The sequence below is a fragment of the Aeromonas ichthyocola genome, from assembly GCF_046087985.1.
In the GTDB taxonomy this organism is placed as follows: domain Bacteria; phylum Pseudomonadota; class Gammaproteobacteria; order Enterobacterales; family Aeromonadaceae; genus Aeromonas; species Aeromonas rivipollensis.
The window spans coordinates 173,015-288,357 of record NZ_JBJSWH010000002.1 but is presented as its reverse complement, the minus strand read 5'-3'; the positions used below and the strand labels follow the sequence as shown (position 1 = coordinate 288,357).

The following is a 115,343-nucleotide window of genomic DNA, read 5'->3' as shown; positions in this document are numbered from 1 at the left end:
CATGGGGAGCGCCATTGCGGCTGGTCTGCAAACACAATATGTCGCCACGGCCTATCTCACCGATGGCACCTCGTTCGATGTCACCGACAACGCCCTTATTCAGTGGCAAAGCAATCAACCCGGGATAGCGAGCGTCAGCAACCAGGCGGGCAGCAAGGGGCTGGTGACGGGCCAGACGGTGGGAACTGCCACCATAATGGCGAGCGGCACCCTCGACGGCACCGCCTTCACCGCCTCGGCCCCGGTGACCGTCTCATCCGCCGTGGTGACCAACCTGGAGGTAACGCCGGCGGCTGCCTCTGTCATGGTGGGAGACAAGGTGCAATATCAGGCCATGGCCAGCCTCTCCGATGGCAGCAACCAGGAGGTGACGGACGACGACGCCATCCTCTGGTCCTCCGATGCGCCCGCCATCGCGCTCATCAGCAATGCCTCTGGCAGCCGGGGGGAGGCGAGCGGCCTGAGCGAGGGGGTGGCACTCATCAGCGCCAGCCTGGGGGGCGTCACCAGCACGGCGGCCCGGCTGAGCGTGATGCCGACGGCCCCCGAGGCCCCCATCATCATCGAGCCACGGCAAAACCAGTTGGCCTCGTTGCAACTGAGCCCGGAAGCCTTTGCATTCTGGAATACGACCTCCATCAACTCCCTCGAGGGGCAGAGTGCCCTGAAGGATCTGACCGGACAGGTCTACAACCAGTTCAGCGATGCCTTCGACTTCATCACTGTGGTGATGAACAACGACGATGTCCCCGCGGACATGCCCACAGGTGAATATGCCCACGTCAGAAACGATGTGGCGGGCATAGGCCTGGGTATGTTTGATGAGACGGCGGCGTTTCACTCGGATGGCAAGCTGCAGGGGGTTTTCTTCCTCTACAAGAAGAAGTACCTGTCGACCTCGACCTATGGCCCCATACTGCACGAGATGGCCCATCGCTGGGCGAACTGGGTGGTGCCACCCGTTACCGGGCACTGGGCTCCCTGGCTCGGTATCGTCGGCCAGCTGAACAACGTGAGTGCCAACTACGCCGACATCGAGCTCTACCTGATGGGATTGATGGACGCCTCCGAGATGACGGATCCCGCCAGCCTCGACGCCTATGCCCTGATCCCGGCCGACCAGAAGCCCAGGGTGCCGAGCGCGGCCACCTCGCAGAGGGCGTTTCGTACTCTGCTGCTGATCCTGTCTGATCGGCCGCTCACCGCCACCGAGATCCAGAACTACAACAACGGGGCCACCCTGCTGACCCGGACAGACAACCCCTCCCAGCAAGGCACCAACTTCCACAAGATGACCCGAGGCAGAGGCACCCTGACGGTGAACGGGCTGGATACCCTGGTCAAGCCGACCCCTTAATCCGGCGGTGCACCAGGCGCGAGCGTCCGATCGCGCCGCGAACGGACGGGTGACACGGCCGATGCCGCCCGCCCGTGAGGGACAATCATCCGGAGCCAGTCACTGGCGCCGGATTTTTGATGGGGTTGGCAAGGGGGTTGGGTCAAGGGTGTACGGGCGCTTCAGGTGCCTTGGCTTCGTCCGTAAGGGGAGGTTCAGGCCGGTAGCGGGTCTGCTCAATCTGATCGTGTCGCAGCAGCAGGGTATCCCCCTCCTTGAGGCGATAGGCGCAGTAGGTGCCGTTGCAGGCGATGCGGATATGGGGTTCATTCCCCAGAAGGGGCGACTGGCTATGGGCCTCGGTCACTGGCCAGGTGCCTTGCTCAAGGCTGGAAATCTGGCTGCGGGCCAGCTTCTCCCCCATCGAGTTGATGTGTTCGGCAGCCATGATGACCAGCAAGGGGGGAAGGATGAAAATGGCGAATTTCAAGTAGGCACTTTTTAGCCAAATCAAGCAGTTGAAGGTAAATGGGGCGGGATACCGATGGGCAATTTTTACCCCTTTCAGTACGACGGGAAGCAGTACGAAGAAGCGGAACAGCCACCAGGAAAGCGTCAGTCGCCACCTCGCCTTGAAAAACAGAATGCTCAGCATGATAAGCAATCCCCCTACGGTCAAAACAAGGGGGAGCACGTACGGCAGACATAGCTTGATCAGTAGATAAAACCCGAGATGAAGCGTGGTGTCAGCGGGCAGCGAGAACTCGGTGCTACCGAGCCCAAATTGGCCGACATAACCGTGGTAGTAGCGCATTCCCACGAAATACACGGCGGCAGTCAGAAGCGGGATTGCCGCGCAAAGAATGCCGACAAACCCCAGAATCCCCCCTTTCGCTTCCTCTTCGTTATTTGCGGCTCGTAGCTCTTGCAGATGTTTCTTAAGCCATTTCCGCTTCAAGGCGGTTAAATCTATCTCCATGTGACGACTCTCTGTCTCAAGTGAGTTGGGTTGTGTTCATTTCTTCATGAGTTCCAGTTCGTGCCATATCAATGAAGAAAGAACGAGGGGTTGGGGCTATTCAACGAGGCTTTTCGGTACGATACAGCGCTTTGCCGCAGGCCAGGCAGGTATGGCGAAAGCGGTTGTCGAACCAGCCGCTCTGGGGGTGGCCCGCCCAGTACCTTGTCTGAGCCGCAGGCACAGCAGCGGGCTCCCAGTTCATCGTCGGTGGCGCTCTCAGGGTGGGTGCTCAAATACTCGACGCGGGTAGGCAACCGTTGCCAGTCGGGATGGCCATGCCGCCTGTCCCAGAAACGCACGGCATAAAGCGTTGCCCCCATGGCGAGCAGGCCAAACAGTAAGAACAGGTCCATGCAGGGGCTCCGAATGGGGGAAGGACGGCGTCAGTATGTTAGCGACCCGGCAAGGGATACTGCCATCCCCACCTGGGGCGATCGCAGGCAGCCAGGCTGCCGACCAGACGCCGATATGACAGCCTCAGGTGATGCTCTGCGGCTGCCCGGCCATATTGGCGGTACTTTAAGAGAGCCAGTTTCGCCTCGCTAGAGGGGGGGAATGCTGACATGCAAAAAGGGGCCTGGCGGCCCCTTATGTTCAGCACGGCAAACCCGGCGTCGTCAGGCGACCTTGCTGCTGCCAGCCAGGGTGCGGGCCAATAATCCATCTGGATTGTGGATAGCTTCCTTCGTTTTGACATCGATTATTTCGATATTTGCGAAGCGCTCCCTGTGCTTGATGGCCACGTCATGGGCCAGGATGACGCAGCGGGCGTTGGCCACGTCTTTGGGGGTGATGCGGTTGATGATGCCGTTGGCGCCTTGTGTCTCCACTTTGAGCTTGATGCCTGCCTTGGCGGCCGCTTTTTGCAGGCTCTTGGCGGCGAGGAAGGTGTGGGCCACCCCTGAGGGGCAGGCGGTGATGGCGAGCACTTCTGCCTCACCTTCCGCTTCGATGACGTCATAACCGCCATCCGGGGTGGTGACCTCTTCCTCGTCGGTCACCGGCTTTTTCAGCAGGTTGACGATAAGGGCCGTGGTCAGGGCGCCGAGCACTGTGCCCAGGATGTAGCCCATCTTGCCTTCCACCACCGGCAGCACTATCCAGCCGCCCCAGGGGGCGTGGTTGATGCTGTGCATCATGAAGCCTGTGATGTTGCCGACGATGCCGCCCGCGACTATGGCCGGGATGACGCGCACCGGGTCGGCGGCGGCGAAGGGAATGGCCCCCTCGCTGATGCCTATCATGCCCATGATGGCGGCGGCTTTACCCGCTTCACGCTCCTCCTTCTTGTAGCGACGGGGGGAGAGCAGGGTCGCCAGTGCCATGCCAAGGGGCGGCACGCAGATGGCGATGCCGACACCCCCCATCAGCCAGGGCTGGGTGTTGACCTGGGTCTGGGCAAACAGGGTAGCCACCTTGTTGACTGGGCCGCCCATGTCAAAGGCGGTCATGCCGCCGAGGATGGCCCCCAGCATCACCTTGCCGGAGCCTGCCATGCTGGAGAGCCAGTGGTTCATCCCCTCCATCATGGCGGCGATGGGCGCACCTATGACCCACATGACGATGCCGCACACCAGGAAGGTGCCGATGAGGGGATAGATGAAGATGGAGCCGAGCGAACTCATGGAGTCCGGTAGTTTTATGCGTTTGAGCTGATTGACGATGAGGCCGGCGATAAAGCCCACCAGAATGGCGCCGAGAAAACCTGTGTGGTACTGCTGCACCGCTATCCAGGAGCCGATCATGCCGGGGGCCAGGCCTGGCTTGTCCGCCATTGAGTAGGCGATGTAGCCACCGAGCACGGCGGTAAACAGAGTCAGACCGGCGATACCCATGGTCGGCCATGTCTTTGAGGAAGCCCGCTTCCGGCACGGCGCCCTTGCCGCTCATCATCACCGACAGGACAGCAGCACACCGCCCGCCACGATGAAGGGGATCATGTGGGAGGTACCAAACAGCAGGTGCTGCTTCATGGTATTGAGGCGATCCTTGAAGGTGCGATCTTCGGGGGCAACGCGGGTTGCAGTGGCAGCCGGTTTGGCGGCTTGCGCCGGTTTTTCCGCTTTCGGGCCTTGCTTGAGCAGGGTCAGGGCTTGCTCGACGGTAGTGGCCGCCTTCATCTGCTCGATAAAACCGGGTTCCAGCAGACGGGTAGAGAGCTCGGCCAGCACTTCGATATGGTGGTTGGCGCCGCCATCCGGGGAGGCGATCATGAAGATCAGCTGGGTCGGCTTGCCATCTTCGGCGCCGTACTCGATACCTTGGCGGCTGACACCGATGGCAATGGCCGGACGGCTGACCGCCTTGCTCTTGGCGTGGGGCAGGGCGACACCCTGCTCGAAGCCGGTGCAGTCCAGCTGTTCGCGGGCCCAGATATCCTTGACGAATTGCTGTTGATCAGACACGGCGCCATCGCGCGCCAGCATCTGTGCCATCTCGTCGAATAGCGCCTCCTTGCTGGTGGCCTTCAACTCCAGGCAGATGAGTCTGCCGTTGGTCATGGTGGGTAACATATTCTCTCCTGGCTCCGTTGCCGAGCCGCATGATGGGGGGAACAATTGACCTGGATATTGTTCTCCCGTTGGCGCGGTGCCGAAATCGGACAAATGTGCCGTTTACTGGATTTTTGTGCTGACAAGAATGAGCTGTGACCGCCATCTCGTTTTAGTACATCTATTCAACGTGATGTGAAATTCAGTTTATTGCTTTAATATCAAATAATTGTGTCTATGCCTTTCGTGCCGAATCTTATTTGAGTGTCCAGGTCGATGATGAATTTGCCGTGATGGAATGGATATTTGTGTGATTTGTTATGGCTCAATAGTGTGAGCTGGTTGGCAAATAGCAGGCGCCTTAAGTGATTTTATTGTCATTAATTGGGAGGGAGATAACTCTGTGAGTATGGTCAACAGTGCCGTCAGCCAGTGTGTAACCCGAGATGTAAGGAGACATCCTGATGGAAAAACTTGACCAAGAAATCGACACCATGCGCCAGGAATTTGAGTCACAGGGGCAAAAACAGGCCCATGACAAATGGCAAGCCAGGGTCGATGAACTGCAGCGGGAACGCTCGGAAGTTCCCCAGCCGGAAGCGGCAGAACACTAGCCCCCGACGGCCATGATGGCCATCGGTTGAGCAGATAATGAAATACCACCGCCCTGACTCAGGGCGGTGGTTTTGGGCTATGTCGAAGTGCGCCGCACTCTCCCCCGTGCCGCCGTTGAGCACTGTGTGGAAGAAGGCCGCCACCTTCTTGTTGGTGATGGCGTCCCCCTCGAAGTAGGCGTGGGAGTCCCCCACCTGGGGCTGATCGGTGAAGTCGACGTAGGTGGCCGTCTTGGAGTCCAGTTGCTTGGTGTAGTGACCGAGCCGCGCCTTCTGCTGCTCCCCCATCTTCATCCGTGACGCCAGGAGGGCGCTGTCTCTCTCATTGATGGTGATGTAGAGGCGGTTGCGACACTGGATCCGGTCGACCCACTCGGCGTGGTGTTCGTTGTTGGTGTCCGCGGCCACCATGACGACGTTGTCGAACAGCAGGTGATTGGCGTTGTAGGTGCTGCTGCCGAGCAGGTGCTTGAACAGGTAGTTGCCCATGCTGTGGAGCATCAGGTTGATGGTGAAGGGGCAGCGCTTGTTCACCTCCTTCGAGAAGTAGCGATCCCAAGCCTCGCCGTTGCCGGCAAACTTCTTCTGCGCCTTGCCCTCCAGCTCGGTCACATACTGGGCATTGAACTCCTCGAGCAGCAACCTCATCTTCTCCAGCACCCGATCCAGAGCCCCGGCAGAGGCCAGGGCATCGCGCTTGTCACTCTTGTAGCTCAATACCCCCTGGGCGCCTCCGCCATTGGCGGGCCAGCTGAAGCAGAGCACCTCGACCCCATACTGGGCTTCGAGGCCGGCCGCCCGCTCCAGCACATCCTTCAGATCGTTGTTGAAGCCATGGACGAACAGCAGCAGGTGCTTGCCGGTCTTGAGCTTCTGTTTGCCCGTCCCTGTGCCGGCACAGCGCTCCAGCAGCTTGCGGGCCACATAGGCGCTGGCCGGGTAGCTGGCGGCGGGATCCAGCCCCACGCTCTCGGCCATCTCGGGGGTGATCTGGTCGGGCAGCAAGTCCAGCTGCCATTTGTCTCCCTGGCGGCTGGCCTCCGCCAGTCGCAACTCATTCGGGCCTGCCTCCGGCCTGTCGCCGAAGACGCCAAGGGGGCTCTTGCTCCCCTCGTTCACCACACGGTTGTTGGTCACTATAAACACTCTGCTCTCCTTCTCTCGTGCCCTCGTCAAGTAGTCAGTGACTCGTTTGAAGTCCTGACCGATGGAGAAGAGCCTAGTCGGGATCCGGCCACTCTTCCTTGGGGCAGAAACGACAAGGGCCATCCGAAGATGGCCCTTGTGGATTCAGGGGGTCATGGAACCCCTTAGCAGCGGTTGCCGGCGCGGGCGACCCGCCCCTCGGCCAGCAGCCGGTAGCTGCCGGTGGCGGCGGGGACGAAGGCGGATTGCCCCTTCTCCAGGCGCAGTGACTGCTCACCTTGCTGGAGGGTCACTGTGCCATCTATGGCAAATAGTATCTCGGCGCTGGCGGTGGTGAGTGCATGCTCACCGGCCGGGTAGACGCTGAAGGTGAAGTCAGGTACCGGCACCTCGAAGTGCTGCACAGCCCCTTCAAGGTGGGGGGCCAGCAGGATTTGATCGTCCGGCTTGGGCAGGCAGCGGGTGCAATCCAGCAGTTCTGCCACGTCTATGTATTTGGGGGTGAGCCCGGCGCGCAGCACGTTGTCGGAGTTCGCCATGATCTCAAGGCCGGTGCCGCGCACATAGGCGTGGGGGGTGCAGGCGTCCAGATACATGGCCTGACCCGGCTTGAGAGTCACCACGTTCAGCAAGAGCGGCGAGAAGAGACCGACATCGCCCGGGTACTGGGCGGCCAGGCTGGTGATCAGCGCAAAGGTCTCGTCATCCTGACGGGCGGCGGCATAGGCCAGCAGACCAGTCAGGGCCTCTTCCTTGCGCGCGCCGTCCAGGATCAGCATCTGGTGGAAGAAGTGCTGCAAGCCAGCCTCATCCTGTGACTGGCGCAGCGCCGCGGTCAGCTCGGAAAGCGCCGGCAGCGCCATGGCATCGAACAGCGCCAGTATGGCCGGAATGGCGCGAAAGCCGTTCATCGCCTGATAGGGGGTGAGGGCAAACACCAGCTCCGGCTTGTGGTTCGGATCCTTGTAGTTGCGATTGGCTGCCTTGGGCGAGATGCCGGCGGCCTCTTCTTTGGCAAAGCCGGCTTCGGCCTGGGCCTTGCTCGGGTGCACCTGGATGGAGAGGGCCTTCTCGGCGCACAGCACCTTGAACAGGAAGGGCAGGCTGCCGAAGCGGGCGACGGTGGCGTCCCCCCAGCACGGCGGCGGGGGCGCTCTCTATCAGGGTCGAGAGTTTCTGCACACCTCCCGCCAGGGTCACCTCGGAGCAGCCGTTGGGGTGGGCCCCCATCCAGAGTTCCGCCTGGGGTTTGCCAGCCGGATTGGGGATGCCAAACAGGGTGGTGAGGGCGTCATGGCTGCCCCAGTCATAACCTTGAATCGGATTTTGCATCAACAGAAAGGAGGGCAGATCTCGACTGCTCATAAGGGACGCCTCATTTGTCGTGAAGAAAGTGGTTTGAAGAAAAGGGTGGAATTGACGGTCCGGCCCGGACTATAACATGGGCGGCCTTTGCCGCCGCAATCGCTTGCCTCTCTCTTGATCGGGATCATCATGTCACTCATCTTCAGCCAGCTGCTCGACGGCGCCCTCCACGACCAGGTTCCCTTCGAACAGATCTGGTTTGCCCAGGATCAGGGGGTGCCGCCCGGCTTCAGCTACCAGGTCAACTTTCCCCGCCTCGAGCTGGTATTCAGCGGCGAATACCTCAACCAGATCTGGGACAGGGAGTCGGGTTGCCAGGAGGTCAGCGTGCTGCCGGGGCAGGCGCTCTACATACCCCCCAACGGCTGGAACAAGCCGCTCTGGACCACGGACTGCTCTGTGCTGAGCCTGCTGTTTGGCAAGCGCCAGCTCGGTTTCAGCCTGGTGAGCAAGCGCCGGGAAGACCCGGATTTCTTCGATGTGCAAAAGCACAGCATCATGGCCCGGGCCGGCCATGTGAATGAACACATACTGGCGGCCCTCAACGTGTTGGTGGAAGATCCAGGCCGCTCCCCCACCGACAACCACCTGTTGCAGGCGCTGCTCACCAGTGCCCGTCAATTGCTGGCGGAGTCCACCTTCGAGCGGCCGAGAGGGGCTGACCTGTTTCACGGCATCTGCATCTATATCCAGGAGAACTTTCACCGCCCCATCACCCGTGACTCCATCGCCCACCGCTTCAACGTCTCGGCCAGCCATCTCTCCCACCTGTTTCGCGAGCAGGGACACATGCGCCTGGCGGACTACATCAGCTGGGTTCGCATCGATCGGGCCAAGTTCATGCTGAAAAAATACCGCTTCCGGCTGGAAGAGGTGGCCAGCCGCTGTGGTTACAGCGATGTGAACTATTTCTGCCGGGTGTTCAAGCAAAAGACAGGGCTGACCCCCTCCCAGTACCGCGCCCTGAGCCAGCCCCAGGGGCAGAGCGAGAGCCTGACGCCATGACGGCGGCGCTCGCCATGGCGGAACTGCACGGGCTTGAGCCTCATGGGGCGCGGACAGAAGTGGCGCATTGTGATCCAGTCCCCGACTATGGTCGGACATGCACGCCCGCCATTTGATTATGCAAATGGATGGGCTAAGATGGCCGCGCGCAACGATCAGATTGATAACAAACGGAAGTTAGGAGATGCCGATGGAAAGCAAAGTAGTTATCCCGACCCAGGGTCAAAAAATCACAGTCGATGCCAGCGGCAAGCTGCACGTTCCCCACAACCCCATCATTCCGTTTATCGAAGGGGATGGCATAGGTGTGGACGTGACCCCGGCCATGCTGAACGTGGTGAACGCTGCGGTCGAGAAAGCCTACAAGGGCGAGCGCAAAATCGCCTGGATGGAGATTTATACCGGCGAGAAATCGACTCATGTCTATGGCGAAGGTGCCTGGCTGCCGGCCGAAACCCTGGATTTCATTCGTGAATACTGCGTGGCCATCAAGGGCCCGCTGACCACCCCGGTCGGTGGCGGTATTCGCTCCCTCAACGTGGCCCTGCGCCAGGAGCTGGACCTCTATGTCTGCCTGCGCCCGGTCCGTTACTACGAAGGGACCCCGAGCCCGGTCAAGCACCCCGAGCTGACCGACATGGTGATCTTCCGCGAGAACGCCGAAGACATCTACGCCGGCATCGAGTGGAAGGCGGACAGTGATGAAGCCAAGAAGGTCATCGCTTTCCTGCAAAACGAGATGGGCGTGAAGAAGATCCGCTTCCCCGAGTCCTGCGGCATCGGCATCAAGCCCATGTCCAAGGCCGGTACCGAGCGTCTGGTCCGTGCCGCCATCGAGTACGCCATCGACAACGATCGCGACTCCGTGACCCTGGTGCACAAGGGCAACATCATGAAGTTCACCGAAGGTGCCTTCAAGGATTGGGGCTATGCCCTGGCCCAGAAAGAGTACGATGCCCAGCTGATTGACGGCGGCCCCTGGTGTTCCTTCAAGAACCCGAAGACCGGCAAGACCATCATCGTCAAGGACGTCATCGCCGATGCCTTCCTGCAACAGATACTGCTGCGTCCGGCCGAGTATGACGTCATCGCCTGTATGAACTTGAATGGTGACTACATCTCCGACGCCCTGGCCGCTCAGGTCGGTGGTATCGGCATAGCCCCGGGCGCCAACATCGGCGACGGCGTGGCTCTGTTCGAGGCGACTCACGGCACTGCGCCCAAGTACGCAGGTCAGGACAAGGTGAACCCGGGTTCCCTCATCCTCTCCGCCGAGATGATGCTGCGCCACCTGGGCTGGACCGAAGCGGCCGACCTCATCGTCAAGGGCATGGAAGCTGCCATCGCCAACAAGACAGTCACCTATGACTTCGAGCGATTGATGGAAGGCGCCACCCTGCGCTCCTGCTCCCAGTTCGCCCAGGACATGGTCGACCAGATGTGATCGGAAATCCGAAAAAGCAAAACCGGCGCCATGAGCGCCGGTTTTTTTATGGGTGACAGGCCAGAAAGCCTGAAGATGCCGCCCTCAGGTGGTCTTTTCCACGTGCTGCTGGTAGAGCTGCTGCCATTTGCTGCTTTCGGCCTCATCCCCCTGCGCCTGCCAGAACTCGCAGATGGAGTTGGCGAGTTCGGAAGCCATGGCGTGATCGCCATCGCGACGGCTCATCAGATATTGTCCAAGCCAGCTTTGATACTGTTTCATAGCCCGATCTCCTTATCTAAGGTGCCCCTGGTGTCGTTCGCCGGCACAGGCCGCCAGCATTGACTCAACCGGGTCACTTGTGGTGCTGCGCCCAAGCTCGTTGTGCCCACCGGACTGGGTGGTGATCTTGCAGGATCAAGGCGACAACGGGGCGCAGATGTCAAAAAACGGCCTCTATCGTATCACAAAATAACCAACTTGGGGGGATTGACGGCAAGGGGAGGGGCACGGGGGGTAGCCAAGCTTGGGCAAAGAGCATGCCATCTTGCTGATCCCAGAAGAGAAAAACCCGCCGGGGTGGCGGGTTTTTCGGTTGAAAAAAAGATCAGAGGTGGGCGGTGGCGAGGTATTTTGCCATCTCCTCGGCGGGTACCATGCCGCCGCCGGTAGCCCACACCAGGTGGGTGGCCTGCGCCATGCGCCCGGCATCCAGAGCGTGCGATGCCTGCCAGTCGCCATCGGCGCTGACCCGCCAGGGGCCCGGCATGCCGGCCAGGGCGGAGGGCTCGAGGCGGATCTGCTCGTCCCGGGCCAGCAGCCCCAGCAGGTCATACATCTCCTGATCGCTCAAGGTGTAGAAGCCATCGAGCAGCCGCTCCATGGCGCGGCCGACGAAGCCGGAGGCGCGTCCCACCGCCAGGCCATCGGCGGCGGTGAGGTTGTCTATGCCCAGATCCTGCACCGCAATAGCGTCGTGCAATCCGGTGTGGACCCCGAGCAACATGCAGGGAGAGTGGGTGGGTTCTGCGAAGAAGCAGTGGACGTTGTCCCCGAACGCGAGCTTGAGGCCAAAGGCCACGCCCCCCGGGCCACCGCCGACGCCGCAGGGCAGGTAGACAAACAGCGGGTGCTCGGCATCCACCACTATGCCCATCTCATCGAACTGCTTTTTCACCCGCTCGCCGGCCACCGAGTAGCCGAGGAAGAGGGTGCGGGAGTTCTCGTCGTCGATGAAGAAGCAGTTGGGATCGCGCTCGGCCTCCTTGCGCCCCTGCTCCACAGCTACCCCGTAATCTTCGGCATATTCGACCACGATCACCCCGTGTTCGCGCAACTTGCGCTTCTTCCACTCCCGCGCATCGGCGGACATGTGGACTGTGACGCTGAAGCCGAGCTTGGCACTCATGATGCCGATGGACATGCCGAGGTTGCCGGTGGAGCCCACGGCAATGCTGTACTGGCCGAAGAAGTGGCGGAACTCGTCCGTGAACAACTTGCGATAGTCGTCCTCTTCACAGAGCAATCCGGCCTTGATGGCCAGCCGCTCGGCGTGGGTCAGCACCTCGTAGATACCGCCACGGGCCTTGATGGAGCCGGAGATGGGCAGGTGGCTGTCTTTTTTGAGCAACAACTTGCCGGTCAGCTCGACCCCATAACGCGCATTGAGCGTTGCCTGCATCGCCGGAATGGCCGCTATCTCGGACTCCAGAATGCCCTTGCTGGCACGGGTCTCGGGGAAGGCGTCGCACATGTAGGGGGCGAAGCGGGCGAGCCGGGCGGAGGCATCCGCCACATCGTTGCTATCGAGCCCCACATAGGGCAGACCGACCGCCAGCGTAGTGGCATTGGGGTTGAACCAGGTGACAGGCTCGAGTGCTATCAGGGATTGCACCAGCGGGAATTGGGTAATGAGCTGTTGGACGTCGATGTTTTTCATGGGATGTCTCTGTCTTTTACACGATATAGGAGAGCAGGAAGGTACCGGCCAACGCCATCAGGGAGGCGACAAAGGTGGCACTGGTGTAGTACTTGAGCGTTTCATTCAGGGTGGCACCGCAATACTGTTTGACCAGCCAGAACAGGGAGTCGGTCACCATGGTGCAGCCGATGGCGCCTGAGCCGATGGCCAGGGTCATGATCTCGGGGCTGATGTTCGGGTAGTGCACCATGATGGGGGAGACGATGGCGGTGGCCCCCATCATGGCGACGGTGGCGGAGCCCACGGCGGCGTGCAGCACTATGGCCACCAGCCAGGCGAGCAGTATGGGGTGCATGTCCAGCTGGGAGAGTATGGTCGCCAGGCTGTCCCCCAGGCCGCTGGCCTTGAGCACGCCGTTGAAGGCGCCGCCCGCCCCTATGATGAGCAAGATGTTGGCGATGGAGGAGAAGCACTCTTCGGTCTTGTCCAGCAGCCCTTCCATCTTCATGCTCTGGCGGATCCCCAGCACGTAGTAGGCGGTGAAGGCGGCGATGAACATGGCGGTGATGGGGTTGCCGATAAACTCCAGCACTGTGTAGAGGTGGCTTGCGTGATCCATGTTGAGCTCGGCCACCGTCTTGGCCAGCATCAACAGTATGGGCAGCAGCACGGTGAAGAGGGAGGCGCTCAAGGTTGGTAGGCTTGCCTCATCCCGGGCCTTGATGTCGGCAAAGGCGGCGGGCACCTCCTTGAACGGCACCCGTTTGCCCAGCAGTTTCAGGAACAGGGGGCCGCCCACCAGGGAGGCAAAGAGCCCGACCGCGAGGCCATAGACGATGACGGAGCCGATGTCGGCACCCAGCTGATTGGTGACATAGAGCGCAGCGGGGTGGGGCGGCACTATGCAGTGCACGGCCATCAGTGCGGTGCAGAGCGGAATGGCCAGGGTCAGCAGCGAGGTCTTGGTCTTGCGGGCGATGGAGAAGGCCAGTGGAATGAGCAGCACCACACCGACTTCGACAAACAGCGTGATGCCGCACACCAGACCGACCAGCACCATGATGACCTGGGGCGAGAGCCAGCGGCACTTTTGCAGGGCGAGACCTATGCGCTCCGCCGCCCCCGACACCTCCATCATCTTGCCGAGTATGGTGCCAAGACCGATGACGGCGGCGAGAAAGCCCAGGGTGCCGCCTATGCCCTCTTCCATGGCATTGACCATCTTGACCGGGTTCATCCCCATCATGGTGCCGACATAGAAGCTCGCCAGCAGCAGGGCGAGGAAAGGATGCACCTTGCCCTTCACTATGGTGAAGACAATCAGAATGATGCTAGTCAGCAAGGTACCGACGACCCACACTTCAGAATTCATACTGCGCCTCGACAAGGATGGTAAGAGATGAATGATGGGCCTATTGAACGGCAAGGGCGCCGGGCTGACAAATGATGAAAATGGCCTCTTGGGTGAGCTGAATTGATGCAAAGGTGCCACATTCATCACATTTAGCGGTATTTATGTGACTTGGGTTCGGTTACATCATCCTAAATAGGGTCGTCCGGGATATCATGACAGGCGATGTTGAGCCTGTGAGGGGGAAGGCGGATGTATACCGAAGACAACTACGTATCGAGAAACAAGCTGCTGAGCGGCTATCAGCTCTCCAAGCTGCACACCTTCGAGGCGGCGGCCCGCCACAGCTCCTTCGCCCTGGCGGCGGATGAGCTGGCGCTCAGTCCGAGCGCGGTGAGCCACCGGATAGGTGCGCTGGAAGAGGAGCTCGGCTTCAAGCTGTTCCAGCGCTTTCACCGCAAGGTGATGCTGACGACTGAGGGGCAAAGGGTCTTCTGGGCACTCAAGTCGTCGCTCGAGTTCATCAATCAGGAGATCCTGGAGATCAAGAATCAGGAGCTCTCCGGTTCCCTGACCGTCTATTCCCGCCCCTCCATCGCCCAGTGCTGGCTGGTGCCGCGGCTCGCGGATTTTTCCCGCCTGCACCCCCAGATCGACCTCAACATCATGACCGGCAACGAGAACGTCAACCTGCACGGCTATGGCATAGACCTGACGATCTATTTCGACGACAAGGTGCCGGAGCGGCTCGCCATCCACCCGCTGATGGATGAATACATGGTGCCGGTGTGCAGCCCCGAATATGCCGAGCGGCACCAGTTGCTCGATAACCCGGATAACTTGAACCACTGCCGCCTGCTGCACGACAGGCAGGCCTGGGGATATGACTCCGACACCGATGAGTGGTGCAGCTGGGCTCGCCAGGCCGGGATCTCCCTAGAAGCCTGTCAGTCGAGCATGGGCTTCGATCGCTCCGACTTGGCCATCATAGCTGCCATCAATCATGCCGGCGTGGCCATGGGCCGCAAGAACCTGGTGCGCCAGCGGCTGGAGCGAAACGAGCTGGTGGAGCCCTTCCCTGGCAAGGCGGTCCGCTGCAATCAACGCTACTACATGGCCACGCTCCCCCATCGCCAGTGCCCCAAGATCCAGGCATTCATCGAATGGATAAGCGCCCAGGCAAAGGAAATTGATTGAATCAGGGAGAGGGATACAGAGTGCTGCCCGGTCTCGCTCTCATTTCATTCGACCTTAGAATGAGGCGGCCAATATTTGTACATTCTGTGCTGGCGGCTGTGGGCTGCGCTATGGCTTGTTATATATGAATGCAGGTGCTTGGATGACACCCCTTTTATCTCTGTAACAAATACCTGGGAAAGTGGGGCCGATTAACCCATGTTGAAGAAATAATGTCAGTTGAGCGGTGATCCGATAAGATCCCTGATGTGAATTAACCACAGTGAATAATGACCATGGGATTGTCAGCTATAAAATCATTATGTTGTTATCGAGTGGACATGCTATTCTCAAAATGAGTTATCCCTGTGACATACAAAAATAATTCTGTGAGGAAGTAATGAACGAGTTTCTGAAGGTTCTGCTGAACATTCGCAGCTTGCGCGCTGCCATTCGTGAACTGCCGTTTGAGCAACTGCAAGAAGCGAAAGAAAAGTTTGATCTGGTATATAACGAGCGTGCCGAGTCCGTAGAGCAAGAGCGGGCCGAGCAGGAAGAGCGTCAGCGCAAGCTGAGCGAGTTTACCGAGATGCTGCAACAGGCTGGCATAGATCCGCGCGAGCTGATCGGCAGCGTGGCCACTCCGGCCGCTGCTGGCGCGACCAAGAGCAAGCGTGCTCCGCGTCCTGCCAAATACAAGTATCAGGAAGATGGCCAGGAGAAGACCTGGACCGGCCAGGGCCGCATGCCCAAAGCCATTGCCGAGCAAGTTGCGCTGGGCAAGGATCTGAACGACTTCCTGATCTGATTGCCAGGATAGCGTCGTCAATAATGCCGCCCAAGGGGCGGCATTATTATTTTCAGGATCCTGTCTATCTATTGCCCATCCAGGAAGCCACCTAATTTGGGTCGCCCGTCCACAATAGCCATGACCATCATGGGCCAATAAAAACTATCCATTGGCGGTAAGCCAATCGCTGTCGCACCTCCCCTGTGACACAATGAGGACTCATACAGCCCATTTGTTATCTCTGATGACACAAGATGACAAATAATGGCCCGTCGCTGTGGGATGAAATAGATAGATTTGCGGGCATGCTTCCCGCTTTGCCTGGTCGCCCATTTTTCTATCAATGGGGAAATGCTTGTCCCGCTCGCACTATTTTTCTTTCCCCATGACTGCCCTATTTGACACCCCTGTTCAGACAATATGTGAATGTCATTTCTCGGGTTGGAGATTGAATAGGGGCCTGGCGACCCCGCTGTGAATAAATAGGAAATAGGTCAGCTGACCGGCTGGCCGAGATCATTGCGAAGGGAAATGGGGCGACTGTGTGCAAATTGACGGCGCGCCATGACCCCATCGGCCAGCATGGCCAGCAGGCTCTCACTCTCTTCCCAGCCGAGGCAGGCATCGGTGACCGACAAGCCATATTGCAGCTCGCTCAGTGGCGCCGGTTTCTGGCTGCCCCCTTGCAGAAAGCTCTCGACCATGACGGCGGCAACGGCAGTGCTCCCGCCTCGCAACTGGCGGCAGAGCTCCCCGGCGATCAGGAGCTGGTTCTGGTGCAGCTTCTGGCTGTTGCCGTGGCTGCAATCCACCATCAGCCGAGGGTTGAGCCCCTGGCGCGCCAGGCGTTCGGCCGCGTCCATCACGTCGCTCTGGTGATAGTTCGGCAGGGTGCCGCCGCGCAAGATGATGTGGCCGCCCGGATTGCCTTCGCTCTTGATCACCACCATGCCCCCCTGGCTGCCAGGCGCGGTGAACAGATGGGAGGCCTCGCTGGCCAAAATGGCATCGATGGCCACCCGGATGTTGCCGTCTGTGCCGTTCTTGAAGCCGACCGGGCAGGGCAGGGCCGAGGCCAGCTGCCTGTGTACCTGGGATTCGGTGGTGCGGGCACCGATCGCCCCCCAGCTGATGAGATCCGCCAGATAGAGGAAGCTGGTGGTATCGAGGAACTCGGTGGCGGTGGCCAGCCCCAGCCGGTTGATGTCGAGCAGCAGCTGACGGGCCAGGTGGAGCCCGTGACCGATGTCGTTGCTGCCATCGAGATGAGGGTCGAATACCAGCCCCTTCCAGCCGACAGTGGTGCGCGGTTTCTCGAAATAGGTGCGCATCACTATCTGCAGGCTCTCCTGATACTCGGTGGCGAGCCGTGCCAGCCTTTTCGCATAGTCGAGGGCGGCGACGGGATCATGGATGGAGCAGGGGCCTATCACCACCAGCAGGCGATCGTCTGCCCCACTCAGGATCTGGCGCACCTGGTGGCGGTGCTGGTCAATGTGCTGCGCCATATCGGCCGAGCAGGGATGCTGTGCCAACAGGTCGGCAGGGGTGGGGAGCGCCTCCACCGCGAAGGCGCGCATTACCGAATTCAAAACAGCCATCTGGGATTACCTTGCTGTGCAAATGGGGTCGACGATGGGCCCGTAACGCTCGGGTGTCTGGAGCAGGGGATCTGCGCCCAGGACACATCATCCTTTTTGAGAGTGATTATCATTATCTTGCTGCCAGTCTCAATTGCAAGCACTACCTAGAGGATCACCAGAGATGGGGGGGCGGGCAGGCGGGGGCAGAGGACCAATGGCAACAAGCCCATGGGTGGTAGAATGAGCTTGATATTTCAGGAAAAAATCAGCTGATTCAGCTGTCCATCACGTCATGACGCGCGTGGTGATAGGCCTTCATCCTTGCCGTGGCGCCAGTAGGGCACGGCGTAGACCCGGGTGCGATCCACCTCGAGCGTGCGCCGAACGTGGCGGCGCAGGGGCACCACCAGACCCTCTTCCCCGCCCGAACCAGAAATAACTTTCCTCAGGCAGCCATAGGCTGGGCAGTAAAGTACTCCACCAGCGGGCCGGTCTGGTCCGGCGTGCCGACAAACCAGCGTAGGCTGACCCCTTCGGGCAGCGGCAGATCCTGCACATCTTGCTGATGGGGCACCAGCAGGGCGATATGGCCCCGGGCCTCTGCCGGCATCACCTCGGCCATGGCGCTGATGGCGGGCAGGGAGGTGAGATCGCCGGCCATGTAGTAGTGATCGGCCAGCTGCAGCATGGGGTCCGGGCCGCCCGGACCCGAGATGGCGAGCCTGTCCCCCGCCTTGGCGTGGAGGGCGAAGCGGCTGGCGGGGCCGACATCACCGTGCAGGGCGAAGTCGATGTCGATCTCCAGGGCCTCGCGGCGGAAGGCGCGGATGGTGAAGGTGCGGATGATGGGCTTCTGGCTCGGATCCTCCCAACGGGGACCCTTGGGGGTCGGGGTTGGCAATACGGCATGGGCCTGGCCCGGCTGGGGCAGCATGATCTTGATATGGGCGCCGCCACAGGTGAAGGGGTAGTCAGCGAGTCCGGGCTGGTCAGGCAGATCCGGCGCAGGTGCGGGCTCACATCCTGAATGTGCTTGACCGCGAGCAGACGGGGACGATTGACCGGGGCGGACTGGGACATGGGCATACTCCTGACTGATGGTGCCCATTTTTCATTAAATGAAAATTATTATCAATTGCTTTGTGTGCCAGCAGTCAGACCCTGGCCGAGGGGAAAAGGCACATAACGGGAGAAATAAGGAGACGGCTGACGGCTCCGCATGGTGCGAGGGCATCAGGCAAGGCCGGTCAGCTGCGATCGCTGCCACCCAGGGCGCGATAGATTTTGGCGGTGGTGGTGAGCTGCTCTTTTTGCTGAGCCAGCAGGCTCTGCTGGGCATCCCACAGTCGGTTTTGCTCATCGAGCCAGGCCTGCACGCCGGTCGCTCCCTGCCTGGAAGCGAGCCTTGGCCAGCCGCTCGGCCTCCTGGCATAGTCCAGCTGCTCTTTGGTAGCTGAGTCGCTGCTGGCCATAGTGGCGGGCGGTCAGATTGTCCTTCCACTTCCACCAGCGCGGTGTAGAGCTGCTTGCGAAACTCGGTTTCGGCAATCTGGTAATCCAGCTCGGAGCTTTCGATGGCGAGCTGGGTGTGGTTGTATTCAAGGAAGGGGAGGGCAAGGCTGGCCCCCAGCGTGCCGACCGGATTTTGCAGCACCTGCGCCAGTCTGTCCGATGCTGTGCTGGCGCTGCCGGTCAGGGTCAGGCTGGGGTAGAAGCTGGTGCGGATCTCGTCCCCTTTTGCCAGGGTCCTGCGCAGCCGCAGCTCGGCCGCCTTGACATCGGGGCGGCGGCCAGCACATCGGCCGGAATGCCGACCGCGAGTTCAGGAATGGTCTGCTTTGCAAGGGAAGCGGGTGCATACTCCAGCGGCCCGCTGGCTGCGGCCGAGCAGCAGACCGCAGGGCATTGCGGGCCTGCTCCTGCTGCGCCTTGAGGGAGGCCAGCTCAGCCTGTTTGCCTGCTTGTAGCTGGCGTGCCTGCGCCAGATCGAGCCGGGTGATGGCGCCAGCCTGGTATTTGGTCTGGGTCAGCTGCTCGGTGCGCCAGGTTGGCCAGCTGTTGCTCGCCGAGGTAATGGCGGAGCCGAGATAGCCGAGCTGCCAATACTGCTCCAGGCTATTGCCGATCAGCATCAGGCGGGTGCTGGCGAGATCCTGCTCGCTGGCCGCTGCCTCCCAGCTTGCCTGATCCCGCACCGAGGCGAGCTTGCCCCACAAATCCACTTCGTAACTGAGGTTCAGCGAGGGACCCATACTGCTGGCGATTTACCGCTCTTCAGATCCTTGTTGCCACTGGCGCCGATAGAGCCATTGACCGAAGGGGTAAGGTTGGTATCGGCCTGCTCGGCGCCGAGCAGGGCGCTTTTGAGGCGCAGGGCGGCTACCTGCATGTCCGGGTTGGCGGCCAGCACCGCCTCGACCAGCTGTGTCGAGCTGGGGTCGTGGAAGCCTTGCCACCAGGGGCCAGCCTGCTGCAGCCAGTCGGGCGCCGTCTGCTGTTGCCAGTGGGGCCAGCGCCAGCTCGGGCCGCTGATAGGTGCTCTGCTGGCTGCAGCCGCTGAGGGCCATGCGCCAGGGTGAGGCAGAGCCAGCCAGGATAAGTTTGTGCATCATCATTCCCTCGCCAGTGCCTCGACCGGATCGAGCCGGGCCGCATTGCGGGCGGGCAGGTAACCAAACAGGATCCCGATGAGCGAGGAGCAACCGAAGGCCATCAGGATGGAGAAGAGCGAGAAACGCATCTGGAAGCTCTCCACGAGCAGGGAGAAGATCAGCGCCGATGCCTAGGGAGAGGCCGATGCCGAGCAGGCCCCCCAGCAGGCTGACCATCACAGCCTCGATCAGAAACTGTTGCAGGATGTCCGACTGACGGGCGCCGACCGCGATGCGGATCCCTATTTCGCGGGTGCGCTCCACCACGGACACCAGCATGATGTTCATCACCCCGACCCCGCCGACGATGAGGGAGATCACCGCGATGGCGGAGACCAGCAGTGTCAGGGTGGCTGTGGTCTTCTCCACCGACTTGACGATGCTGTCGCTGCTGAAGGTGAAGAAATCCTTCACCCCGTGGCGCTGGGTCAGCAGCGCCACGGCGGCCTGCTCGGCCAGCGCGGGCTGGACCCCGTCCTTGACCCTTATGGTGATCTGGCTGAAGTGATTCTGGGAGATGAGGCGGCTCATCACGGCGCTGTAAGGCAGCCAGACATTGACCGACTGGCTGCTGGGGCCAAAGCCGGTCTCCTGGGCCACCACCCCGACGATGCGCACCGGCAGGGTGCCGACCAGCACCACCTGGCCGACGGGATCCGTCTTGCCGAGCAGGCTGGCTATGGTCTTGCCATCCACCACGGCTACCGCCGTCCGGCTGCGGATGTCCCGCTCATCGAGCAGGCGGCCCTGGGTGAGGGTCATCCCCTTGACCCGGAAAAAGTCGCTGCCGACCCCCACCACGCTGCCGCTGCTGGTCTTGTTGCGATAGCGCAGCTGGCCCGAGGTGGCGATCTGGGGGCTGGCCCCCTCCAGATAGGGCTGGCCGAGCAGGGCGTCGAGATCCCGCTCGTTCAGGGTCTGGATGCTGGCGGCCTTCTCGTCGCCCCAATCCTTGCCGGGGAAGATGTCGATGGTATTGGTGCCCATGGCGTTGATGTCGTCGATCACCTTGGCGCGGGCCCCCTGGCCCAGCGCCACCACGCTGACCACGGCGGCGATGCCGATGATGATGCCGAGCATGGTGAGGAAGGTGCGCATGCGATGGGCCAACATGGCGTGCAGGGCCATGCGACCCGCCTCCCGGTAGCGATCCCAGCCCTGGCTGCCCCGCCTTGCGACGGAGGCTGTGGCGATCCGGTCCGGCGCCGGCTCGCGCACTTCCTGCTTCGCTGCTTGCCCGGGGAGGCCGGAAGATACCTGATCGACAGCGGCCTGCGGGATCTGCTGGCTCTCTTCCTCCCCGTGGGCCTGGCTCGCAGAGATGACGGGGCTGGCAGCCGGTTGGCCGCTGTCTTCCACCACGCGTCCGTCCCGCAGGGTGATGATGCGATTGGCGTGGTTGGCCACCGCCATGTCGTGGGTCACCAGAATGATGGTATGACCCTGCTCGTGCAGCTCCTTCAGGATGGCCATCACCTCCTTGCCGCTGTGGCTGTCTAGGGCGCCGGTGGGCTCGTCGGCCAGGATCACTTCGCCGCCATTGGCCAGCGCCCGGGCTATGCTGACCCGCTGCTGCTGGCCGCCGGAGAGCTGGCCCGGCCTGTGGTGGCTGCGATCGCTCAAGCCCAGGCGGGTCAGCAGGGTGCGGGCACGTATCTGGCGCTCGGGGCGGGATGTGCCGGCATAGATGGCGGGGATCTCCACGTTGGCGGCCGCATCCAGATGGGGCAGCAGATGGTAGCGCTGGAAGATGAAACCGAAGTGGTGGCAGCGCAGCCGCGCCAGGGCCAGGGCATCCAGGCCGGCGGTGTCCTGACCGCGAAACAGATACTGGCCGCCGCTCGGGCGATCGAGGCAGCCCAGCAGGTTCATCAGGGTGGACTTACCGGAGCCGGAGGCACCGACTATGGCCACCATCTCCCCCGCCGCTATGGTCAGATCCAGCGGGTGCAGCACAGTCACCTCGTGCTCCCCGCTCTGGTAGCGGCGCTCTATGCCCTTGAGCTGGATCAGGGGCTCGCTCACGGAACCATCTCCATCTCGTCGTTCTGGACGGGCTTGCCCTGCTCCAGAGTCACCTTGTCCTGCTCGTCGAGGCCGCTCACCACCTCTATCTTGATGTCATCCTTCATGCCGGTCTTGATGCGGCGAGTCTCTTTCTGCCCGCCCTCCTTGAGCAGGGTGACCTCATATTCGTTCTCCCCCAGCTTCTTGCCGAGGGCGGTCTGGGGGATGGCCAATACCTGTTTGCGTTCACCCAGCACTATGGTGACCTGGGTCGTCATGGCGACCCTCAGCTGATGGTCGGGGTTGGGCACATCGAACAGGGCGTAGTAGTAGATGGCCGCATTGCTGGTGGTCGTGGTGTTGGCGCTCTGCTCGTTGATGTTGGTGGGGGCCAGCTCGACAGTGCGCAAGGTGCCGTGATAGCGGCGGTCCGGGTCTCCGATCAGGGTGAAGTAGACCGGCATGCCGGCCCTGACCTTGGTGACGTCCGCCTCCGAGATCTGCGCCTTGACCGTCATTGTGTCCAGGTTGGCGAGCTTGAGCAGGGTCGGGACCGTCTGGCTGGCGGCCAGGGTCTGCCCCTGGCGGGTCACTATGCTGACGACTGTGCCATCCATGGGGGCCTGAATGCGGTTATAGCCGAGCTCCGTCTTGGTGCGCTCCACCTTGATCAGGGCGTTGTCGATGTCCGCCTGGGCGCTCTGCAACTCGGCCCGGGTGACGGCCAGCTGCGCCTCTGCACTCTCGAGATCGGCCCGGGAGCTCGCCTCCTGCCTGAACATCTGCTGCTGGCGGCGCCAGGCCAGCTCGTTCTGCTTGAGCTGCGCCTGCTTGATCTTGAGCTGGGCACGGCGGCTGGCCAGCTCGGCCTCGGCGGTCTTGAGGTTGTTCTGGGCTATCAGGGGATCTATCTCTGCCAGCAGATCCCCCTGCTTGACTTGTTGCCCGGCCTCTACCGCCAGATAGGTGACCTGACCCGAGACCTGGGCCCCCACATCCACCTGCTCTATGGCCTGCAGGGCGCCGCTGGCCAGCACCGTCTGCTCCACGTCCTGACGGGTCACGGTCGCAGTCAGTACGGGGTCCGGGGTCTTGCCGGGCCAGGCCAGCCAGACCACTAGGGCCAGCAGTGCCAGGGCAAGCAGGGCATATTTGCCTGGTTTTGGAAGAGTCTTCATTTATCACCTGAACGAAACGAGTGAAGGCGTGCAAGGGCGATATCCTGCAGCAAATGGCACTTAAAAAGAAGCGAGCAATGTGTAAGAAATCATGTAGATGAAGTTGTCAATTAGGAGGTGCTGAATGTCAGCAGGGGGAGGGAAGGCCAGACCTGCATGATACCCGCTGGGCGGAGCAAGGGGCTTGGGAGGTCTACGAGGGGATAAATGCAGGGAGCCCGCTCGTTGAGCGGGCTCCCGGGTACTCAGCTGACGGCCTTGAGCTGCTCGGCATAGGGCTCGTGGCAGATCTGGATATCGACGGGCAGCTTGTAGATGAGCAGGCGGGCCAGCGATCCCTCCATCCAGTGGTGGCGGCTGCCGACCAGCAGGAGCGAGGTCGAGTGGGCGTTCAGCCACTGGCCCAGATCCCTGACCACGTCATCGACCACCAGGCAGTGGTAATCCACCGGATGAGGCAGCAGGGTGATGAGTTCGCTGATGATGGCCTTGGCATCCAGCGTGCCCTGGGCACTGCGCTCCTCCTCGGACAGTGACAGGCTCTTGCGGCGCACCTTGCTGCTGTGCGTCAGGTGCAGCAGGGTCAAGTCGCCGCCCAGCCCTTGTGCCAGGCGGCTCGCCTTGGCCAGCGTCTCCTGCTCGTAATCCTTGCCTTCCAGCAACAGCACTATGTTGGTGTGGGTCATAAGCAGTTCTCCTTGGCATGGCGCGGGTCACCGGGGACAAAGGAGCTGTCCCCTACCACAGTGATCCCGCTCTGTATTGCATGGTACTCACTTGTCTGTCTGTGAGCGCCAGACGTCATCCTTTGTCGGTGAGGGCGCGCAAGATCATCTTCGTTTACATCAGCATAACAGACGCAGTTGAACGGAGAATGAAGACATGCCGCCCATGGCTCCCTTGATGGAGGAATGAGATGGGAAAATGGTCTATGGGCAGCACAGCAGTGGGGTTTATCTTGGATGTGCCTGGTGATCATGCTGCTCGCCGGCTTCAAGCCAAGGTGCCGGGATCTGGTGTCTAAGGGCGGGCAATCACAGTGGCGGTCGGCGGGCCGCCACTGTGACAGGGCTTAGCGGGGTACTTTTGACAGCTGCTGGGTCAACCAGGGAAGCCCCTCTTTCTTGCGGCTGAGGGCCCCCGCCAGCTGGACCGGCTCGGCGGGCAGTATGCCCCTGCTGGCAAAGTGGAGCTCACTGCTCCCCTTGGCCAGATCGGTCAGCATCAAGACATAGCCATCCAGCGAGTCCAGGGTCAGCCTCTGCGCCATGGCCTGATGCAGCTCCTCCATCCGGCTGTGGATCTGGCTCGGGTCCATCACGCAGATCTGGCTGACCATGAGTGAATGACCCGCTATCTGGTAAGCCTTCTCGTCGGCAACGAGCAGCTCGCACAGGGGGGTATCGCCCAACTGGGTGCGCCGCTCCAGCAAGGTCTGGGCAAAGGGGGCCAGGGCCAGATCGGCGATGGGCAGCAGCCGGTCGACCGCTAGCCTGTCCTCTGCCGTGGTGGTGGGGGAGGTGAAGTTGAAGGTGTCGCTGATGATGGCCCCCAGCAACAACCTGGCCTGGGCGCGGGACAGATTGTCATGGCCCATCAGCTCCAGCAGTACGGTGGCACTGCACCCGACCGCCCTCACCCAGGCATCGAGGGGGCCACAGGTGATGAGGGTGCCGATGCGGTGGTGATCGATGAGGCCTTGCACATCGGCCTCGGCCAACCCCTCAGGTCCCTGCTCCAGTTCGCTGAAATCCACCAGAAAGACCGGCTTGTTGGCGACGCTGCCCGTCAGAACCGGGGGGGCCTCCACGCCCGCCGTCTCCAGGATGAAGCGGGTCTCGGCAATGGGGTCACCCAATGCATAGGCCTGGGCGGTGCGACCCTGACGGTTGAGCCAGTCGGCGGTGACCAGCGCGGTGCAGATGCTGTCGCTGTCGGGATTCTTGTGGCCAAAGACATGAAGCATGAGGCGGTTCCTGATGTGGGGTGATGGGCTCGGCCGCATGTCGCGGCGCCGGGCCAGAGAGGGCCATGGGGCCCGAGTCGGTTCCACTCTACTGTCTGGCGGTGATGGGGGCAAATCCGGCCAGGCTCTGGCCTCTGGCCTGGGGCACCGAGAGTCGGAGAAGGAGAGGGTGCACCGCCGTCATTGATCAGGGCCGCTGGCGGCGGGTCCGGGGCATGGGGTGACGGAGTGGGAGTGTTTGGGTTCGTGATTTCGGGCAGATCACCGAAGGAATTGAAGACCCGCCACTTTGGGCATGCGGCCAAAGGGGATGGTCCGCCTTTCCGGGCAGGTTAATTGAGAGGTTTGCCACTCGTCTTCCCGGTCAGGTCACCGAAAGGATTGAAGGCTCGCCTCTACGGGCATGCCGCCAAAGGGGATGGTTCGCCTTTCCGGGCAGGTTGCCGGAGAGGTTTGCTACTCGCTTATCCAGTCAGGTGGCCGAAGGCTGATGGCTCGCCGCCTCAGGGGCTGCGAGCGGCCTTGATGTCTTGCGGTGCCATTCTCAGGAGGCAAGCAGCTCGCGGGCGTTGGCCAGGGTGTTGTCGGTGATCTGATCCCCGCCCAGCAGACGGGCCAGCTCGTTGAGGCGGGCACCCTGGTTGAGCGCCTGCATCTGGGTCTCCGTGGTCTTGCCGTCCGTGTGCTTGCTGACCACCATGTGCTGGTGGCCCTTGCCGGCCACCTGGGGCAGGTGGGTGACCACCATCACCTGGGTGGATTCGCCGAGCTGGCGAAGCAGGCGGCCCACCACTGCCGCCGTCGGGCCGCTGATCCCCACATCCACCTCGTCGAAAATCAGGGTGGGGGTAGAGATCTTGCGGGCACTGATCACCACTATGGCGAGGCTGATGCGCGACAGCTCGCCGCCGGAGGCCACCTTGCCCAGCGGCTGTATGGGCTGCCCAGGGTTGGTGGTGACCATGAATTCCACTCGATCGATACCGAGTGGCGACAGGCTGCTCTGGGCGTCGGGGCGCACCTCGATGGCGAAGCGGCCATCGGGCATCGCCAGCTCGTGCATGCTGGCGGTCACCTGGGTGGCCAGCTCCTGGGCGTAGCGCTGACGGCTCTGGCTGAGCACCTCTGCCGCCTGGACAAAGGCCTGACGGGCCTCGGCCAGTTCATCCTCCATCCCTTCTAACCGCTCCTCATCGGAGTGGAGGCGGGCGAGATCATTGGCCAGCTCCTGATGGTGCGACGGGAGATCCGCCGGCTTGACGTGGTGCTTGCGGGCCAGATTGATCGCCTTGGAGAGGCGGGCCTCCAGCTCGTTGAAACGCTCGGGATCCAGCTCCAGCAGATCCAGATAGCTGCGCAGCTCGCTGTGGCTCTCCTGCACCCCTATCAGGGCTTCGTTCAGCATGCCGAGCACGTTGCCAAGGCGGCTATCCATGCCGGCCAGGGTTTCGGCCCTGTCCACCGCCACCTGCAGCAGGCCGGCTATGGTGGTCTCCTCGTTGTCATAGAGCAGGTCGAGGCAATAGCCGCACTCCTGCATCAGCTCGGTGCCGTTGGCGAGGCGCTGGTGCTCCTCTTCGATGGCCTCAAACTCCCCGGGTTGCAGGGCGAACTCATCCAGCTCCTGCACCTGATATTCGATGAGTTGACGACGGGCTTCCCGCTGCTGCTGTTCGGCCTTGAGGCGGTTGAGCTCGTTTTGCAGCTGGCGCCACAGCTGATAGTGCTGGCGCACCTCATCGAGCAGCAGGTGGTGACCGGCATAGCCATCCAGCAGGGCGAGCTGATAGTCGGGTTTGAGCAGCAGCTGATGCGCGTGCTGGCCGTGAACGTTGACCAGCAACTGACCCAGGCTCTTGAGCTGCACCAGGGGGACGGGGACGCCGTTGATGTAGCTGCGCGAGCGCCCCTCGGCGGAGAGTACCCGCCGCACTATGCACTCACCATCGTTCTCCAGCTCGTTGGTGGCGAGCCAGGCGCGGGCGGCAGGGTTGCCGTCCAGCAGGAAACGGGCACTGACTTCCGTCTTGTCGCTGCCCGGCCGCACCATGCTGGCTTCGGCCCGCTCGCCGAGGCAGAGGCCGAGGGCGTCGATGGCAATGGATTTGCCTGCCCCCGTCTCCCCTGTGATGCAGGTCATGCCGGATTGCAGATCGAGTTCGAGAAACTTGACGATGGCGAAGTTGTTGACGGTCAGCTGGGTCAGCATGGTCTCATCCTGTATGGGTCAACATTACTGTGTATGCATCCAGTATATACTGGTCTTATATACAGTAAAGTGTGCGGGGCGGGATTTTTTGCCGGGCAAGGGGATGAGGGGCTGTGCGAGGGGGTCGCACAGGGAGAGGCACAGAGCCGTCATGGCATCCCATGGGTGATTTTATCCTGGAGGGCTGGCGCGCGATCAGCCTGTATTCGTTCACCTTTTTGGGGTCTTGTCGAGGCAGTGAACTTGTGGAGTCGGGGTGGCTGAGACACACTCGAGACAGGCTAGGCTCAGGTTCAACGGGCAGGCCACCATGCTCTTCACCAAGGATGCGTCTAGATGATCCACACCCCGACCCTGTTGTTGATCTCCCTGGCAATCAATCTGATGTCGGCACTGCTCATGTTGTTCATCCACTTCTTGAAGCCTGGTCGGCGCAACTTCCTGTTCTGGTCCCTGTCTGCCTTCCTCTTCTCCCTCTCCATCTTGCTGCTCAGTCTGGGGATAGGGAGTGGCCATCCGGCCCTGGGGATCAGGGTCGGTGGCCTGGTCTCCCTCATGAGCATATTGCTGTTGCTGGCCGGCTTTTATGCCCTCTACGGCCTGTCCTGGCGCCCCCGCCCCCTGTGGGCAGGGGTTGCCCTGTTGCTGCTTGCCTATCTGGGGTTGTCGAGCCATTTCGAGGTGCGCATGGTGCTGGCCCTGATGGAGTCTGTGGTCTACCTCTGGTGTGCTTGTCTCATCGTCTCCCTCAGCCGCCACCAGAAGCGGGTACTTCATGCCGTCGCCGTCATCTACCTGCTGCATTTCACCATATTGCTGAGCCAGGGGTTGCTGCTCTTGCTGGGGCCTGATAGTCCCATGGGTAACGGAGACTGGCTGCTCGATGGCATCTTCTTCATGCACATGGTGCTGACCATAGGCTCGGTATTGCTGCTGCCCCTGGTGGCCTACGTGGAGGCGGAGCAGGCGCTGCTGGCCCTCTCGGAGCGGGATCCCCTCACCGGGGTGCTCAACCGGCGGGGCCTGTTCAGACAGGGGGAGCGGGCACTGCCGGGGCAGGTGCGCTGCGTGGTGGTGCTCGACATCGATCACTTCAAGAGCGTCAATGACAGATTTGGTCACGGCTGTGGTGATGAGGTGATCCGGTTCGTGGCCAGGGTGCTGGTGGCCGAGGCGCGCAAGGATGATCTGGTGGGACGCATAGGTGGCGAGGAGTTCGCCATCATCATGGGAGGGGTGAACGGCCAGATGGCCCATGACATCTGCGACCGGATCCGCCGCCAGATAGAGACGGGCTCCCGTCAGGGGGCCTGCCCGCCGTGCGAGGGGGTGACTGTCAGTGTGGGTGGCGTCTGCGCGGGCGCTGAGTCAGGGTTGGCGCACTTGCTGACGAAGGCCGACGAGGCCATGTACAGGGTCAAGGCGGCGGGGCGAAATGGCGTGCTTCTGCAGCTCGAACCCGGACCGCTTCGGCTGGTTGAGGGCGGCGAGGGCTAGCCCCTCGCCTTCAGCCTTGCTGCGGCCCGGGCCCGCTGGCTAGAACAGCTTGCTGCCCCAGCCGAGCTTGTTGCGCAGCACGTGGAAGTAGCTGTAATCCAGCGGATGGACCAGATGCAGCTTGTGCTGGCTTTTCTTGATGAGGATCTCGTCCCCCGGGTGAACCGCCAGGGTCACCTGGCCGTCGCAGCTCACCTGCATGGCGTCATCCTGATTGTCGGGGGAGACCAGCAGCCGCACCTCGCTGTCCGCGTCCAGCACTATGGGGCGGCTGCTCAGGGTATGCGGGAACATGGGCACCAGCGTGATGGCGTTGAGCTTGGGGGTGAGGATGGCGCCCCCCGCCGACAATGAGTAGGCGGTGGAGCCGGTGGGGGTGGCGACTATGATGCCGTCCGAGCGCTGGCTGTACATGAAGCTGCCGTCGATGTAGACCTCGAACTCTATCATGTGGGCTATCTTGCCCGGGTGCAGCACCGCCTCGTTGACCGCCAGGTTGCTCGACTTGCGCTCGCCGTGGCGATAGACGGCGGCCTCCAGCAGGAAGCGGTGCTCGCTCTTGAAGTGGCCGGAGAGCACCTGCTCCAGGGGCAGCAGGTAATCCTGGGGGGAGAGATCGGTCAGGAAGCCGAGGTTGCCCCGGTTCACCCCTATCACAGCCACATCGAACCGGGACAGCACCCGGGCCGCCCCCAGCATGTTGCCGTCACCGCCGACCACTATGGCCAGATCCGCCTGCTCACCGAGCTGCACCAGATCCATCACGTTGTCACCCAAGAGCCCTAAGGTCTGGGCGACCCGGCTCTCCAGCAGCACCCGAAAACCGCGGGTACTCAGGTATTGATGCAGGCCGCTGAGGGTCTGGTTGGCCCCTTCATGATGGGGCTTGCCGATGAGGGCAACGGTTTTGAACGGAGAATCCATAGGTTATCGGGTCTGGGGAAGTCTTGCGGGGAGTATACCGCGCTTTGCCGGGGATTTGTCTGTCTCCATGGCCCTTGGCGCAATCGGCCCCGAAAAGCGGCAACCTGGCCGGCTGGCGAGAGGCATTGCGCCTGATATGCCCTTTTCCCCTTGAAAGACGGGGCTGCGTCCCCATAATAGCGCCAACACAGGGTCCGTTGACGCGTGTCGCTTACCTGAACGTCAGCAACCCCTCGTAAGTAACCCCTGAATATTGGAGATGTCATGAGCCACGAAGAACAAAAGGTTGAAGCGATGGAGCAAGTGGAAGCCCAGCCAGTCGAGCCGACCGATGTAGACAGTGAAGTGACAGCCGAGCAGGCCCGCATTGCCGAGCTGGAGGCCCAGTTGGAGGCAGCCCAGCAGGCCTCCCTGGAAGAGCGTGAGCGCGCCGTGCGTGCCGTCGCCGAGATGGAAAACCTGCGTCGCCGCGCCGCTCAGGACGTGGAGAAGGCCCACAAGTTCGCGCTGGAGAAGTTCGCCGGCGAGCTGCTGCCGGTGCTGGACAACCTGGAGCGTGCCATCGAGCTGGCCGACAAGGAAAATGAGGCGCTCAAGCCGATGATCGAAGGGGTCGAGCTGACCCTGAAATCCATGCAGAGCTCGGTGGCCAAGTTTGGCCTGCTCCCGCTGGATCCGCTGAACCAGCCGTTCGATCCCAACGCCCATCAGGCGATCAGCATGATCGACAATGCCGAAGTGGCGGCGAACACCGTCATCGCCGTGATGCAGAAGGGCTATGAACTCAACGGTCGGGTGATCCGTCCGGCCATGGTGATGGTCTCCAAGGCCCCGGCCTGAGTCCCGTCGCTGTGCTGAGCCCGCCGCTCGGCGGGCTTTTTATTGGTAGCGGCGCCATCAGCGTATTTTCTGGCGCCATTTGGCAAGCACTCTTGCGCCCAAGGGGCAAGAATGCGCGGTTTTTTAAGGTCAGGGCTTGAAGCGTCGGCTCGAGACCCCATATAGGTGGCAAGGCCACGGCGGCATCTGATTTCAGTGGCATGGAAACTTAGGTGACACGGAAAGAATTTGATGTCGGGTGCTTGAAAGCCACAGTGGCAGGCCCCACCTAGCCGTTAACGTATTTAAGGCGAGCCCCTCGCCAGTTTATTCAAAGTATTTGGAGATTCGTCAAATGGGTAAAATCATCGGTATTGACCTGGGTACTACCAACTCCTGCGTTGCTATTCTGGATGGCGACCATGCTCGCGTGATCGAGAACGCGGAAGGCGACCGTACTACTCCGTCCATCATTGCCTATGCCGATGACGGCGAAATCCTGGTTGGTCAGCCGGCCAAGCGCCAAGCCATCACCAACCCGAAGAACACGCTGTTCGCTATCAAGCGTCTGATTGGCCGTCGTTTCGAAGATGAAGAAGTACAGCGCGATCTGAAGATCATGCCGTACGCCATCGCCAAGGCTGACAACGGTGACGCCTGGGTAGAAGTCAAAGGCAAGAAAATGGCACCGCCGCAGATCTCTGCCGAAGTGCTGAAGAAGATGAAGAAGACCGCCGAGGATTACCTGGGCGAGCCGGTGACCGAAGCGGTCATCACAGTACCGGCCTACTTCAACGACGCCCAGCGTCAGGCCACCAAGGATGCCGGTCGCATCGCCGGTCTGGATGTAAAACGCATCATCAACGAACCGACAGCTGCGGCCTTCGCCTATGGCGTGAACAAGGTCAAGGGCGAGCGCAAGGTTGCCGTCTATGACCTGGGTGGCGGTACCTTCGACATCTCCATCATCGAGATCGACGAAGTGGAAGGTGAAACCACCTTCGAAGTACTGGCGACCAACGGTAACACCCACCTGGGTGGTGAAGACTTCGACAACCGCGTCATCAACTACCTGGTAGACGAGTTCAAGCGTGAGCAGGGCATCGATCTTCGCAACGACCAGCTGGCTCTGCAGCGTCTGAAAGATGCCGCCGAGAAAGCCAAGATCGAGCTCTCTTCCGCCCAGCAGACCGACGTCAACCTGCCGTACATCACTGCAGATGCCACAGGTCCGAAGCACATGAACATCAAGGTGACCCGCGCCAAGCTGGAATCCCTGGTGGAAGACATGGTGAAAGACTCCCTGGAGCCGGTCCGTGTCGCCCTGAAAGACTCCGGTCTGGCGGTTGGCGAGATCGACGACGTCATCCTGGTGGGTGGTCAGACCCGTATGCCGCTGGTTCAGAAGACCGTTGCCGACTTCTTTGGCAAAGAGCCGCGTAAAGACGTCAACCCGGACGAAGCCGTGGCCATGGGTGCTGCCATCCAGGGTGCCGTACTGTCCGGTGACAAGACAGACGTACTGCTGCTGGACGTGACCCCGCTCTCTCTGGGTATCGAAACCATGGGCAGCGTGATGACTGCGCTGATCGAGAAGAACACCACCATCCCGACCAAGAAGTCCCAGGTGTTCTCCACTGCCGAAGACAACCAGTCTGCCGTGACCATTCACGTGCTGCAGGGTGAGCGCAAGCGCGCAAGCGACAACAAGTCCCTGGGCCAGTTCAACCTGGAAGGCATCCGTCCGGCACCGCGCGGTCTGCCGCAGATCGAAGTGACCTTCGACATCGACGCCAACGGCATCCTGCACGTCTCCGCGAAAGACAAGGAGACCAACAAGGAGCAGAAGATCACCATCCAGGCCTCCTCTGGTCTGTCTGATGACGAGATCGAGCGCATGGTACGCGAAGCCGAAGCCAACGCGGCGGAAGACAAGAAGTTCGAAGAGCTGGTGCAGACCCGCAACCAGGCTGACGGTCTGGTCCACTCGGTCCGCAAGCAGGTCACCGAAGCCGGTGACGCCCTGCCTGCCGACGACAAGACCAAGATCGAAACCGCACTGTCCGAGCTGGAAGCCGTCATCAAGGGTGACGACAAGGCTGCCATCGAAGCCAAGCAACAGGCCCTGATGGAAGCGTCCCAGAAGCTGATGGAGATTGCCCAGCAGCAGGCTCAGGCGCAAGGCGCCGGTGCCGAGGCCGGTCACTCCTCTTCTTCCGCCAAGGCTGACGACGACGTGGTCGACGCCGAGTTCGAAGAAGTGAAAGACGACAAGAAATAAGCCCAACCCAGATGGGCAGAGCAGACTCTGCCCATCGGCTCAGTCAATGATTTCACGGGCGTTGGGTAACCAACGCCCGTCTGCATAACGGCTCAAGTAGAACAGGATGAGTATGTCGAAGCGCGATTTCTACGAAGTGCTCGGGGTATCGAAAGGTGCCGACGAGCGCGAGATCAAGAAGGCGTACAAGCGTCTGGCGATGAAGTATCACCCGGATCGCAATCAGGGTGATGCCGCATCGGAAGAGAAGTTCAAAGAGGTCAAGGAAGCCTACGAGGTCCTGACCGACGAGAACCTGCGTGCCCGCTATGACCAGTATGGTCATGCCGGCGTGGATCAGAGCCAGGGCGGCGGCCACGGCGGTGGTGCCGATTTCGGTGACATCTTCGGCGATGTGTTTGGTGACATCTTCGGCGGTCGTGGGGGTGGTCGTCGCGGCCCGGCCCGTGGCTCCGACCTGCGCTACAACATGGAGCTGACCCTGGAAGAGGCGGTGCGCGGGGTCTCCAAGGAGATCAAGATCCCGACCCAGGTCCATTGCGAGGTCTGCAACGGATCCGGTGCCCACACCGGCAGCCAGGCCCATACCTGCCCGACCTGCCACGGCTCCGGTCAGGTGCAGATGCGCCAGGGCTTCTTCGCGGTGCAGCAGGCCTGCCCCCACTGTCACGGTCGCGGCAAGATCATCAAGGATCCGTGCCGCAAGTGCCATGGGGAAGGGCGCTACCAGAAGACCAAGACCCTGTCGGTGAAGATCCCGGCGGGCGTCGATACCGGCGATCGCATCCGTCTCTCCGGCGAAGGGGAAGCGGGGGAGGCCGGTGCACCGGCCGGGGATCTCTACGTACAGGTCCACGTCAAGGAGCACGAGATCTTCGTCCGTGACGGCAACGATCTCTACTGCGAGGTGCCCATCAGCTTCACCACGGCGGCGCTGGGCGGCGAGATCGAAGTGCCGACCCTGGATGGCCGGGTCAAGCTCAAGGTCACGGCGGAAACCCAGACCGGCAAGCTGTTCCGCCTGCGGGGCAAGGGCGTCAAGTCCGTGCGCTCCGGCCAGGTGGGGGATCTGATGTGCAAGGTGGTGATCGAGACCCCGGTCAAGCTGACCGAGACCCAGAAAGATCTGCTGCGCCAGCTGGACGAGTCCTTCAGCGGTGCCGCCGCCAAGACCCACAAGCCGAAATCCGAAGGCTTCTTCGAAGGGGTGAAACGCTTCTTCGACGATCTGACCAAGTAATCACCGCAAGCGTGATGCAAGCCGGCCTTCAGTGCCGGCTTTCTTTTTGCCTGCCATTTGCCCCGGATCCGCCCTATTGAGTGGATCCCGATGAGGGATCCTCCTCACAACTCCCGGCGGTTTTTCCTGTGCAAACGTTACTCTGATCACAAGTGGCTGAAACGGTTTAGCTGGCATATTGAGTTAGCTAAAGCGGTTTAGCTATTCTCTGCTCGTCCATAACAACAGCGCCCGGACGGGCGGCAGATGACAGGTGAGGAAGATGACGATGTTCAAGAGCAAGTTGGCGCTGGCGGTAGCGCTGGGATTGGGAATGAGCAGCCCGCTGTGGGCGGCACAGGGCGGTATAGAGGCACGTCTGGCGGCGCTGGAGGCACGGGTGCAGGCGGCAGAGTCCCGCGCCGCCGCCGCCGAAGCGCGGGCCGACGAGGCCCAGAGCAAGGCGAGCGAAGCCCGGGAGACAGCCGTGGTGGCCAAGGCCCAGAGCGAGAAGGTGGACAAGCAGACCGCCGGTGCCCAGGGCTTCGAGTTTCACGGCTATGCCCGCTCGGGCCTCCTGGTCAACAGCAACGGCAACGGCGGGCGCGGCGGCCCTTACGTGACGCCGGCCGGCTCTGTGGGCGGGGCCGTGGGTCGCCTTGGCAACGAAGACGACACCTACATGGAAGCGAATCTGCTGAAGACCCAGACCTTCGATGACGGCAGCTGGGCCCGCTACAAGCTGATGCTGGCGGACGGAGTGGAGACCAGCAACGACTGGACCGCCAGCGATTCCAGCCTCAACACCCGTCAGGTGTTTGCCGAAATCGGCGACCTGGCGAGCTTCAGCGGCCCCTTCCAGCACTCTGTGCTCTGGGCGGGCAAGCGCTTCGATCGGGACAACTTCGACATCCACTGGCTCGACTCGGACATGGTCTTCCTGGCCGGGACAGGTGGCGGCGTCTACGACGTGCAGCTGGCCGACAGCTGGAAGGCGAACTTCTCCCTCTACGGTCGTGACTACGGCGACATCAGCGCCAGCGGTCTCTCGGACATAGAGAGTTACATCCTCACCATGAACAACAGGTTCGGCAACTGGCAGTGGATGCTCAGCGGCCTCTCCGCCAAGGACAACGAGGCGCGCATCAACGACGGCGGCGTTGGCAGCGAGGCGGCGAACAAGGGGGCGCACACCCTGCTGGCCTACCACGGCGAGAGCTTCTTCGGCATCAATCCCGGCTTCTCCAAGGCCGCCGTGCTCTACGGCCATGGCCTGGGGGCCGAGCTCAAGGGGTTGGGCTCCGACAGCGAGCTGCTGCCGGATGCCGACGCGGTGCGGGTCGCCGTGTTTGGTGCCACCGATCTCAACCCGCGCTGGCGTTTTGCTCCGGCCCTGCTGGCGGAGCAGAGCCAGGATCGCTACGTGAAGGGGGACGAGTATCAGTGGCTGACCCTCAACACCCGGGTTGCCCAGGTGCTGAGCCAGAACGTCGAGCTGGTCTACGAGGCCGCCTGGCAGTACATGGACTTGGATCCCAAGGGCTACAAGGGGCGTCAGGCGGTGAGCGGCAACTTCACCAAGCTCACCTTCGCCCCCACCTTCAAGGCGCAGACCGCCGGCTTCTTCGAGCGGCCCGAGCTGCGGGTATTCGCCACCTGGATGGACTGGTCCTCCGAGCTCGACAACTACGCCAGCACAGATGCCATGGGCCAGAGCGATTTCACCGCCGGTGGCGAGTGGAACTTTGGCGTGCAGATGGAAACCTGGTTCTAGTTCGTTATCCCGATCACAAAAATGGCAGACGGCGCCGGGATCTGTTGGTTAGCTAAAACGGTTTAGCTGATAATGCCGACCAAGAGAACAGAGCCCGGCTCTGGCAGTGGATCCGATGCAGCAGTGGAGTAGCAAGGTGGGGAATCGTGTGTGGGTAATGGGGGATGCGGTGGTGGATCTTATCCCGGAAGGGGAGCTGCACTACCTCAAGTGTCCGGGTGGCGCACCCGCCAACGTGGCGGTGGGGGTGGCACGGCTCGGCGGTGAATCGGCCTTTATCGGTCGGGTCGGCGCCGATCCCTTCGGCCGCTTTATGGCCGATACCCTGGTGGCAGAGGGCGTCGATATCCGTCATCTGACTCAGGATCCGGCCCACCGAACCTCCACTGTGCTGGTGGAGCTCGATGAAGAAGGGGAGCGCAGCTTCACCTTCATGGTGCGCCCCAGTGCCGACCAGTTCCTCGAACCGGCTGACTTGCCCCGCTTCGAGGCCGGTCAGTGGTTGCTCAGCTGCTCCATCGCGCTCGCCAACGAACCTGTGCGCAACAGTTGCCTGCAGGCCATGGCCGCCATCAAGGCGGTCGGAGGACGGGTCTGCTTCGACCCCAACCTGCGCCCCGAGGTGTGGGGCAACCCCGCCGAGATGCTGCCGCAGGTTAGCGCGGCCATGGCCCTGGCGGACGTGGTCAAGCTCTCGGTGGAGGAGCTGCAACTGCTGAGTGGCGAGGATGATCTGCTCACGGGGCTCGCCACCCTCTCGGGCCCGGCCCTGGTGCTGGTGACCCGGGGGGCGGCCGGTGTGGTGGCCCGTCTGGGTGGCGATCTGCTGGAGTGGGTGGGGCAGAAAGTGACCCCGCTCGACACCACGGGGGCGGGAGATGCCTTCGTTGCTGGACTGTTGGCCGCGCTGGCCGGGCGTTCGTCACTGCCGACGCTGGCCGAGCTGCCCGCCATCCTGGCTCAGGCTCACGGCTGCGGGGCGCTCGCCACCACCGCCAAGGGGGCCATGACGGCGCTACCCACCCGCACCCAGCTAGATGAATTTTTGCGATCGAGCGCAAGCGGCCGTTGATCTGCGGCTAGAAGCCCGGCTCAACAGCCCCTACTCTCATGTGACAAGGGCCCGCCAGACGGCGGGTCATAAGAGGAAGATTATGAATATCAGTGCAATAGCCAAGGATCTGGTGCCCCTGCTCGGGGGCAAGGAGAACATCGTCAGCGCCGCTCACTGCGCCACCCGGCTGCGGCTGGTGCTGGCGGACGACAGCAAGGTCAACAAGGCCGCCATCGACAAGCTGGAGGGGGTCAAGGGGTGCTTCAGCAACGCCGGTCAGATCCAGGTGATCTTCGGCACCGGTCTGGTCAACAAGGTCTATGCCGAGTTCGTGGCGCTGACCGGCACCGGCACCGCCAGCAAGGCGGAGCTGACCGACCTGGCGACGGCCAAGCTCAATGTGGCCCAGCGCCTGGCGCGGACCCTCTCCAACATCTTCGTGCCCATCATTCCGGCCATCGTCGCCTCCGGCCTGCTGATGGGGCTGCTCGGCATGGTGCGCACCTACGGCTGGGTCAACGCCGACAGCGCCCTCTTCGTCATGCTCGACATGTTCAGCTCGGCGGCCTTCATCATTTTACCGATCCTGATCGGCTTTACCGCGGCGCGGGAGTTTGGCGGCAACCCCTATCTGGGGGCGACCCTTGGCGGCATTCTTACCCACCCGGCCCTGACCAACGCCTGGGGCGTGGCGGGGGGGTTCAAGACCATGGACTTCTTCGGGTTGGATGTGGCGATGATCGGCTACCAGGGCACCGTCTTCCCAGTGCTGCTGGCGGTCTGGTTCATGTCGCACCTGGAGAAGCAGCTGCGCAAGCGCATCCCGGACGCCCTGGATCTGATCCTCACCCCCTTCTTGACCGTCATCATTACCGGCTTCGTGGCGCTGCTCTTTATCGGCCCGGCGGGTCGGGTACTGGGGGATGGCATCTCCTTTGGTCTGAGCGCCCTCTATGAGCAGGCGGGCTGGCTGGCGGGGCTGGTGTTTGGCGGCACCTATTCGCTTATCGTCATCACCGGCATCCATCACAGCTTCCACGCCATAGAGGCTGGGCTGCTCACCAACCCGGCCATAGGCGTCAATTTCCTGCTGCCCATCTGGGCCATGGCCAACGTGGCCCAGGGCGGGGCTTGCCTGGCGGTCTACTTCAAGACCCGGGATGTGAAGATCAAGGCGATTACCGTGCCGGCAGCCATGTCCTGCCTGCTCGGCATCACGGAAGCCGCCATCTTCGGCGTCAACCTGCGCTACATCAAACCCTTCCTGGCCGGTCTGTTCGGCGGTGCCTGCGGCGGCGCCTACGTGGTGGCGGCCAAGGTGGGGATGACGGCGGTGGGGCTGACCGGCATTCCGGGCATGGCAATAGTCCAGCCCATGAGCCTCATCCACTACGTCATCGGGCTGGTTATCGCCTTTGGTGCCGCCTTCGTCGCCTCCTACCTGCTCAAGTACAAGGTGGAGTGATGAAGGACGCTTATCTCCTCAACCAGATTGTCCGGTCCCTGCTGGCCGGACAGCTCAAGGCGGCGGCCGATCCCCATAGGCCCCGCTGGCATCTGGCAGCCCCTGTGGGGCTGCTCAACGACCCCAACGGTTTTATCGAGCACGACGGGCGCTACCACCTCTTCTACCAGTGGAATCCGCTGGGCTGCGAGCACCGCAACAAGGGCTGGGGTCACGTCACCTCGACCGATCTGCTGCACTGGCAGCACGAGCCGGTGGCGCTCTTGCCCACCGAGGACTATGAGAGCCACGGCTGCTATTCCGGCTCGGCGGTGAGCGACGAGCAGGGGCGCCTGACCCTCGTCTACACAGGCAACGTCAAATACCCGGATGGCAGCCGCACCGCCTTCCAGTGTCTGGCCCGCGACGATGGACGGGGTGGTTTCGACAAGCTGGGCCCCGTGCTGGATCTGCCCCAAGGCTACAGCGGCCATGTGCGCGACCCCAAGGTGTGGCACGACGGCCAGCAGTGGCTCATGGTGCTGGGGGCCCGCACCCTGGACGATCGGGGGGAGGTGCTGCTCTATCGCGGCGACAGGCTGGATGCCTGGACGCTGGTGGGCCCCATCGCCGGCAGCGGGCGCGGCGGTCTCGGGGACTTTGGCTATATGTGGGAGTGCCCGGATCTCTTCCCCCTAGGGGATCGCCATCTGCTGATCTGCTGCCCCCAGGGGATTGCCCCGCAAGGGGAGTATTATCGCAACCTCTATCAGTGCGGCTGGCTGGCGGGCGATTTCGACGGCGAGCAGTTCGAGCACGGGGCTTTCCACGAGCTGGACAGGGGCTTCGAGTTCTATGCGCCGCAAACCACCCAAGACAGCCAGGGGCGGCGCCTGCTGTTCGGCTGGCTGGGGCTGCCGGAGGAGAACGAGATGAGCCAGCCCACTATCGCTCACGGCTGGATCCATCAGATGAGCTGCCCGCGAGAGCTGTTCTGGCAGGACGACTGGCTCTGCCAGCGGCCAGTGGCGGAGCTCGCGGCATTGAAGGGGGAGCAGACCCGCTTCGAGGGGACGCTCGGTGAATTTCCGGGGCTGGCCATCGACTCGGCCTGGCTCGATCTGGCGCTTGGCGGTGAGGGCAGCCTCTGGTTTGGCGCCGTGGCCGAGCTGGTGTGGCAGCCGGGGCGCATCATCCTGCGGCGCCAGAACTGGCAGAGCGGGGCCTGGGAGGAGAGAGCCGCCCCTTGGCTCGGAGGCAAGATCACCGTCCTTTGCGACAGCTCCAGCCTGGAGTGTTTCGTGGATCAGGGTCGCCAGAGCCTGTCGGCGCGCTACTTCCCCGGGGAAAAGCCGCAACTTTCATCGGGTAACGGCGATGATGGCTGCAAAATTTGCCTTGATCACTGGCCGCTGGCGGCTTGCCTAGTACAATAGCCCGGTGCTAGTCAGCCGGGAGGCCAGGTGGAGAAGAAGAAACGGATCACGATTGCCCAGATAGCCGAACTGGCGGGGGTCTCCAAGGCGACCGCCAGTCTGGTGCTCAACGGCAAGAGTGCGGAGTACAGGATTGCCGACGATACCCGCAAGCGGATCCAGGCGGTGGCGGATGAGTGCCACTACCAGCCGAGCTTTCATGCCCGCTCCCTGCGCGAGACCCGCAGCTACACCTGGGGGCTGGTGATCCCCGATCTCACCAACTTCGGGTTCGCCAGCATAGCGCGCGCCCTCGAGGCCCACTGCCGGGAGGCGGGCATCCAGCTGCTCATCGCCTGCTCCGAAGATGATCCTACCCTGGAGCAGCGGGTGGTGGACAATCTCATCAGCCGTCAGGTGGATGGCCTCATCGTTGCCTCCAGCGGTCACAGCGACGACATCTATGCCCGCATTCACGACCGCCTGCCGGTGGTGCAGCTCGACCGCCACATCGGCGAGTCGCGCCTGCCCATGGTCATTTCGGACGCCTGCAAGGCGACCGCCGAGCTGGTGCAGGACATGGCGATCGATTGCGACGAGGAGATCTACTACTTCGGCGGCCTGCTGGATCTCTCCCCCAGTCGCCACCGGCTGGCTGGCTATGAGCTGGGGCTCCATCGCGCCGGTTTTGAGGCGGATGCCGCCCGGGTGCGGCATCGCGACTATCAGCCGCGCTCGGGTTATCAGCTGATGGCCGAGCTGGTGGAGGAGCTGGGAGCGCCCCCCCGCGGGCTATTCACCGCCTCTTTTACTCTGCTGGAAGGGGTGCTGCGCTACCTCAACGAGGCGGGCCTGATGGAGACGGGGATGCGGCTCTGTACCTTCGACGATCACGATCTGCTCGACTGCATTCCCATGCGCATCGACTCCGTGGCCCAGGATTGTCCGGCCCTGGCCCGGGCCGCCTTCGAGCTGATGCAGCAACTGATCGCGGGCAATCCCCCCGCACAGACCGCCCAGGTGATCCTCCCCAGGGTGCGCTGGCGCAGCCGCCGCTAGTCATCCATCACGTCTCATATGAAAAAGCCCCGCCAATACTGGCGGGGCTTTTTGCTGCTGGCGGCGGGCTCAATCCGTGGTGCTGGCACGCCAGAAGATCTGCTTGATGCGGGGATGCTCCCCCAGCGTCTTCATCAGGGCGTCCAGCTCGTCGCCGTCGATGGAGGTGGCGAGCAGCACAGCCGAGATCTCGATGTCCTGCTCCCCGAAGGGCTCTATATCCAGCTCGCTCAGGGGGTAGTTGGCCTGCTCCAGCTTCTGCTCCAGCCAGGGGAGCACCTCTTTCTGGTGAGTCCGGCGGATGAGCGCCGTGACGCGGTAGGTCACCTCGGTGTCGGTGTTGTCCACCGGATGACGGTTGATCTGATTGACCAGGGGGCGCAGCAGGGTGTTGGCCGCCAGCACAAAGAGCGCGCCGAGCACCGCCTCCATGGCGAAGCCGGCGCCGCTGGCCGCCCCCACAGCCGCCACGCCCCAGAGGGTGGCGGCTGTGTTGATGCCGCGGATGTTGCCGGACTCGCGCATGATGACACCGGCGCCAAGAAAGCCGATGCCGGAGACGATATAGGCCACCACGTGCACCACCCCATAGCTGCCGCCGTGCAGGTCATAGATGCGCTGGGCCAGGTTGACGAAGAGGGCCGCCCCCACGGCGACCAGCACGTTGGTGCGAAGGCCGGCGGTGCGCTGGCGATACTGGCGCTCGAGGCCGACCAGGCTGCCGAGCACGAAGGCGAGCAGCAGGCTGGCCAGGGTGTCGAGCAGGGCAAGCAGATCAAATTGTTGCCACATTCTCATGGGGTACTCCTTCTGATGAGTGATGGCTGCGCGCAATCCATGATGAAACGCCGCACAAGAGGGCTGAAAAACCCGGCGATGATTGCGCTGCTGGCCAACAAAAAATGAAACAAGGCGTGCGGGCATCCCCTGCGCATGCCCCATAGGGCGCCGCTGACAGTTCAGGGGGCCAGCATGGCCGGCCCCCTGAACGCTGGTTGACAGAGTATGGTGCTGTCAGGTGCGCTCGGGATCATCACCGCGAGGGCGCAGTTCCCAGCGAACCGGGTGAGCTGCCCCGACCTGATGGACAAACTGCACCAGATAGCGGCGCTGGGGCGGGGTGCACCGCAGGTTGAGCACCAGCTCACGCCCGCCGCTGCGACCCGGTGTCATGGACTGCACCGGGTGCAGCACGGCCGGTTGCAGGGTGTGGCTCACCATCTCCAGCACCTGCTCCAGATCGGCGCGATCCTCGCAGCGGATCTGCAGCCGGTAGTGGTGCTGGCGCCGTTTGCCCCGCAGCCAGCGCGGCAGCATGCCAAGGCCCAGCTTGTTCAGCAGGGGGTGAGTCGATACAGACTGGGTTGATATCAAACGCATAGCAGCCTCCTTGTGGGAAGCAGAAACTATGCAGGCAAGGCGCTCATGGCAGTTGACCAGGAGTCACCCGACGTCAAGTGTAAAAAGAGAAGAGGGGAGTGGATTTCCGCTTCTCGCAGGGCTGCGAGTTGCGGCAGAGGGACTCTGCGGCTAGCTCGCGACCTGGGTGCCGACGACAGGAGTCGGCGTGGATCTGTCACTTGATGAGTTGCCCACCGACGGTCTCCGCTATTGATTAGAGGCGACATGGTAGCCGATACGGCCGCCGGGGTAAACCCTGGGTCCCCGGCAGCAACATATTGAAACAAAATGAGGTTTTAGCAAAAGGGAGCCCGAGCTCCCTCGTTATTATCGTCCGCTCGGTGCTATTTCATGCCCAGGCGCCTCAGGATCATGGCGGCGGGGCAGAAGCCGGTGAAGGCGCTCTGGATCAGGTTGGCCCCGACAAAGACGCTCAGCCAGACGAAGCCCGGGTGGACCCAGGCGGTGAGCAGCAGCGAGAGCAGCAAGATGCTGCCCGCGACCACTCTGACTCCGTTATCAACTGTCATGTCTCTCTCCCTTTTCTCTATTATTTAGTAGTTGCTAATTTAGTGTTGATTTATACAATAGACTAAATATCAGCAATTGCTAATTTATGCTTATGAGCCCATTCGACGAGATGAACGGACACGCGACGGCCGCCGCCTCCCTGCTCAAGGCGTTGGCTCATCCCGAACGCCTGATGGTGCTCTGCCAGTTGGTGGAAGGGGAGAAGGGGGTCGGAGAGCTGCTTGCCCACAGCCAGCTGGGGCAGTCGGCCTTCTCCCAGCAGTTGTCGGTGCTAAAGCGCCGTGGCCTTATCCGTTCGCGCAAGGTCTCCCAGCAGATCTACTACTCCCTGGTGAGCGAGGCGGCCGCCGATGTGCTGGGGGCGCTGCAAACCCATTTTTGTCACGCAGATGAGGAAATTCGATGATTGAAAGCCAATGGCTGCTCTCTTTGGGCGGCGGCATGCTGGCGGGGCTGTCGGCCCTGATCCTGATGTTGTTCAACGGCCGGGTAGCCGGGATCAGCGGCATTCTGGCCGGTGCCCTGCAACACCGCGCGCCCTGGCGGGTGCTGTTTCTGCTGGGGCTGGGGGCCGGCGCCTGGTTGGCGCTGACCCTGGGTTGGGCCAGCATGCCTGCATTCACCAGCCTGCCCGTTTGGCCGGTGGTGTTGCTGGCCGGTCTGCTGGTCGGAGTCGGTACCCGTCTTGGCAATGGCTGCACCAGCGGCCACGGCATCTGCGGCATGGGGCGGCTCTCCCTGCGTTCCATAGTCGCGACCCTGACCTTTATGGCGGCGGGCTTTATCACCGTCTTTTTCACCCACCACATTTTCTGACAGGTTGATTGCCATGAGATTGCTGACAAGTTTGCTTGCGGGCCTGCTGTTCGGGCTGGGGATGGCCATCTCCGGCATGGTGGATCCCGCCCGGGTCACCGGTTTTCTCGATCTGGCGGGGGTCTGGGATCCCAGCCTCGCCTTCGTGATGGGGGGCGCCCTGCTGGTCTTTATGCCGGGTTATTTTCTGCTGGTGAAACCCCGTCGCCGGAGTCTGTTGGGGGAGCCCATAGTCGCCGTACCGGCCCCCAGGCTGGATCGCCGTCTGATCGGTGGGGCCGCGCTGTTTGGCATAGGCTGGGGGTTGGTGGGCATCTGTCCCGGGCCGGCTTTGAGCCTCATTTCCAGCGGTCAGCCCATGATACTGTTGTTTATAGCGGCCATGGTGGCCGGGATCCTGCTGGTCGACCGGGGGCTGGTGCGCGCACGGAACAAGGCTCGCCAGTCCCATACCGCCTGAGCCGGTGAAGTGACTGATTACGCCAGGGAAGGAGAGTGATGATGGAAAAGATCCGGTTGCTGGGGATCACCATGTTGGTGATGACATCGCAGGCCATGACATCCGCCCTGGCTGCAGAAGGGGAGAGTCAGGCCCCGTTGACAGTAGCGCCACAGCCGGTGACCGACTGGCTGACGCTGGATGGCACCGTCAGTGCCATCAATCAGGGGACGGTGGCGGCCCAGACCAGCGGCCGGGTCTCCCGCATGCTGGTGGATGTGAACGACGAGGTGCAGGCGGGGCAACCGCTGCTCGAGATCAGCGGCAAAGAGCAGTTTGCCGCCGTCACAGGGGCCGAGGCGCGGCTGGCCAGGGCGCAGGCCCAGCAGGTGGAGGCCGAGCGCCAGCTCGCCCGTTTTCAGGCGCTGATCGCCAAGGGGGTGATCACCCGCGCCCAGCTCGACAACGCCCAGGCGACGGATCGCGCCGCCCGCGCCGAGGTGAATGCGGCCGAGGCGGCCCTCACCCAGGCCCGCGAGACCTACGGTTATACCCGTATTCTGGCCCCCTACGCCGGAGTGGTGACCAAACGGCTGGTGGAGCTGGGGGAGACGGTGGCCCCCGGTACCCCGCTGCTGTCGGGTTTCTCTCTCGACACCTTGCGGGTGGAGGTGGAGTTGCCCCAATCCGCCCTGACACTTGCTCGTGAGCCTGCGGATGTGCAGGTGCTGCTGCCCGATGGCAAGAGGGTTATCCCGGTCAAATTGACCCGCTTCAACTATGCCGACAGCCAGAGCCACGCCTTCAGGCTGCGCCTCGACTTGCCGCCGCAAACCGCCGGGGTATTGCCCGGCATGTGGCTCAAGGTGCAGCTCAAACAGGGTGAGCGTCAGGTGTTGCAAGTGCCGGATCGCGCCCTGCTGCGGCAAGGGGAGTTCAACGGCGTCTATCTGCAGCAGCCCGCTGGCTGGGCCCTGACGCCGGTGCGGGTCGGCCACTGTATCGCGGGGCAGTGCGAGATCCTGGCCGGGCTGCAAGCTGGTGACAAGCTGGCCCCCGATGCCTGGGCGCAGCAGCAGGAGCTGGCCCATGAGTAGCGAGCTGAACGGCAACAAGGAGAGGCTGGGGCCCGCGGGTCGGCTGGCGGCGCTGTTTCAGGGCTCGGCCATCACCCCGCTGCTGGCGCTGGTGGGGCTCTTGCTCGGCCTGTTTGCGGTGCTGGTGACCCCCAAGGAGGAGGAGCCGCAGATCGATGTCACCTTCGCCGATGTCTATATCCCCTTCCCGGGGGCCACTCCGGCAGAGGTGGAGTCCCTCGTCACCACCCCTGCCGAGCAGGTGGTCTCCCAGATAAAGGGAATTGATACCCTCTACTCTTTTTCCCAACCCGATGGCGCCCTGCTGGTGGTGGTGTTCAAGGTGGGGGTAAGCCGCGAGCAGGCCATCGTCGAGCTCAACAACCAGCTCGACTCCCACCGGGACTGGCTGCCACAGGGGATTGGGGTCGGCCAGCCACTGGTGAAACCCCGGGGGATCGATGATGTCCCCATCGTCAGTTTGACCTTATGGAGCAAAGAGGGGAGCAAGCAACTGGGTGCCCCCGAGCTGACCCGGGTCGCCCATGAGCTGGAGACCGAACTCAAGCGCATTCCCGGTACTCGCGATATTTACACGCTCGGCAGCCAGAGCGCCGTGTTGCGGGTGATGCCGGATCCGGCGGCCCTGAGCGCCCACGGCATCAGCTGGGGCGAGCTGAGTCAGCGACTGGCGGCCGCCAATCAGGTGGGCCCGACACAGGCTATCGAGCAAGACAACAGCGAGATCAAGGTACAGGTGGGGCAGTTCCTGCAAAGCGAGCAGCAGGCCCGAGAACTGGTGGTGGGGCTGCACGACGGCAAGCCTGTCTATCTCGGCGATGTGGCAAAGGTTTCTCTGGGTCAGGAGACCCCGACCAGGCGTAGCTGGATGGGGCAGGGGCAAGCCAGTTATCCGGCGGTGACCCTGGCCATCGGCAAGCAGCCGGGCCAGAACGCGGTCGATGTGGCCAGGCGGGTGGAGGCGCGGGTCGAGAGTTTGCAAAACCGGCTGATCCCTGCTGGGGTCGAGGTGACGGTGACCCGTGACTACGGCGTCACCGCCGAGACCAAATCCAACACCCTGATCGGCAAGCTGATTTTTGCCACCACGGCAGTGGTGTTGCTGGTGCTGGTGAGCATGGGCTGGCGCGAGGCACTGGTGGTGGGCGTTGCCATCGTCATCACCCTGGCACTGACTCTCTTTGCCAGCTGGGCCTGGGGCTTTACCCTCAACCGGGTGTCGCTGTTTGCGCTGATCTTCTCCATCGGCATTCTGGTGGATGACGCCATAGTGGTGGTGGAGAACATCCACCGCCATCGCGGTTTGGGCAAGGGGTCACTCAAGGATCTTATTCCGGGGGCGGTGGACGAGGTGGGTGGGCCGACCATACTGGCGACCCTGACCGTGATTGCGGCCCTGCTGCCGATGGCCTTTGTCAGCGGCCTGATGGGCCCCTACATGAGCCCCATCCCCATCAATGCCAGCATGGGGATGCTTATCTCCCTGCTGGTGGCCTTTATCTTCTCCCCCTGGCTGGCGAGCCATTTGCTCAAGGGGGAGGTGCATGCTGCCCACGGTGAGGCCAAGGCAGGCCTCTTTCACCGGCTGATGACCCCTTTCCTGATCGGTGACGGCGCCAAGCGTGCCAGACGCAAACTCTGGCTGGGGGTGTTGCTGCTGGTCGGGGCGGCTACCGCCATGCCGGTGGTGCAGTGGGTGGTGCTCAAGATGCTCCCCTTTGACAACAAGTCGGAATTCCAGCTGGTGCTCGATATGCCGGAGGGGGCGACGCTGGAGCATACCGAGCGTACCCTGCTGGCGGTCGGGCGAGAGCTTGCCAAGGTACCGGAGGTGAAGGATTACCAGATCTACGCCGGCACCGCCGCCCCCATCAACTTCAACGGCCTGGTGCGCCACTACTTTATCCGCAGCGGCGCCAACGTGGGGGATATTCAGGTCAATCTGGTGGACAAGCATGAGCGCCATCACAGCAGTCACCAGATCGCCCAGTCGGTCCGGGCGCCGCTGCAGGCTATCGCCAGTGCGGCAGGGGGCAACCTCAAGGTGGTGGAGGTGCCCCCCGGTCCGCCGGTCTGGTCCCCCATAGTTGCAGAAGTGTATGGCCCGACGCCGGCCGCCCGTGAGGCGGCGGCCCGCGCCGTACAAGCCCGCTTCGTGGCCACCGCGGATCTGGTGGATGTGGATATATATCTGACCGACCCCCAGCCCCAGTGGCGGCTGGTGGTGGATCGCAGCAAGGCGGCCCTGCTCGGGGTCGAGCTCGGGGATCTGGTGAACACCCTCAATGGCGGGGTGGGTTATCAGGATGCCAGCTGGCTGCAGGGGCAAGGCGCCAAGTATCCGGTGCCGATCCGCATAGAACTGGCTCCCGGTGACAAACGGGATCTGGCGGGCGTACTGGCCCTCAAGGTGCGCAGCCAGAGCGGCCAGCTGGTGCGGGTCTCCGAGCTGGTGAGTCGCCGTGATGAGGTGGTCCTCAGCTATATCATGCACAAGAACATGCAGCCCATGGTGATGGTGGTGGCCGACATGGGCGGCCATACCGACAGCCCGCTCTACGGCATGTTTGCCGCCGGTGCCGACATCTCGCTGCCCCAGTATTACGTGCGGCAGCCCGATAAATTGGGTGAAGTGGCGCTCTTGTGGGACGGGGAGTGGAAGGTAACCTACGAGACTTTCCGCGACATGGGGCTGGCCTACGGGGTGGGGATGATCCTCATCTACCTGCTGGTGGTGGCCCAGTTCCGCTCCTATCTGGTGCCGCTCATCATAATGGCGCCCATCCCGCTCACCCTGATCGGGGTGATGCCGGGCCACGCCCTGCTGGGGGCCCAGTTTACCGCCACATCTATGATAGGGATGATAGCGCTCGCCGGGATCATAGTGCGCAACAGCATACTGCTGGTGGACTTTATCGAGCAGCAGCGAAGAGCCGGGATGGCGTTCGAGCAGGCGGTGATCGAGGCGGCGCAGGTGCGGGCCAAACCCATCATGCTGACGGCGCTGGCGGCCATGATAGGTGCCCTGTTCATCCTCGATGATCCCATCTTCAACGGACTGGCCATCAGCCTGATTTTCGGGATCCTGGTCTCCACCCTGCTCACCCTGGTGGTGATACCCTTGCTCTATTACGCCCTGCTCTCCCGACGCTGATGACGGGAGTCACTAGCTAAGGCGAAATGATGCCCTGCTCTCCCGTCAGCCGTGACGGGGGTCGATAGCGAAAGGATGCGTGATGAAGAGAGGCTGGCTGTGGTGGACGGCGGGCGCCGGGGTGGCGCTAGCGGCCCTGGCATTGTGGTGGTGGCCGCAGGCGACGCCGGTCAAGCTGGTGGCGGTCGGGCGGGGGGATGTGCTGGTCACCCTGGTCAACACCCGGGCCGGCACCATCAAGTCGTGCCAGCGGGCCGGGCTCAGTCTGCCCGGCGGCGGTGTGGTGGAGCAGATCGCCGTCAAGGCCGGGGACAGGGTGGCCCGGGGTGATCTGCTGCTGACCCTCTGGAGCGAGGACATTCGCGCCGATCTCAGCCGCGCCCGCGCCCAGCAGGCCCTCGGCAAGACCCAGCGCGAGGAGCGCTGCAGCGAGGCCACCTACTACGAGCGGGAGGCCCAGCGGCTGGCCACCCTGCTCGCCAAGAACCTCACCTCCCGCACCCTGGCCGAACAGGCCCAGAACCTGGCCCATACCCGCCGCTATATCTGCCGCGCCTCCCGCCAGCAGGAGCGGGTCGACGAGGCGCTGGTCGCCCAGGTGGAGGCCCGCCTGGCCGAGCGCCGCCTGCAGGCCCCCTTTGCCGGCGTGGTGGCCGAGGTCAACAGCAAGCTGGGTGAATACATGACCCCCTCACCCCCAGGGGTGGCCATGCCCCCCGTCATCGATCTCATCGACGATAACTGCCTCTATGTCTCAGCTCCCATAGATGAAGTGGATGCCGCCCGCCTCAAGGTGGGCCAGCGCGCCCGGGTACTGCTCGACGCCATGCCCGGGCGCGACTTTGCCGCCACCGTCACCCGCATCGCCCCCTATGTGAAGGAGCTGGAGAAACAGGCCCGCACCGTGGAGGTGGAGGCGGTACTCACAGCCCCGCCCGGCGACGTGCCCCTGCTTATCGGCTACAGCGCCGATCTCGAGGTCGAGGTGACCCGCGCCACCGATGTGCTGCGGGTGGCGGCCAGCAGCCGGGCCGACGATGGCAGCGTGCTGCGGCTGGAAGGAGATAAGCTGGTGCGGGTCCTGCCCCGCTGGGGCGTGGAGAACTGGAACTGGATTGAGGTGGCAGAGGGGCTCGCCGCCGGTGACCAGCTGGCGGCCCAGCCCGGCCAGATAGTCGGGGAGGGGCCCTTCAGTGCCGCCACGGAGCAGATGGATGAGTGATCTCATTCGCCTGGATGCCGTCAGCCGTCGATTCACTCTGGGGGGCACTGAGGTGGCGGCCCTCGATCGCGTTTCTCTTCGGGTCGCCGAGGGGGAGTATCTGGCGGTGATGGGCCCCTCGGGCTCCGGAAAGTCGACCCTGCTCAACGTGCTGGGGCTGCTGGACAGGCCAGACGAGGGGCAATACTGGCTGGGAGGGGAGGACATTGCCACCCTGTCAGAACCGGCGCTGGCCCAGCTGCGCGGCCATCGCATCGGCTTCGTGTTCCAGTCGTTTCATCTCATCCCCCGCCTCACCGCCCGGGAAAACGTCGAGCTGCCGCTGATGCTGTGCGGCGTCCTCCCCGCCGAGCGCCATCGCCGCAGCCAGCGCCTGCTGGAGGATCTGGGGCTGGACAACCGGGCCGACCACAGGCCCGCCGAGCTCTCCGGCGGTCAGCGCCAGCGGGTGGCCATAGCCCGGGCCATGGCCATGGCGCCGCGCCTCATCCTGGCGGACGAGCCCACCGGCAATCTCGACTCCCGCTCCGGGGAGGAGGTGATCACCCTGCTCGAGGGGCTCAACCGGGAGCAGGGGATCACCCTGATGGTGGTGACCCACGATCCCCGCCTCGGCGAGCGGGCGGGCAGGCGGATCTCGATGGATGACGGCCGCATCAGCAGCGACAGCGGCGGGGGCTGAATGCGGCGCCCCGATGCCCTCCGCTTCGCCGCCGTGGCCCTGCTGCGCCAGCGCACGCGAGCGCTGGTGCTGATCCTGGCGGTGAGTCTGAGCGTCACCTCGGTGCTGCTGCTCACCGCGCTGGGGGAGGGGGCGAGGCGCTATGTGGCCGAGCAGTTCAGCTCCCTTGGCAAGGATCTGCTGGTGATGTTTCCGGGTCGCAAGGAGACCACGGGCGGGCTGCCGCCGGTCACCGGTAACAGCCTGAGGGAGATCACCCTGGATGACATGCACTACCTGGGCCAGCATCAACCCCAGCTCAGGCTGGTGCCGCTGGTGATGGGCTTTGCCGAGGCCAAGCAGGGGGCCCGGGTGCGCCAGACCATGCTGCTTGGCAGCAGCAACGGGTTGCGGCATACCCACGGACTTGAGCTGCTCTCCGGCCGCTGGTTGCCGGGGGACGCCGGGGAGGACAGGCCGGTGGCCCTGCTCGGGGAAGTGGCGGCTCGGGAGCTGTTCGGTCAGGCCGATCCCCTCGGCCAGTGGCTGCGCTTTGACAATCGCCGCTTTCGGGTGGTGGGGGTCTTCACCAGCCAGAGCAGCAATCTGGGGATGGACATGGCCGAGGCGGCGCTGATCCCGGTGGGCAGCGCCATGGGGCTGTTCAATACCGAGGGGCTGTTTCGGTTGCTGATCCAGCTGCTGGGAGGGCAGGCTGTGCCCCCGCTGGTGCAGCGGCTGGAGCAGCTGATGCAGGCGCGTCACGGGGTGCTCGATGTGACTCTGGTAAGGCGCGATGCCATGCTGGCCACCTTCTCCACCATTCTGGCCACCCTCACCCTGGCGGTCGCCGGCATTGGTGCCATCAGCCTGCTGGTCTCCGGCATCATGATGATGAATCTGGCGCTCATCAGCACCCGCCAGCGCACCGGAGAGATCGGCCTGCTCAAGGCGCTGGGGGCCGACAGCCTTCAGATCCGCCAGCTGTTTTTGTGGGAGGCGCTGCTGCTGAGCGGCGGTGGCGCCTTCATCGGCACCCTGCTGGGCTATGCCCTGGTGGCCCTCGCCGGGCTGATCTGGCCCGGCTTCCCGGCGGCCGTGCCCTGGCTCGCGACCCTCTGCACCATACCGGCGGCCCTGCTGACCGGGCTTTTCTTCAGCTGGCTGCCCGCCTCCAGGGCGGCCAGGCAGGATCCGGTCACCAGTCTGCGCAGCGGGCAATGGAGTTGAGGCTGATGAATCTGATGGGGCGCGAACCAGTGACCAACGTAGCGGACAATGGCGTGGTGGCCGATGCGCCTCGCTGATCTGCTGTTCTGGCTCTGGCGCGCCTTGCTGGCAGGGCGCAGTCGCAGCCTGCTGTCGGCGCTCGGCATCGCCATCGGGATCGCCTCTGTGACCCTGCTCACCGGCATAGGCGAGGGGCTCAGGCTCTATCTGCTCGACAGCTTCTCCCAGTTCGGTACCCGCCTGATCGCCGTGACCCCGGGCAAGACCGAAACCGCCGGCGGCCCGCCCGGCATCCTCTCCAGCAGCCGTCCCCTGCTGCTGGAGGATGCCGATGCCCTCGCCAGATTGCAGGGCGTCGAAGCGGCGCTCCCTGTGGTGCAGGGGCAGGGGGAGGTGCGCAGCCGCGGGCTGACCCGCAGCACCGCCATCCTGGGCACAGGCTCGGCGGCGCTCTCTGGCTGGCGGCTCACCCTGGTGCAGGGGCGTTTTCTGCCCGCAGATGACAGTGCCATGCCCCGCGCCTATGCGGTGCTGGGCGCCAAGGTGGCGGCTGAGCTGTTTCCCGGCGGCGATGCGCCGGGAAGCTTGCTGCGGGCCGGGGATCGCCGCTTTCGGGTGGCCGGGGTGCTGGCTCCCAAGGGGCAATTTCTCGGCTTCGATCTGGACGACATGATCTATCTGCCCGCCGCCCATGCCCAGGCGCTGTTCAACAAGGAGGGGCTGCAGGAGATAGACGTCATCTATGGCGCCGGGCGGGCGGAGGCCGAGATCACCGCCCAGATCCGGCGGGTGCTGATCGCTCGCCACGGCGCCGAGGATTTTACCCTCACCTCCCAGCAGGACATGCTGACCAGCCTCGACAAGATCCTCTCCATCATCAAGCTGGCGGTCGGTGGGCTGGGGATCATCTCGCTGCTGATCGGGGCGGTCGGCATCTTCAGCATCATGAGCATCGCCCAGCAGGAGCGGATCCCCGAGGTGGGGCTGCTGATGGCGCTGGGCTGCCCACGGCGCCGCATTCTATTGCTGTTCCTGCTGGAGGCCGTGGTGCTGGCACTGCTGGGGGGAGCCATGGGGCTGGCCCTGCTCGGCGGGCTCAAGCTGTTGTTCGCGCTGCTGGCGGCTGGTTTGCCGCTCAGCCTGCATCCCCTCTATCTGCTGCTGGCCCTGGGGTGCAGCGCCCTGGTCGGTTTGCTGGCCGGGGTCGCTCCCGCCTTGCGGGCGGTGCGCCTGGACCCCGTGGTCGCCCTGCGGGGTGACTAGGCGAGCGCCGTGCGCCGCGAACAGCACGAAGTAGTGGCTGCCCGCCGGAGCGTCTCTTTGCGCCGCCGCTGCGGCAGGCGGTCAGGGGCCAGATGTCAGGGGACGACGCCCCGGGAGCAGGGTGATATGGTAGTCTCCCCCTTTTCCAACGAGGTCCTCCTATGTCTCCTCCCATGTCTCCGTTACGCCTGCTCGTCTCCGATTCTCACGACCCCCTGTTCAACCTGGCGGTGGAGGAGTGCATCTTCCGCCAGATGGATCCCGCCCAGCGGGTGCTCTTCCTGTGGCGCAACGCCAATACGGTGGTGATAGGCCGGGCGCAGAATCCGTGGAAGGAGTGCAACACCCGCCGCATGGAAGAGGACGGCGTGACCCTGGCGCGGCGCAGCAGCGGGGGCGGTGCCGTGTTTCACGATCTCGGCAACAGCTGCTTCACCTTCATGGCGGGCAAGCCCGGTTATGACAAGAGCGTCTCTACCGCCATAGTGCTAGATGCTCTCAGTCGGCTGGGGATAGCGGCCTTTGCCTCCGGGCGCAACGATCTGCTGGTGGCCACGGCGGACGGTGATCGCAAGGTGTCGGGCTCGGCCTACCGGGAGACCCAGGATCGCGGCTTTCACCACGGCACCCTGCTGCTGGATGCGGACCTCGGCCGACTCGCGAACTACCTCAATCCCGACCCCAAGAAGCTGGCGGCCAAGGGCATCACCTCGGTGCGCAGCCGGGTCGCCAATCTTTGCGAGCTGCTGCCGGGGATAGATCACCAGCAGCTGAATGACGCCCTCATCGAGGCCTTCTTCCACTACTACGGTGAGCGGGTAGCGCCCGAGCATATCTCCCCCGAACAGATGCCGGACCTGCCCGGCTTCGCCGACACCTTCGCCCGCCAGCGCAGCTGGGAGTGGAACTTCGGCCATGCCCCGGCGTTCAGCCATCAGCTGGACGAGCGTTTCGGCTGGGGCGGGGTGGAGCTCCACTTCGACGTGGAGAAGGGGGTGATAGGGCGGGCGCAGATCTTCAGCGACAGCCTGGATCCGGCGCCCCTGGATGCCCTGGCCGAGCGCCTGGTGGGGACACCCTACCGGCCAGAGGCGATGGCGGCGCTGCTGCGCTCGCTGATGGGTGATTTCCCGGCCAGGACCCATGAGCTGGCGGAGCTGGAGGCCTGGCTGGTGGCGGCCCTGCGCTGAGAGTCATGACCGGGATCACGAAACGGAGCACGGGATCCGGCGCCAGGGTGCCGCCAGCCCCCGACTGCCGTGGCCATGATAAAAAGTAGGGCAGGCCATTAGTTATTGTCGCTGTCTCAAGTGCCGCCCTGGGGGTATAACCGGGGCACATTTGCAGTACCAATGGTCTTATCATGAGCGATCTTGTCTATCTGAAAGATGACGGCGTCAACGCCGTCCACCCCGAGTTCTCCGCCCGTTTCGCCACCGTCAAAGCCAACTTCTTCTCCCGCAATCCCGATCTCTGGCCGGTGTTTCGCGAGCCCGGTTTTGCCACCCTCAACGAGTTTCGCGCCCGTGGCCTGGCGCCGGATGCCCGGCTGAACGCCTGGCCAGATGGCCGCGCCCGTCTCGCCGATCTCTGCGAGACCATGCCGGTGCCCGCACAGATGCGCACCCCGGGCGAGCCCATGACGGAGCTGCTGTTCGCCGGTGCCCTGTCGAAGGATTGGGAGAACCCCTCCAGCGTCGAGAACGTCATTACAATGTCGGCGGATCCCGCCATCTACGGCGCCCAGATGGGCATCTTGGCCAACCCCAATCTGGTCTACTCCGAATACGCCGGGGTGGCAGAGGAGCTGGAGAAGAAGGTGGTGCGCCAGATAGCTCTGCTGGCGGGCTACGATCCCGCCCGCGCCACCGGCATCTTCACCCAGGGGGGGACCTTCTGTAACCTCTACGGCTACCTGCTCGGCATTCGCAAGAGTCTGCCCGAGGCCAAGCACAAGGGGCTCGGCCACTATCAGGACTACCGCATCATCAACTCCCAGGGCGGTCATTACTCCAACATCACCAACCTCTCCCTGCTCGGGGTGGACATAGAGCACAAGACCATCCGCATCCAGGTGGGGGAGAACAACGACATCGATCTGGCGGATCTCGAGCGCACCCTGACCGCCTGCTTCGCCCTGAAGCACGTGGTGCCCACCATCATGCTCACCATGGGTACCACCGACACCTTCGGGGTGGATCGGGTCAAGCCCGTGGTGGAACTGCGGGATCGGCTGTGCGAGCGGTTCGAGGTGGCGGTCAAGCCCCACATCCACGTGGATGCCGCCATCGGCTGGTCGATGATCTTCTTCCTGGACTACGACTTTGCCGCCAACCCGCTGGCCATCAATGCCGCCACCCTGGCGGGCATAGAGCGCAACGTGAGCCGCTTCGCCGAGCTGAAATATGCCGACTCCTTCACCGTCGACTTCCAGAAGTGGGGCTATGTGCCCTACACCTCCAGTCTGGTGATGATCAAGGAGCAGGAGGATCTCAAGGCGATGGAGAATGACCCTGAGAACTTCTCCTACTTCGAGCGGGACATCCAGGGCCAGACCCACCTGCAGTCCACCATAGAGTGTTCCCGCGGTGCGAGCGGCCTGTTCGGCGCCTACGCGGCCCTCAACTACCTGGGGGTGGAGGGCTATCGCACCGTGCTGGCCCACTGCCTGCAAAACGCCAACTACTTCCGCTTCCGTCTGAGCCAGCTTGGCAACGTCAAGCTGGTGGCCCAGGAGAACCAGGGGCCGAGCGTGGGCTTCAAGATCTACAACCCCGAGTGGGTGCAGGATCCGGAGGCCGAGTTCGCCTTCGAGCTGGCCCGCAGCCCGGATGCGGCCTACAAGGCGCGGCTGGCCCGCAACACCGACTACCACCGCAATCTGTTCAAGGCGCGCGGCAAGGTGGGACTCTACACCAACTGGGTGGAGGCGGTGGCGCATTCGGAGTACGACGCCCGCGGCAAGTACTCCTACATCGCAGGGGAGAAGGCTGTATTCATGAACCCCGCCTGCACCCGCGAGCAGATTGACGCCTTTATCGACCATATCCGCGGCTGAACGGCCTAGATTGCTAGGATCCGGATAGCAAAACGGCGGGATAATCCCGCCGTTTTTTATTACCGTGGCCAGCACTCACTGCTTCTGCAGTTGGGTCACCGTCAGCTTGCCCGCCGGGTTCTCGGCGTGGAACAGGACTGCATCCCCCACCTTCAGATCCTTGAGCAGGGCCGGATCCGCCAGCAGGAACACCATGTTCATGGGGGGCATCTTGAGGTTGGCGATGGCCTCGTGCTTGATCCCCACCTTGCCGTTGGGTGCGTCGATGCGGCTGATGACCCCCTTGGTCATCGTCATCTCGCCCATCTCGTTCATGCCGTCCATTTGTCCCATCTGGCCCATGTCATGGCCCTGGTGGTTCATCATCTCCTCGGCCTGCAGGCCGGTGTGGGTGGCAAGGCCAAGCAGCAGGGTCAGGGTCAGCGTCTTGTAGTTCATGGTTTTTACTCCTCATTCTCATTGATTCAACAGTGGTGGTCAGTCGGCTTGCCGGGTTTCGGTCTTGCCAAGGCTTCGGCTGCGCCACAGGTAGTAGGCGGCGGGCAGCACCAGGAGAGTCAGCACCAGGGCGCTCACCATGCCGCCGATCATCGGCGCGGCGATGCGCTGCATCACCTCTGAGCCGGTGCCGTGGCTCCACATGATAGGCAAGAGGCCGGCGATGATGGTCACCACCGTCATCATCTTGGGGCGCAGGCGCAGGGCGGCGCCGTGAATGACCGCCTGGTGCAGGCCCGCCTTGTCCGGCTTGCCGCTCGCGACGAGGTCATCCCAGGCGTGGTTGAGGTAGACCAGCATCAAGACACCGGTCTCCACCGCGACGCCTGCCAGGGCGATAAAGCCCACCCCCACTGCCACCGAGAGGTTGAAGTCCAGCAGCCAGAGGGTCCAGATCCCGCCCACCACCGCGAGCGGCAGAGTGGTGAGAATGAGCAGCACCTCCTGGAAGCGGCGAAACGCCAGATAGAGCAGCAGCACTATGATGGCGACGGTCAATGGCACCACGTAGGCGAGGCGCGCCTTGGCCCGCTCCATGTACTCAAACTGCCCGGACCAGGTGAGGGCGTAGCCCGCCGGCAGCACCAGCTGCTTGTCCACTTGTGCCTTGGCCTCTGCCACAAAGGAGCCGATGTCGCGGCCGCGAATATCCACGTAGACCCAGCCGTTCAGGCGCGCATTCTCGCTACGCAGCATGGGGGCCTCGTCGCTGATGTAGACCCGGGCCACGTCTGCCAGGGCGATGCGCGCACCGCTCGGGGTGACCAGCGGCAGCAGCTCCAGGCTGGCTACCGAGTCGCGATAGCTCTGGGGGTAGCGCAGGTTGATGGGGTAGCGCTCGCGCCCCTCTATGGTCTGGCCCACCTCCATGCCGCCCACCGCGGTGGCGAGCACCGCCTGCACGTCGGCGATGTTGAGGCCGTAGCGGGCCGCCTTGAGCCGGTCGATGTCCACCTTGACGTAGCGACCACCGGCCACCCGCTCGGCGTAGACCGACGCGGCCCCCTCCACCTTGCCGACTACTTGCTCAAGCTGCTGGCCGAGCTGCTGGATCACCTTGAGATCCGGCCCCGCTATCTTGATGCCGACCGGGGTCTTGATGCCGGTGGCCAGCATGTCGATGCGAGTCTTGATGGGAGGCACCCAGGCATTGGTGAGGCCGGGGAAGCGGATAAGGGAATCGAGCTCTTCTTTCAGCTTCTCCGGGGTCATGCCGGGGCGCCACTGCTCCCGAGGCTTGAGCTGGATGCTGGTCTCCATCATCACCAGATCGGCGGGGTCGGTGGCCGAGTCGGCGCGCCCCGCCTTGCCGAACACGTTCTGCACCTCGGGCACTGTGCGAATGAGCTTGTCGGTCTGCTGCAAGATCTCCCGCGCCTTGCCCACCGAGATATTGGCCGCTGTGGTGGGCATGTACATGATGTCCCCCTCGTCGAGCGGCGGTATGAACTCGGAGCCCAGGTACTTGAGCGGCCAGAAGCCCGCCATCGTCACCACTGCGGCGATGGCCAGGGTGGTTTTCGGACGGGCCAGCACGGCCTTGAGCAGCGGCACATAGCCCTGACTCAACCAGCGGTTCAGCGGGTTGGCCTGCTCCGCCAGCACCTTGCCGCGGATAAAGTAACCCATGATCACCGGCACCAGCGTGACGGCGAGCCCGGCGGCGGCGGCCATGGCATAGGTCTTGGTGTAGGCCAGCGGGTGGAACATCCGCCCCTCCTGCGCCTCCAGCGCAAACACCGGCAGGAAGCTGATGGTGATAATGAGCAGGGAGAAGAAGATGGCGGGCCCCACCTCTATGCTCGCCTCCGTGATGATGCGCCAGCGGTTCTTGTCGGTGAGCGCCTCCCGCTCCATATGCTTGTGGACGTTCTCGATCATCACTATGGCGCCATCCACCATGGCGCCGATGGCGATGGCGATGCCCCCCAGCGACATGATGTTGGCGTTGATCCCCTGCAGGTGCATCACGATAAAGGCGGTCAAAATCGCGATAGGGAGTGTGATGACCACCACCAGAGATGAGCGCAGATGGAACAGGAAGGCGAGACAGACCAGCACCACCACCGCGAACTCCTCCAGCAGCTTGCCGGAGAGGTTGTCGATGGCGCGCTGGATAAGGTCGGATCGATCGTAGACGATGACGATCTCCACCCCCTCTGGCAGGCTGCTTTTGAGCTCTGCCAGCCGCGCCTTGACCCCGTCTATGGTGTGCTGGGCATTCTCGCCATAGCGCATGACGATGATGCCGCCCACCACTTCCCCCTCGCCGTTGAGCTCGGCGATGCCGCGCCGGCTCTGGGGCCCGGTGACCACATCCGCCACGTCACCCAGCAGCAGCGGAGCACCGCGCACATTGGTACCAAGCGGGATCTGTTTCAGATCCTCCACGCTTTTCAGATAGCCATTCGAGCGCACCATATACTCCGCCTCCGCCATCTCGATGACGGAGGCGCCGGTCTCCTGATTGCCCTGCTGGATGGCGGTCTCGATGAGGGAGAGCGGGATGCCGTAGGCGCGCAGCTTGTCCGGGTCGACCCGCACCTGATACTGGCGCACCATGCCGCCCACGGTGGCGACCTCGGAGACGCCGTCCACCGTCTGCAACTCGTACTTGAGGAACCAGTTCTGCAGGGAGGTGAGCTCGCTGAGGTCATGCTTGCCGGTTCTGTCCACCAGGGCGTACTGGTAGACCCAGCCCACCCCGGTGGCATCGGGGCCGAGCTGGGGGCGAGCGGAGGCGGGCAGATTGGGAGCCACCTGACTCAAATACTCCAGCACCCGGGCGCGGGCCCAGTAGAGGTCGGTGTCGTCGTCAAACAGCACATAGACGAAGGAGTCGCCGAAGAAGGAGTAGCCGCGCACCGTGGTCGCCCCCGGCACCGCCAGCATGGCGGTGGTGAGAGGGTAGGTGACCTGATCTTCCACCACTTGGGGCGCCTGGCCCGGGTAGGCCGTCTTGATGATCACCTGGACGTCGGAGAGATCCGGCAGGGCGTCCACCGGGGTCTGTTTCACCGACCAGAGCCCCCAGGCGGTGAGCATGAGGGTCAGCAGCAGCACCAGAAAGCGGTTGCCCACGGACCAGCGAATAATGGAAGGGATCATGATCTGGCTCCTTTCTCAAAGGGGGCAGAGAGCGGAGTTCGGTTGCCTGCCAAGCAGAAAATGATGGAAGGGATCATGGCTTGGCTCCCATATCGTGCTGGCTATGGTCCATGCCTTCCATCTTCTCCATCTCATCTGCCGCAGGCTTGGTGGCGTCGCCGGTTGCTGGCGTTTTCTCCTGATGAATGGTGGTGATGCGGTACTCGTCCCCCTCCTGCATCACCTGCAGATGGAGGCTTTGCCCCTCGGCCAGCTTGCTGATATCGACCCCTTCGGCGACGGTGAACTCCATCTCCATGGCGGGCCACTGCCACTCGGGGATGGGCTGGTGGGCCACCATCAGGGTGCGACTGGCCAGATCGATGCTCTGTACAGCCCCTTGAGTCCACACCTGGGCGGGACGCACCGCCGTCATGCGCTGGAAGTCCGAGTCGATGGCCGATTCGGAGTCGAGCAGGAACTGGGCCGAGCTGACTATGCTGTCCCCCGCTTCGACTCCCTCCCTGATGGCAACCTTGTCGCCAAACTGGGGGCCCAGGGTGACGGCCACCGACTTGAAGCTGCCATCCCCCAGGGCCAGCACCAGCCTGTCCTGGCTGCCGGTGCGGATCACCGCTTCGCTCGGCACCACCAGCTGTGGCTCTCCTTTACCGGTGTGAATGTTCACCTTGGCGAACATATTGGGTTTCAAGAACTCGTCCGGGTTGTCAACGCGCAGCCGCACCTTGAGAGTACGGGTGGTGGCATCCAGGGTCGGATAGAGGTAGTCCACCCGCCCCTGCCAGCGGCGGCCCGGGGCGTAGTCCAGGGTCATGGTGACCGGATCCCCCACTTTGAGCTGTGCGGCCTGGCGCTCGAACACCTCGGCGCTCACCCACACCTGCTGGAGGGTGCTGATGTTGAACAGGGCAGCGGCGGGCTCCACATACTGGCCTTCTCGCACCTTGAGCTCGGACACATAGCCGCTGCTGGGGGCGTAGATGGCAATGGTTTCGCGCACCTGACGGCTGCGCTTGAGAGCGGCAATCTGATCCGCCGGCACCTGCAGGGATTTGAGCTTGCCCTCGGCGGCGCGCAGCAGCAGGGGGTTGCTGGTGTTGAGGGCCAGCAGGTACTCGTGCTGGGCGTTGACCAGATCCGGGGCGTAGAGCTCGTAGATGAGGCTCCCCTGGCTCACCTTCTGCCCCTCGCTCTTGATGGCCAGGGTGCGGATCCAGCCCGCCATGCGGGCGTTGATGGCCTCCAGCCTGTCTTCGTCATAGCCGACATAGCCCACCGTCTCGACCTGCTGTTGAAGGGGCAGCATCTCCACCTTGGCGAGACGCACCCCCAGGTTCTGCTGGATCTCGGGGCTGATGGTGACGGTGCCCGGCGAGCCGTTTTTCTGCTCCTCATAGACGGGGATGAAGTCCATCCCCATGTTGTCCTTGGCGGGGCCGTCGCGCTTGTCGCGGGGATCCATGGGGTTGACCCAGTAGAGCGGCGTCTTCTCCTTGGTACTGGCGCCATCTGTGCTCTGTTTGGCGGCCCAGTAGCCGCCACCGGCGCCGAGGGCGAGCAGCAGGGCAGACATCAGGACTGTCTTGTTCATGACTGGCCTCCGGCACGGGCAGGGCAGGAGGAGAGGGCGCCCGCGAAGGCGACAAAGTTGGCTGGTGACATGATACGTCTTCTCTTGTACAGGCCGCCGGATGGGCAAGGCATCACCCAGGGGCTGGCGGCAAACGGGGCGCAGCGATAAACGTCAGCGTGCGCTCGGCTCCCTGTTGCTGGCAGGGCCAGTGGTCACAGGGTCAGGCAAGGCGGCAGGAAACGAGCAAGCACAAGCTTGCCGCCGCCGCGAGAGAAGGGCTTTCTAGTGGAGCAGCACCGACAGCATCAGGTGTCGGCGCGGCCAGGAGGGAGGGTGGGTACCGCGGATACGCAGCAAGGGGTCGCGCAGCCAGTTGTCCAGTGCGCCGCTTGCCGTCCTGAGGGGCAGCAGCAACAGCGGCAGGGCGAACAGGGTCAGCAGGGCCGCCAGCAGCGGCAGGCCGGTACCCATTGGCGAGGTGAGGCCGCCGTGCATCTGGCACTCGTCCTGATTGAGGTCGGCGGCAGCGTAGCCATCACCGCCATCGTGGCAGGAGAGCCCCTGCATGGCCGCGGGCATAGTGTCGGCACTGGTCATGGCGAGGGAGGAAGAAGTCGCCTCTTCCCTTGCCGCCGCACTATGCCAGCTGATGCAGAGGGTGAGATTGCAGACGAGCAGCAGCGCCAGCAACAGCCGGGCGATGAGCACTGTGGGCAATCTCGATGACAACATGGGCGGTTTCCCTGTGACGGATGAGTCGAATGTAAACCTTGCCTAAAGGAGAAGGTCAAGGTTTGGCAAAACCCGTCAGCCAAAGAGTTGATGTGGATTAAGAAAGGGCGGGGGTAGTGAACAAAAAAGCCCCCGCATGGGCGGGGGCTGGCTCTCTTTGCGAGGGGGTGCCTGGCGCCGGGATCAGGCGAAGCAGGCCCAGATGGGAGCGTGATCGGAGGGCTTGTCGATGCCGCGCAGCTCGTAGTCGATGCCGGTCTCGGTCACTTTGTCCTTGAGGGCGTCGGACGCCATGATGAGGTCGATGCGCAGGCCCCGGTTCTCGTCAAAGCCCTTGGAGCGGTAGTCAAACCAGGAGAAGCGTTCGCACTCGGTGGGGTTGGCGGCGCGGAAGGTGTCGGTCAGCCCGAACCCCTTGAGGCGCTCCATCCATTCCCGCTCTATGGGCAGGAAGGAGCACTTGCCCTCCCGCAGCCAGCGTTTGCGGTTCGCCTCGCCGATGCCGATGTCGAGATCCGTGGGGGAGATATTCACATCGCCGATCAGCACCAGCTGATCGTCCGGCGTGTGGTGAGTCTCGAGGTAGTGTTGCAGGTCCTCATAGAACTTCTGCTTGGCCGGGAACTTGGTCTCGTGCGCCTGGTTCTCCCCTTGCGGGAAATAGCCGTTCATCACCTTGATGAGGGAGCCGTCTTCCCGCTTGAAGCTGGCCATGATCATGCGGCGTTGGGCATCCTCGGGGTCTGTGGGGAAGCCTTTTTGCACCTCGAGGGGCGGCTGCTTACTCATGATGGCGACCCCGTAATGGCCCTTCTGACCGTGGAATGCCACGTGATAGCCCATGGCCTCCACGTCCGCCAGCGGGAACTCATCGTCGTGCACCTTGATCTCCTGCAGGCCGATCACGTCCGGCTGATGCTTGTCGATGATGGCTTGCAGCTGATGAAGACGGGCGCGCAGGCCATTGATATTGAAAGAGATGATCTTCATGTCAGGGATGCTCATGTCGTTTTTATTAGTCGCTATTGGACTAGGAATCCGGTCTGGATGCAAGTTCAGGGACCGGGTGGCTATGCCTGACCCGGCTCAGGGGAACCGGGCCGGGCCGTCGCAGCGGCACCAGCGTGCTCAGCGGGTCATCTTCTTGACAAACACCACCACGAACAGCGCCAGCGTGAAGCTGCCAGTGAAGGCCTCGAAGGCGGCGAAGATCCGCGAGAGACCGACCGGGGTGAAGTCGCCGTAGCCCAGGGTGGTGAAGGTCACCACGCTGTAGTAGAGGCATTCGAGCAGGAAGATGGCGTTCTCTTCGAGGGTCGCCTCCGGGCGATAGATGAGGTGGTTGCCCGCGAAGTTGAGGCCGCAGAAGAAGTAGAAGATGCTGCAGATGAAGATGAGCAGCAGGGAGAAGAGCACCACCCGCATGGGGGCCTCGCCGTAGCCGCAGAACAAGTCCACTATCCAGGAGGCGAAGCGCTGATAGGACCAGAACGGCATCTGCAGGCGGCGCATGGTGAGCTCCTGCTGGATGTAGCGGCCTGACATGGTGAAGATCCCCTGGGCCTCCGAGGCCTTGCGCAGATCCCGATAGGTCTCCTCTGCCTCCTTGAACCAGACGCGGGCCTGTGCCGGGTCCCGCTCGCTTCGCCCCTTCCTGTCCTGCATCAGCCGCTTGCCGGTATCCAGGTTGTCGAGCCGGGTGTTCTTCCAGCGGATGCCGAGCAGGTTGACGTCGTGCAACTCGGCGCAGTGCAGGTTGGCGTCACTGACGTCGGCCTTCATCAGGCTGCCGCCCTTGATGCGAATGCCATAGAGGTGGGCGCCGCGCAGGTTGGCGCGATAGAGGTTGCACTGCTCCAGCAGGAATCCCTGGGGGCCCTCTCTGTTCACCAGGTTGAGACCGGCGAGATCGGCGCGGGCCAGTTGCAACCCGTGGCACAGGCCCCCCTGGCGCACATAGTGTTCCAAGGCTGCGGCTGTGTCCGGGGATGAGTGGGAGGCATGGGGGTCGTGCCAGTGGCACAGGTCGTGATCCCCCGCCTCTTCGCTGCAGTGGCGGCCATCTGCCACCAGGTATCGGCACATCGCCATGCTGTCGCCCCTCCTTGCCTGAGTCTGTATCAGCATAGGTGAGGGAGAGGCGCCGCTGGCTAGGCTATCTGGTTAAATTCCTGGCGCAGCTTGCGAAAGCGGTCCTGCTGGGCGGGATTCAGGGGGATGCCCTCCAGCACCTCCAGGGTCTCCTTGCACTCGGCGCCGAATTCCGGGCTCTTGCGGTTCTTCTGCATCAGTTGCAGCAGCACCTGGATCTTGTTGAGGGCGGCGCCGGTATTGGCAGGAGCCCGGCGCAGGGCCTCGCGGAAATGGCCGAGGGCCTGCTCCAGCTCCCCGCTCTGGTAGGCCTTGATGCCGAGATCGTTGAGCTGCTGGTAGCGCTGACGGCGCTCCTGCACCGTCTTGTCGTCCCGGGTCACCTGGATACAGGTGGTGAGCAGCCGGTCTTCATCCTCCGCCAGCAGGGATTGCAGGCTCTCGGCGTACTCGAACTCCCCGAGCTGATAGAGGGCGAGTATGGTCTCGCCGAGCAGGGCGGGGGGCATTGTCTCGGGCTTGTCCAGCCAGTTCTGGTTGGCGCGATAGAGCATCTTCTTGCCCTTGAGCAGCTCCCCCAGGGCGATCCGCACCCTGGCCTGACAGATCTGCTCGAACACCGGGTAGTTGAACTCCGACATCATCAGGGAATCCCGAATGCGCGACAGGGCCGAGTTCACCTGCTTTTGCAGGTTGGCGATGTGATAGCCGTCGTTGCTGTTGAGGGCGTAGAGAGTCAGGGTCTGGATGTAGGCCCCCAGGTAGTGGGGGGTGCGGTGGATGGAGTTGCGCGACAGATCGATGAGGGAGAGCAACACATCCTTGGCCTGACCATAGTCGTGGCGCAGCAGGCACACTTCTGCCAGCCGGCGGGAGAGCTGCACCGACTGGGGGGAGATGTCCACCGCCCGGCGCAGCTCCTGCTGGGCCAGCTCTTCCTTGCCAAGGGAGAGCAGGGACTCCGCCAGCCAGAGGTGGGCCTCCACCATCAGGGGAGTGTTCTTCAGGGTCGCCTGCAGGTGGCTCACCGCCTCGTCATAGAGCGCCAGACGGTAGCAGGCCTTGCCCAGGGTCAACCTGGCCCAGCTGTTCTCCTGGCCGGCCAGCAGCTGGCGCATCAGGCTGCGTGCCTCCTTGGCCAGGCCGAGCTTGAGCTGGGTATCGGCCTGCAGGCAGCGGCAGAAGTTGGCGAAGCGCGGCACCGCATCGGCCTGTCTGGCGCAGGCCTCGACCAGGGCCGGGAGATCGTTCTGGGTGAGGGCGATGAAGACGCTCTCCAGAGACTGGCGACGGGCGAGGGCACGTTTCAAGCGAAACGAGAACTGCTCCTGGGAGAAGGGCTTCATCAGGTATTCGTCGGGTTCGGCCTCCAGCGCACTCAGCACCATGGCGCGGGAGCTGTCGCTGCTGACCATGATCACCACGCTCTGGGGCGGGATCAACTGCTGGTCCCGCAGGCTCTCCAGCAACTGGCGACCGTTCTCGCCCGCCCCCAGCTCGTAGTCCAGCAGATAGATGTCGAAGCTCTCCTTCTGGCAGCGGCGGCGCGCCTCGTCGGCGGAATTGATGTAGGTGATGCGGTTGATGCCGATGTTGATCAGCATCGCCTTCATCATCATCTGAAAGGAACGCTGCTCGTTGACCAGCAGGATGCGTCTGGGTTTGGGCTGGGCTTTCTTCTCTGGTGCGGGATCCGGTGTCTGCATCTGTCTGGGTCGAGGCGCTGCGGGCTGATGGGAGAAAGTGTGCCACCAAAGCGCGCAGACAGGCAATTGAGGCAATTGGCCAAGTTGTCGATTGCGTACTCCGTTTGTCACCTCATGTTCCCGCGCATCAGTGAAAGAGGGGCCCTGTTGACGGAGCCCTCTGTTCACTCGCTTTTTTTCTTCGCTGTCAGCGCCACCAGGTAGGGGGCAAATTGCGGGGTGTACTTCGCCGCAAAACCCTGCTCCGTCTTGATGATGAGATAGACCGCCAGCTTGTGTTCGGTGGCAAAGGCCATCGCCTGCTCGGGCCCCATCACCATGAGGGCGGTGTCGAGGGCATCGGCCTCCAGCGCCGTGGGGGTGATGACGCTGGCGGAGACCAGCTTGTGGGTGACGGGCTCGCCAGTGGCGGGATCGATGATGTGGGAGTAGCGCCGGCCATCGAGTTCGTAATAGTTGCGATAGCTGCCGGCGGTGCTGAGGGCCATGCCGTTCGGGGTGACCACGTCCTCGATGCCCCCGGCTGTCCGAGGGCTCGACGATGGCCACTTTCCACGGCGAGCCCTTGCTGTTGTTGCCCTTGCTGCGCACCGCACCGGCCACTTCGATCAGGTAGTTGTGTACCCCCTTGTGCTCGAGCAGGGCGGCAATCTCGTCGGAGGCAGCCCCTTCACCGAGGGTGGAGAGGTCGAGATAAAGGTCCGGGATCGTTTCCGAGCAGGAAGTGATCCCCCTGCGGGGTCAGGGTCAGCTTGTCGATGCCCACCTTGTGGCGGGCGGCGGCGATGGCTGCTTCATCGGGCCGCTTGACCGGGCGTTTGTCCGGGCCAAAGCCCCACAGATTGACCAGAGGCCCCACGGTCACATCCAGCTTGCCGTCGGTCAGCTTACCGGCATCAATGCCCTGCTGGACTATGATGGCCATGGCGGGCGGGATGGCAAACGGGGTGTTGGCGGGCCCCTGATTGAAACGGGAGATGAGCGAGCCAGGATCGTAGGTGGAGATCTCCTTGTTCATCCGGGCCAGCAGGCTTCTACGTCCCTTTTGAGGGCGGGCTCCCCACCGGGGTAGCTATCGCTCAGGGTCACCACATAGTAGGTGCCCATGGTCTTGCCCTGAATACGGGTCTGGGCAGGCGGGGTGGGCTGGCAGCCGGCCAGCGCCAGCAGCAGGGTCAGCAGCAGGCCGCGCAGGGCCGCCACGGGGGTTATCGCAATCATCCGGCGCTCTCATCTGGAGAAGGTTCATATCGGGGCGCTAGCTTAGCCAAGGGGCGCCCGCCGGGCGAGCCCTGATAGGAGCAATCAGAGGGAAAAGGGCAGAAAAAATTAAACAGTTTTGAACCTGTGGCTGTAGTGGGTCGTATCGTCCATCCAGACAGACTGATCGAAGAGTACAGCACCGTCTGGTGACCTGGCCCGCAGCTTTGGCAAAAGCCATAGCCGATTGAAGACAATTGAGTAAAATGAAGGTCGATTTAGACGGCATCTTTGCGAAGTGCGTTAACCGCATCCGCCAAGTCGCTGCCATTCCTCGTCAATCAAAGGAGAAGATGATGAAAAAGGTGTTAACCCTGCTGCTGCTGAGTTCCCTGGCTGCCCCGGCCCTGGCCGATGAGTGCGCCTTGGTCATCGAAGGCAATGACGCCATGCAGTACAACCTCAAAGAGATGAGCGTACCGGCCACCTGCAAGGAGGTGACTGTCACCCTCAATCACACGGGCAAGCTGCCGGTGGCCAACATGGGTCACAACTGGGTGCTGGCCAACACCGCCGACTATCAGGCCGTCGCCACCGCTGGCATGAGCGCCGGCGCCGATCACGACTACCTGCCCAAGGACGATGCCAGGATACTGGCGCACACCAAGCTGGTGGGGGGTGGCGAGAGCACCAGCGTCACCTTCAAGACCGAGGGACTGGCCGGCAAGGATCTCACCTTCTTCTGCTCCTTCCCTGGCCACTTCGCCATGATGAAGGGGGCCTTCAAGGTCGGTTAAGCCGCTTGTTGGGTGGTCATGAAGAAAAAAGCCGGGATATCCCGGCTTTTTTTATGATGCGGATACCTGGTGTCGATCGCGCGGTACAGAGGAGCCAAGCGATTGGATGAATGGTGCGTTTCGTGATCTTGAGAGGGGTGGTTGCGGCGCAGACAGGATAAAATCAGCCGCAAACGGGCCTGTTAGCCCGAATACCGACTGGACGGATTTAAGTGATGAGAGCAGTAAAATGGGTAGTCGGCTGTTGCCTGATGCTGGTGTGCGCCCTGGCGCTGGCGGCAGAGCCCCCGGTCAAGAAGAGCCGCAACGGCATCTGCCACCCCCAGGGTGGCACCTACTACGGTCGCACCAAGCATTATGTTCCCTACGACAGCATGCAGGCCTGTCTCGACAGCGGGGGCCGTGCACCCAAACGTTGAGCCAGACTCCAGGGCCTGCGCGGGTGTCTCCCTTACCGGGCTTGCAGGGTAAAGAAGGCTAGTGTGGTCTTTTTCCCGCACTCGAAGCGGATGCTCTCCTCCCCTTTGACCACCAAGGTCTCGTTGATGGCCACGGCCTGGCCTGCCACCGTCAGCTGGCCGCTCAGCAGGTGGCAGAGGTAGGTCTTGTCCGCCTCCAGGGTGAGGGTCAGGGGGAAGGGCACATTGAGCACCCGCACGTTGGCGCGGATGCGCGCGGGATCGTAGATGAGCCCCAGATCCGTCACCTCTTTTTTCAGCAGCTCGCAGTGGGTCTCGTCATCCCCGCTGAAGTGGGCCGCCTCGAAGGTGGCATAGGGGTGGCCGTTGAGCACGAAACCGGCGCCGCTGACGGGCAGCAGGATGCGCTGATAACCGGGAAACTTGGAGAAGGGGCCCGCCGCCTTGATGGGGGCCGAGCTCAGCCGGTAGTCAAAGTCGAGCTTCTCCAGGCTCGAACCCGGGGGGGAGACCAGGATCTGGGCCGTGGTGCCCTGCTTGTTTTTCCAGGGCATCTTCAGCTGGTCAGACTCTTTAATCAGGGTGATCACGTTGGCGCCTCGGCGAGGAATGGAGAGAGTGAGGCCAAGTGATACCATCCCGCAGGCCTACCCACAAGGCGCGGGGGCCTGGGGGCGGGTCGACTGCCCAGAATGTCGCCACTGCGGCCCCTGACCCTGACGAGCCCTGGATGAGGTGCTCAAGATGTCGCCGGTTGGCGGGGGGATGGCAGGCCAAACGCCGAGGCTGTGATCCTGACGCTGTTAAACGGGCCCGAGGTCGCTACACTGGCACTTCTGCCCTATGGAGGCCCTATGACCCACAAGATCATTCTGGATACCGATCCCGGTATCGACGACGCCATGGCAATACTCTTTGCCGAGGCCCACCCCGCCATCGACTTGCTCGCCATCACGACGGTGTTTGGCAATGCCACCATAGAGAACGGGACCCGCAACGCCCTCTGGCTCAAGCAGAAATACGGCATGAAGGCGGACGTAGCCCAGGGCGCCGCCGCGCCGCTGCTGCGCGAGCCCGTGGGGCCGACGACTGTGGTGCACGGCCCGAGCGGACTGGGTGATGTGGAGGCGGGGGAGGTGACCCTGACCCCGGATCCCCGCCCGGCCTGGCAATACATAGTCGAAACGCTGAAGGCCAACCCCGGCGAGATCACCCTGGTGACCATAGGGCCCCTCACCAACCTGGCGCTGGCGCTCGAGGCCGCCCCCGAGATCACCTCGCTGGTGAAGCAGGTGGTGGTGATGGGGGGCGCCTTTGGCGTCAACGGCCATCGCGGCAACGTGACCCCCTATGCCGAGGCCAACATTCACGACGATCCCGAGGCGGCCGATCGGGTGTTCACCGCCCCCTGGCCCGTGGTGATCATCGGGCTGGACGTGACCCAGCAGAGCTTCTTCAGCAGCGCCTACCTGGATGCCCTGCGGGACGACGCCGGTGAGCCCGGTCGCTTCCTGTGGGCGGTGAGCCGCTTCTACCTGCGCTTTTATTCGGAGCGCATCGGCCTCAATGGCTGCCACGTGCACGATCCGTCCGCCATCGCCTATGTGATCGATCCTGAGCTGTTCACCCTGCGGGAGGGCCCGGTGCGGGTCATCGACCATGGCCCCGCCATAGGCCACACCCTGCAGAAGTTCGACGGCAAGTCCCATCCCCACGATGAGTGGGCGGACTACCCGGCCCAGCGGGTAGGGGTGGCGGTGCGGGATCAGGCCCTGCTGGCGCTCTATCGCGACACCCTGGTGGCCTGGGGCAAGGATTGCTGACTCGGGGATGGGCAAAACGTGATGTCCGCCCACTCCTCGCCGGCCGTCGCCACATATACTGACGCACATCGAGGCTGGCAAAGGGAGAGAGAGATGGCCTGGTTGTCGTTGTTGGTGGCAGTCGCCCTGATCGGGTGGTTGATGACCCTGGGGCGCGGCGCCCTGTTCGAGATCCGGCTTGCCCCTGGCAAGGTGCAGGTGAAGCGAGGCTCTGTGCCGCCGCGCTTCCTGGCCCAGGCCAAACAGATCTTGCAGCAGGAGCCGGTGCGAGGGCGCATCCTGGGCCAGCGCGATGGCAACGGGGTCAGGCTGGTCTTCTCCCGCTCCATTCCGGAGCCCGTGGCCCAGCGCCTGCGCGACGTCTTTCCTTACGGGGACTATAGAGGCGCGGCCCAGACCCCGGATGGGCGCAATTCTCGCTGACCGCTTTCTCTTGACGCTGTCGTTCACTTCCGGCGCCGGGCACTTTGCCCGGCGTCTGCTTTTCCCTCAGGCCAGAGAGAGCGCCGCTATCAGCGCGGCCCTTGCAAGGGCTTCATCACCTCTATCAGAAAGTCGATGAAGGCGCGGGTCTGGGGCTTCAAGAAGCGGCCGCCCCTAAACACCGCATGGATCTCGTCATGCCGATCCTCGTACGGGGAGGCCTGCCACTCTGACAGCAGGGGTTGCAGGGTGCCGTTGTCCAGCCCCTGCTGCACCATCCAGCTCGACAGCAGCAGTATGCCGGAACCCGCCTCGGCCGCGCACAGCAGCGGCGTGCCGCCGACCGAGGCGAGGTTGCCCCGCACCGCGACTCTGTGCCGCTGCGCCCCTTGCCGGAAATACCAGTGCTGGCGCTGACGGCCATGGCCGCGGATCAGGCAGTTGTGGTGCGCCAGCTCATCGGGATGGGCGGGCTCGCCATGGCGGGCCAGATAGGCGGGGGAGGCGACCAGCAGGGTCCGGTTGGTGAGCAGGTGGCGGCTATGGAGGCCGCTGTCCACCGGGCGTCCGATGCGCACCGCCACGTCCACGTTTTCGGCGTCGAGATCCACCAGCCGGTTGTCGAGCTCGATCTCGAGCCGCACCCCGGGGTAGCGGGCCAGGAAGGCCGGCAGGCGCGGCGCCAGCCAGCTGGTCCCGAAGCTCTCGAACACCGAGACCCGAAGCGGGCCCTCTGGCGCCACCGGCAGGGGTTGCAGGGATTGCACCAGCTGATCCGCCTCCTCCAGCAGGCGCACCGAACGGGCAAGGAAGTACTCCCCCTGCTCGGTCAGCACCAGCTGGCGGGTGCTGCGCTTGAACAGCGGGATCCCCAGCTGTTGCTCCAGCGCATCTATGGTGCGGGTCACCGAGGAGGGGGCCAGGTTGAGGGCGCGGGCGGCTCGGGAGAAGCTCCCCGACTCCACCACCTGAGCCAGGATACGGACGCGATCCAGCATGGGAGCACCTTTGCGGTAAATGCAAAACTGTTGCAGGTTATGGCGGTATTCTATCCATGGATGAAAGCGTGAACAATGTGCTCATCGCCCACCTGAGGGCCTCTTCACGGGAGTATTGCCATGTCAGAACGTATCCAGCTTGCCAGCCAGGTGCCCGCCGCCATCTCGGCCATGATGGGCCTCGAGTCCTATCTCGGCGGGACCGACATTCCGCTGTCGCTCAAGGAGCTCATCAAGCTGCGGGCCTCCATGCTCAACGGCTGCGCCTACTGCATCGAGATGCACGCCGAGGTGGCGATGAAGCAGGGTGACAGCCCCCAGCGCTTGCTGGCGTTGTCCGCCTGGCGCGAATCCCCGCTGTTCGATGAGCGGGAGCGGGCGGTGCTGGCCCTGACCGACGAGGTGACCCTGATCGGCGAGAGAGGGCTCACCGAGGAGAGCTACCAGCAGGCTCTGGCCCTGCTGGGGGAAACCCTGTTGGCCCAGTGCCTGATGCAGGTGGTCACCATCAACGCCTGGAACCGCATCGCAGTGGCGACCCGAATGGAGTATAAACACCCCTGAGGGAGACCCTGTGATGGGGAGTCGTCTCAAGCGGGCCTATCTGAGGCCCGTTTTTCATGGTGGGCCCCGGACAGGGCAGCTCTTTCTGCGCTTCCGCCGGCCCCGGGAAGTTAATCATACATTCGTTTGATTAATTATTTTTTTATTCCCCCTTGGAATATACGCATCCAGATCAAGGAATGGAGAGGGCACCTGTGCATCAAGAAAGGTCTGAATGGCTCTTTTTTGCCCTGTTTCTCCCTCTGAAAATAAGGGTAATGGGCCTGATTGATTAATTGGTGAACGATTTTGGCGGGGAGATAAATTAACGGGAGATGAATCGAAGGTCTGTGAATTTAATAAATTGGTCGCTGTCAAGGGATTAACATCTGATACCTCTTTTCACCACCCTTGGAACATTTTTGGGATTAATTTTTCATGTTGTTCACATGCCGGTCTGATGCAATAAAATGCGGCATTTTTATTATACCAATAAGCCTTGAAACGATGAGGACATTGCATGAGACCTTTTGAAGTAAAGAGGGGCTTGGGCGCTTTGCTGTTGATGGCAACCGCTGGCTTGCTGAGTGGCTGCGACATGGCTCTGATGAGCCCCAAGGGGCAGGTTGGTCTGGAGCAGAAGTCACTGATATTGACCGCACTGGGGTTGATGTTAATCGTGGTGATTCCTGTGATTATTATGACGGTGGCATTTGCTCGTAAATACAGAGCATCCAATACCACTGCCAAATACACCCCGGATTGGTCTCACTCCAACAAGATTGAAGCGGTCGTCTGGACCGTGCCCGTCATTATTGTTGCCATCCTGGCAGTGATTACCTGGAAAACCTCCCACTCCCTCGATCCCTACAAGCCGTTGGAATCTGACGTCAAGCCGATCCAGGTTGATGTCATCTCCCTCGACTGGAAGTGGTTGTTCGTCTATCCGGAGCTGGGGATCGCCTCGGTCAACGAGCTGGCCTTCCCGGTCAACACCCCGATCAACTTCCGGGTGACCTCTGACACTGTGATGAACTCCTTCTTCATCCCCCAGCTGGGCGGTCAGATCTACGCCATGGCCGGGATGCAGACCAAGCTGCACCTGATTGCCAACGAGGCGGGTCAGTACAAGGGGATCTCCGGCAGTTACAGCGGCGCCGGTTTCTCCGGCATGAAGTTCAAGGCGATTGCCACCCAGGACCAGGCCGGTTTCGATGCCTGGGTCGCCAAGGTGAAACAGTCTCCCAAGATGCTGAGCACCATGGGTGAGTTCGATGCCCTGGCCAAGAAGAGCGAAAACCACCCGGTTGAGTACTTCGCCAGCGCCGATCCCAAGCTGTTCGTCAATGTGATCAACAAGTTCATGGGTGGCATGTCCCATGGCGGCCATGAGTCCGCAAAAGACGGCGCCATGGACCACGAGGCCATGAAGCATGACGCTGCAAAAGAGGGCGCCATGGATCACGAGACCATGAACCATGAGTCTGCAAAAGAAGGGAGCATGGACCACCAGGCCATGAACCATGACGCTGCGAAAGAAGAGACCATGGACCACGCGGCCATGAGTCATGACGAGCATGCCGGACACATGGCCACGTCTATGGCTGACAAGAGTGTGAAAGCAGGATCCGAGGAATAATCGATGTTTGGAAAATTGACACTCGAGGCTATTCCGTACCATGAACCCATCATCATGGTCACGATAGCCGGTATCATCTTGGGTGGGCTGGCGATTGCCGGTCTCATCACTTATTACGGCAAGTGGCAATATCTGTGGAAAGAGTGGCTCACCTCGGTGGACCACAAGCGCCTCGGTATCATGTATCTCATCCTGGGGATGGTCATGCTGCTACGCGGCTTCGCCGATGCGGTCATGATGCGTGGTCAGCAGGTCATGGCCTCCGCCGGTAGCGAAGGCTACCTGAACGCGCACCACTACGATCAGATCTTCACCGCCCACGGCGTCATCATGATCTTCTTCGTGGCCATGCCGCTGGTGATCGGTCTGATGAACATAGTGGTGCCGCTGCAGATCGGTGCCCGTGACGTCGCCTTCCCCTTCTTGAACAACCTGAGCTTCTGGTTTACCGCCGCGGCCGTGGTGCTGATCAACGTCTCCCTCGGGGTTGGTGAATTCGCCCAGACCGGCTGGCTGGCCTATCCGCCCTTGTCGGGGCTGGAGTTCAGTCCGGGGGTCGGGGTCGATTACTGGATCTGGAGTCTGCAGATCTCCGGTCTCGGGACCCTGCTGACCGGTGTCAACTTCTTTGCCACCATCATCCGGATGCGTGCCCCCGGCATGACCATGATGCGTCTGCCGGTGTTCACCTGGACCGCCCTGTGCGCCAACATCCTGATCATCGCCTCCTTCCCGATCCTGACCGTCACCATCGCCCTGCTGACCGCAGACCGCTACCTGGGTACCCATTTCTTTACCAATGACATGGGTGGCAACATGATGATGTACATCAACCTGATCTGGGCCTGGGGTCACCCCGAGGTGTATATCCTGGTGCTGCCGGTGTTCGGGATCTTCTCCGAAGTGGTGGCGACCTTCTGCAAGAAGAAGCTGTTCGGCTACACCTCCCTGGTGTGGGCGACCGTGGCCATCACAGTGCTCTCCTTCGTGGTCTGGCTGCACCACTTCTTCACCATGGGGTCCGGTGCCAACGTGAATGCCTTCTTCGGCATCACCACCATGATCATCTCCATCCCGACCGGGGTGAAGATCTTCAACTGGCTGTTCACCATGTACCGCGGTCGCATTGAGTTCACCTCGCCCATGCTGTGGACCGTCGGCTTCATCATCACCTTCACCGTGGGTGGCATGACCGGGGTACTGCTCTCCGTACCGGCCGCCAACTTCGTGCTGCACAACAGCCTGTTCCTGATCGCCCACTTCCACAACGTCATCATCGGCGGCGTGGTGTTCGGTTGCTTCGCCGGTATCACCTACTGGTTCCCGAAGGCATTCGGCTTCAAGCTGGATGACGTCTGGGGCAAGCGTGCCTTCTGGTTCTGGATCACCGGCTTCTTCGTGGCCTTCATGCCGCTCTACGTGCTGGGCTTCATGGGCATGACCCGTCGTGTCAGCCAGAACATCGATCCCGAGTTCCACGGCTGGCTGGTGGTCGCCGCCTGCGGCGCCGGCCTCATCGCCCTCGGCGTTTTGTGCCAGCTGATCCAGGTCGTGGTCAGTATCCGTGACCGCGAGAAGAACCGTGACTGGACCGGCGATCCCTGGGGTGGCCGTACCCTGGAGTGGGCCACCTCCTCTCCGCCCCCCTTCTACAACTTCGCCATCGAGCCCAAGGTGACCGGTCTGGACGCCTTCTGGGAAGCGAAAGAGGACGGCAGCGCCTATCGCCAGCCGGCCAAGTACGCCCCCATCCACATGCCGAAGAACTCCGGTGCCGGTGTCATCATCGCCGCCTTCAGCGTGGTGTTTGGCTTTGCCATGATCTGGCACATCTGGTGGATGGCCATCGCCGGCTTCGTCGGCATGATCGCCACCTGGATCATCCACAGCTTCAACGACGATGTGGACTACTACGTACAGGTTGACGAGATCGAGCGCATCGAAGGTCAGCATTTCGACAATATCAACAAGGTGGCTTAACTCCATGGCGACTGACGTTCTACATCACTCTCACGGTGCCCATGAGGATGGGCACCATGATGCCGGTGCCACCAAGGTGTTCGGCTTCTGGATCTACCTGATGAGCGACTGCATCCTGTTCGCGACCCTGTTCGCGACCTATGCAGTCCTGGTCAACGGCACCGCCGGTGGTCCCACCGGCAAGGACATCTTCGAACTGCCGTTCGTGTTCGCCGAAACCATGCTGCTGCTGCTGAGCTCCATCACCTTCGGGTTCGGCATGCTGGCCATGAACAAGAACAAGGTCTCGGCGGTCAACACCTGGCTGCTGGTCACCTTCATTCTTGGCGCCGGCTTTATCGCCATGGAGATCTACGAGTTCCATCATCTGATCGTCAATGATGCGGGCCCGGATCGCAGCGGCTTCCTGTCCGCCTTCTTCACCCTGGTCGGTACCCACGGTATCCACGTGACCAGCGGCCTTATCTGGATCATCGTGATGATGGTACTGATCAGCAAGAAGGGGCTGACCGAGCGCAACCGCACGCGCCTGATGTGCCTGAGCCTGTTCTGGCACTTCCTGGACGTGGTGTGGATCTGCGTCTTCACCGTGGTTTATCTGATGGGGGTCATGTAAATGAGTCATTCTGTTGACAATATTGACTGTGCCAGCCACGACAGTGTCAGAACCTATCTGAAGGGGGTCATGTAAATGAGCACTCATTCCGTTGACAATCACGGCGCCAGCCACGGCAGCGTCAAGTCCTACATGACCGGCTTCGTGCTGTCACTCATCCTGACCGCGATCCCGTTCTGGATGGTGATGGACGGCTCCGCCTCCCATGCCATGGTGCTCGGCACCGTAGTGGCCATGGCGGTGGTGCAGATCTTCGTGCACCTGATCTACTTCCTGCACATGAACACCTCCTCCGAGGAGCGCTGGAACCTGGTGGCACTGGTCTTTACCGTGCTCATCATCGCCATCGTGGTCGTGGGTTCCCTGTGGATCATGTACAACCTCAACATCAACATGATGGTTCACTGAGCGGCTTGATGTGATGATGAAGCAATACCTGCAAGTGACCAAGCCGGGCATCATCTTCGGTAACCTCATCTCGGTTATCGGCGGCTTCCTGCTGGCCTCGAAGGGGAGCCTGGATGTGCCCCTGTTCATCCTGACCATGGCGGGGGTGTCACTGGTGGTCGCCTCCGGTTGTGTGTTCAACAACTACATCGACCGGGACATCGACTGCATCATGGAGCGCACCAAGAACCGCGCCCTGGTGAGGGGGCTCATCGCCCCCGGTGTGTCGCTCTGGTATGCGAGCGCGCTGGGCGTTGCGGGCATTGCACTGCTCTACTTCGCGGCCAACCCGTTGGCCGCCTTGCTGGCGGTGCTGGGCTTCCTGGTCTATGTGGGGGTCTACAGCCTCTACATGAAGCGTCACTCTGTCTATGGCACCCTGGTCGGCAGCCTCTCCGGCGCCGCACCACCCGTCATCGGCTACTGCGCGGTGAGCGGCCAGTTCGACTCGGGGGCGCTTATCCTGCTGGCGATCTTCAGCCTGTGGCAGATGCCGCACTCCTATGCGATTGCCATCTTCCGCTTCAAGGATTACCAGGCCGCCAACATCCCTGTGTTGCCGGTGGTGAAGGGGATCTCTGTGGCCAAGCACCACATCACCCTCTACATACTGGCGTTCATGGTGCCGACCCTGATGCTGTTCCTCGGCGGCTACGCCGGTTACAAGTACCTGATAGTCGCCATCGCGGTGAGCGTCTGGTGGTTAGGGATGGCGCTGTCTGGCTACAAGGCGGCGGTGGATGACTCCCTCTGGGCCCGCAAGCTGTTCATGTTCTCCATCGTCACCATTACCTGCCTGAGCGTGATGATGTCGGTGGACTTCCAGCCGGATGCAACTCCCGTGCTGGTGAGCATGCTGCCTTGAGTCACTGCGATATGACGCAGGAAAATCAATAGAATCCAGAGCCGGGAACCTTCCCGGCTCTGTTATTATGAGGCCCGCCCCACGGGGCGCATTGTCGGCTTTTTCGGGTGTGGCGTGCCTTGTCATCCGCCCCTTTGTGTCTCCTCTCTCTGACCTATCGAGGCCATCATGAATGATTTCACCATGACGAGGGGCGAGCGCCGCGCGACCTGGGCGCTCGGCTCCGTCTTCTCGTTGCGCATGCTCGGCATGTTTATGGTGCTGCCGGTGCTGACCACCTACGGCATGTCCCTGGCGGGCGCCTCGGAGGCGCTGATCGGTCTGGCCATCGGCATCTACGGCATGACCCAGGCCCTGTTCCAGATCCCCTTCGGGCTGCTCTCCGATCGCATCGGCCGCAAGCCCCTCATCGTCGGCGGCCTGCTGATGTTTGCCCTCGGTAGCGTCATCGCCGCCCTGAGCGACTCCATCTGGGGGGTCATCGTCGGCCGCGCCCTGCAGGGGAGCGGCGCCATCTCCGCCGCCGTCATGGCCCTGCTCTCGGATCTCACCCGGGAGCAGAACCGCACCAAGGCCATGGCCTTCATCGGGGTGAGTTTCGGCATCACCTTCGCCATCGCCATGGTGACAGGCCCCCTCATCACCCAGGCGGTGGGGTTATCCGGCCTCTTCTGGCTCATCGCCCTGCTGGCGCTGGCGGCCATCACCATGGTGATCTGGGTGGTGCCGACCCCGGCGGCCCACCTGCAAAATCGCGAGTCCGCCATGGTGCGCGGCGGTTTTCGCACCGTGCTCACCAACGGGCGTCTGCTCAAGCTCAACCTCGGCATCCTCTGCGTCCACACCCTGCTGATGTCGAGCTTCGTGGCGCTGCCGCCCCTGCTCGAACAAGCGGGCCTGGCCCGGGAGCACCAGTGGCAGGCCTATCTGGTCACCATGCTGATCGCCTTCGTGAGCGTGGTGCCCTTCATCATCTATGCCGAGAAGCACCGCCAGATGAAGCGGGTGTTCCAGGCCTGTGTGCTGGTGATGCTGGTTGCCGAGCTGGTGCTGTGGCAGGCAGGCCTGCAGCTCTGGGGCCTGCTGCTGGGGCTGCAACTCTTCTTCGTCGGCTTCAACGTGATGGAGGCGCTGCTGCCCTCTCTCATCAGCAAGGAGTCGCCCCCGGGTTACAAGGGTACCGCCATGGGGGTCTACTCCACCAGCCAGTTCCTCGGTGTCGCCATCGGCGGCAGCCTGGGGGGGCTGCTCTACAGCCTGGGGGGCGGGCCTCTGGTGTTTGGTGGCTGCGCCGTCCTGGCCCTGCTCTGGTTTGGCGTCAGCCTCACCATGGCCGAGCCTCCCTACGTCAGCAGCCTGCGCATAGTGCTGCCGGAAGGGGTGGCCGCGACCCCCGCCCTGGAGCAGCGGATCCGCGCCTGCGACGGGGTGAGCGACGTGCTGCTGGTGCCTGAGGAGCACTCCCTCTACGTGAAGGTGGACAGCAAGCGCCTGACCCGCAGCGATCTGGAGCGGCTGGTGGCCCTCTGAGGGCAGCCAGGGGCACGGCTGCTATGCTGAGATCCTCAATCACAGGAGGAAAGGCTCATGTCATATGTGGACGGATTCGTGATCGCCGTGCCCACGGTCAACAAGCAGGCCCTGATCGACCATGCGGGGCTGTTTGACCCCATCTTTCTCGAATATGGGGCCACCCGGGTGCTGGAGTGTTGGGGGGATGACGTGCCCCACGGCAAGCAGACCGACTTTTACCGCGCGGTGGCGGCCAAGGAGGACGAAAGCGTGGTCTTCTCCTGGGTGGAGTGGCCGAGCAAGGCGGTACGGGATGAGGCCATGACCAAAATGATGAAGGATCCCAGGATGGATCCGGCCAGCCCCATGCACCAGACCATGCCCTTCGATGGCGCCCGGATGATCTTCGGGGGCTTCACCACAGTGCTGGAGCTCAAGAGCTGAAACCACGTCAGCGACACAAAAAGCCCGTCAGATGATGAAAAAGCCCGCCATTCGGCGGGCTTTTTGCTGGGTCGGGGAGGGGATCAGCGCTCCAGCAGCGGGGCCGAGCGGTAACTCCAGAGGCCGTAGGTGCGCAGGGCATCGCGGTAGATGCCGAGCAGCTCCTCCGGGCTCGCCTTGGCCAGGGCCGAGAGGGGCTTGTCCGGGTAGGCGACGCTGTCGATGCGGATATTGGCCGGGCCGCTCTGCCAGCAGGCGATTTCCAGCAGGGTCTGGCCCCGGCGCACGTGGCTCGCCGAGCTCACCAGGGTGGCGTATTCAATCTCGTGGCGGGCGAGGGCATAGCCGCTGTAGAGGGCGTTCTCCACCGTGCTGGTGGCGTAGTTCTCCTCGATGATGCGGGAGCGGTCGATGCCCTTCTTCGCCAGCCAGTCCGCCATCAGCTTGCCCTCGGTCTGGCGGTTCTGGGGCACGCCGCCGGTGAGGATGATGAGGGCCGCCGGGTTGGCCTGGGCCAGGGCGCGGGTGGTCTCGAGGCGCCCCAGCAGGATCTCGTGCATGGAGCCATCGGGGTTGAGGGCATAGCCCAGGGTGACGATGGCGCGGCGGCCCTTCTTCTCGCCCCGTCCCTGCTGCTCCTTGAGGGGGGTGGCGATCACCCGGTCGACGGTGTCGAACAGCCGCTGCAGATCGGCGGCCCGACCGGCATTGAGCTCGCCGACCCGCTTGACGTAGCCATCGGATTTGGCCTGGTTGCCCTTGAAGCGCTGCCAGGTGGCCAGATAGGTGTTGAGATCCAGATCGTCCGGCGCCGTGCTGAGGGCCTGCTCGAACATGGCGATGGCTCTGTCCACGTTGCCGTTGTAGATCTGGGCGTTGGCCGCCGAGATGAGCAGATCGGTGCGATAGGGTTCGAGCTGATGGGCCTGCAGCAGGAGCTCGGTGACCTGCTCCATGTTGCTCGGCATCTTGGCGGTGAAACCGGCATCTGAGACCCGGGCGGGGGAGTGGAAGATGCGGGCGGCATCCGCCAGCAGCTGGTCCACCACCTGGCGTTTGCTGATGTACTGGTCGTAATTTTGCTCTTTTTGCAGGGAGCGCACCGGGGCGGCCCAGGCATCGGAGGCGGTGACCACCGGCAGCGCCAGCAGGCTGGCCAGGGTCAGGGCAATCGCAGTTTTCTTCATCATGGCGTTCCACCTAGGGGGAGGGGCGCTATGCCATGGCATGCTCCCCTGGAGCCTTTTTCAATTAAAACAGGCGCTTGGTAATTGTCTACTCTACTCCTTTCCCGATGAAAAAAACGTGAACCGCTTCGGTTATCCCGGTAACCCCCTAGCGCAGACCCAGACGCTCGTGGAGAAACCCCAGCCAGGCCTCCACCTTGGCGGGCAGGTGACGGCGCTTCGGATAGAGGCACCAGATGCCGTGCTCGGGCAGGGCGTGGTCTGGCAGCAGAGGCACCAGCCGACCGGTGGCGAGATCCCGCTCCACGATAAAGTCCGGCATGTTGCCTATGCCGAGCCCCGCCAGCAGCGCGGTGTGGATGGCGTCGCTGTTGTTGACCTCGAAATTGCCGCGCGGGGTGATGGCCACCTCCCCCTCGGGGCCTTGCAGCCGCCACTGGGTTCCGCCGCGAAACAGGGAGTAGAAGAGGCAGTTGTGGCGCTCGAGATCGGCCGGGGTGCGGGGCGTGCCGGCCCGCGCCAGGTAGGCGGGGGCGGCGCACAATGTGCTGTGACAGGGGGCGAGGCGGCGGGCGACCAGGCTCGAATCTTCTAGCTCGCCGATGCGCACCGCCACGTCGAACCCCTCGGCCACCAGATCCTGTAGGGCGTCGCTCATCTCCAGTTGCAACTGCAGCTCGGGATAGAGGGCGAGAAATTCGGGGATAAGGGGAGCTATGTGGCGCCGACCATAGACCATGGGCACAGTCACCCGCAGCAGGCCGCGGGGCGCCGATTGCAGGGCGCCGATGGCATCTTCCCCCTCGCTTGCCAGGCGCACCGCATGGCGCACCGTCTCGAAGTAACGCTCCCCCGCCTCGGTCAGGGCGAGGGAGCGGGTGGTGCGGTAGATAAGCTGGCAACCGAGGGTTTGCTCGAGCTGGCTCACCTTCTTGCTCAGCACCGACTTGCTGAGGCCGAGCTGGCGGGCGGCGCCGGAGAAAGTGCCCGCCTCCACCACGGCGACGAAGGCGGGGAGCAGGGCGAAGGCATCCTGGTTCATGCTGTTCTCAATGTGGAAACAATATTGTTCCATAAGGGTAGATTATCCCCATATCGAAAACAATTTACCCTGCTTCTCTGTTCAACCAAGGAGTGACCCCATGATCCCCCCTCTTATCGACCGCCGCCCCGGACGCCTCGCCCTCGGCCAGGCACTTGGCCAGACCATAGGTGCCCTGGCGGCCTTCGCCGCCGGCCTGCTGCTGGCGCTGATGATCGCCCAGAATGGCGCCCTGGCCCGCGCCACCGATCCCTGGCTCGGGAGCTGGCTGGCCCACGGGGTCGGCACCCTGGTGGCCGCGCTCTTGTGGTGGCTGGCCCCACGCCCCCCACAGCCAGAAGCTGCCCCGCCCTGGGCCTGGCTCGGCGGCCTGCCGGGGGCGCTCACCGTGGTGCTGGCGGCCCTCTGCCTCAACTCGCCCCTCGGCATGGCGGGCACCCTGGCCCTGCTGCTGCTCGGCCAGCTGCTGTTTGGCGCCCTGTGCGACGCCAGAGGCTGGTTCGGGCTGGCCCGCCGCCGCCCCTCGGGGAAGGACGCGCTCGCCGCCTTGCTGGTGATGGCCGGCACCCTGCTCATCGTACTTGGCTAGGAGAAACACCATGACCCTTCTGATCCTGCTGGGACTGCTCGCCGCCTTGCTGGTGATGGCCGGCGCCCTGTTCATCGTACTCGGCTAGGAGAAACACTATGACCATATTGATCCTGCTGGGACTGCTTAACGGCGTGGCGGTGAGCCTGTCGCGCACCCTCAATGGCCGCCTCGCCAGCGCCCGGGGCGCCATGACGGCCTCCCTCGCCAACCACCTGCTCGGCTTTGGGCTGCTTGGCGCCCTGCTCATCCTCAAGGGGGCGCCCTGGGAGCGGCTCGCCGGGCTCGATCCCTGGCTGCTGCTCGGCGGTGTGCTGGGGGCGCTCTTCGTCGCCATCAGCAGCTGGGCCATAGGCCGGGTCGGGGCCCTGGCCTGCGCCCTGCTGATCGTCGCAGGCCAGCTGATGGGGGGCGCACTGCTCGATGCCCTGGCCGGACGGCTGGCCGCGAGTGATCTGCTCGGCATCCTGCTGGTGCTGGCGGGTGCCGCACTGCAACGCTGGCAGACTGGCAAGCCACGCTCCCGAGGATGAGCTGTGATGGCGTGGATAAACCCGCAGGCCGGGGTGATAAGAGCGCCGCCCTTGCCTTGATGGGTGACACCGCACGACAGCCGGATCACGCCCTGGCGAAAAGGAAAGGCGAAAGAAAGGGAGGGAAAGGAAGAAACAGGAAGGCAAAAGAGAGCAAAGAAAGAGAGGCGCCTGTGGGCCAGGGCCAGCCCCAAAAAGCAGAACACCGGCGCATGGCCGGTGTTCTGAAATAACAAGGTCGCGCCCCTGCTCGGGGCGTCGCGGCCATACGCAGCTTAGGCGTAGAAGGCCTCGACGGTGCCCTTGACGGTGATCAGCATGGGGTTGCCATAGCGATCCTTGGCCTTGGGGGAGGGGATCTTCACCCAACCTTCGCTGATGCAGTACTCCTCGACATTGGTGCGCTCCTTGCCATTCACGCGAATGCCGATCTCGTGCTCGAAGCACTCTGCCACGTGGTGCGGGCTGCGCGGGTTGGCCGCCAGACGGTCGGGCAGTGCAGGTTTGTTGTCGCTCATTTTATAGACCTGAGTTTGATAAAAAGTGGGCCATTGTAGGCAATGCCCGCCATGGGCTCAAGGCTGGGTTGCGTCCCATGAGGTGGACAAGGCCCGGCTACAGTTGCTGCCCTGGCAGCAGCTATAGCCGGCTCCGAAAGACGGGGGTTGCCATGTTTTTACTGATTTTCAGGTAGCTTCGGTACCAAAGCCAATATCAAGGTTGTAAAAGGACCTAAGAATAATGAAATGAAAAACCAGACTAAACCGCTACGATTCTTCCCTTGGGCGAGGACAGCATTGATTAACATCAATGTTCCCCACCCAACAAAAAACTGTTTGCTTACCTCAATATATTCAGAGCTCACAAGAATTTCCTTTTCATTTTATATGATGATATTTGGTTATAGAGCGAGGTGGGAGGCCACATTTTTGTGGACAGGCCATGCAACCAGACTTTAAGAAATAACAGTGTTTATATGTCTATACAATGTTTTTTGACTTTACATGCATGGTGCCAATAAGAACTATTGCATTGCAAACATTGCCTTTGCTACTGATAACATCACGACTGGACTCAAATATTGCATAGAAGGCACAGTCGTATGACCTTATCAACGCCCTAAGTGACAGCATATCTTGTGAACCATCATAATTTTTCGCCAATATGGAGCGATAAAGGAAAGTCCTATGCCGAGGTGATAAGCGCTGGGGCCTAGGCTATGTTCTATATCATCCTTTGCCTTTCCCGCCACCAAGTTTATTTTTTTCTTCTAGGTCTGATTTAGCTCGTTCACCAAAATAAAGCCATTCCATCTTTGCTTCAGCAATAGCGATATTAGCTTGCTTTGAAAAATACAGTTCAACACGGCCGTTAACCGTGTTATCTATGTTACCTTTTTGGCTGGAGTACTCTTCCAAGGCAATTCCGCCACTTCTCCAAACAGCGCCTGAAAAGGCGCTTACATTAGCCCGTTCATTATACCAGTAGAAACAGTCATTATACTGCTTCTGTTCAGTGAATTCTTTGTGGAGTAGTCCCCATTGTTCTATTATAGGAACATTCCAAGCAATCTGTTGATTGTGGATATTCATCTAAAATTGATTTGTATTCATTACTGTTCCTTGTATGTACAAATTCTCACAAAGCCTTGGGTATACGCTACCTTTGCTTGGATTTACCGTTTTTTATATATGTAGTCTTTTCATCCAGATACCCTAAAAGGTATCTAGGAAATTATTTTGTACAGTTTGTCGTAGTAAAAATCATCAAAGTCAGCAACCGTTTTTAGGGTAAACGGTGCTGGCAGGGTGAATCGTTTCCAGGTTTCCTTGAAAATCTCGTCACCATCTTCTTGCGCATCCTGATTGATGTTCTCCTTTATTAATATTTTCTTGGTCGAGAAGTTGATGCTCGTCACCCGCTCGACGAGGGGGCCGCGGTTCTCGCTCATGTCATAGCCAATCAATTCGAAACCGGCGTTCTGATATCTGAATTTGTAAGACCAGTAACCATAACGTCCATGGCCATAGTGGATCTGCAAGATCCCTTTTTCTACGGAGACCCAAAGCTCAGGGGCAAAATAGACACCACCATCTTCATTCTCCGAGGAGAAACAGTTTGGATTGTCCAGAGCCAGCTCATAGTGATCCCCCTTATTGAACGCGATGATAAGACCTCGCCGATTACGATCCAGCTCACCACGGTATTCGTCAACAATGACATTGCGCTTGTCAGTGCCTTTGACGACGATGACCATATCACTCTGGCCATCCTTGTTTAAATCCCCCTCGATTTTCTCAAAGACAACATATCCCTTGGGGATAAAATCGAGCGGGTCTTTGGCTTTCAGGGGGGTGCCTTCGGCTAAAACTTGTGCTTGCAACAGCATTAAAAGCAGGAATAACCCTTTTTTCATAACCATTCCGTTTTCGTATGACTCTATAGATTGTGAATAATGCGTAAGATGGATACCCATGGCAAGCGCTTTGAGCCACGAATGGAGACGAGCCTGCCTGTCCATAGGAATACTCCAAGCATTCCGCCACCGTCGGGTCTCTCTGCCCCCCCACCGCCAGCTCGATTCCCTCACCACCGGCGGCAAGGGGGTGGGTGGCTCTGGCCGTGGCGTGATGAGCGCTTCTTTGCCCCTTGGCAGGTGATCAGGGTCGCCCCCTTCAAGCTGGAGGCCTATCTCACCGCCCGAGGTGAAGCGGTGATCCTCTCCGAGCTCTACTGGGTCTGGCTGCCGGGGGTAGCCTTGATGTCGGGATTGATTTTGTTGCGACTCATTGTGGTAAATCGATATCCGCAGCAGCAATCCAGCCGGTAGTGACCCTCTTGCCGTGAAACGCCACTTTGTAGCGGGCATACGGAAAACTGAAATCAAGTAGGTGTACCCGATCACCCTTGATGAGGTAACTCTTTCGTGAGTTCTCGCTCTCGGCGCTGGCATAAAAAGAGGCTCGTGGCACACCGACTGTCAGGTAGATATCCGGTTTTTTGCTATTGCAGTCGATAGCGGCAATCTCGGCCGGATGTAGAGTTTCGATACAGAAATTGGCGTAATTCTCCCGCTCGCTGACAAGCGTCATCTCACCGTCAGCGTTGAGCTGATAGGTACGATCAATATATCTGGGGCCAGATTTCATCGAACTCTCAATCTTGTCTGACATCAGTTCTGGATTGGCAATTTCATTATCGGTCGCGAGCGAGCAATCGCTGCCAATCAGTCTCACCAGACGGTAGAAGATATTTACCCCGCCATAACCCGAGCTCACCGGGAGTGTCAGCAGACTAAAGCGCGGATAGTCGTAGCGTTGCACGGTACTTTTGATATCCCCCATACCATCCTGCTCAAAAGTGAGCATTTGATTGGCGCAGCGTAGAGTTATCTTTTTTTCTTGCTGGCTCAGCTGCACTTGCTTGGCTAGTGAAACGGTATGGTTCTGATCAGGTGAAATTGCAACTGATACGGGATCAAGTGCCAGGGTATGGGTTGAAAATAGAAGTAGTAAAAGCAGGTATACAATCATTATTTGCCTAATAGATAAATGTAAAGAAACTGGGACGCTCCCCTTTTTTGTGCTGGCTATAGCACGGCTTGATCAGAACGGTGGGTGTCCTGATTTGTTGTCACCTAAAAAACCATTAAACCCCAAAATAGCGCACGTTGGAAGTCCCGTTTTAGCTGCTTGCTATGTATTATGCCTTGAGTTATGTAACTCTCGAATAAAGGCAATAACTCCAATTAGGAACATACCTCCAGCCAGAGCAGTACCTATTTCTGAAACTACTTGAAAGATATAGTCTTGCGAAAATTTACTATTTTTTATGATTGGAATTACAAAAAACAAGCTCAACCCAGATTTAAAGCAGTGCTTCTCAAAACTTTCTAGTTGAGAGTAAATTCCTCGGTGTCGTGGATAATCTCTACGAAAGTCCAATGCTGCTTTTATCATTTGATAAAAAGCAAAAAGCAAAAAGCAAAAAGGAATATAGTGAGCAAGCCTCCTAGCGTAAACCATTGCATTGCGGGCATAAAGTTATCTCCATAAGTGATGATACATAACGCTGTACTTAGGGGCCGTAATGAAACGTCAGTGAAACGGAGGTCCCGACGACATTGATAAGATTGGAATTAAAAGTGATGAAAAACGTGGACGTCTAATTTTTGTGTAACGCCCGCTTAAGTGATGAGCAACGTAATAAAATACTTTCGTACACCATCTTAATCACAAAAATTAACTCATGGTGGAATGCCACGCGTTGCGAATCCTTTTTTAACAGTTTGTTAGGATAATTCTGCGTAGCGACTATCGGCCACAACACGATCATAGCGCGTTACAAAGTCGACTAACTTTTGTGGTGTCTCAACGTATGAGAGTAACCACCTTTCCATAGCCTTTTGTAATTCAGTAATCAAATCCACAAAATTAAAATACTTAGTATCATGATCTTTAAAAGATTTGGTTCTACTCAGTGCTATGGCAAAGCTTATTCTTTCCACTTTACCATGTTTCACTTTACGAGAGTCCAAATTTGTCATGTGCAAAATGGAGTTACGAAACTCCCAGAGCTCTTCCTCTGTAATATCTAAGTCAGCTAATACTGCATATTTTCTCAACCATAGAACAAAAACATTACCGCTTTCGCCAAAGTCTAGGTACCCCATGGTGTCTACGAACGAGACAAGTAATTTCATAGAAGAGAGGTAATGCTGGCTATTAAAAAGTAGCTTTATCGCAACGTAATGATCGTTATGAATTAACGAAGCAATATCGAACCTCCCATCAACAAAGTACTGCTCTAGGTAATCACTCATATGTCCAGCGCCTAATTTTGGGTGACCTTGGTGGTCAGTAAGATATAAAACACCATGATCTGATTGGATATCGTATGTGGGTGTATCGTTGACTACAGGGGTTGAAATATAAAGAACAGTCTTAGGCGCTTTTAGTGTTTTAAAGATATCTTCAAAAAGCTCAATGCTTCGACCTAATCGGATCATAGAATTGAACTGAGCCATGGATAACTTGCCACCTTTATCAGCTAAACCAGTTGGTACTGGGTAACGCATGCATACTAACGAATCGTTTTGCATGTTTTGCTGCAAAAAACTAATTTTATCTTCATCAGAACCCGAGAGTTTGTGGGCGACTACACCAAGTTCCACAATTGACTGTTGATCGTCAGAGATGAAATAAAAAATATTGAACACTGTCTCAATCATAAAAATTACCCTAAAGATTAAGATGAGGGACAGCCAAAAGCGCAGCTTTTGGCTGTCCCTCTTGAAGTATTTGTTAGCTTTCTACGGATAATTCATACCCAGTTAATTAAACGAATTCCCTATGTGCTCTTTTTTCATTTCTAATTTATCGAATGATGATTAAATAGGGGTTTCTCTACCTTCAACCAACTCGTGACTTGTTAAAGTCTCTGTGATTCTAATAACATAACCAAAAGGTAAATCAAAATAAAATAGTAAAGAAGAGAACACTTCTCTAAACTTGATTGAAGAGTTTAAGCTAGAAGGAAGTACGGTCTGATAGACGACATTGCCAAAGCCAATTATCAACCATCTCGTATTTTGGGCTAAAAATCGTAGTTTTGTGCTGAACGAAGTGAAGCCCAACGTTTACTGAAAAATATATCTGTAAATCTGTTATACGGGTCTGCCACATCCTTGTTTACCCTGTTCTGGTTGGCGCAATAATGCTCGCCTGTTGGGCTTCGCTTCGCTCTGCGCCAACCTACAAAAACCACGCCACCGCCCCTGAGTTTCAGCTCCCAGTTCGCTGCTTTTCATCCGCGAGATAGCAACCATTGCTGTCATGGGGCTCTCCCTAGAGATGGATTGTCGTTTGGCTATCTTAAGGGCCCTGAACGAGGCATGGAAAGAGAATGTTGATAGAAATCTGAGCTGGTTCAACCAATTAGTGATTAGCTGCTGTTTTAAGTGGGCTGTTGGGTTAGTGGGTTGTGTGGAAATACCCCTCACCCCAGCCCTCTCCCAAGGGGAGAGGGCGTTTGTTTGCAGTTACTCGGTAGCTGAGGGCTGGCACTGTGTTGATCCCCCTCCAAGCCACCGAGTCGAGCTCAATGGGTCAGGGGCGCCGTCAGGGATGACGGCGCAGCCGCAGTTGGTACAGGGATGTACCATCTGCGGCGTACTGTCCGACCCAGAGAGCGAGATGAGGGAATCCGCCGTAGGCGGGCGAAATCCTGTCGAGGGAGATGCCCTCGCGTCCTGCGTGGCGAAGCCGCGCCACCAGATTAACTCCGCTGAAATGCTTTGTTAGGCCATAGCCGGATTTGAAATTCTCGTATATTCAGCTTTTACCAATTCAAAGCCATACTTCTTTTCAAGTTTTTTGACAATAAAATGTCCGCGAGCCATATCTTGATAGTAGTCAGTGAACATTGTATTTAATGTGGCCCCTGCAACTGCTCCTATAATAGGTACAGCTTGAGCTGCTGCCTTTTCCGTAATAACCACACCAAACCTTGCTGCAATTTTTTCTATTAAAGCAGCTAACCACTTTCCTGTTTGTGCCGGTGTTAGGTTCTTGACTGCATTTGCAGAAGCTTGCTTCGCAGCGATTTCCGCAAGTTCCTTGGATAAAACCTGCATAGCCTCAGCAGTGAAGCTCCTTGTCGCATAGTATGCAGTATCGACAGCATCATCACCCTCAGACGGTCCACCCAAGGCAAACACCTCTAAACAAGCCTGTTTCGTCTCGATTTTATCTAGGTCAAAGCCTTCACTTCTTGCTATATCAGCAACTGAACGAAGCATAATTGTCGTTGATACTGGTAGCTCAATCGCTAATGCTGTAAAACCAAAAGCTCCTCCAACAGCCCCTGATATTGCAGCAAAAAGCTTATTTGTCTTAGTTGAGGCTTCTCGATTAGGCTCATTATCTAAACTCCACAGTGCAGCATCTGCAGCTTTGTGAAGCGCCTTTTCTACTATACTGTGAATCTGTTTTTCTGCGCCTTTGGGAAGCTTACCCATCAAGTAATCTAATGGTTTTCCGACAACTTTAGTCATTTTTTCTGTAATTGTATTCTGCTCTAATAAATTTACAGCTTTCTCTAAAGCTCGCAGATCTCTTTCTTCAAAATTCATATTATCAATCCTTTTTTTAGATAGCCGGTGGTCTAACAGTAATCAGATGAGAGGCGGTACTGATCCGATGACAGAGTCTTCCATATAAGTCCCCCCTGCCCTGATGTTGCCACGAGAAAAATAAAACATGTCATGAAAAACTAGCCCTTGATACCTGAACATACTCGCTTGGCCTCGTCTTTCAACTCCACTATTTAATATTGAATAAAGAAACAGTTAAGGAGCCAGCTATGGCAAGTACCGGCAAAGCTACCGCCCCTGAGTTTTAGCTCCCAGTCCGCTGCTGTTAACCTGCGAGATCTCAACGATCGCTGCCATGGTGTGCCCGAGAGGTTGATTGTCGTTTGGCTATCTTAAAGGTGAGGGTGATAGTTGAGAAGAGGGCCGTGATGGGAATCTGTGTTGGATCAATAAATTAGTCATTAAGACGTGCGCTGAGTGATCAACTTATTTGGCAGGAAACGCAAAGCTACCCTCACCCCAGCCCTCTCCCGGAGGGAGAGGGGGCAACACGCCCAGAGCTGCAAGCGGGGAGAAACGATAAAAAGAAAGGGAGCCGGTCAGGCTCCCTTGATAACGGATATGTGATTGGCTATTCAGGGTCACAACCAGCTGACCCCATACCCGACCTTAACGGTTGGTCGCGGCCTTCATCCCTTCCACAAACTCTTTCAGACGGGTGAGCATATGCTCCGGGTTCTTGTGGTGGGTCTCGATGATCTTCACCACGGCCGAACCGGAGATGGCACCGGCGGCGCCGGCCTTGATGGCCTCGCGCACCTGGGCCGGTTCGCTGATACCAAAACCGAGCAGGGCGGGGGGGGCCTTGAACTCGCGCAGGGTATTGATCAGGCCATCCACCGGCATGCCGGCCTTGGTCTCGGCGCCGGTCACGCCGGCGCGGCTCACCAGATAGGTGTAACCAGAGCCAAGCTCGGCAACTGCCTTGAGAGTCTCGGTGTCACCGTTGGGCGGGGCGATAAAGATGCTGTCGATGCCGAACTTGTCGGCCGCCGCCTTGTAGGGGGCGCACATCTGCACCGGCACGTCGGCCACCAGCACCGAGTCCACCCCTGCCTGCTGGCACTTCTCGTAGAAGCCGTCGATATGGCGCACATAAACGAGATTCGCGTAGACCAAGAGGCCAATGGGGAGCTGCGGGTACTTGGCGCGGATACGGGCGAGCAGGGTGAAGCAGTCGTCCGGGGTGGTGTGGCTGGCAAAGGCCCGCAGGGCCGCCCCCTGGATGGTGGGGCCGTCCGCCACCGGATCGGAGAAGGGGATGCCCAATTCGAGCGCATCGGCGCCCCCTTCGACCAGGGCATCGACGATGGCCAGGGACAATTCGGGGGTGGGGTCACCCAGCATCACGAACGGCACGAAGGCGCCCTGATTGACGGCATCCAGCCGGGAGAAGAGTTGTGCGTAGCGATTCATGACAGGGTTCCTTCTTTCTCAAAAATGTCGGCAACGGTGAAGATGTCCTTGTCGCCACGGCCGGAGAGGTTGACGATCAGCACCTGCTCTTTCTCAGGTTCACTGCGGGCCATCTTGAGGGCGTGGGCCAGGGCGTGGGAGGACTCCAGCGCAGGGATTATCCCCTCGGATTTGGCCAGCTCCTGGAAGGCGTCGAGCGCCTCCTTGTCGGTGATGGAGACATACTCGGCGCGGCCGATGGCGGCCAGGTGGGCGTGCTGCGGGCCGACGGAGGGGAAGTCGAGCCCCGCCGAGACGGAGTAGGACTCCTGAATCTGACCCTGGTTGTCCTGCATCAGGTAGGAGTGCATGCCAAAGAAGACCCCCTTGCTGCCGTGGCCCAGGGGGGCACCGTGCTCGCCGCTCTCTATGCCGTGACCACCGGGTTCGACCCCGATAAGGCGCACTTCCTTGTTGTCAATGAAGTCGGCAAACATGCCGATGGCGTTGGAGCCGCCGCCGACGCAGGCGATCACGGCGTCGGGCAAGCGCTCTTCTTTTTCGAAGCACTGGGCCTTGGCCTCCTCGCCGATCATCTTCTGGAACTCCCGCACTATGGTGGGGAAGGGGTGAGGGCCGGCGGCGGTGCCGAGCAGGTAGTGGGCGCTGTCGTAGTTGGCAGCCCAGTCACGCAGCGCCTCGTTGCAGGCATCTTTCAGGGTGGATGAGCCGGAGTGCACAGGTATCACTGTGGCCCCCATCAACTTCATGCGGAACACGTTCGGCTTCTGGCGTTCGCAATCCTTGGCACCCATATATACCCGGCACTTGAGGCCGAGCAGGGCACAAGCCAGGGCAGTGGCGACGCCGTGCTGACCGGCGCCGGTCTCGGCGATGATCTCGCTCTTGCCCATGCGCTTGGCGAGCAGGGCCTGACCCAGCACCTGGTTGGTCTTGTGGGCGCCGCCGTGCAGCAGATCTTCACGCTTGAGGTAAAGGCGGGTCTTGGTGCCCTTGGTCAGGTTGCGGGTCAGGGTGAGGGGGGTCGGGCGACCGGCATACTCGGTGAGCAGCTCCCCAAACTCGGCCACGAAGGCCGGGTCATCCTTGGCATCGACGAAGGCCTTCTCCAGCTGGAGCAGGGCGGGGATCAGGATCTGGGGCACATACATGCCACCAAATTCACCGAAAAACGGATTGAGCAGGGTCATGGTTATCTTCCTTTACATTCTGCAATTGAGATCAGGTATGAGCCTTGGCGGGCTGAGGCGTATGGCTGGGGCACATACATGTCATCGACGAAATTCACCGAAAAACGGGTTGAGCAGAGTCATAGATTATTCCTTGTGCTTATAGGCAAATGCAGTTCATTAATTTGGTGCATGTTCAGAGGGCGCGCAGGGCACTCTTACAGTTGGCGCAGGGCGCCAAAGGCCGCCGCTATCTTGTGCGCATCCTTCTGGCCCGGGGCACTCTCCACCCCGGAGTTGAAATCAAGGCCGAGGCAACCCACCTGGGCGGCCTGCAGGGCGTTGTCGGGATTGAGCCCCCCTGCCAGCATCAGCTTGGCTTTATCGAGATTGGCCAGCATGGCCCAGTCGAACGCCTGACCTGTGCCGCCGCTCTGGCTGCCGACTTTCGTATCCAGTAGCAGACGATCCGCCGGGTAGTCGAGGGCGGGCAGCGGCTCGCCGCTCGTGACGCCTACGGCTTTCCAGATCTGGCAAGCGGCGGGTAGCAGGGGGCGCAGGCTCTCGATATAGGCGCCGTCTTCATCCCCGTGCAGTTGCACCGCGGCGAGGTTCAGGGCCTCCACCGTCTTGGCGATGGTTGCGGGCTGGGCATTGCGAAACACCCCGACGTAACAGAGCGGCGCCCCGGCCATGACGGCGCGGGCGGCGGGAATGTCCACGTAGCGCGGGCTCTTGGCCACGAAGATAAGGCCGCCAAATACCGCACCTGCCTGATGGGCGGCGGCGGCATCTTCGGGGCGGGTGAGGCCGCACACCTTGTTCTGGCCCAGCACAAGCTTGCGTACCGCCGCCTCCAGATCCGGCTCGCTCATCAGGGAGGAGCCCACCAGGAAGCCCTTGGCATGGGCGCGCAGATCCGCCACCTGGGCGCGGTGGTTGATGCCAGACTCGCTGATCACCACCCGATCGCTCGGAATATCTTTGGCCAGCTGCTTGGTGCGGGCGAGATCCACGCTGAGATCCCGCAGATCCCGGTTGTTGATGCCAATCACGGGGGCGCCGAGGGCCAGGGCGCGATCCCGCTCCTCTGCATTGCTCACCTCGGTCAGTACCCCGAGGCCCAGCTCTTTCGCCACCTTGAACAGGGCGCGATAGCCCTCGTCGGTGAGCACCGAGAGCATCAGCAGTATGGCGTCCGCCTGATAGTGGCGGGCCAGATAGACCTGATAGGGGTCAATCATGAAGTCCTTGCACAGCACCGGCTGCTTGACCCGGGCGCGTACCCTGGGCAGGAAGGCGAAATCCCCCTGGAAGAACTGCTCGTCGGTCAGCACAGAGATGGCGGTGGCGTAGTTGCCATAGATGTCGGCGATGGCCTCGGGGCTGAAGTCGTCGCGGATCAAGCCCTTGGAGGGGGAGGCCTTCTTGCACTCCAGAATGAAGCGGGTGGAGCCTGCGCGCAGCTCTCCCTCGAAGTCACGATCGCTTGGCACCAGGGCGCCCTGGAAGCTCGCCAGGGGCTGGGCCAGCTTGCGGGCCGCGACCCACTCCTGCTTGGCGGCCACGATTTTGCCGAGAATGGTCTGGTTGATGGAAGCCCGATTCAGGAAGGCATCGGGGGAGGAGAGGGGGTCGAGCATCTCGATATCCTTGCTAAGAGTGGTACTGCCTTGTTGGCTGCCGTGAGTGGTGACTGACATCATGCCTCCTGATGGCTCAGGGTGGCGAGTGCCTGGGCGAGCAGGCGGGTTTCACCGCTTGCAAGCTTGGCCAGCACCTGCGCGGCCGCCTGCTTGAAGTCCGGGGCCTTGCCCGCCATCACCAAGAGCGGCGCCACGTTGGCGGCGATGGCGGCGTTGTGGGCCGCTGTGCCTTCGCCCGCCAGTATGGCGTCCGTGATGGCGCGGTTCTCCTCCGGTTCCCCCCCTTGGATGGCGCTGACCGGATAGGTCTCGAGGCCAAAGTCTGCCGGGGTGAGCAGGTACTCGCGAATTTCGCCGTCACGGATCTCGGCCACCTGGGTCGGTCCGTGAATGGCCACTTCGTCAAGCCCGGCGCCGTGTACCACCATACCGGTTTTCAGCCCCAGTGCCAGCAGGGTTTCTGCAATGGGACGCACCAGCTCGGGGGCATAGACCCCCATCAGCTGATAGCTGGGGCGGGCGGGGTTGATAAGCGGCCCCAAGACGTTGAATAGCGTCCTGGTTTTCAAGGCCTGGCGCACCGGCATGGCGTGGCGCACCCCGGCGTGGTACTGGGGGGCGAACAGGAAGCAGATGCCGAGCTGGTCCAGACAGCGGCGGGCCTGCTCCGGGCTCATGTCGAGCTTGATCCCCATCTTGTCCAGCAGATCGCTGGAACCCGATTTGCTCGAGACGGAGCGGTTGCCGTGCTTGGCCACTTTCAGGCCGCAGGCGGCGGCCACCAGGGCCGAGGTGGTGGAGACGTTGATGGTGTTGAGGCCATCGCCACCTGTGCCGACGATGTCGCAGAACCCATAGTCCGGACGCGGGAAATCACGGGCCTCCGCCAGCAGCGCCTCGGCGGCGCCGGCGATCTCCTCCGGGGTCTCCCCCTTGATCTTGAGAGCAGTCAACAAGCTTGCGAGGACGATGGGATCCACTTCGCCACGGACCACCTGGCCGAAGGCGTCGCGGGCGGCGTCGCGGGTCAGAGACTGCCCCTGATAGAGGGTGTTGAGATGATGATGCATGGGGTCTCCTTACCGCACGTGGCTTTCTGGACGGGTGATGTGGGCGAGCGCCTGGGTCAGCAGGCGGGCCCCTTCCGAGGTCATGATGGATTCCGGGTGGAACTGGAATCCCAGCACCCGCTCGTCCCGTTGCTCTATGGCCATGGGCATGCCCTGATAGTGGGCAATCACAGTCAGCTCTTCGGGTACATAGGTCGCCACCAGGGAGTGGTAGCGGGCCACCGGCAGCGGGCTTTGCAGCCCCGCGAAGGCGCCGTGACCGTTGTGCTCAATGAGGGAGCGCTTGCCGTGGACTATCTCTCCGGCCGCCCCGACTGTGCCGCCGTAGGCTTCGCACAGGGCCTGATGACCGAGGCAGATGCCGAGGATGGGCACCCGGCCGCGGGCCAGCTTGATGAGATCGATGAGGCAACCGGCCTCATGGGGGGCACCCGGTCCCGGGGAGAGCACCAGCACAGCATCGCCGTCACAGGTTTCTATCTCCTGCATGATGCGGGTCGCCGGCAGGCTGTTGCGGTAGATGCGCACCGGATAGCCCAGGGTGCGGAACTGGTCCACCAGGTTGTAGGTGAACGAATCGAAGTTATCGAGCAGGAAGATGTTAGTCATGATGCTGCTCCTTCGAAGTGCGGAACTGATCGGCCGGGGCGCTGTAGGTAAACGAATCGAAGTTATCGAGCAGGAAGATGTTAGTCATGGCTCACGTCCTTATGTTGCTCCTGCTGGGCACTCAGAGCTTGCAGGGAGGTGCCATGGCTGGCGGCGATGGCGGCCAGCACGGCGGCCGCCTTGGCGCGGGTCTCGTCCGCTTCGGCCTGGGGCTTGGAGTCATAGACCACGCCGGCACCGGCCTGGACATGGGCCAGACCCGCTTTCACGAAGGCGGAGCGGATGACGATGCAGGTGTCCATCTCCCCCGCGCCGTTGAGGTAGCCCACGGCGCCGCCGTAGCTGCCGCGGCGCTTGCCTTCCACCATGCGGATAAGCTCGCTGGCCCGTAGCTTGGGGGCGCCGGTCAGGGTGCCCATGTTCATGCAGGCCTGATAGGCGTGCAGGGCATCGAGATCCGAGCGCAGGCGGCCCACCACCCGGGAGACCAGGTGCATCACGTGGCTGTAGCGATCCACTTTCAGCAGATCCTTCACGTAGCGGGTGCCGGGCTCGGAGATGCGTGCGATGTCGTTGCGACCCAGATCCACCAGCATCAGGTGTTCTGCCACCTCTTTCTCGTCCTGGCGCAGTTCGAGCTCGATGCGACCGTCCAGATCCAGATTGATGCTGCCATCGGGGTTGAGGCCGCGGCGGCGGGTACCGGCGATGGGATACATCTCCACCTGGCGGCTGGCGGCGCAGAACTTGACCGCGCTCTCCGGGGAGGCGCCAAACAGGGTGAAGCCCTCATCCTGCACATAGAACATGTAGGGGCTGGGGTTGGTCTGCTTGAGGCGGCGATAGGCGGCCAGCGGGTCGGGGCAGGGCAGGGAGAAGCTGCGGGACGGCACCACCTGGAAGATGTCGCCGCGGCGGATAAAGCCCTTGAGCTTCTCCACTTCGGCGCAAAACTGCTTGTCGCTCTTGTCGATATGGAGATTGCCGGTGAGGGGCTTGGCGCCTTGCGCCCCCGGTTGCGGCTGCTGGCAGGCCTGCTTGAAGGCCTCGAGGCGCGCGGTCAGCTGTGCGTAACGCTCATCGAGCTGGCTCTCGTCCTGCTCGCCGCCAAAGAGGCAGGCCAGCAGCGCCGTGCTCTGCTTGATGTGATCTATGGTGATCAGGGTCTCGGCCACATAGAAGCAGTAGTCGGGGCAGTCGTTGCTCCCTTCCGGCACCTCGGGCAGATCCTCAAAGGAGGCGATGAGATCGTAGGCGAAGCTGCCTCCCATGAAGAGGGCCTCTTTACCCTGCTGGCACTGCAGCTCTTGTTGCAGGGTGCGCAGCACGTCCAGCACGCTGCTGCCCTTGAGGCGGCTGTCTTCGTCAAGGGTGCGATCGGAGGCCGGGAAGTCGAGTTGCAGCTCGTCCGCCACCCGGGTCTGGGTGATGATGGCGGGTAGACGCTGCTCGAGCAGGCGCTGCAACTGGACGCCGTTGCGGGTGAGGGCGCGGACCCGCACAGTGCGGCCACGGCACTCGATGCGCAGGCAGGCATCCACCAGCAGCAGGCTCTGGGTACCGGCCTTGGAGTCTATCTCCACCGATTCCAGCAGCAGGTTGTTGGGGTTGTGCTGGCAGAGCCGGGTGTAGAGCGCCAGGGGATCTGTCACATAAGGGGCATTGAGCCGGATGGTATCGAATTCGCCCAGGGGTAACCGGGTCTTGTTGCCTGTCATAATGCCTTCCCTTGCATGTGTTGTGTGTAACCGATGGTCATGGCGTTTCTCTCGAATTGGATTGGGTTTTCGTCACGTCAGCGAGTTCGCCATCGCCATGTCAGTGCACTTGTCTGAATTGTCGGTTTCATCACAGGTCCATTTGCCGGATAATAAAAAAGCCCGCTGGGGTCAGCGGGCTTTTTCTTTGGGTTCTTAATTTGCTGTCAGATTACAGGTACAGCAACGACCACACGCCCGCATGTCAGGGAGTGTGCCACCACCAGATGGTCAGGATGGAAGTCGTTTGCATGATAGAGTCCTGTAAAAAGATGTTTGCAATGAAGTGCCTACAGAAAACGATAAAGCCGCGGCCAAGTCAAGTCGCTTTTTTGCCTTCTTTTTCCCAAGCAGGCCCCCTGATGAGAGCGAAACAAGCTGATGAGATTCGATCTTCACTGTCATACCACGGCCTCGGATGGCGTGCTGAGTCCCGCCGATCTGGTGCGCCGCGCCGCCGAGAAAGGGGTGGAAGTGTTAGCGGTCACTGACCACGATACCCTTGACGGGCTTGATGAAGTCCGCGCAACGATCAAAGCCGAGCAGTTGCCGCTGCGACTGGTGAGCGGGGTCGAGATCTCCAGCGGTTGGGAGCACCACGAGATCCACATAGTGGCGCTCGGGGTGGATGAAAAAAATCCGCAGCTGGTCGCTTTCCTGGCCGGTCAGCGGGCCCGCCGCGAGGCGCGCGCCCTGGAAATAGGGCGTCGTCTGGAGAAGTGCCAGATCCCGGGCACCTATGAAGAGGCCAAGCAGCTCGCCGGTGACGCCGCCGTGACCCGGGCCCATTTTGCCCGGGTGCTGGTGGCGCGCGGGGTGGCCGACAACATGCAAAAGGTATTCAAGAAGTACCTGAGCCGGGGCAACAAGGGCTATGTGCCCGCCGAGTGGCCCGAGATGGGCGAGGCCATCACCGCCATTCACGCCGCGGGCGGGCTGGCGGTGCTGGCCCACCCCAGCCGCTACAACCTCACCGCCAAGTGGATCAAGCGGCTGCTGGTCGCCTTCAAGGCGGCCGGTGGCGATGCCATGGAGGTCTCCCTGCCCCAGCAGAGCCCCCAGGAGCGGGCCAATCTCGGCCAGTGGGCCAAGGATTACGATCTCTACATCTCGGTGGGATCGGATTTTCATTTCCCCTCCAACTGGACCGAGCTGGGCCGCCATCTGTGGCTGCCCAAGGAGGGCATGCCACTCTGGCTCGGCCACCCCGATCACTTCGGGCTCAGCCAGGAGCAGCATGCCAGCCTGTTGGCCAGCCGCTGACAGGAGGAGGCCGATCCGGTCGGATCGCGTCTTTGGTACGGGCGAGTCTGTGCCAAACAGGTTAAGGTAGTGTCATGGGCCAGGCGGCCCGTGACCATGAAGTGGGCACCCGGTGTGCCCCTATCGCGAGAAGAGCATATGAGTCAGCATTTTTACGTACATCCGGACAATCCCCAGGTTCGCCTCATCGGTCAGGCGGTGCAGATACTGCAAAACGGCGGCGTCATCGTCTATCCCACCGACTCCGGCTATGCCCTGGGCTGCCAGATGGGCAACAAGGACGCGCTGGAGCGCATCTGCCGCATCCGCCGCATCGATCCGAACCACGACTTCACCCTGGTGTGCCGGGATCTCTCGGAGATCTCCACCTACGCCAAGGTGGACAACACCGCCTTCCGGCTGGTGAAGAACAACACCCCAGGCCCCTACACCTTCATCTTCAAGGCCACCAAGGAGGTGCCGCGCCGCCTCATGAACGAGAAGAAGAAGACCATCGGCATCCGGGTACCCGCCAACAACATAGCCCTGGCCCTGCTGGAGGCCCTGGGTGAGCCGCTGCTCTCCACCACCCTGATCCTGCCGGGCTCCGAGATGGCGGAGTTCGATCCCGAAGAGATCTTCGACAAGCTCGGCAAGCAGCTGGATCTGGTGGTCAACGGCGGCTATCTGGGCGAGCAGCCCACCACTGTGGTGGACTTCTCCGACGACGAGCCCGTGCTGCGCCGTCGCGGTGCCGGGGATCCGACGCCGTTTGAGTGATACTGCCGAGCCCGTACCCGAGGCGGTGATCGCGCCGGGTGCGACGGGGGAGGGCCTGCTTCCCCCGCCTATGGCCCCCTCGCCCATCGCCAAAGTGCTGGGGCAGCCCTACCATGAGCTGCCCCAGGATCTGTTTATTCCGCCCGATGCGCTCGAGGTGTTCCTCGACACCTTCGAGGGGCCGCTGGATCTGCTGCTCTACCTCATCCGGCGTCAGCAGCTCGACATCCTGAACCTGCCTATCCTGCAGATCACCGCCCAGTACATGGAGTACGTGGAGCTGATGCAGGGGCTCAATCTGGAGCTGGCGGCGGAATACCTGCTGATGGCGGCCTGGCTCGCGGAGATAAAATCCCGCTTGCTGCTGCCCAAGGCCCCGGAGCTGGAAGACGAGGAGGAGGGAGAAGACCCTCGCGTCACCCTGATCCGCCGGCTGCAGGAGTACGAGCGCTACAAGCTGGGCGCGGAGCGGGTCAACGCCTTGCCGAGGCTGGAGCGGGAGATCTTCATCGCCACCGCCCTGCCACCGGATTTTGGCGCCTTGAAGCCGCTGACCCCCGATGTTTCGCTGGTTGAGCTCGCCCTTTACATGCAAAGTGTGGTAAAACGCGCGACTCATTTTGAACATCACCAGATCCGCCGCGAGCAGATCCCGACCCGGGTGCGGATGGCGGAGATCCTCGCCATGCTCTCCCTGGGCCAGACCCTGCGGCTGGAGCAGGTGCTGCGGGCCGAAGAGGGACGCATGGGGGTGCTGGTGACCTTCCTGGCCCTGCTGGAGCTGTGCAAGGAGCAGCTTATCTGGATCCTGCAGGCCGAGCCCTTGGGGCCGATCCATTTTGCATTGGCGAGCCAGGGGGAAGGGGGAGAGCATGAGCAGGTACACTGAGTGGCGGTTCGCCCCGGGCAGTCCGGACGGGGAGGGCAACCGTGGCGCTGCCCACTGAACGACTCAAGACCCTGATTCAGGGAGGGATGCGTGATGGCGCTGCCTGCTGAACGCTTAAAAACCCTGATCGAGGCGGCGCTGTTTGTGGCCGGTCGTCCGCTCAATGTCAGCGAGCTGAAAAGCAGCGTACTGGCGGATTATCCGGTGACCAGCCGCTATGTGCAGCTGCTGCTGGCGGAGCTCAGGCAGGACTACAGCGAGCGGGGGGTGGAGCTCAAGGAGGTCGCCTCCGGCTGGCGCTTCCAGGCCCGCCAGGAGTATGCCGAGGAGCTGTCGCGCCTGTGGAGTGAACGGGCGCCCCGCTATTCGCGTGCCGTGTTGGAGACGCTGACCCTGATTGCCTATCGTCAGCCCATCACCCGGGCCGAGATAGAGGCCATCCGCGGGGTGGCGGTATCGAGCCAGATCATCAATACCCTGAAAGAGCGCGGCTGGGTGCGCAGCATAGGTCACAAGGAGGTGGTGGGTCGCCCCGAGCTGCTCGCCACCACCCGAGAATTTCTGGACTATTTCAATCTGCAGAGTCTGGAGCAGCTCCCCGAGCTGGATCCCGAGCTGCACTCCCCCTTGCCGGTCATGCTGGGCGAGGGGAGCGACGGTCAATAAGCGGCAGGCCGTCTTGCGCATTAACGTGGTGGCGATGCCCAGAGGGCGCGTCACAGGAGTCAATGTTGTCCGCTATGTCAGCGGGCAGCGATCAACAATCAGGTAAACCCGATGAGTGAAAAACTGCAAAAAGTATTGGCCCGCGCGGGTCAAGGCTCCCGTCGTGAGATGGAGGCCCTGATCACCGCAGGTCGGGTCAGCGTGGATGGCAAGGTCGCCATGCTGGGGGATCGCGTCGAAGTGAACGCCGTGATCCGGGTGGATGGTCACCAGGTCAAGACCCGTGCGGCCGAGGAGCAGATCTGCCGCGTGCTGGCGTATCACAAGCCCGAAGGGGAGATGTGTACCCGTCACGATCCGGAAGGTCGTCCCACCGTGTTTGATCGTCTGCCCAAGATGGACGGGGCCCGCTGGATTGCGGTCGGCCGCCTCGACGTCAACACCTCAGGTCTGTTGCTGTTCACCACCGACGGTGAGCTGGCAAACCGGCTGATGCACCCGAGCCACGAAGTGGAGCGGGAATACGCGGTGCGCGTCTTTGGCGAGATCACCGAAGCCATGCTGCAGCGCCTGCGCAAGGGCGTGCAGCTGGAAGACGGCATGGCCAAGTTCAACAAGATCAAGCCGGCCGGCGGTGAAGGGCTGAACCAGTGGTTCAACGTCACCCTGACCGAGGGTCGCAACCGTGAAGTGCGCCGCCTGTGGGAATCCCAGGAAGTGCAGGTGAGCCGCCTGATGCGCATCCGCTACGGTGACGTCACCCTGGATCGCGGCATCCCCCGCGGTGGCTGGCAGGAGCTCAAACTGCCCGAGGTGAACTACCTGCGCGGCCTGGTCAACCTGCCCAACGAGACCGAGTCCAAGGTCGACCTGCAGCAGGATGGCAAGAGCACCCGCCACAAGCAGGCCGCCCAGATCCGTCGTGCCGTCAAGCGCCACAAGGATATGCAGGGCAAGGAGCCGCGCGCTCGCAGCACCACAGCCCGTCGCAAGCCGCAAGCCTCGACCCGCAACTCCGGCACCGGCAGCAAGTAAGCCTATCTATGCCTGTGGCATGACGTGGTCGGCCCGGGCCAGGCAAAAGCCCGCACCCTCTGGTGCGGGCTTTTTGTTTCTGGCGATTCTCTTCCCCCTTTTGAAGGAGGAGGTCGGAAAAGGGTGGCTTCGGGAGAATGGGCGTCAGCAAGGTTGCCCTGGCGGGGCGGGCTTGTTAGCCTTTCCCGCACTGAAATACAGGAGATAAGAATGAGCAAGGTACTGGATGAGCTGCTGGCACTGCTGGCGCTGGAGAAGATCGAGGAGGGCCTGTTTCGGGGCCAGAGCCAGGATCTCGGTCTGCGGGCCGTGTTTGGCGGACAGGTAATGGGGCAGGCCTTGTCAGCCGCCAAGCAGACGGTGGCCAGCGATCGCCAGGTCCACAGCTTCCACTCCTACTTCCTGCGCCCCGGGGATGTGACTCGTCCCATCGTTTATGACGTTGAGAATATCCGCGACGGTCAGACAGTCTCCACCCGCCGGGTCAAGGCCATTCAGGGCGGCAAGCCCATCTTCTACCTCAATGCCTCGTTTCAGGTGGAGGCCAGCGGCTTCGAGCATCAGGCCCAAATGCCGGTGGGGATCACCCCGCCTGAACTGCTCAAGAGCGAGCTGGAGCTGGTGCGTCCCTACGAGCAGCTGATCCCGGCCACCCTGCGCGACAAGATCCTCTGCGAGCAGCCCATCGAAATCCGCCCGGTGACCCTGGTTGACCCCATCCGTCCGGCGATAGAGGCGCCCCTGCGTCACGTCTGGTTCAAGGCCAATGGGCAGATACCGGATGACCAGCGGGTGCACAACTACCTGCTGGCCTATGCCTCTGATTTCAACTTCCTGTTGACCGCCCTGCAGCCCCACGGGGTCTCCTACTGGGAGCCGGACATGCAGGTGGCGACCATCGACCACTCCATGTGGTTCCACCGGGAGTTCCGGCTGGATGACTGGCTGCTCTATGTGGTGGACAGCCCGAGCGCCAGCGGCGGCCGTGGTCTGGTACGCGGTCAGTTCTTCACCCGTGACGGCGTGCTGGTGGCGAGCACAGCGCAGGAGGGGGTTATCCGTCGCCGGGGCTGAGCCTTCCATCACAGGCAGTCATCAACAAAAACGGGAGCCAGTGGCTCCCGTTTTTTTATTGCGGCGCAGGCCCTCAGGCGGCGTCCCGCTGTGGGGCGGCCAGGGTCTCTTCGCCCTGGGCGAAGCGGTCGGCCCAGAGGGCGATGACGCCGTCACCTGTGACGTTGCAGGCGGTGCCGAAGCTGTCCTGGGCCAGGTAGAGGGCGATCATCAGGGCGATGGAGGCCTCTCCGAAGCCGAGCATGGAGGTGAGCAGGCCGAGCGCCGACATGACGCCGCCACCGGGGGCTCCCGGCGCCGCAATCATGATGACGCCTAGCATCATGATGAAGGGCAGCATGGTGCCATAGCCCGGGATGGCCAGGTGCTCGGAGAGGAACATCACAGCGGTGGCGCAGGTTACCAGGGTGATGGTGGAGCCACAGAGGTGAATGGTGGCGCACAGGGGCACGGTGAAGTTGGCGATGCCGTCGCTCACGCCGTTGTTCTTGCTGGCCTGCAGTGCCACCGGGATGGTGGCGGCGCTGGACATGGTGCCGAGCGCGGTGAAGTAGGCGGGCAGCATGTTCTTGATGAGCATGGTGGGGGAGCGGCCCAGCGCCAGCCCGGTGCCGATGAAGAGCACGGAGAGCCAGAGCCAGTGCATGACGATGGCCATCACCAGCACCACGCCGAAGGTCTTGAGAGTGGCGAACACTGTGCCTTCCACCGTCATCTCGACGAAGACGCCGGCGATGTAGAAGGGCAGCAGCGGGATGATCACGCGGGCCAGCAGGCGGTCTATGATGTCACGGCCCTGATCGGCGACCCGGCGCAGGTCGGTGGCCTGGGTGGCGCTGATGCCGATGCCGAACACGAAGGCGGCGGCCAGGGCCGACATCACCCCGAACAGCGGCGGTATCTCGAGATTGATGTAGGAGCTGAGCTTGATGGCGGCTTGCGCCGTGGGCTCGGCGGCCGTGGTCAGCTGCGGGATCAGCTGGCTCGCCACCGTGAAGGCGAACAGGCCCGCCAGTATGGTGGAGCAGTAGGAGAGGGCCACCGTCTTGCCGAGCAGCTTGCCGGAGTTCTTCGGCAGGCTGGCGATGCCGCTCATGATGAAGAACAGGATGATGAGCGGAATGGTGAAGGTGATCAGCTGACCTATCACTGTCTTGGCCGTGAACAGCACCCGTGCGACCCATTCCGGGGCGTAGAGGCCGAGCAGGAGACCGGCGAGGATGCCGGCAATCAGATTGAGGACGAGTTTCATGGGGGAATCCGGAGTTGGTTGTATTGTCTGTTTTGTTATTAAATTTTGATATTAATCACACTTTTTAACACAGAAACCGTGTTATGTCTGCCTTTGCTGCGTTAACGCCGAGTTAAATATTGTCGAAAGCTATGAGAGCAGACTTGCTGTCGGTTTGGCGTTGAACGAAAAATCCGTGATGAATTAGCCCGTTAGGTGGCCGGATGATCGCCACGCAGCAACATGACGTAGTGGCTGGCGTTTTGAGCTTGTGAATGGTGACGTGTTGGCTGATACGGCCCCCATCGGCGCCAGTTGCAGCGCTATCCCGGATGTGGTGACCAGTTGCTGCAGATGCTGCGTCAGCTGGTCGTGGCTCATCTCGCCGCTTGGCTGCAGGGGGAAGCAGAGCGGGGCGCCCGCTTTGAGCAGGGTCGCCAGCTGTTGCAACAGGGGGACAGGGTGGCCGCGTCGCTATCAAGCGGGCGAGCTTAGCCAGATGCCATCGTAAGGGAGCACCGAGTGCATCCGCGCGAGGGTGCCGACCCGCACCGCTTGTCCGGATTGCTGCGAGGCGACTTTGGCGTCGGCCAGCACAGCTTCACAGGCGGTGACCACATATCCTTCTGAACGCAGCCAGCGCAGATCTTCCCCCGTACCGCACTGACCATTGAGCAGGTGAGCGCCGGGTTTGAGGTGCGCCACAAAGGCTGCCCGAGCACGGGCGTGCTGGTCGTTCAATGGGCAGGGAAGCGGGGATGGCGTCAGAGTGTGGCACAGGGGTTACCTCAAGCAGGGGGCGCACACTTTAACAAATCGGGGCCTGACTGCCAAAGCGTGCGCTCAGGCCCCGATTTGCAGGGATGTGTTGGGATTGCCGGAACCTGTTAGTGGCCGCAGGCAGGCCCGTGGGGCTGGCCAGCATGGTGAACATGCTCTCTATCAGGAAGCCGGACTCGCTCTGCAGGTCTATCCGCCCGGGAAAGTGGAGCCAGTTGATGATGTAGCCATCCAGAGTGCAGTGGAGCAGGGTGGCGGCGCGCTGCAGGTTGAGGTCGGCGGGCAGCTGGCCCCGTCGTATCGCGTTGGCCAGGGTTGTCTCCAGATCCCGAAAAAGTTGGCCGGACTGGCTGCGGATATGTTCGCGCAAGGAGATGGCTTCCCCCTCCAGCGATTCGAGATTGAACAGGATGGTGAACATCTGCCGCTGGGCCGGATTGTGAATGAAGCTGTGGAGCACCCCTTCGAAGAAGAGACGCAGTTGCCCCAGCGGATCCGGCTCGTCTGGATTGAGGCAGGCATCGAGCTGGTGGGCGAGGGGGCTGCAGAGCTCCTCCCAGAGCGAAATGAAGAGTTCGTCCTTGTTCTTGAAGTGCCAATAGATGGCCCCACGGGTCAGGTCTGCCGCCCTGGCGATGTCGGTCAGGCTGGTCTTGGCCAGGCCCTGAGAGCAGAACAGATCCAGCGCCGTGTTCATGATATGGCCGCGGGTTTGCTGCGCCTCTTCTTTGGTTCGTCTGGCCATTGAAATCTATGCCTCATGCAAGCAAAAAGTCACTTACATACATTTATGAATGTATGTATATTGCCTCAACTTTAGACTATTTACCAACAGGGCCCATGCGGCCCTGATTGTTCATTGACTGGCAAAGGCTCAGGTGTTTCATGCATAAACATATTCTTGCTCGTTCAGTTGGTCTTGCCTTGCTGGCTACAGGCTTGCTGGCAGGTTGTGGTGACAAGGGGGGCGCACCCCAGGGACAGGGCGGCATGCCCCCCGCGGCGGTCAACGTGGTGACCCTGCAGAGTGGCCCGCTGATGTTGACCACCGAGTTGACCGGTCGCAGCGCCCCGCTGCGGGTGGCCGAAGTGCGTCCGCAGGTGAGCGGCATCATCCTCAAGCGCCTCTTTACCGAGGGGAGCGATGTGAAGGCGGGCGATCTGCTCTATCAGATTGATCCGGCTGTCTATCAGGCGGCGGTCGCCAGCGCCAGGGCCAATGTGGCCAAGGCCGAGGCCAACGAGCAGAGTGCCCGCTTCAAAGCCAAACGTTATCAGGAGCTGCTCAAAGTCAACTCCATCAGCCGTCAGGACTATGACGACGCCGACGCCAGCTGGAAGCAGGCCAAGGCGGAGATCATGGCGAGCAAGGCTGCCCTGCGTACCGCCGAGATCAATCTCGGTTACACCCGCATCACAGCCCCCATCAGCGGCCGCATCGGTAAATCAGCGGTGACCGAAGGGGCGCTGGTGACTGCCCAGCAGGCGGATAGCTTCACTGCCATCCAGCAGCTCGATCCCATGTATGTGGATGTGCGCCAGTCCACCGCCGATCTGCTGCGCCTCAAGCGACTGGTCGCCGAGGGCAAGCTGACTCAGGACGAGCAGAAAGGGGCCAAGGTGACCTTCCAGCTGGAAGATGGCAGCACCTATGGCGAAGAGGGCTCGTTGCAGTTCTCCGACGTGACCGTGGATGAGACCTCCGGCATGGTGACCCTGCGGGTGATTGTGCCCAACCCTCATCAACTGCTGCTGCCTGGCATGTTCATGCGCGCCACCCTGCAAGAGGGTGAGCGGGCGCAAGGACTGCTGGTGCCGCAAACCGCGGTTTCCCGCACCCCCAATGGCGGCGCCACCGTGATGGTAGTGACCACTGACAACAAGGTGGAGCTGCGCAACGTCCAGCTGAGCCGGGTCGTCGGCAGCAACTGGGTGGTGGAGTCAGGGCTCACCTCCGGCGAGCGGGTGATCGTGGCTGGTTTGCAGAAAGTACGACCGGGCGCCGTGGTTAATCCCGCTGAGCAGGGTGCTGATGCGCCGTCTGCTCAAGCGTCTTCCAACACCCCGGCCAACAAGTAGGATGGAGTAGTCGCTTCATGGCTCGATTTTTCATAGACAGACCCATTTTTGCCTGGGTGATCGCGCTGGTGATCATGCTGGCGGGCAGCCTGGCCATCATCAAATTGCCGGTCGCCCAGTATCCGAGCATTGCACCGCCTGCTGTCAGTATTTCTGCCAGCTATCCGGGGGCCTCTGCCAAACGGTAGAAGACTCGGTCACCCAGATCATCGAACAGAACATGACCGGGCTGGATCACCTGCTCTACATGTCCTCCCAGTCTGACTCCGCGGGTCGGGTGTCGGTGACCCTGACCTTCCAGCCGGGGACCGATCCCGATATCGCCCAGGTGCAGGTGCAGAACAAGCTGCAGCAAGCGATGTCACTGCTGCCGCAAGAGGTGCAGCAGCAGGGGATCCGGGTACAGAAGACCTCCAGCAGCTTCCTGATGGTGGCCGCCTTCATCTCCACCGATGGCAGCATGACCAACGACGATCTCGCCGATTACGTGGTCTCCAACATCAAGGAGCCCCTGAGCCGACTGGATGGGGTGGGTGACATCACCTTGTTCGGCAGCCAGTACTCCATGCGTGTCTGGCTGGATCCCCACAAGCTCAACCGGGTACAGATGACCCCGGGAGACGTGCAGGCCGCCATCCAGGCCCAGAACGCCCAGGTGGCCTTCGGCAAGCTGGGGGGCACCCCTGCGGTGAACGATCAGCAGTTCACCGCCACCATCATGGGGCAGACCCGTCTCTCCACCCCGGAGGAGTTCAACAACATACTGCTGCGGGTGAATCAGGATGGCTCCAAGGTGCTGCTCAAGGACGTAGCCCGGGTCGAGCTCGCCGGCGAAAGCTACGATGCCTCCGCCCTCTACAACGGTCAGGCCACGGCTGCGCTGGCGATCAAGCTGGCCACCGGGGCCAATGCCCTGGATACCGCGGACGAGGTGCGCGGCAAGCTCGATGAGCTGTCGGGCTACTTCCCGGCCAACATGAAGATCGTCTACCCCTACGACACCACGCCCTTTGTGAAGATCTCCATCGAGGAGGTGGTGCAGACGCTGATCGAGGCCATCTTCCTGGTGTTCTGCGTCATGTATCTGTTCCTGCAGAACTTCCGGGCGACGCTGATCCCGACCATAGCGGTGCCCGTGGTGCTGCTCGGTACCTTCGGGGTCATGGCGGCCTTCGGCTTCTCCATCAACACCCTGACCATGTTCGGTCTGGTGCTCGCCATCGGCTTGCTGGTGGATGACGCCATCGTCGTGGTGGAGAACGTGGAGCGGCTGATGAGCGAGGAGGGACTCTCCCCGCTTGAGGCGACCCGCAAGTCCATGACCCAGATCACCGGCGCCCTGGTGGGCATAGCCCTGGTGCTGTCGGCGGTGTTCGTGCCCATGGCCTTCTTCGGCGGCTCGACCGGCGCCATCTATCGCCAGTTCTCCCTCACCATCGTCTCGGCCATGGTGCTCTCTGTGCTGGTGGCGTTGATCCTGACCCCGGCGCTCTGTGCCACCCTGCTCAAACCCATGAAACACGGGGAGTTCGGTGCCCAGCGTGGCTTCTTCGGCTGGTTCAACCGCTTCTTCGACACCAATGCCAACCGTTACCAGAACGGCGTGCGCAAGGTGATCAAGCAGGGGACCCGTTACAGCATCATCTACCTGGCCATGCTGGCGGTGCTGGCGGTGCTCTTCATGCGCCTGCCCACCTCCTTCCTGCCGGAAGAGGATCAGGGGGTCATCATGTCCATGGTGCAGCTGCCGGTGGGGGCCACCAAGGAGCGTACCGAGGTGGTGCTGGCCGACATGCGCGACTACTTCCTCAAGAACGAGAAGGACAACGTCGACTCCGTGCTGACGGTGGCGGGCTTCAGCTTCGCCGGTAGCGGCCAGAACAGCGGCATGGCCTTCATCAAGTTGAAGGACTGGAGCGAGCGTAAAGGCGAGGAGCGCAGTGCCAATGCCATCATAGGCCGCGCCATGGGCTATCTGTTCAGCATCAAGGAGGCGCAGGTGTTCGCCTTCAACCTGCCTCCCATTCCTGAGCTCGGCACGGCCACCGGCTTCGACTTCTTCCTGCAGGACCGCGGTGGTCTGGGGCACGAGAAGCTGATGCAGGCCCGTAACCAGTTGCTCGGCATGGCGGCGCAGGATCCCAACCTGGTGCGGGTGCGCCCGAACGGGATGGAAGACACCCCCCAGCTCGACATCAAGATAGATTACGAGAAGGCGCTGGCTCAGGGGCTCTCCATCAGCGACATCAACAACACCTTGTCGGCGGCCTGGGGCTCTTCTTACGTGAACGACTTCGTCGACAGAGGCCGGGTCAAGAAGGTCTACCTGCAGGCGGATGCCCCCTTCCGGATGAACCCGGAGGATCTGAAGCTGTGGTACGTGCGTAACAGCGCGGGCCAGATGGTGCCCTTCTCCGCCTTCGCCAGCACCGAGTGGAGCTTCGGCTCGCCCCGTCTGGAGCGCTACAACGGCGTCTCCGCCATGGAGATAGTCGGTGAAGCGGCCCCCGGCAAGAGTACCGGTGACGCCATGGCGGCCATAGAGCAGATGGTGAAACAGCTGCCGGAAGGCATCGGCATCGAGTGGACAGGGCTCTCCTTCCAGGAGCGTCAGGCAGGCTCCCAGGCGCCAGCGCTCTACGCCATCTCGCTCTTGGTGGTCTTCCTCTGTCTGGCGGCCCTCTACGAGAGCTGGAGCATTCCGTTCTCTGTCATGCTGGTGGTGCCGCTCGGGGTACTGGGTGCCATACTGGCGGCTACCCTGCGGGGCCTGGAGAATGACGTCTATTTCCAGGTGGGCCTGCTCACCACTATCGGGCTCTCGGCCAAGAACGCCATCCTGATCGTGGAGTTCGCCAAGGAGCTCCATGACAAGGGGATGAAGCTCGGCGATGCGGTGGTGGAAGCCTCCCGCCAGCGTCTGCGTCCGATCCTGATGACCTCCCTCGCCTTCATCCTCGGCGTCTTGCCGCTGGTGATAAGCACTGGTGCCGGCGCCAGCAGCCGCAACGCCATCGGCACCGGCGTCATGGGGGGGATGATCACGGCCACAGTGCTCGCCATCTTCTTCGTGCCGCTCTTCTTCGTGCTGGTGATGCGTTACTTCACCAAGCAGAGTTCAGTCGAGGAGCGCGCCGCGCTGACCAAGGAGACCCAACATGACTAAGACCCTGGTCGCCCTGAGTGTGACGCTGCTGCTGGGGGCCTGCTCCATGGCCCCCGATTACCAACGCCCCGAGGTGCCGCAAGGCGCCTCCTGGCAAGAGAATCTCGCCACCCAGGGGGCGCTGGCCCCCTGGCAGCAACAGTTCCTCGATCCGGCGCTGCAAAAGCTGATCGACACTGCCCTTGAGAACAACCGGGATCTGCGGCTCGCGGCCCTCAACGTCGAGGCCTATGAGGCCAGATACCGGATCCAGCGGGCGGCCCAGTTGCCGACCCTGGCCGCCAGCGGCTCCGGCACCCGTCAGCAGGGATCCGACGATCTCAGCAGCACGGGGCAGGGGAGCATCAGCAGCCAGTACGGCGCCGACATCGGCATCACCGCCTATGAGCTGGACCTGTTTGGCCGGATCCAGAGCCTGAAAGATCAGGCGCTGGAGAACTACCTGGCGCAAATCGAGACCCAGCGCAGCACCCAGATAGCGCTGATCGCCTCGGTGGCGAATGCCTACCTCACCCTGCTGGCGGATCAGGAGCTGCTGGCGCTGAGCCAGGCGACGCTCGTGACCGAGCAGGAGAGCTATGCCCTGACCCAGCACAAGTACCGGCTGGGGGCGGCCTCCGAGATGGAGCTGGCGCAGGGGCGCACGGCGCTTGAGAACGCCCGGGTCAGCCAGGCGCAATACCAGCGTCAGGTGAAACAGGACCGAAACGGTCTGGCCCTGCTGCTCGGCACAGAAGTGCCGGTACTGGAGGGGCAACCGGCGACCCTGGCCGAGGTGAAACTGGCGGCCATCCCGGTGGGGGCCCCCTCCAGCCTGCTGCAACAGAGACCCGACATATTGGCGGCGGAGCACAGCCTGAAGGCGGCCAACGCCAATATAGGCGCGGCCCGTGCCGCCTTCTTCCCGACCATCTCGCTCACCGCGACGGCGGGTACCGCCAGCAACCAGCTGAGCGGGTTGTTTGACGGCGGCACCGGCACCTGGACCTTCATGCCCCAGATAAACCTGCCCATCTTCGACGGTGGCAAGCGGGTGGCAGATTTGGACGTGGCCGAGGTCGGCACCAAGCAGGCGGTGGCGAGCTACGAGAAGAGCATCCAGACCGCCTTCAAGGAGGTCGCGGATACCCTCGGCGCCCAGGCGGACTACCAGCAGCAGCTGCAGGCCCAGCAGGATCTGGTGGATGCCAACCAGACCTACTTCAAGCTGGCGGAGTTCCGCTACGAGCAAGGGGTGGACAGCTATCTGACGAGGCTGGATGCCCAGCGTTCTCTGTTCAGTGCCAGACAGGGGCTCATCAGTACCCGCCTGGCCCAGCTCAGCAACCAGGTCGCCCTCTACAAGGCGGTCGGTGGCGGCTGGCAGGCACCCAAGGAGGCCCCGGCGGCCTTTGAAGGGCAGGGCTAGTCTCTCTCGCTGACAGCGTGACAGCCACAGGGCGAACCATCTGGTTCGCCCTGTTTTTTTAGGTGTCAATGGCCCGGCTTTGTCTGAATACCTTGTTGCCAAGCAGGGCCCGTTTTTCTAACGCTAGGCTTGCCCGGACCGAAATAGAAAAAGGCTCACATCGCTGCGAGCCTTTTCATTTCTGGTGCCGGAAACAGGAGTCGAACCTGCGACCTTCGCATTACGAATGCGCTGCTCTACCAACTGAGCTACACCGGCTTGTCTCTAGATTCCCGAAAATGTGCTGGCAAGTCAATGAGCCCGGACTGTTTTTATGAGCCTGCTCATGGAGTTACGGGCACACCTCAGAGATCGACGAATTCCGGAATGTGGGCGCGGCCACGGCTCTCGAGAAACGCGAGCAGGGCACGGGGGGAGCGCGCCAGGATCCGCTCCTCGGGGAAGCCGGCCTCTGTCACCAGCCGGTGGCAGTGGTCAAAATCCCCCAGGCTGAAGGCCACGTGGGAGTCTGAGCCGAAGGTGAGGTAGGCACCCAGATCCCTCGCCGCCTCGACGATGGCGCGGCAGTTGCCCTCACTGCCCGGACGGGAGTGACTGAAGGAGGAGTTGTTGATCTCCAATGCCACCCTGTATTCTGCGGCGGCCCTGACCACGGCCTGGATGTCGATGGGAAAGGCGGGGTTGCCGGGGTGGCTTATCATGTCGACCCGGCCGCTTCGGATGGCGTTGATCATGGCCTGGGTATGGGTTGCCTGATCGCAGGGGGGGAACACGGGCTCATGAAAGCCGGCCATGATCATGTCGAGGCGCGACTCGTAGCGTTCGGGGAAGTCTATTTCGCCGTCTATGTTCTTGATGTTGGCCTCGATGCCGCGCAGTATACCGACCCCGTCCACCACCCGTGGCAGGACGTGCAGATTGACGAAATGCCAGAAGTGGGGCGCATCGGCCATGTCGGGACCGTGATCCGTGGTGGCAAAGAGCTTGATCCCCTTGGCCTTGGCAATGGGCAGGTAATCGTGAATGGTGCTGTAAGCGTGGGTGCTGGCGACGGTGTGCGTGTGGGTATCGACCTGGTACTTCATCTTTTCTCCCCTCTGGCATGAGGGGCCAGCATAGCAAGATTGGCGGAGTCGGGCCATGTGGCGGCCTGCCATACTTTGTCACAAATTACGCTAGGACTGACAAAGTCTGACCATCTTTGTCTGCGAGCATAGCCCCATCGATGCAAGCCTGAACTCTCATCGATGAGTCGAAACTGGATGATTCGACTCACTTTTCCCCACCGTCGCCCCTGCGACGGTTTTTTTTCGCCCGCAATTCTTGCCGCCATCCGGATAAAAAAATGCCCAACTAGCATGGCGCAAGTTGGGCGAGACTTAATGTTTAATTGCAGTGGCATAGATATAGAGTCCTGCCTGGCCGCTAAGTTCCCATCTTGTTCCCGCTTTTTTGATTGAAAACATTTCGCCAACACCTGTTCACATTCTCTTGACATGACTGGGCGTGAAACGTACTTTTTAAACATTCGTTTAAGTGAGGTGTCCAGTGAGTAAAATCGATACCAAAAACCGTATTCTCGATGCCGCCGAGGTGCTGTTTGCCGAGCGGGGATTCGCCGATACCTCGTTGCGTCTGATCACCAGCGAGGCCGATGTGAACCTGGCCTCGGTCAACTATCACTTCGGCTCCAAAAAGGAGTTGATCCAGGCGGTGCTCGATCGCTACCTGAGTATCTTCATGCCTGAGCTGGATGCTCGCCTGCAGACCTTGATGGCCCAGGAGCAGCTGACCCTGCTGCAGGTGTTCGAAAGTTTCGTCGAGCCCCTGATGAAGCTGGTGGCGGTGCGGGCCAACGGCCCGGCGCTCTTCATGCAGTTGCTGGGGCGCGGCTACATCGACAGCCAGGGCCACTTGCGCCGCTTCATCACCACCCACTACGGGGCGACCCTGCACGGGATCACCCAGGCTATTTCCAAGGCCAACCCGGCCCTGTCGCCGGCGGATCTCTTCTGGCGCCTGCACTTCACCCTGGGCACAGTGGTGTTCACCATGGCCTCCGCCGATGCCCTGCGTGACATCGCCCAGGCCGATTTTGGCCAGCAGCTCGATGTGGAAGGGCTGGTGCGCAACGTTATTCCTTATCTGGCGTCCGGTGTCGGGGCGCCCGTGGAGTCGACCAGGCTCTCCCTGGCCGTGTAACACCTAACAATAATCAACGGAAACAGTGAAATAGAAGGAACTTCGGTATGATCACATTGCTTGTCCTGCTGGTGCTGGCGATAGCCGTGGTACTCGGCGTGCCCGCCATCCGTAAAAAGGTGGTGACCCGTCCTGTGTTCGGCATCTTCAAGAAGATACTGCCGCCCTTGTCGGCCACCGAGCGGGAGGCCATGGAAGCCGGCTCCGTCTGGTGGGATGGCGAGCTGTTTCGCGGCAACCCGGACTGGAAGAAACTGCACGGTTACGGCAAGGCCGAACTGAGCGCCGAGGAGCAGGCCTTCATCGACAATCAGGTCGAGACCCTGCTCGCCATGGTGGACGACTTCAAGATCGTCAACGAAACCAAAGACCTGCCAGAGCCGGTCTGGGACTATCTGAAGAAGGAAGGCTTCTTCTCCCTGATCATCCCGAAATCCTACGGCGGCCGCGAATTCTCTGCGATTGCCAACTCCACCATAGTCACCCGCATTGCCACCAAGAGCCTGAGCGTGGCGGTCACCGTCATGGTGCCGAACTCCCTTGGCCCGGGCGAGCTGCTGATGCACTACGGTACCCAGGCCCAGAAGGACTTCTGGCTGCCGGGGCTGGCCAACGGCAAGGAAGTGCCCTGCTTCGCCCTGACCGGGCCGGAAGCGGGCTCGGACGCGGGCGCCATCCCGGACAAGGGGAGCGTCTGCAAGGGCATGTACAAGGGTGAAGAGGTGCTGGGCATTCGCCTGAACTGGAACAAGCGCTATATCACCCTGGCGCCCCGCGCCACAGTGCTGGGGCTGGCGTTCAAGCTCTATGACCCGGAGAAACTGCTGGGTGACAAGGAAGAGCTCGGCATCACCTGCGCCCTGATCCCCACCAGCCACCCGGGCGTGCGGGTCGGTGATCGCCACTACCCCATGGGGCTGGCGTTCCTGAACGGCCCGACCTTCGGCAAGGATGTGTTCATTCCGCTCGACTGGATCATCGGTGGCCCGGATTACGCCGGCCGTGGATGGCGCATGCTGGTCGAATGCCTCTCCGCCGGTCGCGGCATCTCGCTGCCTGCCCTCGGCACCGCTTGCGGTCACATGGCGAGCCGCACCGTGGGGGCCTACTCCTATGTGCGCAAGCAGTTCGGCATGTCCATCGGCAAGTTTGAAGGGGTGCAGGAAGCGCTGGCCCGCATCGGCGGCCTCACCTATCAGCTGGAAGGGGCCCGTCGCATGACCGCAGGTTCCCTGGACTTGGGTCAAGCCCCGGCCATTGTCACCGCAATTTCCAAGTACCACATGACCGAAATGGCGCGCCAGATCATGGATGATTCCATGGACATCCACGCCGGTCGCGCCATCCAGCTCGGTCCGAAAAACTACACCGGCTACGCCTACATGGGCATTCCGGTCGCCATCACGGTGGAAGGGGCCAATATCCTGACCCGCAACCTGATGATCTTCGGCCAGGGTGCCACCCGCTGCCACCCCTACGTATTTGCCGAGCTGGAAGCCGCCGCCGACACCGATGTGGAGCGCGGCCTCGAGAAGTTCGATGCCCTGCTGATGAAGCACATCGCCTTCGGTACCGGCAACTTCTTCGGCGCCCTGTTCCAGGGGCTGACCCTGG

91 protein-coding genes, 1 tRNA gene and 10 pseudogenes (2 of these 102 running past the window's edge) are annotated in these 115,343 nt (G+C 61.6%); 52 read left to right on the top strand and 50 right to left on the bottom strand.

The window, feature by feature from the left end; translation table 11 throughout:
• Positions 1–1,357, top strand: the 3' portion of a protein-coding gene (locus ACF2JD_RS06025; protein ID WP_440986997.1) for an Ig-like domain-containing protein. The gene continues 965 nt to the left of window position 1, outside the view; the window shows 1,357 of its 2,322 coding nt (coding positions 966–2,322); its start codon lies off the left edge, out of view; it ends in the stop codon at positions 1,355–1,357.
• A gap of 142 nt (positions 1,358–1,499) precedes the next feature.
• On the opposite strand, the gene ACF2JD_RS06020 is transcribed toward ACF2JD_RS06025, so the two are convergent.
• The 5 genes and pseudogenes from ACF2JD_RS06020 to manA form a co-directional block, all read right to left on the bottom strand.
• On the bottom strand, positions 1,500–2,315 hold the full coding sequence (locus ACF2JD_RS06020) for a hypothetical protein (protein WP_440986996.1): 816 nt from the start codon (positions 2,313–2,315) through the stop codon (positions 1,500–1,502).
• A gap of 68 nt (positions 2,316–2,383) precedes the next feature.
• Positions 2,384–2,710, bottom strand: a complete 327-nt coding sequence (locus ACF2JD_RS06015; protein WP_408864984.1) for a hypothetical protein — start codon at positions 2,708–2,710, stop codon at positions 2,384–2,386.
• A gap of 264 nt (positions 2,711–2,974) precedes the next feature.
• Positions 2,975–4,870 (bottom strand): annotated as a pseudogene (locus ACF2JD_RS06010) (PTS fructose transporter subunit EIIC).
• A gap of 806 nt (positions 4,871–5,676) precedes the next feature.
• Positions 5,677–6,441, bottom strand: a pseudogene (locus ACF2JD_RS06005) (alpha/beta hydrolase); the annotation flags it as partial.
• Between the two features lie 332 nt (positions 6,442–6,773).
• Positions 6,774–7,974: pseudogene (gene manA, locus ACF2JD_RS06000) on the bottom strand (mannose-6-phosphate isomerase, class I).
• 129 nt (positions 7,975–8,103) lie between these two features.
• Here manA and ACF2JD_RS05995 point away from each other — a divergent pair.
• On the top strand, positions 8,104–8,979 hold the full coding sequence (locus ACF2JD_RS05995; protein ID WP_162520191.1) for a helix-turn-helix transcriptional regulator: 876 nt from the start codon (positions 8,104–8,106) through the stop codon (positions 8,977–8,979).
• A gap of 190 nt (positions 8,980–9,169) precedes the next feature.
• On the top strand, positions 9,170–10,423 hold the full coding sequence (gene icd / locus ACF2JD_RS05990) for an NADP-dependent isocitrate dehydrogenase (RefSeq protein ID WP_106886257.1): 1,254 nt from the start codon (positions 9,170–9,172) through the stop codon (positions 10,421–10,423).
• An 84-nt stretch (positions 10,424–10,507) separates the two neighbouring features.
• Here the strand turns inward: icd and ACF2JD_RS05985 are convergent, their stop codons facing one another.
• From ACF2JD_RS05985 to dsdX, 3 genes are all read right to left on the bottom strand, one after another.
• Complete coding sequence (locus ACF2JD_RS05985) at positions 10,508–10,684, bottom strand: hypothetical protein (RefSeq protein ID WP_106886258.1); 177 nt, start codon at positions 10,682–10,684, stop codon at positions 10,508–10,510.
• A gap of 325 nt (positions 10,685–11,009) precedes the next feature.
• Positions 11,010–12,341 (bottom strand): D-serine ammonia-lyase, encoded by a 1,332-nt coding sequence (locus tag ACF2JD_RS05980; protein WP_408857446.1) that lies wholly within the window; start codon positions 12,339–12,341, stop codon positions 11,010–11,012.
• A 16-nt stretch (positions 12,342–12,357) separates the two neighbouring features.
• Positions 12,358–13,695: a D-serine transporter DsdX gene (gene dsdX, locus ACF2JD_RS05975; protein ID WP_163147887.1), complete on the bottom strand. Its 1,338-nt coding sequence runs from the start codon at positions 13,693–13,695 to the stop codon at positions 12,358–12,360.
• A 231-nt stretch (positions 13,696–13,926) separates the two neighbouring features.
• Here dsdX and dsdC point away from each other — a divergent pair, with 231 nt between their 5' ends.
• Positions 13,927–14,871, top strand: coding sequence for a DNA-binding transcriptional regulator DsdC (gene dsdC, locus ACF2JD_RS05970; protein WP_408847081.1), 945 nt, complete (start codon positions 13,927–13,929; stop codon positions 14,869–14,871).
• 379 nt (positions 14,872–15,250) lie between these two features.
• Positions 15,251–15,658: an H-NS family histone-like protein gene (locus tag ACF2JD_RS05965; RefSeq protein ID WP_025327689.1), complete on the top strand. Its 408-nt coding sequence runs from the start codon at positions 15,251–15,253 to the stop codon at positions 15,656–15,658.
• 476 nt (positions 15,659–16,134) lie between these two features.
• Here ACF2JD_RS05965 and ACF2JD_RS05960 read toward each other — a convergent pair whose 3' ends face one another.
• The 8 genes and pseudogenes from ACF2JD_RS05960 to recN all read right to left on the bottom strand — a co-directional run bounded on the left by ACF2JD_RS05960 (position 16,135) and on the right by recN (position 27,234).
• A complete protein-coding gene (locus ACF2JD_RS05960) occupies positions 16,135–17,241 on the bottom strand; it encodes a 3-deoxy-7-phosphoheptulonate synthase (RefSeq protein ID WP_440986995.1) in 1,107 nt (368 codons plus the stop codon).
• Positions 17,242–17,497: 256 nt separating this feature from the next.
• Positions 17,498–18,303 (bottom strand): annotated as a pseudogene (locus tag ACF2JD_RS05955) (siderophore-interacting protein).
• 167 nt (positions 18,304–18,470) lie between these two features.
• Positions 18,471–19,863, bottom strand: a pseudogene (locus tag ACF2JD_RS05950) (efflux transporter outer membrane subunit).
• A pseudogene (locus ACF2JD_RS05945) lies at positions 19,835–21,899 on the bottom strand (MacB family efflux pump subunit). Before ACF2JD_RS05945 ends, ACF2JD_RS05950 begins: the two co-directional pseudogenes overlap by 29 nt.
• A complete protein-coding gene (locus ACF2JD_RS05940) occupies positions 21,896–23,059 on the bottom strand; it encodes an efflux RND transporter periplasmic adaptor subunit (RefSeq protein ID WP_440986994.1) in 1,164 nt (387 codons plus the stop codon). The pseudogene ACF2JD_RS05945 and the gene ACF2JD_RS05940 overlap by 4 nt, the downstream one beginning before the upstream one ends.
• Positions 23,060–23,304: 245 nt before the next feature.
• A complete protein-coding gene (locus tag ACF2JD_RS05935; protein ID WP_408780489.1) occupies positions 23,305–23,745 on the bottom strand; it encodes a universal stress protein in 441 nt (146 codons plus the stop codon).
• A gap of 386 nt (positions 23,746–24,131) precedes the next feature.
• Positions 24,132–25,025: a DHHA2 domain-containing protein gene (locus ACF2JD_RS05930; protein WP_440986993.1), complete on the bottom strand. Its 894-nt coding sequence runs from the start codon at positions 25,023–25,025 to the stop codon at positions 24,132–24,134.
• A gap of 544 nt (positions 25,026–25,569) precedes the next feature.
• Entirely contained in the window at positions 25,570–27,234 is a 1,665-nt protein-coding gene (gene recN / locus ACF2JD_RS05925) for a DNA repair protein RecN (protein ID WP_429166180.1), read from the bottom strand.
• Between the two features lie 336 nt (positions 27,235–27,570).
• Between recN and ACF2JD_RS05920 the strand changes: the two genes are divergently transcribed.
• Complete coding sequence (locus ACF2JD_RS05920; protein WP_440986992.1) at positions 27,571–28,731, top strand: diguanylate cyclase; 1,161 nt, start codon at positions 27,571–27,573, stop codon at positions 28,729–28,731.
• Between the two features lie 39 nt (positions 28,732–28,770).
• On the opposite strand, the gene nadK is transcribed toward ACF2JD_RS05920, so the two are convergent.
• Positions 28,771–29,655: an NAD(+) kinase gene (gene nadK, locus ACF2JD_RS05915; protein WP_106886269.1), complete on the bottom strand. Its 885-nt coding sequence runs from the start codon at positions 29,653–29,655 to the stop codon at positions 28,771–28,773.
• Between the two features lie 264 nt (positions 29,656–29,919).
• Between nadK and grpE the strand changes: the two genes are divergently transcribed.
• The 8 genes from grpE to ACF2JD_RS05875 all read left to right on the top strand — a co-directional run bounded on the left by grpE (position 29,920) and on the right by ACF2JD_RS05875 (position 40,720).
• Complete coding sequence (gene grpE, locus ACF2JD_RS05910) at positions 29,920–30,495, top strand: nucleotide exchange factor GrpE (protein WP_042649832.1); 576 nt, start codon at positions 29,920–29,922, stop codon at positions 30,493–30,495.
• A gap of 334 nt (positions 30,496–30,829) precedes the next feature.
• The gene (gene dnaK, locus ACF2JD_RS05905) at positions 30,830–32,755 is read left to right on the top strand and encodes a molecular chaperone DnaK (RefSeq protein ID WP_042649831.1); all 1,926 of its coding nucleotides are present in this window, start codon (positions 30,830–30,832) and stop codon (positions 32,753–32,755) included.
• Positions 32,756–32,867: 112 nt separating this feature from the next.
• Complete coding sequence (dnaJ, locus tag ACF2JD_RS05900) at positions 32,868–33,995, top strand: molecular chaperone DnaJ (protein WP_042649830.1); 1,128 nt, start codon at positions 32,868–32,870, stop codon at positions 33,993–33,995.
• Between the two features lie 262 nt (positions 33,996–34,257).
• The gene (locus ACF2JD_RS05895; RefSeq protein WP_440986991.1) at positions 34,258–35,748 is read left to right on the top strand and encodes a carbohydrate porin; all 1,491 of its coding nucleotides are present in this window, start codon (positions 34,258–34,260) and stop codon (positions 35,746–35,748) included.
• Between the two features lie 115 nt (positions 35,749–35,863).
• Complete coding sequence (locus ACF2JD_RS05890) at positions 35,864–36,820, top strand: aminoimidazole riboside kinase (RefSeq protein ID WP_440986990.1); 957 nt, start codon at positions 35,864–35,866, stop codon at positions 36,818–36,820.
• 82 nt (positions 36,821–36,902) lie between these two features.
• Positions 36,903–38,267, top strand: coding sequence for a sucrose-specific PTS transporter subunit IIBC (locus ACF2JD_RS05885; RefSeq protein ID WP_413826468.1), 1,365 nt, complete (start codon positions 36,903–36,905; stop codon positions 38,265–38,267).
• On the top strand, positions 38,267–39,682 hold the full coding sequence (locus tag ACF2JD_RS05880) for a sucrose-6-phosphate hydrolase (RefSeq protein ID WP_440986989.1): 1,416 nt from the start codon (positions 38,267–38,269) through the stop codon (positions 39,680–39,682). Before ACF2JD_RS05885 ends, ACF2JD_RS05880 begins: the two co-directional genes overlap by 1 nt.
• Positions 39,683–39,709: 27 nt before the next feature.
• The gene (locus ACF2JD_RS05875) at positions 39,710–40,720 is read left to right on the top strand and encodes a substrate-binding domain-containing protein (protein ID WP_139744916.1); all 1,011 of its coding nucleotides are present in this window, start codon (positions 39,710–39,712) and stop codon (positions 40,718–40,720) included.
• Between the two features lie 69 nt (positions 40,721–40,789).
• On the opposite strand, the gene ACF2JD_RS05870 is transcribed toward ACF2JD_RS05875, so the two are convergent.
• From ACF2JD_RS05870 to ACF2JD_RS05860, 3 genes are all read right to left on the bottom strand, one after another.
• Positions 40,790–41,518, bottom strand: a complete 729-nt coding sequence (locus ACF2JD_RS05870; RefSeq protein WP_025327670.1) for an MgtC/SapB family protein — start codon at positions 41,516–41,518, stop codon at positions 40,790–40,792.
• Positions 41,519–41,734: 216 nt separating this feature from the next.
• Complete coding sequence (locus ACF2JD_RS05865) at positions 41,735–42,100, bottom strand: hypothetical protein (protein WP_440986988.1); 366 nt, start codon at positions 42,098–42,100, stop codon at positions 41,735–41,737.
• Positions 42,101–42,465: 365 nt separating this feature from the next.
• Positions 42,466–42,651, bottom strand: a complete 186-nt coding sequence (locus tag ACF2JD_RS05860; protein ID WP_392418697.1) for a YgaP family membrane protein — start codon at positions 42,649–42,651, stop codon at positions 42,466–42,468.
• Between the two features lie 92 nt (positions 42,652–42,743).
• Between ACF2JD_RS05860 and ACF2JD_RS05855 the strand changes: the two genes are divergently transcribed.
• The 11 genes from ACF2JD_RS05855 to ACF2JD_RS05805 all read left to right on the top strand — a co-directional run bounded on the left by ACF2JD_RS05855 (position 42,744) and on the right by ACF2JD_RS05805 (position 55,592).
• On the top strand, positions 42,744–43,058 hold the full coding sequence (locus ACF2JD_RS05855) for an ArsR/SmtB family transcription factor (RefSeq protein ID WP_392418784.1): 315 nt from the start codon (positions 42,744–42,746) through the stop codon (positions 43,056–43,058).
• Positions 43,055–43,468 (top strand): YeeE/YedE family protein, encoded by a 414-nt coding sequence (locus ACF2JD_RS05850; protein ID WP_440986987.1) that lies wholly within the window; start codon positions 43,055–43,057, stop codon positions 43,466–43,468. Before ACF2JD_RS05855 ends, ACF2JD_RS05850 begins: the two co-directional genes overlap by 4 nt.
• Before the next feature lie 13 nt (positions 43,469–43,481).
• The gene (locus tag ACF2JD_RS05845; protein ID WP_440986986.1) at positions 43,482–43,928 is read left to right on the top strand and encodes a DUF6691 family protein; all 447 of its coding nucleotides are present in this window, start codon (positions 43,482–43,484) and stop codon (positions 43,926–43,928) included.
• 41 nt (positions 43,929–43,969) lie between these two features.
• A complete protein-coding gene (locus ACF2JD_RS05840; protein ID WP_440987209.1) occupies positions 43,970–45,004 on the top strand; it encodes an efflux RND transporter periplasmic adaptor subunit in 1,035 nt (344 codons plus the stop codon).
• Positions 44,997–48,158 (top strand): efflux RND transporter permease subunit, encoded by a 3,162-nt coding sequence (locus ACF2JD_RS05835; RefSeq protein WP_440986985.1) that lies wholly within the window; start codon positions 44,997–44,999, stop codon positions 48,156–48,158. Before ACF2JD_RS05840 ends, ACF2JD_RS05835 begins: the two co-directional genes overlap by 8 nt.
• An 82-nt stretch (positions 48,159–48,240) precedes the next feature.
• Positions 48,241–49,380, top strand: a complete 1,140-nt coding sequence (locus ACF2JD_RS05830; RefSeq protein ID WP_440986984.1) for an efflux RND transporter periplasmic adaptor subunit — start codon at positions 48,241–48,243, stop codon at positions 49,378–49,380.
• Positions 49,373–50,062, top strand: coding sequence for an ATP-binding cassette domain-containing protein (locus tag ACF2JD_RS05825; protein ID WP_440986983.1), 690 nt, complete (start codon positions 49,373–49,375; stop codon positions 50,060–50,062). The genes ACF2JD_RS05830 and ACF2JD_RS05825 overlap by 8 nt, the downstream gene beginning before the upstream one ends.
• Positions 50,063–51,271, top strand: a complete 1,209-nt coding sequence (locus tag ACF2JD_RS05820) for an ABC transporter permease (RefSeq protein ID WP_440986982.1) — start codon at positions 50,063–50,065, stop codon at positions 51,269–51,271. It begins immediately after the preceding gene.
• Between the two features lie 63 nt (positions 51,272–51,334).
• Complete coding sequence (locus ACF2JD_RS05815) at positions 51,335–52,534, top strand: ABC transporter permease (protein ID WP_408776580.1); 1,200 nt, start codon at positions 51,335–51,337, stop codon at positions 52,532–52,534.
• A gap of 173 nt (positions 52,535–52,707) precedes the next feature.
• The gene (locus ACF2JD_RS05810) at positions 52,708–53,724 is read left to right on the top strand and encodes a lipoate--protein ligase A (RefSeq protein ID WP_440987208.1); all 1,017 of its coding nucleotides are present in this window, start codon (positions 52,708–52,710) and stop codon (positions 53,722–53,724) included.
• A 173-nt stretch (positions 53,725–53,897) separates the two neighbouring features.
• Positions 53,898–55,592 (top strand): pyridoxal-dependent decarboxylase, encoded by a 1,695-nt coding sequence (locus tag ACF2JD_RS05805; protein WP_440986981.1) that lies wholly within the window; start codon positions 53,898–53,900, stop codon positions 55,590–55,592.
• 75 nt (positions 55,593–55,667) lie between these two features.
• Here ACF2JD_RS05805 and ACF2JD_RS05800 read toward each other — a convergent pair whose 3' ends face one another.
• The 8 genes and pseudogenes from ACF2JD_RS05800 to ACF2JD_RS05765 all read right to left on the bottom strand — a co-directional run bounded on the left by ACF2JD_RS05800 (position 55,668) and on the right by ACF2JD_RS05765 (position 66,521).
• Complete coding sequence (locus tag ACF2JD_RS05800) at positions 55,668–56,030, bottom strand: copper-binding protein (RefSeq protein ID WP_440986980.1); 363 nt, start codon at positions 56,028–56,030, stop codon at positions 55,668–55,670.
• A gap of 39 nt (positions 56,031–56,069) precedes the next feature.
• Positions 56,070–59,198 carry a CusA/CzcA family heavy metal efflux RND transporter gene (locus ACF2JD_RS05795; RefSeq protein WP_440986979.1) on the bottom strand — a complete coding sequence of 1,043 codons (3,129 nt, stop codon included), beginning with the start codon at positions 59,196–59,198 and terminating at the stop codon, positions 56,070–56,072.
• A 73-nt stretch (positions 59,199–59,271) separates the two neighbouring features.
• Complete coding sequence (locus tag ACF2JD_RS05790) at positions 59,272–60,789, bottom strand: efflux RND transporter periplasmic adaptor subunit (RefSeq protein WP_440986978.1); 1,518 nt, start codon at positions 60,787–60,789, stop codon at positions 59,272–59,274.
• Positions 60,790–61,053: 264 nt separating this feature from the next.
• The gene (locus ACF2JD_RS05785; protein WP_440986977.1) at positions 61,054–61,503 is read right to left on the bottom strand and encodes a hypothetical protein; all 450 of its coding nucleotides are present in this window, start codon (positions 61,501–61,503) and stop codon (positions 61,054–61,056) included.
• Between the two features lie 183 nt (positions 61,504–61,686).
• Entirely contained in the window at positions 61,687–62,493 is an 807-nt protein-coding gene (gene xthA, locus ACF2JD_RS05780; RefSeq protein WP_440986976.1) for an exodeoxyribonuclease III, read from the bottom strand.
• 138 nt (positions 62,494–62,631) lie between these two features.
• Positions 62,632–63,594 carry an ion channel gene (locus tag ACF2JD_RS05775; RefSeq protein WP_440986975.1) on the bottom strand — a complete coding sequence of 321 codons (963 nt, stop codon included), beginning with the start codon at positions 63,592–63,594 and terminating at the stop codon, positions 62,632–62,634.
• A 59-nt stretch (positions 63,595–63,653) separates the two neighbouring features.
• Positions 63,654–65,300: a response regulator gene (locus tag ACF2JD_RS05770; RefSeq protein ID WP_440986974.1), complete on the bottom strand. Its 1,647-nt coding sequence runs from the start codon at positions 65,298–65,300 to the stop codon at positions 63,654–63,656.
• Between the two features lie 164 nt (positions 65,301–65,464).
• Positions 65,465–66,521, bottom strand: a pseudogene (locus ACF2JD_RS05765) (FAD:protein FMN transferase).
• A 335-nt stretch (positions 66,522–66,856) separates the two neighbouring features.
• Here ACF2JD_RS05765 and azu point away from each other — a divergent pair.
• Positions 66,857–67,297, top strand: coding sequence for an azurin (gene azu / locus ACF2JD_RS05760; RefSeq protein WP_025327649.1), 441 nt, complete (start codon positions 66,857–66,859; stop codon positions 67,295–67,297).
• Positions 67,298–67,512: 215 nt separating this feature from the next.
• Positions 67,513–67,716, top strand: a complete 204-nt coding sequence (locus tag ACF2JD_RS05755) for a hypothetical protein (RefSeq protein ID WP_025327648.1) — start codon at positions 67,513–67,515, stop codon at positions 67,714–67,716.
• Between the two features lie 32 nt (positions 67,717–67,748).
• On the opposite strand, the gene ACF2JD_RS05750 is transcribed toward ACF2JD_RS05755, so the two are convergent.
• Positions 67,749–68,306, bottom strand: coding sequence for a HutD family protein (locus ACF2JD_RS05750; protein WP_440986973.1), 558 nt, complete (start codon positions 68,304–68,306; stop codon positions 67,749–67,751).
• A 264-nt stretch (positions 68,307–68,570) separates the two neighbouring features.
• Between ACF2JD_RS05750 and ACF2JD_RS05745 the strand changes: the two genes are divergently transcribed.
• Positions 68,571–69,539, top strand: coding sequence for a nucleoside hydrolase (locus ACF2JD_RS05745; protein ID WP_111910188.1), 969 nt, complete (start codon positions 68,571–68,573; stop codon positions 69,537–69,539).
• Between the two features lie 93 nt (positions 69,540–69,632).
• A complete protein-coding gene (locus ACF2JD_RS05740) occupies positions 69,633–69,962 on the top strand; it encodes a DUF3634 family protein (protein WP_307764304.1) in 330 nt (109 codons plus the stop codon).
• Positions 69,963–70,051: 89 nt separating this feature from the next.
• On the opposite strand, the gene ACF2JD_RS05735 is transcribed toward ACF2JD_RS05740, so the two are convergent.
• On the bottom strand, positions 70,052–70,960 hold the full coding sequence (locus ACF2JD_RS05735) for a LysR family transcriptional regulator (RefSeq protein ID WP_338891463.1): 909 nt from the start codon (positions 70,958–70,960) through the stop codon (positions 70,052–70,054).
• A gap of 120 nt (positions 70,961–71,080) precedes the next feature.
• On the opposite strand from ACF2JD_RS05735, the gene ACF2JD_RS05730 reads away from it, so the two are divergent.
• Positions 71,081–71,524, top strand: a complete 444-nt coding sequence (locus ACF2JD_RS05730; protein ID WP_440986972.1) for a carboxymuconolactone decarboxylase family protein — start codon at positions 71,081–71,083, stop codon at positions 71,522–71,524.
• A 114-nt stretch (positions 71,525–71,638) separates the two neighbouring features.
• Here ACF2JD_RS05730 and ACF2JD_RS05725 read toward each other — a convergent pair whose 3' ends face one another.
• Positions 71,639–71,881, bottom strand: a complete 243-nt coding sequence (locus ACF2JD_RS05725; RefSeq protein ID WP_440986971.1) for a hypothetical protein — start codon at positions 71,879–71,881, stop codon at positions 71,639–71,641.
• Between the two features lie 142 nt (positions 71,882–72,023).
• On the opposite strand from ACF2JD_RS05725, the gene cyoA reads away from it, so the two are divergent.
• From cyoA to ACF2JD_RS05690, 7 genes and pseudogenes are all read left to right on the top strand, one after another.
• On the top strand, positions 72,024–73,142 hold the full coding sequence (cyoA, locus tag ACF2JD_RS05720; RefSeq protein ID WP_440986970.1) for a cytochrome o ubiquinol oxidase subunit II: 1,119 nt from the start codon (positions 72,024–72,026) through the stop codon (positions 73,140–73,142).
• Between the two features lie 3 nt (positions 73,143–73,145).
• Positions 73,146–75,122: a cytochrome o ubiquinol oxidase subunit I gene (cyoB, locus tag ACF2JD_RS05715; protein ID WP_025327641.1), complete on the top strand. Its 1,977-nt coding sequence runs from the start codon at positions 73,146–73,148 to the stop codon at positions 75,120–75,122.
• Positions 75,091–75,738, top strand: a pseudogene (locus ACF2JD_RS05710) (cytochrome o ubiquinol oxidase subunit III); the annotation flags it as partial. The gene cyoB and the pseudogene ACF2JD_RS05710, both read left to right, overlap by 32 nt.
• Before the next feature lie 75 nt (positions 75,739–75,813).
• Positions 75,814–76,146 (top strand): cytochrome o ubiquinol oxidase subunit IV, encoded by a 333-nt coding sequence (locus ACF2JD_RS05705; RefSeq protein ID WP_202046727.1) that lies wholly within the window; start codon positions 75,814–75,816, stop codon positions 76,144–76,146.
• Positions 76,147–76,156: 10 nt separating this feature from the next.
• Positions 76,157–77,050 carry a heme o synthase gene (gene cyoE, locus ACF2JD_RS05700; RefSeq protein WP_440986969.1) on the top strand — a complete coding sequence of 298 codons (894 nt, stop codon included), beginning with the start codon at positions 76,157–76,159 and terminating at the stop codon, positions 77,048–77,050.
• A gap of 168 nt (positions 77,051–77,218) precedes the next feature.
• On the top strand, positions 77,219–78,580 hold the full coding sequence (locus ACF2JD_RS05695; RefSeq protein ID WP_440986968.1) for an MFS transporter: 1,362 nt from the start codon (positions 77,219–77,221) through the stop codon (positions 78,578–78,580).
• A 57-nt stretch (positions 78,581–78,637) separates the two neighbouring features.
• Positions 78,638–79,006 (top strand): DUF1428 domain-containing protein, encoded by a 369-nt coding sequence (locus ACF2JD_RS05690; RefSeq protein WP_025327636.1) that lies wholly within the window; start codon positions 78,638–78,640, stop codon positions 79,004–79,006.
• 83 nt (positions 79,007–79,089) lie between these two features.
• Here the strand turns inward: ACF2JD_RS05690 and ACF2JD_RS05685 are convergent, their stop codons facing one another.
• Together ACF2JD_RS05685 and ACF2JD_RS05680 are read right to left on the bottom strand one after the other, a co-directional pair.
• Positions 79,090–80,193 carry an ElyC/SanA/YdcF family protein gene (locus ACF2JD_RS05685; protein WP_440987207.1) on the bottom strand — a complete coding sequence of 368 codons (1,104 nt, stop codon included), beginning with the start codon at positions 80,191–80,193 and terminating at the stop codon, positions 79,090–79,092.
• A 148-nt stretch (positions 80,194–80,341) separates the two neighbouring features.
• The gene (locus ACF2JD_RS05680) at positions 80,342–81,235 is read right to left on the bottom strand and encodes a LysR family transcriptional regulator (RefSeq protein ID WP_111910182.1); all 894 of its coding nucleotides are present in this window, start codon (positions 81,233–81,235) and stop codon (positions 80,342–80,344) included.
• 100 nt (positions 81,236–81,335) lie between these two features.
• Here ACF2JD_RS05680 and ACF2JD_RS05675 point away from each other — a divergent pair, with 100 nt between their 5' ends.
• Both ACF2JD_RS05675 and ACF2JD_RS05670 read left to right on the top strand, forming a co-directional pair.
• On the top strand, positions 81,336–81,824 hold the full coding sequence (locus ACF2JD_RS05675) for a DMT family transporter (protein ID WP_440986967.1): 489 nt from the start codon (positions 81,336–81,338) through the stop codon (positions 81,822–81,824).
• Positions 81,825–81,922: 98 nt separating this feature from the next.
• Positions 81,923–82,357, top strand: a complete 435-nt coding sequence (locus ACF2JD_RS05670) for a DMT family transporter (protein WP_440986966.1) — start codon at positions 81,923–81,925, stop codon at positions 82,355–82,357.
• Positions 82,358–82,632: 275 nt separating this feature from the next.
• Here the strand turns inward: ACF2JD_RS05670 and ACF2JD_RS05665 are convergent, their stop codons facing one another.
• The 3 genes from ACF2JD_RS05665 to ACF2JD_RS05655 form a co-directional block, all read right to left on the bottom strand.
• Positions 82,633–82,875, bottom strand: a complete 243-nt coding sequence (locus tag ACF2JD_RS05665; protein WP_010673692.1) for a DUF3297 family protein — start codon at positions 82,873–82,875, stop codon at positions 82,633–82,635.
• Between the two features lie 711 nt (positions 82,876–83,586).
• A complete protein-coding gene (locus tag ACF2JD_RS05660; RefSeq protein WP_440986965.1) occupies positions 83,587–83,949 on the bottom strand; it encodes a hypothetical protein in 363 nt (120 codons plus the stop codon).
• A 134-nt stretch (positions 83,950–84,083) separates the two neighbouring features.
• Entirely contained in the window at positions 84,084–84,773 is a 690-nt protein-coding gene (locus ACF2JD_RS05655; RefSeq protein WP_440986964.1) for a hypothetical protein, read from the bottom strand.
• Positions 84,774–84,909: 136 nt separating this feature from the next.
• On the opposite strand from ACF2JD_RS05655, the pseudogene ACF2JD_RS05650 reads away from it, so the two are divergent.
• Positions 84,910–85,187, top strand: a pseudogene (locus tag ACF2JD_RS05650) (metal-dependent hydrolase); the annotation flags it as partial.
• On the opposite strand, the gene ACF2JD_RS05645 reads toward ACF2JD_RS05650, so the two are convergent.
• The 9 genes from ACF2JD_RS05645 to ACF2JD_RS05605 form a co-directional block, all read right to left on the bottom strand.
• On the bottom strand, positions 85,144–85,890 hold the full coding sequence (locus ACF2JD_RS05645) for a hypothetical protein (RefSeq protein WP_440986963.1): 747 nt from the start codon (positions 85,888–85,890) through the stop codon (positions 85,144–85,146). The pseudogene ACF2JD_RS05650 and the gene ACF2JD_RS05645 overlap by 44 nt on opposite strands.
• 758 nt (positions 85,891–86,648) lie before the next feature.
• Entirely contained in the window at positions 86,649–87,587 is a 939-nt protein-coding gene (locus ACF2JD_RS05640) for a hypothetical protein (RefSeq protein WP_440986962.1), read from the bottom strand.
• A gap of 1,068 nt (positions 87,588–88,655) precedes the next feature.
• The gene (locus tag ACF2JD_RS05635) at positions 88,656–89,489 is read right to left on the bottom strand and encodes an EcsC family protein (RefSeq protein ID WP_440986961.1); all 834 of its coding nucleotides are present in this window, start codon (positions 89,487–89,489) and stop codon (positions 88,656–88,658) included.
• A gap of 630 nt (positions 89,490–90,119) precedes the next feature.
• A complete protein-coding gene (gene trpA, locus ACF2JD_RS05630; RefSeq protein WP_440986960.1) occupies positions 90,120–90,926 on the bottom strand; it encodes a tryptophan synthase subunit alpha in 807 nt (268 codons plus the stop codon).
• Positions 90,923–92,116, bottom strand: coding sequence for a tryptophan synthase subunit beta (gene trpB, locus ACF2JD_RS05625; RefSeq protein WP_042040294.1), 1,194 nt, complete (start codon positions 92,114–92,116; stop codon positions 90,923–90,925). Before trpB ends, trpA begins: the two co-directional genes overlap by 4 nt.
• Positions 92,117–92,313: 197 nt before the next feature.
• On the bottom strand, positions 92,314–93,801 hold the full coding sequence (gene trpCF / locus ACF2JD_RS05620; protein ID WP_440986959.1) for a bifunctional indole-3-glycerol-phosphate synthase TrpC/phosphoribosylanthranilate isomerase TrpF: 1,488 nt from the start codon (positions 93,799–93,801) through the stop codon (positions 92,314–92,316).
• Positions 93,798–94,811 carry an anthranilate phosphoribosyltransferase gene (gene trpD / locus ACF2JD_RS05615; protein ID WP_408795830.1) on the bottom strand — a complete coding sequence of 338 codons (1,014 nt, stop codon included), beginning with the start codon at positions 94,809–94,811 and terminating at the stop codon, positions 93,798–93,800. The genes trpCF and trpD overlap by 4 nt, the downstream gene beginning before the upstream one ends.
• A 9-nt stretch (positions 94,812–94,820) precedes the next feature.
• Positions 94,821–95,420, bottom strand: coding sequence for an aminodeoxychorismate/anthranilate synthase component II (locus tag ACF2JD_RS05610; RefSeq protein WP_411633721.1), 600 nt, complete (start codon positions 95,418–95,420; stop codon positions 94,821–94,823).
• Positions 95,421–95,500: 80 nt separating this feature from the next.
• The gene (locus ACF2JD_RS05605; protein ID WP_440986958.1) at positions 95,501–97,138 is read right to left on the bottom strand and encodes an anthranilate synthase component 1; all 1,638 of its coding nucleotides are present in this window, start codon (positions 97,136–97,138) and stop codon (positions 95,501–95,503) included.
• A gap of 420 nt (positions 97,139–97,558) precedes the next feature.
• On the opposite strand from ACF2JD_RS05605, the gene rnm reads away from it, so the two are divergent.
• The 6 genes from rnm to tesB all read left to right on the top strand — a co-directional run bounded on the left by rnm (position 97,559) and on the right by tesB (position 102,863).
• Positions 97,559–98,440 (top strand): RNase RNM, encoded by an 882-nt coding sequence (gene rnm, locus ACF2JD_RS05600; RefSeq protein ID WP_440986957.1) that lies wholly within the window; start codon positions 97,559–97,561, stop codon positions 98,438–98,440.
• 138 nt (positions 98,441–98,578) lie between these two features.
• On the top strand, positions 98,579–99,199 hold the full coding sequence (locus tag ACF2JD_RS05595) for an L-threonylcarbamoyladenylate synthase (protein WP_139744957.1): 621 nt from the start codon (positions 98,579–98,581) through the stop codon (positions 99,197–99,199).
• Positions 99,192–100,088 (top strand): segregation and condensation protein A, encoded by an 897-nt coding sequence (locus ACF2JD_RS05590; protein ID WP_025327616.1) that lies wholly within the window; start codon positions 99,192–99,194, stop codon positions 100,086–100,088. Before ACF2JD_RS05595 ends, ACF2JD_RS05590 begins: the two co-directional genes overlap by 8 nt.
• Positions 100,089–100,181: 93 nt before the next feature.
• Positions 100,182–100,754, top strand: a complete 573-nt coding sequence (scpB, locus tag ACF2JD_RS05585; RefSeq protein WP_025327615.1) for an SMC-Scp complex subunit ScpB — start codon at positions 100,182–100,184, stop codon at positions 100,752–100,754.
• A 111-nt stretch (positions 100,755–100,865) separates the two neighbouring features.
• Positions 100,866–101,789, top strand: coding sequence for a 23S rRNA pseudouridine(2605) synthase RluB (gene rluB, locus ACF2JD_RS05580; protein WP_005323472.1), 924 nt, complete (start codon positions 100,866–100,868; stop codon positions 101,787–101,789).
• A 210-nt stretch (positions 101,790–101,999) separates the two neighbouring features.
• Positions 102,000–102,863, top strand: coding sequence for an acyl-CoA thioesterase II (gene tesB / locus ACF2JD_RS05575; protein ID WP_139744958.1), 864 nt, complete (start codon positions 102,000–102,002; stop codon positions 102,861–102,863).
• A gap of 73 nt (positions 102,864–102,936) precedes the next feature.
• On the opposite strand, the gene ACF2JD_RS05570 is transcribed toward tesB, so the two are convergent.
• A complete protein-coding gene (locus ACF2JD_RS05570) occupies positions 102,937–104,115 on the bottom strand; it encodes a cation:dicarboxylate symporter family transporter (RefSeq protein WP_440986956.1) in 1,179 nt (392 codons plus the stop codon).
• A gap of 324 nt (positions 104,116–104,439) precedes the next feature.
• Between ACF2JD_RS05570 and ACF2JD_RS05565 the strand changes: the two genes are divergently transcribed.
• Complete coding sequence (locus ACF2JD_RS05565) at positions 104,440–104,589, top strand: hypothetical protein (protein WP_440986955.1); 150 nt, start codon at positions 104,440–104,442, stop codon at positions 104,587–104,589.
• On the opposite strand, the gene ACF2JD_RS05560 is transcribed toward ACF2JD_RS05565, so the two are convergent.
• Together ACF2JD_RS05560 and ACF2JD_RS05555 are read right to left on the bottom strand one after the other, a co-directional pair.
• Positions 104,572–104,799 (bottom strand): hypothetical protein, encoded by a 228-nt coding sequence (locus tag ACF2JD_RS05560; protein WP_440986954.1) that lies wholly within the window; start codon positions 104,797–104,799, stop codon positions 104,572–104,574. The two genes, ACF2JD_RS05565 and ACF2JD_RS05560, sit on opposite strands and share 18 nt — an antisense overlap.
• A gap of 103 nt (positions 104,800–104,902) precedes the next feature.
• Positions 104,903–105,619, bottom strand: a complete 717-nt coding sequence (locus ACF2JD_RS05555) for a TetR family transcriptional regulator (RefSeq protein WP_440986953.1) — start codon at positions 105,617–105,619, stop codon at positions 104,903–104,905.
• Between the two features lie 140 nt (positions 105,620–105,759).
• On the opposite strand from ACF2JD_RS05555, the gene ACF2JD_RS05550 reads away from it, so the two are divergent.
• The 3 genes and pseudogenes from ACF2JD_RS05550 (at position 105,760) to ACF2JD_RS05540 (ending at position 111,527) form a co-directional block, all read left to right on the top strand.
• Entirely contained in the window at positions 105,760–106,953 is a 1,194-nt protein-coding gene (locus tag ACF2JD_RS05550; RefSeq protein ID WP_139692390.1) for an efflux RND transporter periplasmic adaptor subunit, read from the top strand.
• Positions 106,954–106,970: 17 nt separating this feature from the next.
• Positions 106,971–110,119, top strand: a pseudogene (locus tag ACF2JD_RS05545) (efflux RND transporter permease subunit).
• A complete protein-coding gene (locus ACF2JD_RS05540; RefSeq protein WP_440986952.1) occupies positions 110,112–111,527 on the top strand; it encodes an efflux transporter outer membrane subunit in 1,416 nt (471 codons plus the stop codon). Before ACF2JD_RS05545 ends, ACF2JD_RS05540 begins: the two are co-directional and overlap by 8 nt.
• A 182-nt stretch (positions 111,528–111,709) precedes the next feature.
• Here ACF2JD_RS05540 and ACF2JD_RS05535 read toward each other — a convergent pair.
• Both ACF2JD_RS05535 and ACF2JD_RS05530 read right to left on the bottom strand, forming a co-directional pair.
• A tRNA-Thr gene (locus ACF2JD_RS05535) sits at positions 111,710–111,785 on the bottom strand.
• Between the two features lie 86 nt (positions 111,786–111,871).
• Positions 111,872–112,612, bottom strand: a complete 741-nt coding sequence (locus tag ACF2JD_RS05530; protein ID WP_234676863.1) for a phosphatase — start codon at positions 112,610–112,612, stop codon at positions 111,872–111,874.
• Between the two features lie 463 nt (positions 112,613–113,075).
• Between ACF2JD_RS05530 and ACF2JD_RS05525 the strand changes: the two genes are divergently transcribed.
• Together ACF2JD_RS05525 and ACF2JD_RS05520 are read left to right on the top strand one after the other, a co-directional pair.
• Complete coding sequence (locus tag ACF2JD_RS05525) at positions 113,076–113,729, top strand: TetR/AcrR family transcriptional regulator (RefSeq protein ID WP_139744455.1); 654 nt, start codon at positions 113,076–113,078, stop codon at positions 113,727–113,729.
• A gap of 47 nt (positions 113,730–113,776) precedes the next feature.
• Positions 113,777–115,343, top strand: partial view of an acyl-CoA dehydrogenase gene (locus tag ACF2JD_RS05520; protein WP_440986951.1) — the 5' portion only. It continues 758 nt past the right edge of the window; the window shows 1,567 of its 2,325 coding nt (coding positions 1–1,567); it begins with the start codon at positions 113,777–113,779; its stop codon lies off the right edge, out of view.

What these genes read in the sequence shown, in the direction of transcription:
- ACF2JD_RS06020 (WP_440986996.1), bottom strand. Translation starts at nt 2,315, where the DNA reads ATGGAGATAGATTTAACCGCCTTGAAGCGGAAATGGCTTAAGAAACAT.
- ACF2JD_RS06015 (WP_408864984.1), bottom strand. Translation starts at nt 2,710, where the DNA reads ATGGACCTGTTCTTACTGTTTGGCCTGCTCGCCATGGGGGCAACGCTT.
- ACF2JD_RS05995 (WP_162520191.1), top strand. Translation starts at nt 8,104, where the DNA reads ATGTCACTCATCTTCAGCCAGCTGCTCGACGGCGCCCTCCACGACCAG.
- icd (WP_106886257.1), top strand. Translation starts at nt 9,170, where the DNA reads ATGGAAAGCAAAGTAGTTATCCCGACCCAGGGTCAAAAAATCACAGTC.
- ACF2JD_RS05985 (WP_106886258.1), bottom strand. Translation starts at nt 10,684, where the DNA reads ATGAAACAGTATCAAAGCTGGCTTGGACAATATCTGATGAGCCGTCGC.
- ACF2JD_RS05980 (WP_408857446.1), bottom strand. Translation starts at nt 12,341, where the DNA reads ATGAAAAACATCGACGTCCAACAGCTCATTACCCAATTCCCGCTGGTG.
- dsdX (WP_163147887.1), bottom strand. Translation starts at nt 13,695, where the DNA reads ATGAATTCTGAAGTGTGGGTCGTCGGTACCTTGCTGACTAGCATCATT.
- dsdC (WP_408847081.1), top strand. Translation starts at nt 13,927, where the DNA reads ATGTATACCGAAGACAACTACGTATCGAGAAACAAGCTGCTGAGCGGC.
- ACF2JD_RS05965 (WP_025327689.1), top strand. Translation starts at nt 15,251, where the DNA reads ATGAACGAGTTTCTGAAGGTTCTGCTGAACATTCGCAGCTTGCGCGCT.
- ACF2JD_RS05960 (WP_440986995.1), bottom strand. Translation starts at nt 17,241, where the DNA reads ATGGCTGTTTTGAATTCGGTAATGCGCGCCTTCGCGGTGGAGGCGCTC.
- ACF2JD_RS05940 (WP_440986994.1), bottom strand. Translation starts at nt 23,059, where the DNA reads ATGAAGACTCTTCCAAAACCAGGCAAATATGCCCTGCTTGCCCTGGCA.
- ACF2JD_RS05935 (WP_408780489.1), bottom strand. Translation starts at nt 23,745, where the DNA reads ATGACCCACACCAACATAGTGCTGTTGCTGGAAGGCAAGGATTACGAG.
- ACF2JD_RS05930 (WP_440986993.1), bottom strand. Translation starts at nt 25,025, where the DNA reads ATGCTTCATGTCTTTGGCCACAAGAATCCCGACAGCGACAGCATCTGC.
- recN (WP_429166180.1), bottom strand. Translation starts at nt 27,234, where the DNA reads ATGCTGACCCAGCTGACCGTCAACAACTTCGCCATCGTCAAGTTTCTC.
- ACF2JD_RS05920 (WP_440986992.1), top strand. Translation starts at nt 27,571, where the DNA reads ATGATCCACACCCCGACCCTGTTGTTGATCTCCCTGGCAATCAATCTG.
- nadK (WP_106886269.1), bottom strand. Translation starts at nt 29,655, where the DNA reads ATGGATTCTCCGTTCAAAACCGTTGCCCTCATCGGCAAGCCCCATCAT.
- grpE (WP_042649832.1), top strand. Translation starts at nt 29,920, where the DNA reads ATGAGCCACGAAGAACAAAAGGTTGAAGCGATGGAGCAAGTGGAAGCC.
- dnaK (WP_042649831.1), top strand. Translation starts at nt 30,830, where the DNA reads ATGGGTAAAATCATCGGTATTGACCTGGGTACTACCAACTCCTGCGTT.
- dnaJ (WP_042649830.1), top strand. Translation starts at nt 32,868, where the DNA reads ATGTCGAAGCGCGATTTCTACGAAGTGCTCGGGGTATCGAAAGGTGCC.
- ACF2JD_RS05895 (WP_440986991.1), top strand. Translation starts at nt 34,258, where the DNA reads ATGACGATGTTCAAGAGCAAGTTGGCGCTGGCGGTAGCGCTGGGATTG.
- ACF2JD_RS05890 (WP_440986990.1), top strand. Translation starts at nt 35,864, where the DNA reads ATGCAGCAGTGGAGTAGCAAGGTGGGGAATCGTGTGTGGGTAATGGGG.
- ACF2JD_RS05885 (WP_413826468.1), top strand. Translation starts at nt 36,903, where the DNA reads ATGAATATCAGTGCAATAGCCAAGGATCTGGTGCCCCTGCTCGGGGGC.
- ACF2JD_RS05880 (WP_440986989.1), top strand. Translation starts at nt 38,267, where the DNA reads ATGAAGGACGCTTATCTCCTCAACCAGATTGTCCGGTCCCTGCTGGCC.
- ACF2JD_RS05870 (WP_025327670.1), bottom strand. Translation starts at nt 41,518, where the DNA reads ATGAGAATGTGGCAACAATTTGATCTGCTTGCCCTGCTCGACACCCTG.
- ACF2JD_RS05865 (WP_440986988.1), bottom strand. Translation starts at nt 42,100, where the DNA reads ATGCGTTTGATATCAACCCAGTCTGTATCGACTCACCCCCTGCTGAAC.
- ACF2JD_RS05860 (WP_392418697.1), bottom strand. Translation starts at nt 42,651, where the DNA reads ATGACAGTTGATAACGGAGTCAGAGTGGTCGCGGGCAGCATCTTGCTG.
- ACF2JD_RS05855 (WP_392418784.1), top strand. Translation starts at nt 42,744, where the DNA reads ATGAGCCCATTCGACGAGATGAACGGACACGCGACGGCCGCCGCCTCC.
- ACF2JD_RS05850 (WP_440986987.1), top strand. Translation starts at nt 43,055, where the DNA reads ATGATTGAAAGCCAATGGCTGCTCTCTTTGGGCGGCGGCATGCTGGCG.
- ACF2JD_RS05845 (WP_440986986.1), top strand. Translation starts at nt 43,482, where the DNA reads ATGAGATTGCTGACAAGTTTGCTTGCGGGCCTGCTGTTCGGGCTGGGG.
- ACF2JD_RS05840 (WP_440987209.1), top strand. Translation starts at nt 43,970, where the DNA reads ATGGAAAAGATCCGGTTGCTGGGGATCACCATGTTGGTGATGACATCG.
- ACF2JD_RS05835 (WP_440986985.1), top strand. Translation starts at nt 44,997, where the DNA reads ATGAGTAGCGAGCTGAACGGCAACAAGGAGAGGCTGGGGCCCGCGGGT.
- ACF2JD_RS05830 (WP_440986984.1), top strand. Translation starts at nt 48,241, where the DNA reads ATGAAGAGAGGCTGGCTGTGGTGGACGGCGGGCGCCGGGGTGGCGCTA.
- ACF2JD_RS05825 (WP_440986983.1), top strand. Translation starts at nt 49,373, where the DNA reads ATGAGTGATCTCATTCGCCTGGATGCCGTCAGCCGTCGATTCACTCTG.
- ACF2JD_RS05820 (WP_440986982.1), top strand. Translation starts at nt 50,063, where the DNA reads ATGCGGCGCCCCGATGCCCTCCGCTTCGCCGCCGTGGCCCTGCTGCGC.
- ACF2JD_RS05815 (WP_408776580.1), top strand. Translation starts at nt 51,335, where the DNA reads ATGCGCCTCGCTGATCTGCTGTTCTGGCTCTGGCGCGCCTTGCTGGCA.
- ACF2JD_RS05810 (WP_440987208.1), top strand. Translation starts at nt 52,708, where the DNA reads ATGTCTCCGTTACGCCTGCTCGTCTCCGATTCTCACGACCCCCTGTTC.
- ACF2JD_RS05805 (WP_440986981.1), top strand. Translation starts at nt 53,898, where the DNA reads ATGAGCGATCTTGTCTATCTGAAAGATGACGGCGTCAACGCCGTCCAC.
- ACF2JD_RS05800 (WP_440986980.1), bottom strand. Translation starts at nt 56,030, where the DNA reads ATGAACTACAAGACGCTGACCCTGACCCTGCTGCTTGGCCTTGCCACC.
- ACF2JD_RS05795 (WP_440986979.1), bottom strand. Translation starts at nt 59,198, where the DNA reads ATGATCCCTTCCATTATTCGCTGGTCCGTGGGCAACCGCTTTCTGGTG.
- ACF2JD_RS05790 (WP_440986978.1), bottom strand. Translation starts at nt 60,789, where the DNA reads ATGAACAAGACAGTCCTGATGTCTGCCCTGCTGCTCGCCCTCGGCGCC.
- ACF2JD_RS05785 (WP_440986977.1), bottom strand. Translation starts at nt 61,503, where the DNA reads ATGTTGTCATCGAGATTGCCCACAGTGCTCATCGCCCGGCTGTTGCTG.
- xthA (WP_440986976.1), bottom strand. Translation starts at nt 62,493, where the DNA reads ATGAAGATCATCTCTTTCAATATCAATGGCCTGCGCGCCCGTCTTCAT.
- ACF2JD_RS05775 (WP_440986975.1), bottom strand. Translation starts at nt 63,594, where the DNA reads ATGGCGATGTGCCGATACCTGGTGGCAGATGGCCGCCACTGCAGCGAA.
- ACF2JD_RS05770 (WP_440986974.1), bottom strand. Translation starts at nt 65,300, where the DNA reads ATGCAGACACCGGATCCCGCACCAGAGAAGAAAGCCCAGCCCAAACCC.
- azu (WP_025327649.1), top strand. Translation starts at nt 66,857, where the DNA reads ATGAAAAAGGTGTTAACCCTGCTGCTGCTGAGTTCCCTGGCTGCCCCG.
- ACF2JD_RS05755 (WP_025327648.1), top strand. Translation starts at nt 67,513, where the DNA reads ATGAGAGCAGTAAAATGGGTAGTCGGCTGTTGCCTGATGCTGGTGTGC.
- ACF2JD_RS05745 (WP_111910188.1), top strand. Translation starts at nt 68,571, where the DNA reads ATGACCCACAAGATCATTCTGGATACCGATCCCGGTATCGACGACGCC.
- ACF2JD_RS05740 (WP_307764304.1), top strand. Translation starts at nt 69,633, where the DNA reads ATGGCCTGGTTGTCGTTGTTGGTGGCAGTCGCCCTGATCGGGTGGTTG.
- ACF2JD_RS05735 (WP_338891463.1), bottom strand. Translation starts at nt 70,960, where the DNA reads ATGCTGGATCGCGTCCGTATCCTGGCTCAGGTGGTGGAGTCGGGGAGC.
- ACF2JD_RS05730 (WP_440986972.1), top strand. Translation starts at nt 71,081, where the DNA reads ATGTCAGAACGTATCCAGCTTGCCAGCCAGGTGCCCGCCGCCATCTCG.
- cyoA (WP_440986970.1), top strand. Translation starts at nt 72,024, where the DNA reads ATGAGACCTTTTGAAGTAAAGAGGGGCTTGGGCGCTTTGCTGTTGATG.
- cyoB (WP_025327641.1), top strand. Translation starts at nt 73,146, where the DNA reads ATGTTTGGAAAATTGACACTCGAGGCTATTCCGTACCATGAACCCATC.
- ACF2JD_RS05705 (WP_202046727.1), top strand. Translation starts at nt 75,814, where the DNA reads ATGAGCACTCATTCCGTTGACAATCACGGCGCCAGCCACGGCAGCGTC.
- ACF2JD_RS05695 (WP_440986968.1), top strand. Translation starts at nt 77,219, where the DNA reads ATGAATGATTTCACCATGACGAGGGGCGAGCGCCGCGCGACCTGGGCG.
- ACF2JD_RS05690 (WP_025327636.1), top strand. Translation starts at nt 78,638, where the DNA reads ATGTCATATGTGGACGGATTCGTGATCGCCGTGCCCACGGTCAACAAG.
- ACF2JD_RS05685 (WP_440987207.1), bottom strand. Translation starts at nt 80,193, where the DNA reads ATGAAGAAAACTGCGATTGCCCTGACCCTGGCCAGCCTGCTGGCGCTG.
- ACF2JD_RS05680 (WP_111910182.1), bottom strand. Translation starts at nt 81,235, where the DNA reads ATGAACCAGGATGCCTTCGCCCTGCTCCCCGCCTTCGTCGCCGTGGTG.
- ACF2JD_RS05675 (WP_440986967.1), top strand. Translation starts at nt 81,336, where the DNA reads ATGATCCCCCCTCTTATCGACCGCCGCCCCGGACGCCTCGCCCTCGGC.
- ACF2JD_RS05670 (WP_440986966.1), top strand. Translation starts at nt 81,923, where the DNA reads ATGACCATATTGATCCTGCTGGGACTGCTTAACGGCGTGGCGGTGAGC.
- ACF2JD_RS05665 (WP_010673692.1), bottom strand. Translation starts at nt 82,875, where the DNA reads ATGAGCGACAACAAACCTGCACTGCCCGACCGTCTGGCGGCCAACCCG.
- ACF2JD_RS05660 (WP_440986965.1), bottom strand. Translation starts at nt 83,949, where the DNA reads ATGAATATCCACAATCAACAGATTGCTTGGAATGTTCCTATAATAGAA.
- ACF2JD_RS05655 (WP_440986964.1), bottom strand. Translation starts at nt 84,773, where the DNA reads ATGAAAAAAGGGTTATTCCTGCTTTTAATGCTGTTGCAAGCACAAGTT.
- ACF2JD_RS05645 (WP_440986963.1), bottom strand. Translation starts at nt 85,890, where the DNA reads ATGATTGTATACCTGCTTTTACTACTTCTATTTTCAACCCATACCCTG.
- ACF2JD_RS05640 (WP_440986962.1), bottom strand. Translation starts at nt 87,587, where the DNA reads ATGATTGAGACAGTGTTCAATATTTTTTATTTCATCTCTGACGATCAA.
- ACF2JD_RS05635 (WP_440986961.1), bottom strand. Translation starts at nt 89,489, where the DNA reads ATGAATTTTGAAGAAAGAGATCTGCGAGCTTTAGAGAAAGCTGTAAAT.
- trpA (WP_440986960.1), bottom strand. Translation starts at nt 90,926, where the DNA reads ATGAATCGCTACGCACAACTCTTCTCCCGGCTGGATGCCGTCAATCAG.
- trpB (WP_042040294.1), bottom strand. Translation starts at nt 92,116, where the DNA reads ATGACCCTGCTCAATCCGTTTTTCGGTGAATTTGGTGGCATGTATGTG.
- trpCF (WP_440986959.1), bottom strand. Translation starts at nt 93,801, where the DNA reads ATGATGTCAGTCACCACTCACGGCAGCCAACAAGGCAGTACCACTCTT.
- trpD (WP_408795830.1), bottom strand. Translation starts at nt 94,811, where the DNA reads ATGCATCATCATCTCAACACCCTCTATCAGGGGCAGTCTCTGACCCGC.
- ACF2JD_RS05610 (WP_411633721.1), bottom strand. Translation starts at nt 95,420, where the DNA reads ATGACTAACATCTTCCTGCTCGATAACTTCGATTCGTTCACCTACAAC.
- ACF2JD_RS05605 (WP_440986958.1), bottom strand. Translation starts at nt 97,138, where the DNA reads ATGACAGGCAACAAGACCCGGTTACCCCTGGGCGAATTCGATACCATC.
- rnm (WP_440986957.1), top strand. Translation starts at nt 97,559, where the DNA reads ATGAGATTCGATCTTCACTGTCATACCACGGCCTCGGATGGCGTGCTG.
- ACF2JD_RS05595 (WP_139744957.1), top strand. Translation starts at nt 98,579, where the DNA reads ATGAGTCAGCATTTTTACGTACATCCGGACAATCCCCAGGTTCGCCTC.
- scpB (WP_025327615.1), top strand. Translation starts at nt 100,182, where the DNA reads ATGGCGCTGCCTGCTGAACGCTTAAAAACCCTGATCGAGGCGGCGCTG.
- rluB (WP_005323472.1), top strand. Translation starts at nt 100,866, where the DNA reads ATGAGTGAAAAACTGCAAAAAGTATTGGCCCGCGCGGGTCAAGGCTCC.
- tesB (WP_139744958.1), top strand. Translation starts at nt 102,000, where the DNA reads ATGAGCAAGGTACTGGATGAGCTGCTGGCACTGCTGGCGCTGGAGAAG.
- ACF2JD_RS05570 (WP_440986956.1), bottom strand. Translation starts at nt 104,115, where the DNA reads ATGAAACTCGTCCTCAATCTGATTGCCGGCATCCTCGCCGGTCTCCTG.
- ACF2JD_RS05555 (WP_440986953.1), bottom strand. Translation starts at nt 105,619, where the DNA reads ATGGCCAGACGAACCAAAGAAGAGGCGCAGCAAACCCGCGGCCATATC.
- ACF2JD_RS05550 (WP_139692390.1), top strand. Translation starts at nt 105,760, where the DNA reads ATGCATAAACATATTCTTGCTCGTTCAGTTGGTCTTGCCTTGCTGGCT.
- ACF2JD_RS05540 (WP_440986952.1), top strand. Translation starts at nt 110,112, where the DNA reads ATGACTAAGACCCTGGTCGCCCTGAGTGTGACGCTGCTGCTGGGGGCC.
- ACF2JD_RS05530 (WP_234676863.1), bottom strand. Translation starts at nt 112,612, where the DNA reads ATGAAGTACCAGGTCGATACCCACACGCACACCGTCGCCAGCACCCAC.